Origin of the sequence: Frankia sp. CcI49 (assembly GCF_001983215.1) — a bacterium.
In the GTDB taxonomy this organism is placed as follows: Bacteria; Actinomycetota; Actinomycetes; order Frankiales; family Frankiaceae; genus Parafrankia; species Parafrankia irregularis.
In genome coordinates, this window is sequence record NZ_MOWP01000018.1 from 1 (window position 1) to 115,343 (window position 115,343).

Consider the following 115,343-nt stretch of genomic DNA (forward strand, 5'->3'; position numbering starts at 1 on the left):
GAGAAGACCGTGAAGAACTATGTGTCGAGCATTCTGGAGAAGCTGGGCCTGGCCAGCCGCACGCAGGCGGCGGTCTACCTGATGAAACAGGCCGGAGAATAGAAGCCGCCGGGGAATGCCTGCTGGTGTGCGCGCTGCTGGTGGGCGCGCGCGGCGCGGTCCGGCTCAGCTGGTGGGCGGTGGAACGGCTCGAATGTGGGATGTCCGACAGCACCGCGAAGGAGCCGGGCCCCCGGTGCGAACGTCCTGGGAACGGTGGGCTGGACGTCGCGGGGAATCAGGACCGAGAAGTCACCTGACGCGGTGGGACGAAGGGAGGATGCTGAAGTCCAGGCGGGGAAACGGATCAGGGAGGAAACTCTCCACGATCGCCGGAGTCGATCGCCACCGGGCTCGTCCGGTGAGTTCCGCCCCCCGGCCACGGTCCCAAAGGAACCGGGCTCCGGTGCGGTCGGTGTGACACGGCAGGTGTGAGACCGAGCATGCACCGTCCCGGCAGACGGTCTGGAGACGAAGATGTTTCTGCATGACGACGCTCCTTCGGGGCAGGCCACCGACATCCGTTCCGAATCCTGGGGACCGACCGAGGTCGGAACAGCACCCGAGCCGGCCGTGCGCGAGCTACGTCTTGACAGCCGTGAAACCGTGGAAACCGCGACCGCCGTCGTCTTTCTCACCGAGGATCGGGCCTACAAACTACGCAAGCCGGTCGACCTCGGATTCATCCACCTTCGTTCCCGGCAGGCGCGGCTGAACGCCTGCGAGGACGAGGTACGACTCAACCGCGAACTGGCCGCCGACACCTACCTCGGCGTCGCCGACATCCGCGACGGATCCGGCCGGCTGTGTGATCACATGGTCGTCATGCAGCGGATGCCGGCCGCCCGGCGGCTTTCGACGCTGGTGACAGCGTCGGTCACGGCCACGGCGGCAGCTGAGACGCAGGCCGGGCTCCTCGCGGAGCTGCAGGCGCTCGCCCGGCGGACCGCGGCCTTCCACGACCAGTGCGCGACCTCGCCCGAGATCACCCGCGCCGGCGGCCGGTTCGCGTTGCAGGCGCTGTGGCTGGAAGCGCTCGAAGGGCTCGCGCCGTTTCGCGGGCGCCTGCTGGACGCCGCCGTGGTCGACGAGATCGGCACGCTCGCGCTGCGCTACCTGACCGGTCGCGGCGCGCTGCTCGCGCGGCGCGCCCGCACCGGGCGGATCCGCGCCGGGCACGGCGACCTGCGCGCCGACGACATCTACTGCCTGCCGGACGGCCCGCGGATACTCGGCAGCGTCAGCCCCGACCCCGCTCGTCGCGTCGGGGACGTCCTGGGCGGGGTCGCCTCGCTGGCGGTGGACCTGGAGCTGCTCGGCGCTCCCGCGGCCGCCCGGGCGTTCCTCGACGCCTACCGGGAGGCGTCCGGTGATGCGGGCCCGGCCTCGTTGGAGCATCTGTTCATCGCCCAGCGGGCTGTCGTCCGCGCGGGAGAGGCCTGCGTGCGCGCCCATCAGGGCCATCCGGGGGCCGACGAGCAGGCGCGGGCACTCGCCGCGCTCGCGCTGGCGCACCTGCGGCGCGGCCGGGTTCGGCTGGTGCTCGTCGGCGGCCTGCCCGGAACCGGCAAGTCGACGTTGTCCCGCAACCTCGTCGCCGCCGGCGACGACTGGCTGCTGCTGCGTTCGGACATCGTGCGCAAGGAGCTGGTGGGCCTCGCGCCGGAGGTGTCCGCGGTGGCGGCTCCCGGCGAGGGCATCTACACCGCCGACGCGACCGAGCACAGCTACGCCGAGCTGCTCACCCGGGCCCGCCACGCACTCGAGCACGGCCAGACGGTCGTCCTCGACGCGTCCTGGTCGTCGCGGCGTCCCCGGGAGCGGGCGGCGGAAGTGGCGGGGGAGTGCGACGCGGACCTCCTGTCGATCCGCTGCGTGACCCCGCCGAAGGTCGCCGTGGCGCGCATCGCGGCGCGAGCGGCGAGCTCCGCCGCGGGCCGCGTCGGCGGCCCGGGCAGCGAGGCACCGGGTGGCTCGGCCGGCGGCACCGGTCCCGTCGGTGCTGTCGTCGACCCGTCGGACGCGACGGAGCTGGTCTACTTCGACATGGCCACCCGCACGGACCCCTGGCCGGACGCGATGGACGTTAACACGTCCACCTCGGCCGAGGAGTCGGCGGCCACGGCCTGGCGCCTGGTCGACTGACGCCACCGGCTGACACCAGCGGGTGTTGGCGGGTGACCACCGGCGCCCGCCGCTCCCGCGGCGTCATCCGGTGCGGCGCGCACCCGCTATCAAGATAGTCAACGACGTTGATGATTCGGCGTGCGGCGGTGATTTTCCGCGTTCCTGGCCCGTTGCCACCCCGTCCGTGTAGGTTTCCTTCACGGAAGGGCCATTTCCTGAAACGATTCTGGCCATAACTCGACAGCGGGGGCGCTGGGTCGACGGTGGCTGAGCCAGGATGGGACTTCTTCGTCTCCTACACAACCTCCGACCGGGCCTGGGCCGAATGGATCGCCTGGCAGCTTGAGGACGCGGGCTACCGGGTGCTGATCCAGGCCTGGGATCTCGTGCCGGGTGCGCGCTGGATGAGCCGGATGGCCGACGGAGTGCGCGACAGTCAGCGGGTTCTGGCTGTGCTCTCGCATTCCTACCTGGGATCGGTGTACGGGCGAGCGGAATGGGAAGCTGCCCACCAGCAGGACCCCGACGGGTTTGCCCGCAAGGTGGTCCCAGTCCGCGTGCAGGACTGCCCCCGCCCCGTTCTCCTCGGCGGAGTCGTGTCCTTCGACCTGTTCGACCTACCCGCCGACCAGGCCAGAGACCGACTGCTCGACAACATTCGATCCACGCTCGCGGGACGTGCGAAACCGGTTTCCGAGCCACGGTTCCCCGGAACCCTCGTCCCACCCACCTCAGCAGTCCCGCACCGCATCACCGAACTCATCCCCGCGTTCCCCGGCGCCGAACCCGATACCAACCCGGACATCGACGTTCATCTTTCCGCCCGATCCGCACCGGCGCATTCACGTTCACCCGCTCCACGGCCGCCAGAAGGACGGCACCTGCAGCCCCATGACCGGGCCAGCCCGCCACACCGACCCCGGGTCACCAACCGGCGGAGGCGTCGCTATTGGTGGATCGCTACAGCCCTCGCCACCGCACTCGCGGCCGCCAGCCTCCCGCTGGTGCTGAACAGGGACAGCGGCCAGCTTGCGAGCCCCCGCGGCGTGGCGGTCGGTCCGGATGGTACGGTCTACGTCGCCGACTCCGGCTACAACCTTGTTGAACAGGTCGACAACACGTCCGAGGGGCTGTTCAACGTCGCCGGCAATGGTTCCGGGGGGTTCTCCGGAGACGGCGACCGGGCCACCGAAGCCACGCTGAACACTCCGTCCGGGATTGCGGTCGGTCCGGATGGCGCGGTCTACATCGCCGGCTCCGGCAACCACCGGATTCGGAAGGTTGACCCGTCCGGGAAGGTCAGTACGGTCGCCGGCACCGGTATTGGGGGGTTCTCTGGTGACGACGGCCCGGCCACCAAAGTCATGTTGAACTATCCGCTTGGGGTGGCGGTCGGTCCGGGTGGCGCGGTCTACATCGCCGACTCCGGCAACGAGCAGGTTCGGAAGGTCGACCTGTCCGGGAGGATCAGTACGATCGCCGGCACCGATGGTGAGGGCTTCTCCGGTGACGACGGCCCAGCCACCGAGGCCACGCTGAACTATCCGCACGGGGTGGCGGTCAGCGGTGATGGCGCGGTCTACATCGCCGACACGGGCAACGACCGGGTTCGGAAGGTCGACCTGTCCGGGAGGATCAGTACGATCGCCGGCACCGGCACCGAGGGCTTCTCCGGTGACGACGGCCTGGCCACCAAAGCCATGTTGAACACTCCGTCTGGGATTGCGGTCGGTCCTGATGGCGCGGTCTACATCGCCGACACAGGCAACCACTGGGTTCGGAAGGTCGACCCATTCGGGAAGATCAGCACCGTCGCCTGGCTCTGAGCCATCCTCCGACGTCATCGAGCGCGATCTCTGGGGAAATTCAAGATAGTCAACGCTGTTTACGTATCGGTGCCACCAAATTTGATCTTGATCGAGGTGTCCGGCTTGTCAGCGGCGCATCAGCAGCGGGCCGCCGAACAGGTGCGCGCCGACCATCTCGAAGTTGGTCGTGGCGAGCGTGATGTGGCGGGCCGCGGTGTGCACGTCGCGGAAGCAGCGGTCGAGGGCGTCTCCGGAGCGCAGCGCGGCCGCGCCCGCGGCGGTGTGCACCATGGTCACGGCCTGCACACAGTTCTCCGCGACGGCGGCGGCGGCGAGGCGAACGACGGCGGACAGCTCCTCCCCGCCGTGCTCACCGCAGGCGGTGACCTGGTCGGCGGCGTCCGCGAGGACGAGCTCGGCCGCCCGGACCAGGGCGGTGGCGCGGGCGAAGGCCGCATGCACGGTGGCCCGCTCGGCCAGCGCCTCCGTCGAGCGCGCCGGAACGGTGCGGGCGGCCAGCTCGCGGAACACGGCCAGGGCCTGCTGGGCGATGCCGACGGTGGTCGCCGCGGTGGTGAACGGCGCGAAGTCGTAGTAGGCGATCGCATAACCGCGGGAGCGGCGCGGGCTCGGCGGGCGGCGCAGCAGCGAACCGTCCACCGCATGGCTTTCGGGGACGACGACATTGTCCACGATGAAACTCCCGCTTCCCGTTCCGCGCAGGCCCAGGGAATGCCAGTCGTCGACGAAGGTGACTGCGCTGCTCGGCACGCACAGCATCCGTATCGGCGCCGGCCCGGCTCCCGGCCCGTCGGCGAGGGTGGCGGTGCAGACGAGCCAGCTGGCGTGGGTGGCGCCGCTGGCGAACGCCCAGCGGCCGCTGACCCGGTAGCCGCCCGGTACCCGCACCGCCGCACCGGTGGGGTTGACCCCGCCGACGACCAGCCCGCGGCTGCCGCAGAACAGTCGGCAGGAGACCTTGTCGGGCAGATAGTCCGACAGCCGCCCGATCGCGCCCTGGACGCCCATCTGCCAGGCCGCGGACGGGTCCACGCGCGCGATCGCCTGCAGCACGGCGGTGCCGGTGCGCAGGCTCACTCCGCCGCCGCCCAGTGCGCGTGACACCCACATCCGGTGGAAGTCCTGCGCGCGCAGCGCGTCGATGACAGCTGGCGAGGTGGTGCGATCAGCCTCGGCCTGCGCGCGATTCTCGGCGAGTGTGGCGCTGATCTTCTCGACCCGCTCCAGCCAGGTCCGCGTCTCGTCCGAGACCTCCGCGCAGGTGTGCGCCATTCACCGACCGCCGTTTCGTCGCGAGCGCGGGAAGCCGGTTGGTGCCGCGCAGGGGGACAGATCCGCATCCACTCTGCGATGGTAGGTTGCCTGCCGCAGTTTCTGGCTGTGGCAGGAAAATGTTCCGYATTCGCGGATGCCATCGGACCCCGCGGTGTGTCGTCGTGAAGCCGGGAAGCCGTCGACATTCGCCCCTTGTGTCGACCGTACGGACTGGCCGGCCCGGCAGTGCTGGCGAGCCTCGCGGGCCCGCCGCCGGTCCGGGTTGCCCCGCGGTGGGGCGCGTCGGCGTGTCGAGACCGGAGCGCGGTGGTATGAGTCGTGGGCGTGTCGCCCCGGTTTCGGGGCCCTGAGGCGGGTTGTAGGGGAGAATTCCGAGGTGCCGGAGAAGGCGGAGCCCACAACGTCGAACGACCCGTCGGCGGACCGGCGTCGCCTGCTCGCCGGCAGGTACCGGCTCGGGTCGATCCTGGGCAGCGGCGGGGCGGGAATCGTCCGTGCGGGTGAGGACACGCTGCTGCGCCGCCCGGTCGCGATCAAACAGGTCCGGCTGCCGCCGCCGGCCGTGGAGGGCGACGGTGACGCCACCCGCGAGCGGGCCGTCAGCCGGGAGCGGGTGCTGCGCGAGGCGCGGGTCGCGGCGCGGCTGCGCCATCCGGGCCTGGTCGCCGTCTACGACGTCATCGAGGCCGACGGCTCGCCCTGGATCGTCATGGAGCTGGTCGAGGGCCGGTCCCTGGCCGAGATCATCCGCGAGTCGGGCCGGCTCACCCCGGCGACGGTTGCGCGGATGGGCGTGAGCCTGGCCTACGCGCTGGAGGCGGCGCACCGGTCCGGGGTCGTGCATCGCGACGTCAAGCCGGGCAACGTCCTGGTCACCCCGGACGGGCAGCCTCGGCTCACCGACTTCGGCATCGCGGTGAGCGAGGGCGACCCGGCGCTGACCAGCACCGGCATCGTGGTGGGTTCGCCGGCCTACATTCCGCCCGAGCGGGCCCGCGGCGCGCGGGTGGCCGCGCCCGGCGATGTGTGGGGCCTGGGCGCCACCCTGTTCTCCGCCGTCGAGGGCGAGCCGCCGTACGCCGGCGAGGGCGCGCTGGCGACCCTCGCGGCCATCGTCGAGGACCGGCGCCGTCCCTGCCCGCATGCGGGCCCGCTGGGCCCGGTCCTGGCGCAGCTGCTCGACCCGGACCCCGACCGGCGGCCGTCGCTGGCGCAGGCCCGGGCGATGCTGCGCCAGATCGCGGCCAGCGAGCCCTATCCGACCAGGGAGTTCGACGCGTCGGCGCATGCCGACGTCGATCCGGGGCCGGACCCGGCGTCGGCCCGCCAGCCCGCGCCGGACCGGGAGCGGGACGTCCCGGCCGAGCATCGCGAGGCGGCCGCGCCCAGCGGGCCCTCGGCCGCCCACCGGGCCGCCGAGCCTGCCGGGGACCGCGGGCACTCGGCGCCCGGTGGGCCGGTGGAACACCGCGGGCCCGCGACGCCGAGCGAGCCCCCCGAAGCCGGCGCGGGCCGGTCGTCCGGCGGCCTTGTCGGCCCTGGTGGGTCTGGTGGCCCTGGTGGGTCTGGTGGGCCCGCGGTGGCCGGTGCACGGCCGGCGGCGGGCCGACGGAGCCGTCGTTCCGTGGTGCTGGTGGTCGTCCTCGTGGTGCTTCTGGCCGGCGGACTGGCCGGCCTCGGCGTGGTGCTCACCAGCGGGCCGGATGGAACGGCCGGGCCCACCGCCGCCACGCCCGGCACCGCAGCCACTCTCGGCGGACGCGCCGGCACCGACTCCGCCACCGGCGCGGGCTCCGGCACGACGACACCGGGCCGGTCTTCGGCGTCACCGCCGGCGTCCGCGTCGGCGACGACCGGGGCGACGGTGACGCCGACGGCTCCGGCCGGGCCGGGTGGTGCCGTCCCGTTGGACCAGGTCGGAACCGTGATCCCGAGCTCGACCGACCCGGTGCCGGCACCGGCCGGCCTGACGTCGCGCAGCGGCGTGGCCGGCTGGTCGGTCGCGGTGCCGGCGGGCTGGCGCTCCGCCGGCCGCGCACCGACGAAGGAGACGTTCACCGCCGCCGAGGGCTTCCCGGAGCTGCTGGTGGAGGTTCGGCCCACCGCCGGCCCGTCCGCGATCGGTGCCTGGCAGGAGCTGGAGGCCTCGGTGGCACGGACCAGCCCCGGCTACCAGCGGGTGTCGATCCGCCCGGCGGACGGTGCCGCCGGCACCTCCGCCGCGATCTGGGAGTTCACCTCGACGTCGGGTGGCCGGACGGTGCGCACCGTGGACGTCGCCGTCGTGCGCAACGGCCACGGCTACGCGCTGCGCTGGCGGGTGCCCGAGGACCAGTGGCCGCAGCACGAGCAGCTGGTCCGGCAGGTGACCGCCACCTTCCGTCCCGGACCCTGAACCGGAACCCGCGCCGCTCCCTCGGCCGCGGCGCGGGGCGGATGGCCGGCCGTCCGCCCCGCGGGCCGTCAGCCGCGCGGGGCCGCGGGGGGAGAGGTGCGTCCGGTCGCCACCCGGCGGACCAGCGCACGCAGGTCGTCGCCGCTGAGCGGCTGCTTGTGGGTGGTGGCGTGTGCCCGGACGAGTCCGACGATGGGCTCGAGGTCCTCGTCGGGGGCGTCGATGCCGTGGCGGTCCATCAGGTGGCGCACGGCCGCCCGTCCGCTGTGCTTGCCCAGCACCAGCCGGCGTGACGCCCCGACCTCCGCAGGGTCGAACGGCTCGTAGGTCGCCGGCGCGCGCAGCACACCGTGCACGTGGATGCCGGACTCGTGGTCGAACACCTCGTCCCCGACGACGGCCTTCCCCGCGGGCAGCGGGCGGCGCGCGGCGCCGGCGACCAGGCGGGCCAGCGGGCGGAACGCCGCGGTGTCCAGCTCGACGGGGAGCTCGAGCAGGTGCCGCAGCGCCATCGCGACCTCCTCGATCGGCGCGTTGCCGGCGCGCTCACCGAGGCCCGTGACGGTGGTGCTCACCCAGGTGAACCCGGCCTGCACGGCGGCGATGGTGTTCGCGGTGGCCAGCCCGAAGTCGTCATGGGCGTGGATCTCCCAGGGCCCCGGGACCGCCTCGACCAGGGCTCGCAGCCGGGTGTGCAGGGCGATCGGGTTGGCCACGCCGACGGTGTCGGCCCAGCGGAACCGGGTCACGCCCAGGCCGCGCAGCTCCCCGGCCAGATCGGTGACGAAGGCGTCGTCGGCGCGGGAGGCGTCCTCGAAGCCGACGCTGACCAGCAGCCCCCGGTCGGTGGCGTCACGCACGCAGGCGGTGATCCGCTCCCTGGCCCACGCTCGGGTCTTGCCCAGCTTGACCCGTAGATGCAGGTCGGAGGCGGGGATGGTCACATGGACGGCACTGACGCCGCTGGCGACGGCCGCGTCGAGGTCGCGCTGATCGGCCCGGCACCAGGCGACCACCCCGGCACGCTCGACGGCGCCCACGACGCGGCGCAGCACCTCGATCTCGCCCGGGCCCATGGCGGGGATCCCCGCCTCGATCTGGTGTACGCCGGCGGCGTCGAGCGCGACGGCGATCGCGACCTTCTCCTCGGCGGTGAAGGCGACTCCCGGGGTCTGCTCCCCGTCACGCAGAGTGGTGTCGCAGAACCTGACTTCCATAACGGTCACCGGCACTTTCGGCGGCTGTGAAATACCCGACGGGGGCTGGTGTTCGCGGCAACCAGGAGGCCGAAATCGTCGGAGACCTTATGTCGCGCCGATTTCGCGCGTGGGTCACACGGTAGCGGCGAGGTTAACAGGATGGTCGCCGCGGTGAGGCTTACCTTTTCCGGCAGGAAATTCCTGGATGGTGCGAAGGAAAAATCCGTCCCGGCGGGTGCGTCGCGGCACACCCGCCGCTGGCGGGCGGGCGGGCGGGCGTGGCCGGCGGCGCGGTGCGGGCGCCAGTCGGTGTGAGCGCCGCCGGGCAACCGGTCCGCACCGGCGGTCCGGGTCGGGTGGTGGTGCTCACACGGACGACCAGCTCCGGTGCGCCCCGTGTGGAGGGCCACGTCACGAGATCGTTCGCGCACCCAGACGGATCCGCGCGAGGCTGGGGTCCGTGGGAGAGGTGGCACCGGCAGGGCTGGCCGGCTCGTCGCCGGTGAGCAGCCGGTCGGTCGCCGGTCGGTCGCCGGGCGGGCGGGCACGGTCACCGGGCGACGAGAGCACCGGGCCGAAAGAACCACACCGGATTCGGCCGGCTACCGGCTGCCGGTCGCCAGGAAAGTCGCGGCCGCCGCAGCGCCGGCACCGGCCGGCACGAATTTCCGGGAGTTTCCCGAAAGATAACCTGCCGGCCGGTCGCCGGCCGCGTCTCCAGTCGGATGCGGATTCCCGCGGTTTCCTGACGTTCATCGGCCGGCCGTCGGGGTGAGGCGACGGCGTCACCTGTGTTCGCCAGCATGATCGCCCGGTGAAACCACCAGAACCAGACATCGCTGCCGGACATCGTCCGGACAGGGAGGATTGGCGTGGTATCTTCTTTCTCCGCTTCTCGGCGCGGTTTTGTCGCGTTGGGTGGTGCGGGTGCAGCCGCGGTGCTGCTGGGTACCGGGGTCGCCTCGGCGTCCTCGTCCTACCCCTACCCGCTGCCGGGTAGGAACCCGTTCGGTCTCGGTGTGGGCTCGGGCGAGCCCACTTCGGACGGTGTCGTGCTGTGGACGCGGCTTGCTCCAGAACCACTCGCCGCCGACGGTGCGGGCGGCATGCCCGCAGTGCCGGTGCGGGTGGAGTACGAGGTGGCCCGCGACGAGAAGTTCCGTTCCATCGTGAAGCGCGGAAGCGTGGTCGCGACCCCGCAGCTGGGGCATTCGGCGCACCCGGAGATCCGGGGGCTCGAGCCGGGCCGCACCTACTACTTCCGTTTCCGGGCGGGTGACGAGATCTCGCCGGTCGGCCGGACGAGGACCGCGCCGGCGCCGGGTGCCAACCCGCGGGAGCTGAACTTCGCGTTCGCCTCCTGCCAGCAGTGGCAGGTCGGTTTCTACACCGCCTACGAGCACATGGCGGCCGAGGACCTCGACTTCGTGGTCCACCTCGGGGACTACATCTACGAAACCGGTTTCACAAGCAACGTCCGTGGCCTCACCCTCGGCGCGCCGTTCGACACCGAGACGTTCGATCTGCCGCGCTACCGCGCCCAGTACGCGCTGTACAAGTCGGACGCGTCGCTGATGAAGGCGCACGCCAACTTCCCGTGGATCCAGACGATCGACGACCACGAGGTCGAGAACAACTGGGCCGACGAGATCTCGCAGGCCGACACCGAGCCCGACCAGGACCCGGCGGTCTTCCGGCTGCGCCGGGCGGCGGCGTTCCAGGCGATGTACGAGAACATGCCGCTGCGCAGCGCCCAGCTGCCCCACGGCGCGGACGTCCAGCTGTTCCGCAAGCTGAGCTTCGGCCGCCTCGCGGACATCGCGATGCTCGACACCCGGCAGTACCGCGACGACCAGCCCTGCGGTGACGGCAGCGGCTCCACCTGCGCCGACCGGTTCGCCGCCGACCGCAGCCTGCTCGGCGACCGGCAGCGCAGGTGGCTCTACGACGGCTTCGGCCGTTCGAAGGCCCGCTGGCAGATCATCGGCAACCAGGTTCCCATGGTGCAGACGGACCTCGACCCCAGCGAGGTCGTCAACGTCTACTACGACCCGTGGGACGGCTACGTCGCCGAACGTGACAACCTGCTCGCCGAGGCGCGCCGGCGCAAGGTCCGCAACCTTGTCGTCATCACCGGGGACCGGCACCAGAACTACGCGGCGGACCTGCGCCTGGACTACGCCGACGTCAACTCGCCGACCGTGGGCAGCGAGTTCGTCGGCACCTCCATCACCACCGGCGGCAACGGCGCCGACCTGCCCGCCTCGGCGCAGACCCTGCTGGACGCGAACCCGCACATCAGGTTCGTGAACACCCAGCGCGGCTACGTCCGGGTGAACGTCACCGAGCAGCGGTGGCGCAGCGACTTCCGGGTGGTGCCCTACGTGGCCACCGCGGGCGCGCCGATCTCGACCCGGGCCAGCTACGTGGTCGAGGACCGCCACCCCGGAGTCACCCCGGCCTGACCGCCCCCGCCCCGGCCCCGCCCTGACCCTGCACTGAGCCTGCCCTGGCCCGGCCCGACAGATCGGGCCGGGCCGGGGCAGGTGCCGTCGCGGGGCCGCGCGGCGGACGCTAGCGTCGGAGACCGTGAGCGTCGATCTGCGCAGTGACACCGTGACCCGTCCCACCCCCGGCATGCGCCGGGCGATGGCCGAGGCCGAGGTCGGTGACGACGTCTACCGCGAGGACCCGACCGTGCGGGAGTTGGAGGAGCACGCCGCCGGGCTGCTCGGGCACGAGGCGGCCCTGTTCGTCCCGAGCGGCACGATGGGCAACTTCTGCGCGCTGCGCGCCGGCGCCCCGGTCGGCACGGAGATCATCGCGGACACCGAGGCCCACATCGTGACCTACGAGCTGGGTGGGCTCGCCGCCCTCGGCGGCGTGCAGACCCGCACCCTCACCGGGCTCGCCGACACCCTGGAGCTGGCCGCCGTCGAGGCGCAGCTGCGGGCCTTCCCGGGCGGGGGCACCTACAACATGGTGCGCACCAGCGTGCTGGCGGTGGAGAACACCCGGGCCCGCGACGGCGGGCTGGTGTGGCCGCTGGAACGCCTGGACGCGGTGCGCGCCATCACGTCCGCCGCCGGGGTGGCGCTGCACTGCGACGGCGCCCGGCTGTGGAACGCCGCGGTCGCCCAGGACATCCCACCGCGCCGCCTCGGGGAGATGTTCTCGACGCTGTCGGTGTGCCTGTCCAAGGGCCTGGGGGCGCCGGTGGGATCGCTCGTCGTCGGCGACACCGACCACGTCGAACGGGCCCGGGAGTGGCGCAAGCGCCTCGGCGGGGGGATGCGCCAGGCCGGCGTGCTCGCCGCCGCGGGCCTGTACGCGCTGCGCCACCACGTGGCGCGCCTCGCCGACGACCACCGCCGCGCCGGCGACCTGGCGGCGACGCTGGCGGCCGCGGCCCCCGGGCGGGTCGACCCGGAGCGCACCGAGACGAACATGGTGCTCCTCGACGTCCCGGACGCCGGTGCGTTCGCGGCCCAGGCGGCGGCCGGCGGGGTGCTCGTCGGCGCCGCGGGCCCGGCCAAGGTCCGCATCGTCACCCATCTCGACGTCGACGACGAGGCGATCGCGCACGCCGGGAAGGTGCTGGCTCCGCTGCTGGCCGACCTCCCCGCGGTCTAGATCCCCCGGCCGGCCCGCGGCCCCGTCGCACCACACCGCTGGCCCCATCGCGCCGCTGGCTCCGCTGCATCGCCATCGCCATCGCCATCGCCATCGCCGTCGCGATCGCCGTCGCCGCTCCGCCCGCGCGACCGACCGGCGGCCTGTCGGTCGCCTATCGGGTCCCCGCCTGGGAGGCGGTGTCCGCCCCCTCGGCCCGCCGGCCGGCCGTCTGGGACGCGGCCGCCTCGGGGCGCAGGTCGGCGAGGGTGAGCGGGTGCGCCGGCGGGTCGGGCAGCGCGATCCGGGTCGTCGTGATCCGGCCGGGCAGCACCCGGAGCAGCTCACCGGGGCGCAGCGCCCGCCAGTCGGGATGTTCGTCCATCGGCTCGCTGGCCACCACCGCGGAGGCGACGGTCGCCAGGTCGCTGGAGCGGACCCGGGTGGTGCCGGCGGCGTCAACGTGGTCGAGGGGCCGGCCACCGTGATGCCCACCGGCTCCGCGGCGCAGCAGGAACAGGGTGTTGGTGTCGGGATAGCGCAGCGCCCACAGCTCCCGCGGTGTGGTGAGCACCAGGTTGATGCTGTAGACGGGGAGGTTCGCGGCCACCCAGCGGGCCGCCGCGGTGATGCCGCGCCCGATGTCACCACCGGCGTTCGTGATCTCGGCGGTGATCAGGGCGAAGAACCGCTCGGAGTCGGTGTCCCCGGCGACGGTGCGCATCGCCGCCGACCCGAGCCGGGATTCCAGCCGGTCCAGCCCCTCGATGACCCCGTTGTGGGCGAACAGGCGTCCCTGCTGGCAGAACGGATGGGTGTTCGCCGTGGTCCGCCGCCCGGTCGAGGCATGTCGGACGTGCGCCACGAACGTCGTGGACGTCCGGTGCCGCGCCTGCGCGGCGAAGTCGTGATCCTCCCAGGCGGCGAGCGGCTGACGGAAGACGTCGGGCGTCCCGTCGGCGGCGAAGACCCCCAGGCCGGTGCCGTCGGGGTTGCGGTGGCTCTGCACGTCCAGACTGTCGGGAGCGTCGAGCAGCCAGAAGGTCGCGCGGGCCCGGTCGGGGGCGCTGGTGAGCCCCAGAAGTCGGCACATGTCCTGCAGGCCCCCGTCCGTCGGTGGTCGCCGGCCACTCAGGGGGCCGCTGGCGTCACCTGTGGTGTGCCCGGCACGGCCGCCCGCCGAACGGGCGGCTGCCTGCTCGGCGGGTGCCGTAAGTAATTCGCATCAGGGGCGATGAAAGGACGCAGAGCGCAGAGTCCGGTTCGGCGAGTCGCAATAATGAAGGATTTTTGTCGTTCCGACGACCAAAATCCTTCTTGCTTTCGGGTCGCCAGGCGCACCTCTGCCCCATTTGCCCATCTCCAGGCGAATTGCCGGTGCCGCCGGATGGCGCCGGATCCACGGGTGGGTGGCTGTGCGGGTGGGGTTCGCATGCCGTCGACACGGCTCTCCGCGGGCCCGCCCTTTCGGGATCACTCGCCCTGATGGAATCGGTGCGGTTACATCAGGCGCGGGGGCGGCGGGCGGTGATCTGCTCGGTCAGGGGACGCAACGCCGCCGGCAGCCGGGACTCACCCACGACGACCGTCTGGTCGAGCCCGGCGCCGTCGCGGAACCGGAACGTGTACTGGAAGGCGTCGGGGCGCTGCGACCCCGGTGCCTGAGGTGGCGCCTGCCGGTCGCCGGCGAGGGCCGTGAGGGCCGCCTCGGCCTGGCGGGCCACCCCCGCGTCGAGGTCGGTGGTGTCGACGTCGGCGCGCCGGATCAGCCCGGCGACACCGCCACTGCGTTCGATGTCCACCCGCACCCGTCCGATCATGCCCGCCAGCGGACCGTTGTGCGACCCGCTGCGCTAGCATCCGGCACCACACCGGAGGGTAGATATCGGGCAGCGAGGGGCGATCGCGACCAGCTCGGTCGGATCGTGCCGCGAGACGGCAACCGGGAGGTCGGTCAGTGCCGATCATGGATCGGGCCCGGGTGGCCGCGGCGCTGCCGGGCTACGACCTCGGTCGGGAGCTGGGCGCGGGTGCCTTCGGCCTGGTGCTCGCCGCGCGGCGGACGTCCGCCGCACCACCGGGGTCCGCCGCGTCGGGGGACGTCCCCGCGGGGCTCCCGAGGCCGGCGTTGGATGAGGACATCCGGGATGTGGCGGTCCGGATCCTTGATCTGGAGCTGCCCGCGGGCACCGGCCCCGCCGCGGGGCCCGACCCGGCCACCGCACATCTGGGCACGGCACATCCGGGTACGGCGCACCCGACCGCCGGGCAGCCGCCGGCGCCGCCGGCCGAGGCCGATCCGGCCTCCGACGCGCGGATCCTGACCCGGCTCGCCCATCCGCACCTGTGCCGGCTGCTGGACATCGTGCTGGCCGACGGGCTGCGCCTGCTGGTCAGCGAGCTGCTGCCCGGCGGCACCCTGGCCCGCCAGAGCCTGACCCCGCCGGCGGCCTGCGCGGTCGCGGTGGCGGTCGCGGACGGGCTGATGCACGCGCACGCCGCCGGGGTCCTGCACCGCGACGTGAAGCCGGCGAACATCCTCTTCACCGCCGACGGCCGGCCGGTGCTCACCGACGTGGGGGTGGTCGGCCTCGTCGACGGAACTCCGCTGGCCACCGGACGGATCGTCGGCACGGCCCAGTACATGGCCCCCGAGCAGATCACCGGCGGGCGGCTGGTGCCGGCCACCGACGTCTACGCGCTCRCCGCCACCCTCTACGAGCTGCTGACCGGTGCCCCGCCCTTCGGTGCCGGGCTGACCGTGCCGGAGCTGTTCCTGCACCACTGCGAGGTGCCGGCGCCGCCGGCGGCGGGGGTGGCGCCACCGGTGGCGGCGGTGCTGGCGCGGGCGCTGGCCAAGGACCCGGGGCAGCGCCACCGGGGTGCCGGGCAGTTCGCGGTGGACCTGGGCCTGGCCGCCCAGGCGGCGTACGGCCCGGACTGGATGGACCACGCGGACGTCCGGCTGCTGGTCAGCACGGGCCTGCGCGGCTCGCGGCCCGCCGACGGCCTCGACCGGGCGAGCCCGGCTCCAGCCAGCCAGATCCCGGCTGAGCCGGATCCGGCGCAGCGCACCACCCGGCTGGGGACCGGGCCACATCCGCTCGGTGCCGCGCCGCCCGCGGTGGCGCTGGTCGCACCGGGCGGTGATCCGGCCGGGCCGCCGCCGGGGGTGGGGGATTCCCCCGCACGTGGGCCTCGCGGATCAGGACCCGCCCCGTCGGCAGACGCGGTGGCGATGGCCGGCCGCGGTGATTCGGGCGCCGCCGGTTCCGGTGCCGACATCGACGGCGACCTGCGGGGGCAGTCCTGGACCCGGCGGGTCGCGATCCTCACCGCGGCCGCGGTGACCGTCGCCGGTGTCGCGGCCGCGCTCACGATCCCGCTGTCCGAGCGTGGGGGGCAGACCGTGGTCGAGGCGACCGCGACCAGGCCGCCCAGCGGTCCGGGAACGGCCGCGCCGGCAGCGCCGGATCCGCCGCTGCCCTCGCCGCCGCCGTACGCGGTGACGACGGTGGCGGGCACGGGCACAGCCGGCTACGGCGGTGACGGCGGGCCCGCCGCGGCGGCGTCGGTCAATGCGCCGTTCGGCCTGGTCGCCGACCGGGCGGGCAACGTGTACGTCGCCGACTCCGGGAACAACCGGGTCCGGCGCATCGCACCGGACGGCACGATCGTGACCGTCGCCGGGACCGGCGTGAAGGGCTTCGCCGGCGACGGCGGGCCGGCCGTCGACGCGCAGCTGTACCAGCCGTCCGCGGTGACGCTGGACCGTGACGGCGGCCTGCTCATCGCCGACACCTTCAACCAGCGGATCCGCCGGGTGGACGCGGCCGGGATCATCACGACCGTGGCCGGCAACGGGGAGCACTCCTTCTCGGGCGACGGTGGTCCGGCGACCGCGGCGGCGCTGTGGTACCCCGGCGGTGTCGCCGTCGACGGCAACGGCACGGTCTTCATCGCCGACACCGCCAACAACCGGATCCGCCGGGTCGGCTCCGACGGGATCATCACCACGCTGGCCGGCCAGGACGGGGAGGGCTCGTTCGGCGACGGCGGTCCGGCGTCCAGGGCGCTACTGGCCTTCCCGCTCGCGGTGGCCCTGGACCGGTTCGGCCGGCTCTACATCGCCGACACCAGCAACAACCGGATCCGCCGCATCGGCCTGGACGGAAGGATCGAGACGGTGGCCGGCAACGGGCGCCCGGGCCTGTCCGGCGACGGCGGGCCGGCGACGAAGGCGACGTTGCGGTCCCCGCGCGGGGTCACGGTCGACGCGACCGGCACCATCTACATCACCGACCGCACCAACCGGCGGGTCCGCCGGGTCGACGCCGCCGGGGTGATCACGACGGTCGCGGGCACGGCCCGCCCGGGCCGGGTCGAGGGTGTGGACCCGGCCGCGCTGAGCCCGGACGGGCAGGTCGCGCTGGACCCGTCCGGGGATCTGGTGGTCTCCGATCGGCGCCGCAACCTGGTGCTGCGGGTGGACCTGACCGGCGCGGGCTGACCGGAACCGAACGCTGACCAGCGTGCGGCGCTGACCAGCGCCGCGCACACACCGAGCACGGGCATTCGAGGACGAGGACGGGAGGCTGGGGTGCCAGTCGTCGACCGTGGCCGGGTGGCCGCGGCGCTGCCGGGTTACGCGATCGGCGCGGAGCTGGGATCGGGCGCGTTCGGCCTCGTCCTCGCCGGCTACCACTCCGAGCTCGACCGCCGCGTCGCGATCAAGGTGCTGACCAGCCCGGACGCCGGCGCGGCCGCGGAGTTCCGGACCGAGGCGCGCCTGCTGAGCCGGCTGGATCATCCCCACATCGTGCGGACCTACGACTACGTCATGCGCGGGGACCTGTGCCTGCTGGTGATGGAGATGCTCTCCGGGGGCACCCTCGCGCACCGCGCGCTGGCGCCCGAGGCGGCCTGCGCGGTGGCGCTGGCCGTCGCCGACGCGCTGGCCCACGCCCACGACCACGGGGTGGTGCACCGCGACATCAAGCCGGCGAACATCCTGTTCACCGACGACGGCCAGCCGAAGATCACCGACTTCGGCATCTCGAAGGTGCTCGAAGGCTCGGCCTCCACCGCCAGCCGGGTGGTGGGCACACCGCGCTACATGGCACCGGAGCAGATCACCGGCGACCGGCTCGGGCCGGCCACCGACCTGTACGCGCTCGGTGTCGTGCTCTACGAGCTGTTCACCGGCACCCGGCTGGCACCACCCGCGCTGGCGCTGCCGGTGCTGCTGCGCCATCACACCGACGTGACCCCGCCGCCGCCCCCGGGTGTGCCGGCCGAACTGGGCGCGGTGCTCATGCGCTGCCTGGCCAAGCGGCCGGAGCTGCGCTATCCCAGCGCGCACGCGTTCGCCTACGATCTCGCCCAGGCCGCGACGGCGGTGTTCGGGCGGCACTGGCTGGACCGGGCCGGGCTCCCGATCCACCTCGCGGCGGACATCCGCGAGGTGACGACGCGGCGGCCGGCCAGCGCCCGGCGGGCCGCCGGGCGCGCGAGGGCCACCGGCGTCAACCGTGCCGGCAGCGGCGGTGCGGGTGTGGACGTGGGTGCGGCGTCGACGGGCGGCGGGTCCCGGACCACCACCAGAACCCGGTCCCAGGCCCGCGCCGGGGTGCCGGCGGCGCTGACGGTGCTCGCCCTGGTGCTGGGCCTGGCCGCCGGCGGCGGTGTCGGCTGGGCCGTGTGGGGCCAGCCGGAACCGGCGACACCGCCGCCGGCCACCCCGCCACCGGCCTGGCAGCCGACGCTGGCCGCGGGTGCGATCGCGGCGGTGTTCGGGGCCGGCTCGGACGGGTTCTCCGGCGACGGCGGACCGGCCACCCAGGCCGAGTTCGACTCCGCCCGGGACCTGACCATCGACAGCGCGCGCGGGGTCATCTACGTCGCGGACACCGAGAACAACCGGATCCGCCGGATCGACCGCACCGGCCGGATCAGCACCGTCGCCGGCAACGGCACGGCCGGCTTCGACGGCGACGGCGGCCCGGCGACGAGCGCCTCGCTCCAGGAGCCGTCCGGTGTCGTGGTGGCCCCGGACGGCACCCTGTTCATCGCGGACAACGGCAACCACCGCATCCGCCGGGTGGGGACCAACGGGATCATCACCACCATCGCCGGCCAGAGCGACAGCGGCTTCGCCGGTGAGGTGAGCGAGGACGGACTGATCTTCGCGGGGGACGGGCTGCCGGCGGTGGACGCCAAGCTGAACAACCCGAACAGCCTGCTGCTGGACGACGACGGCAGCCTGCTGGTCGCGGACGGGACGAACCAGCGGATCCGGCGCATCGGCCTGGACGGGATCATCACCACCGTCGCGGGCACCGGCGCGGACGGCGACACCCTGGTCGGCCCCGGCGACGGCGGTGACGGCGACGGTGACGGGGGCCCGGCGACCGCGGCGACGCTGAGCTATCCGTGCGCGCTCGCCCGCGGCCCCGACGGCAGCATCTACCTGGTCGACCAGGACAACTTCCGGCTGCGCCGGATCGACCCCGCGGGGCGGATCAGCACCGTCGCCGGCACCGGTGACGCCGGCTTCTCCGGTGACGGCGGGCCGGCGACCCGCGCGAAGATCAGCACGGTCGGCGCCGACGTCGCGGTGGACCCGACCGGCACGATCTACCTGTCCGACCCGGCCAACAGCCGGGTGCGGCGGATCACCCCCGACGGGATCATCACCACGATCGCCGGCACGGGCGTGGCCCAGTACTCCGGCAACGGCGGCCCGGCGGTCGAGGCCGAACTGGTCTACCCGGGCGGGCTGGACCTGGACGGGACCGGGATCCTCTACGTCACCGACGCCGTCGACGGCCGGGCCCGCGCCCTGCGGGTCCGGTAGGGCGGACGGGTCATGCCTGCCGTCGACCGGGCCCGCATCGCCCGGGCGCTGCCCCGCTACACCCTCGGTGAGCAGCTCGGCGCCGGATCGTTCGGCCTGGTCCTCGCCGGGCATCACCTCGACCTCGACCGCGCGGTCGCGATCAAGGTGGTGCCGGCGGCGTCGGCGGCCGAGTTCCGCGACGAGGCCCGGATCCTGAGCCGCCTGGACCATCCACACATCGTGCGGATCCACGACTATGTCGTGCTCGACGACCTGTGCCTGCTGATCATGGAGATGCTGGGGGGCGGCACCCTGGCCCAGCACCGGCACCGGCTGTCCGCCGAGGCGACGCTGGCCRTGGGCGCGGCGGTCGCCGACGGGCTGGCCCACGCCCACGCCCACGGCGTTCTGCACCGCGACATCAAGCCGGACAACATCCTGTTCACCGCGGCCGGGCAGCCCAGGATCACCGACTTCGGGATCGGCCGGATCCTCGACGGCGCGCCCGGAACCGTCAGCCAGGCAGCCGGCACCCCGCGGTACATGGCACCGGAGCAGATCACCGGCGGGCGGGTCGGGCCGGCGGCGGACCTCTACGCGCTCGGCGTCGTGCTCTACGAGCTGGTGTCGGGCCGGCCGGTGTTCGACGCGGGGCTGTCGGTGCCCGAGCTGCTGCGTCATCAGTGTGAGGTGGATCCGCCGGTACCCCCCGGGGTGCCACCGGCGGTCTGTGACGTCATCCTGCGGGCGTTGGCGAAGGATCCGGCGCGGCGTCCGCCGGACGCGGCCGCGTTCGCCCGGGCGATCAGCGCCGCCGCGACCGAGGTCTTCGGGCCGGACTGGCAGGCCCGCTCGGGCCTGGTGCTCGCCCTCACCGAATCGGCACGGTCCACGGCGCAGGCCCGGCTCGGCCCCGTCACGCGGTTCGCCCCGCCGCGTGCCCCGGTCGAGCCCGCCGGGGCGGGCGCCTCCGCGTCCCCGCCGCCCGGACCATCCCCGACCGCGGAAGCGCCCGGGCCCGTGCCTGCGGCGCCGGGGCCACGGTCGGCACACCCGGACCAGCCCGGGCCTGCGCGGCCGGAGCGACCGGAGCCGCGCAACCTGTTCGAGGGGACGCGCTACGCCCCGCGGGGCGGCCGCGCCGCCCGCCGCGGCCGTGGCCGGGTGCTGGCGGTGACCGCGATGGTCGCGGCCGTCGTGCTCGCGACGGTGGGCGTGGTCGGGCTGGTCGTCACCCGCGGCACGGGCTCCGAGCCGCCGCCCGTCGCGACCGGCACCGACCCGGGCCCGGCTCCGTCCGCACCAGTCCTTCCGCTGCGGCTGGACGAGGTCCGGGCCTGGGCAACCGGGCCCGCGGCGAAGGGCGGGGGGTTCTACGTCGTGGACCGGGCCGGTCTGCGGGTGCTGCGGCTGGACCTCGACGGAACGCTGTCCGCCGTCGCGGGCACGGGTGTGGCCGGTTCCATCGGGGACGGCGGGCCGGCGACCGCGGCCCGGCTGCGGGGCGTGAGTGACGTGGCTGTCGCTGCCGACGGCTCGGTGTTCCTCGCCGACAGCGGCAACGGGCGAATCCGCCGGATCGGCCCGGACGGTGTGATCACCACCGTGGCCGGTGGGGGTGAGCGGGTGGCCGCCGACGGCGCGCGGGCCACCGAGGTCTCGCTGTCGCTCGCGTCCGGCCCGATCGCCGTCGACACCGACGGCACGCTGTATCTCGCCGGGGCTGGCCGGCTCTTCCGGCTCGACCAGGCCGGTGTGCTTCATCTGGTCGGGCGCACCGAGCAGGCGGGCGGGGACGTCGAACCGTCACCGGGCCAGCCGCCGGTGCGGGTCGTGGGGCAGAGCATCGGCGATGTCGAGGCCCGCGACGGGCGGCTGTACGTCGTCGACTACTCCGCTGGCCGGGTTCAGATGCTCGAACCGGACGAACCGGTGCGCACGCTGGCCGGCGGCGGGCCCGCGGGGTTCGCCGGTGACGGCGGGCCGGCGACGGCCGCCGGGCTGATGCTGGCCAGCGGTCCGTCGTCGCTGGCGCTGGACCCGGTGGGGAACCTTTTCTTCCCCGAGCCGTCCGCGTACCGGGTGCGCCGGGTCGACATCCGCGGTGTGATCACCACGGTGGCGGGCACCGGCGAGTACGGCTCCGACGGGGACGGTGGTCCCGCCACCGCGGCCCGGCTGGCCAGCCCGGCGCGGGTAGCCGTCGATTCGACGGGCGTGCTCTACATCGGTGAGGTCCGCACCGCCATCCGCCGCGTCGGCCTGGACACCGTGATCAGCACCGTTCACGACTGACATCCACGGCGGTGACGGCCCTGCGGGGCGCCCGTGACCGAGTCGCGCTCCACCCCGCGGCGTGCTCTACTCGGGGGGCTGTGACGACTGTCGGTCGGGTCGGTCGGGCTGACGGTGGGGGAACACGGCCGCGGCCGAGGTGACGTCCCGGGTCACCTCGGCCGCGCCGGCTGATGTGGTGCTACTGCGCGGTTGTGTTCCGGTCGTGCCTGTTCGTGTCCTAGAACCCGCTGCTGACGATGGCGTAGCCGTCGAAGAGGCCACCCGAGATGGCCCGGACGTCGCCCAGGCCGGGGATCGGGAGCGGCACGGAGCTCTGGGGCACCGAGGGGTTGCCGTTGCCGAGCTGGCCGACGTTGTTGACGCCCCAGGCGAAGGCGGTGCCGTCCCAGCGCAGGGCGTAGACGGTGCTGGCGCCGGCGGCGATGGCGACGGCGCCGACGAGGCCGGTCTCCCCGGTGACGGGGACCGGGAGCAGGCTGGGGGTGAGGGTGCCGTTGCCGAGCTGGCCGACGGCGTTGGCGCCCCAGGCCCAGACGGTGCCGTTCTCGTCCAGGGCGTAGGCGACGCCGGCGCCGGCGGCGATGCGGCGGATCTTGGTCAGGTTGAGGACGGGCCCGGGTGTCAGGCTGGGGGTGAGGGTGCCGTTGCCGAGCTCGCCCGACGGGTTGTCACCCCACGCCCAGACGGTGCCGTCGCGGCGCAGTGCGTAGGCGCTGGCGTTGCGGGCGGTGATCGCGCGGATGTCGCTGAGGCCGACGATCTGGATCGGCAGTGGGCTGCTGGCGATGGGCTGGCCGTTGCCGAGCTGGCCGGCGCCGTTGGCGCCCCAGGCCCACACGCTCCCGTCGCGGCGCAGCGCGTAGGCGGTGCTGCCGTCGGCGGCGATGGCACGGATGCCGGTCAGGCCGACGACCTGGACGGGGATCGTGCTGCTGGCGATGGGCTGGCCGTTGCCGAGCTGGCCGAGGGTGTTGGCGCCCCAGGCCCAGACGGTGCCGTCGCTGCGCAGCGCGTAGCCGTTGCCGTCGGTTCCGGCGGCGATGGCGCGGATGTCGGTCAGGCCGGCGACCTGGACGGGCACGTTGCTGTTGATGACGGTGCCGTTGCCGAGCTGGCCGAGGGTGTTGAGGCCCCAGGCCCAGACGGTGCCGTCGCTGTGGAGCGCGTACCCGGCGCCGTAGCCGCCCGCGATGGCGCGGACGTCGTCGAGGCCGGTGAGGTCGGTGACCGGTACGGGGCTGAAGCTGGGAGTGGGGCTGGTGGTGCCGTTGCCGAGCTGGCCGGCGTCGTTGAGGCCCCAGGCGCGGGCCGTGTAGGTCGGTGGCGCGAACGCGTACTCCGCCTCGGCGGAGGGGCCGTCCGGCTTGGGTGCTGCGCTGGCGGCGGTGGGCAGTGCCACCGCGCCGGCTGCGGCCAGCACCACCGCCCATGTTCCGATTCGCCGCTGTTGACTGGGCATCTCCGCTCCTCCGTGCCGGCGGGCGTCACTATGAGCACCCGGCGGACACGGACAGTAGTCGCGTGACCTGTTCAGTCATCCAGCTTGTTTAAATGTTCGCTATGCCGCGTGTCGACGGCCGGAACCGGGGCCGAGGTGACGTCCCGGGCCACCTCGGCCCCGCCGGCTGTGCGCGCAGGCGACCTGTGCGGCTGTGGTCGGCGGTGGGCTAGAACCCGGCGCCGACGATGGCGTAGCCGTCGAAGAGGCCGCCCGCGATGGCCCGGACGTCCTGCAGGCCCGGGATCGGCAGCGGAGTGGTGCTGCTGGGCACGGCGGGGTTGCCGTTGCCGAGCTGGCCGAGGCCGTTGTTGCCCCAGGCGAAGGCGGTGCCGTCCCAGCGCAGGGCGTAGACGCTGTTGGCGCCGGCGGCGATGGCGACGGCGCCGACGAGGCCGGTCTGCCCGGTGACGGGGATGGGCAGCGAGCTGGGGGCGTTGGAGCCGTTGCCGAGCTGGCCGACGGTGTTGCCGCCCCAGGCCCAGACGGTTCCCGTCTCGTCCAGGGCGTAGGCGCTGTCGACGCCGGCGGCGATGCGGCGGATCTTGGTCAGGTTGAGGACGGGCGTGGGCACCAGGCTGGTGGCGTTGGTGCCGTTGCCGAGCTGGCCGACGCCGTTCTCGCCCCAGGCCCAGACGGTGCCGTCGCTGCGCAGGGCATACGCGCTGTTGTCGCGGGCGGCGATGGCCCGGATGCCGCTGAGGCCGAGGAGCTGGATCGGCAGCGGGCTGGGTGTGGTGGTGCCGACGCCGAGCTGGCCGAAGGTGTTGAGGCCCCAGGCCCACACGCTCCCGTCACGGCGCAGCGCGTAGGCCGCGCCGCCGTCCGAGGCGATGGCGCGGATGCCGGTCAGGCCCAGCACCTGGACGGGGACAGTGCTGCTGGCGATGGCCTGGTTGATGCCGAGCTGACCGGCGGAGTTGTCGCCCCAGGCCCAGACGGTGCCGTCGCTGCGCAGCGCGTAGCCGTTGCCGTTGCTCCCGGCGGCGATGGCGCGGATGTCGGTCAGGCCGGCGACCTGGACGGGCACGTTGCTGTTGATGACGGTGCCGTTGCCGAGCTGGCCGACGTTGTTGAGGCCCCAGGCCCAGACCGTCCCGTCGCCGTTGAGCGCGAACCCGGAGCCGGCGCCGCCCGCGATGGCGCGGACGTCGTCGAGGCCGGTGAGGTCGGTGACCGGCACGGGGCTGAAGCTGGCCGCGCCGGTGGTGCCGTTACCCAGCTGCCCGAAGGTGTTGTGCCCCCAGGCCCGGGCCGCGTACGACGGGGGCGCGAACGCGTACTCCGCCCCGGGCAGCTCGGCGGTGGTGGGCGCCGCGCTCGCCGCCGCGGGCAGTGCCACCGTGCCGGCTGCGGCCAGCACCACCGCCCAGGTTCCGATCCGCCGCTGTCGACTTGGCATCTGCGCGCCTCCGTACTGGTGGGTGTCACTCTTGAACCCCGACGAGCACGGAGAGTAGTGGTGAGACCTGTTCGACTATTCAGCTTGTTTAAATGTTCGCTATGCCGCGTGTTGGCGACGGCCCCCTCAGGGCCGTGCCTCCGGCGTGGGATCCGGTGCGGCGGCGGCGGTGGCGGTCGTGCCGAGGGCGGCGAGGGCGAGCAGCCGGCGGAGGTGGGCCTCCGCGCCCGGCTTGGTGACGCCCAGTGACGCCAGGGGCCCGGTGCCGTCCTCCAGCTCCAGCAGCGCGAGCAGGATGTGCTCGGTGCCGACGTAGTTGTGATCCAGCCGCAGCGCCTCGCGGAAGGTCAGCTCGAGCGCCTTCTTCGCGCGCCCGTCGAAGGGGATGAGGTCGGGTACCTGCGCGACGGGCGGTGGCAGGATCGCGGTCGCGGCCTCGCGCACGGCGGCGAGGGGGGCGCCCTGGGCGACGATCGTCGCGGCGCCGAGCCCGGCGGGGTCGGCGAGCAGGCCGAGCAGCAGATGCTCCGCGGCGATCTCGGCGTTGCCGGCGGCCCGCGCCTCGTTCTGCGCGGCGACCACGGCGTTGCGGGCCCGCTGGGTGTAGCGGCCGAAGCCCTGTGCCGGGTCGAGGCTTTCCGGCTCGCCGGGCTCCTTGGGGACGAACCGCTTCTGCGCGGCCTGCTTGGTGACGCCCATGCTGCGGCCGATCTCCGTCCAGGAGGCGCCGGAACGGCGGGCCTGGTCGACGAAGTGGCCGATCAGATGGTCGGCCACGTCGCCGAGGTGGTCGGCGACCAGCACGGCACCGGACAGCTGCTGGAGGGCGTCGGCGTGGGTCTTCTTGATCGCGGCGATCAGGTCGTCGAGGCGGACGCTGTTACTGAGGGTGGTCGGGTCGATGTCTGTCATGGCGTCAACTCTAGGTTGACGATCGATTTGGCGTCAACCCGAAGTTGACGCCAAATCGATCTCTGTCGCCCCCGTCCGCCCCGGAGCGTCGTCGGTCGGTGGTGCGAGTGTCAGTCGGTGGTGCGACGCCGGTAGAGGGCGACCGCCAGCGGCGCGCACACCGCGACGATGGCCACCGACCAGAGCACCGCGGCCAGGACCGGATGCTGCATGGGCCAGGCGTGGGAGGCCGCGGACGGGTTCGGGTTGCCGAACAGGTCCCGGGCCGCCGCGGTCACCGCGCTGACCGGGTTCCATTCGGCGATCGCCCGCACCACGCCCGGCATGCCCGCGGTCGGCACCATCGCGTTCGACACGATCGCCAGCGGGAACAGCAGCACCAGCGCGATCGACTGAGCGCTCTCCGGCCCCTCGCTGACCATGCCCAGGCAGGCCGTGCCCCAGGCCAGCGCGTAGCTGAACAGCAACGGGATCGCGAGCGCGCCGACGAACCCGGCCACCGAGGTCTCCGGCCGCCAGCCGATCGCCAGGCCCGTCAGCAGCACGATCGACATGCAGACCGCGGCCGCGAGCACGTCCGACAGCGAACGGCTGACCAGGACGGCGGCCCGCCACATCGGCAGGGTCCGGAACCGGTTGACCGCGCCGGTGCGCAGGTCGTTGCTCAGCCCGACCGCGGTGCCCATCGCCGAGGTGGTGAGGTTGAGCGCGACCAGCCCGGGGATCGCGAAGTCCTTGTAGTCGCCGCCGGTGACGCTCACCCCGCCGCCGAGGACGTAGACGAACAGCAGGGTGAACAGCACCGGCTGCACGGTGATGTCGGACAGCTGCAGCGGCTCGCGGGCGATGTGCACCAGGTTGCGTCGGGTGAGCACGACGACATTGCGCACCGCCCGGCTGACGGCGCCGGTCCGCGCCGGCGCGGCGAGGGCCCCCACCGGGCCGCCCGTGGTGATCGTGAGCTCGGACATCAGGCCACTCCTACCGGGCTCGTGGTGCGGACGTCGTCGGGACGGCTGTCGGGATGGTTGCCGGGACGGCCGTTCGAACCGCGCTCGGAGGCGGCGTCCGGGGTGCCGGTGAGCGCGAAGAACACGTCGTCGAGGGACGGTGCGTGCACGACGACGTCATCGACCAGTGCCCCGACGCCGTCCAGGGCCCGGATGACCGCGGTCGCCACGCCCGAGCCGCCGCGCACCGCCGCGCGCAGCCGCCGCCCGCCCTCGTCGATGTCGACGCGGCCCTCGACGAGGGGGCGCAGCGCCGCCGCCGCGCCGGCATGGGCGGCGGAGAGGGTGATCTCCAGGCGGTGGCCGCCGATCGTGGTCTTGAGCTCGTCGGCGGTGCCGCGGGCGACGACCCGCCCGTGGTCGATCACGACGATGTGGTCGGCGAGCGCGTCGGCCTCCTCCAGGTACTGCGTCGTCAGCAGGATCGTGGTGCCCGCGGCCACCAGGTCGCGCACGACCTCCCACATCCGCGCCCGGCTGGCCGGGTCCAGGCCGGTGGTCGGCTCGTCGAGGAACAGCACGGCCGGTCGCGCCACCAGGCTCGCGGCCAGGTCGAGGCGGCGGCGCATGCCGCCCGAGTAGCCCCTGAGCACGCGGTCGGCGGCGTCGGTCAGCTCGAACCGCGCCAGAAGCTCGCCGGCGCGGTCGGCGGCGGCCCGCGAGCGCAGGCCGCTGAGCTCGGCGATCATCCGCAGGTTCTGCCGGCCGGTCAGCGCCTCGTCGAGGGTGGCGTCCTGGGCGGTGACCCCGATGCGGCGCCGCACCTCGCCCGCCTGGGCCACCACATCGAACCCGGCCACGCTGGCCCGGCCGGTGTCCGGACGGGCCAGCGTGGTCAGGATGCGCACCGCGGTGCTCTTGCCCGCCCCGTTCGGGCCGAGCACGCCGAGGATCGTCCCCGCGGGGACGTGCAGGTCGACCCCGGCCAGGGCCTGGGTGTCGCCGTAGCGTTTCGTGAGGCCGGTGGCCTCGATCATCGTCTGGTCCACGTGGGTCGCCCCCGACTCGTCAATAACTTGCCGACAGGTAAGATGAAACTTACTTGCCGCAAGGTAAGCAACATCAGGTCGCCGCGTCAAGTAGGTTGGGATCATGCCCAGACCCCCCGCGCCGGCAGCAGGGGAGAAGAGCACCCGGGAACGGATCCTCGACGTCGCTCTCGAGCTGTTCACGCACTCCGGCTACGAGGCGGTGTCGCTGCGTGAGATCGCGCAGCGGCTGAACATCACCAAGGCCGCGCTGTACTACCACTTCGCCAGCAAGGACGACATCCTGCTGGCGCTGCACCTGCGGTTGCACGAGCTGGGGCGGGCCGGCTTCGAGGACCTGGAGGCCGACCTCGCCAGCCCCGACCGGTGGCCGGCGGCGCTGGACCTGATCGTCGGCGCCATGCTCGCCAACCGGACGCTGTTCCTGTTCCACATGCGCAACCACCACGCGATCGAGCGGTTGCCCGACCACCACGGCCAGGGCGGCAGCCACTCCGATCTGCAGGAGCGCCTCCTGCGGATCCTGTCCAACGACGAGGTGCCGATCGAGCGGCGGGTCCGGCTGGCCTGCGCCCTCGGCGCGATCGTCGGAGGCTTCCTGCTCGGCAGCGAGGTGTTCGCCGGGGTCGGCGACGAGGACCTCGGCGTCATGGTCCGCGCCACGGTTGGTGACCTCATGCGCCCGGCCGTGCCCCACCCGCCCTCCTGACCACTCGCGGTGCCGTCCTGGCGACGCCGCATGGTCGCTCGTGTCACGATCAGGTCGTGACGGCAGGCGAGGAACCGCCGGCGACGAGCCGCCGGCGCTTTCTGGACACGACCCTGCGACTGACGGCGTCCGGCGCGTTCACCGCCGTCGCGGGAACCCTGGCCGCCGGCTGTGACGGGTCCGGCGCCGCGGACGGTGCCGCCGGCGCCGGCGGGCGTGCCGTGACAGGCGCGGACGCGGTGCGGCGGCCGTTCGCCACCGGCGCGCCGGGGCCGGTCACCGCGCAGGACCTCGTCGACGCCGACACGCTGTGGAGCTGGGTCGACCGGATGACCGCGGTGGGGCCCCGGCACACCGGGTCGGCCGCGCACCGCGGCCACATCGACGACCTCGAGCGTCAGCTGCGCGGCTACGGCCTCACCGTGACCCGTCATCCGACCCGGCTGGCGCAGTGGCTGGCCGGGCGATGGTCACTGCAGGTGACGGATGCCGGCGGAACCGCCTGGACGCTTCCGGTCGCCTCCTACCGGCCGTGCTCCGGTGAGACCGGGCCGGCCGGAGTGACCGGCCCGGTGGTCGACCTGGGCCCCGGTGACGAGGCGGCCTACCAGGCCGCCGCCGGCGACTCCGCGGATGCTGGTGCCTCTGCCGGAGCTGGTGGCGGTGGCGGTGCGGCGGGGCCGCTCACCGGGGCGGTGGTCGTCGTCGACGCACCGATCGCCCGGCTGCGCGCCTCGGTGCTCACCGATCTCGCCTACGCGGTGCATCCCCCCACCGCCCGCGCCGAGTTCGCGCAGGAGGACTACTCCCGCGTCTGGCTGGGGGTGCCACCGGCCCCCGACCTGGCCACCGCCCGTGCCCACGGCGCCGTCGCCATGATCGAGATCTCTGGTCAGAGCCCGGCGCTGGCCGCCGGCCAGTACACCCCGCACCAGCAGGAGCACGCCGGGCTGCCGGCCCTGCGGCTGGACCGGGAGTCCGGCGCCCGGCTGCGCGCGCTGCTGGCCCGCGGCCCCGCCCGGGCCACACTCGTGCTCACGGCGGACCGGCGCGAGACCACGGTGGACTACCTGCTCGCCCGGCTGCCGGGCGCCGGACCGCCCGGCACCCGTGCGGGCACCGTCCTCGTCGCGACCCACACCGACGGGCAGAACGCCGTCGAGGAGAACGGCGGACCCGCGCTGTGCGCGCTCGCCGAGTACTTCAGCCGATTCCCGGCCGCCACGCGGTCCCGTGACCTGCTGTTCATGTTCTCGCCGAACCACATGACCGCCGACGGCGCCACCGTCAAACCCGATGCCTGGCTGCGGGCCCACCCCGAGATCACCGCCGGGGTGGAGATGGCGCTCGTCGCCGAGCACCTGGGCACCCTCGGCTGGGACGACCAGGGCGGCACCGGCCCCTACCGGGCGACCGGGCGCACCGAACCGGTCGCGGTCGCCGTCGGCAACAGCGACACGCTGCGCACCCTGGCGCAGGACGAGGTCCGCACCAGCGGCCTGGCCCGCGCCGGTATCCAGAAGCCCTTCCAGAACGGCCTGTACGGGGAGGGCACCTTCGCCTACCGGCTGGGCATCCCCACCATCGCGATGATCACCGGCCCGGCGTACCTGCTGCAGGTCGCCCCGGGCGGCAACCTCGACAAGCTCGACCGCGCCCTGCTGCACCAGCACACGGTCTTCCTGGCCAGCCTGCTCCACCGGATGATGGAGCTGCCCGGCGGCATCCCGCGCTAGGCCCGCACCCCACGCCGGACTCGCACCCGTGCTGGCCCGCGACGCTTCGGATCCCGGAGCGCGCACCTTCAGCGCGCCGGCGCCGGGCCCGGGCGGAACAGGCCTGGGGTGGGGGAGCAGGCGGCGCGCAGGGTGCGGGCCGGGCGGCCGAGCAGGTAGCCCTGGCCGAAGCCGATACCGATCTCGGTGGCCGTCCGCAGCTCGGCGGTGGACTCGATGCCCTCCGCGATGACCTGGCCGCCGATCTCCCGGGCGACACTCACGATGGCGGCCGCGACGGCACGCCGCGCGGGGTCGACGTCCATCAGGTGGGTGATCAGATAGTCCAGTTTGACGATCTCGGGGCGCAGCTGGATGAGCTGCTCGAGCCCGGCGTAGCCGGTGCCGGTGTCGTCCACCGCGATGCGGGTGCCCAGCGAGCGCAGCGCCTGGATGTCGCGCATGACCACCGGGTCGGTGCTGAAGTACTCGTGCTCGGTGATCTCCACGATGACCCGGTCGCAGGCCCCGAACGACCGGAGCAGCCCCAGCAGGCCGGAGGCGATCGTCGCCGGTGCGGCGTTCAGTGACAGCGCCACCGAGGGCGGCAGGCCCGGCAGCGCGGTGAGCGCGTGGCGGATCGCCGCCAGCTCCAGCTCGGTGCCCAGGCCCACCTGGGCGGCGACCTTGAACCAGCCTTCCGGGTCACGGTGCGAGTCGGGGAACCGGGACAGCGCCTCGACCCCGGCGATGCTGCCGTCGGCGAGGCTGACCACCGGCTGGAACACGATCTGGGGCCCGCCGTCGTCGATCAGGTCGCTGATGATCCGGGAGAGGTGGCTGCGGGACTCCCACACCCGGCGCAGATCGATCACCGCGTCGCGCAGGAACGCCGCCAGCAGGTCGACGAACTGCCCGTCCCGGGGCCGCAGGTGCTGCCGCGGCTGCCGCCCGAGGCAGCCGACGAGCCCGTAGACCTCGTCGTCGTTGTCGTAGACCAGCGCCGCCGCGTACGAGCCGATGCCGAGCCCCTGCACGATCGGTGCCTGGGCGGTGCGCCGGTCGGCCTGGGTGTCCGGGATGACGATCGGGGCGTCGTGCGCGAGCGCGGTGGGATAGAGCGCGGCGTGGCGGCGGACGGTGCTGCCCGGCGCGAGCCCGAAGGCGGCCGGGTCACCGTCGAAGACCTGCAGGAGCAGGCACTGCTCGTCGAGCCGGCCGAGGAACGCGACGTCCATCGCCAGGTGCYGGCGCAGGACGCCCAGCAGATCGGCCACCGCGGGATCGGCCTGGATCTGCTCCGTACCGGGGTCCAGTGGTCTCGCCGGGCCCACCGGTGACGCCGTGCGCGCCATGGCACCACTCCCTCGCGCCACTGGTCGGCGCCTGCTGCTCCTGCGCCTGCTGCGTTGCTCCCCGCTAGGCATGCCCGCCACATCCAGGGACACACCAGGGTTCGGACACCCCAGGTTTCAGAGCCAGCCGTTGCGGCGGAACGCCCGGTAGAGGGACAGACAGATGACAGCCATCAGCGTGAGGACCGCCGGGTAGCCCCAGACCTCGCGCAGCTCCGGCATGTGCTCGAAGTTCATCCCGTAGATGCCGGCGATGGCGGTCGGGACGGCGCCGATGGCGACCCAGGCGCTGATCTTGCGCATGTCCTCGTTCTGGGCGATGGTCACCTGCGTCAGCGTCGCCTGCAGGATCGAGGACAGCAGCTCGTCGAGGTGGGCGACCCGCTGGGTCACCTGGACGAGGTGGTCGAACACGTCCCGGAAATGGTCGCGCACATGCGGGTCGATCATCGGCAGGGCGGTGTCCGACAGCATGCGCAGCGGCCCGTTGAGCGGGGTGACGGCGTGCTTGAACTCCAGCAGCTCGCGCTTGAGCTGGTAGAGCTTCTCCACCGGGGCCCGGGCGGAGCGTTCGAACACCAGCGCCTCGACGGCGTCGACGTCGGCGTCGAGACGTTCCACCAGCGCCAGGTAGTTGTCGACGATCCCGTCGCACACCCCGTGCAGCACCGCGGACGGCCCGTGGCGCAGCATCGCGGGCTGCCCCTCCAGGTTGGCGCGCAGCTGCTCGAGGGCACCGTGGTTGCCGTGCCGCACGGTCACGACGAAGTCCGGGCCGATGAAGACCATCACCTCGCCGGTGACGACGACCTCGGTGTCCTCGGCGAGCTCCTCGTGCTCCACGTAGCTGGCGGTCTTGAGAACCATGAACAGCGTGCTGCCGTACAGTTCGATCTTGGGGCGCTGGTGCGCGACGATGGCGTCCTCCACCGCGAGCGCGGGCAGGCCGTAGAGCTCCGCGATCGAGGTGAGCTCGGTGGCGCTGGGCTCGAACAGCCCCACCCAGGCGAACGCGCCGTGGTGGCGGCGGGCGATGCGGGCCGCGGTGAGCAGGTTCGAGCCGTCGGGCACCCGGCGGCCGTCGGCGTAGACGTGGCAGGCCACGACCCGTCCGGACGGGGCCTCGCCCGTGCCGGGGGCGGGCAGCCGGCGCTTGGGCCGGGCCCGCACGAGGGAGACGGGGCGGGCCAGCGCGCCGGCGAGGAGGTCCCGCAGCGCGCCCACCCCGTGGTCGTGGTCGTGGTCCGCTCCGTGTTCGTGAGGTGCACTGTGTTCGTGAGGTGCACTGTGCGCGCGGTCCGCGGTGTGACCAGCGGATGGGCCGGACAGGCGGTCGGGATCCTGCTCATGGTTCACGCCGTCCGCCTCCGCACGATCACTCCCGCTCCCCGCCGCCGCCCGCCCGACATTCGCCCGCGTCCCGCCGGGACGGAATCCCGGGGTCGTTATGTCCATCCTGGCGGACGGGGGAGAAGGGGGAACGCGCGGCCGGCACCAAACGCCTGCCGGGCCTGGCGCCGCGGCGGGTCCGCGGTCAGGCCTTCGGGCCGCCGGCGACGTAGAGGATCTGCCCGGAGACGAAGCTCGCGGCCGCACCGACGAAGAACGACACCGCGTTGGCGATGTCGTCGACCTGGCCGGGGCGCCCGACCGGGATCGCCGCCGTCGCCGCGGCCACGTACTCCTCCCAGCCCACCCCCATGCGCTGGGCGGTCGCGCGGGTCATGTCACTGACGATGAAACCGGGCGCGACACAGTTCACGGTGATGCCGAACTTGCCCAGCTCGATCGCCAGCGTCTTGGTGAAGCCCTGCAGGCCGGCCTTGGCGGCCGCGTAGTTCGCCTGCCCACGGTTGCCCAGCGCCGAGATGCTGGACAGGTTCACGATCCGGCCCCACCTCGCGTCCACCATGTACTTCTGGGCGGCGCGTGACATGAGGAACGAGCCGCGCAGGTGCACGCCCATGACCGAGTCCCAGTCGACCTCGGTCATCTTGAACAGCATGTTGTCGCGGGTGATGCCGGCGTTGTTGACCAGCACGGTCGGCGCGCCCAGCTCGGCCGCGACCCGGGCGACCGCCGCGTCGACCGCGACCGCGTCGGCTACGTCGGCGCCGAGGCCGATCGCCCTCCCGCCCGCGGCGACGATCGCCTCGACGGTGCTCTTCGTCGCGGACTCCTCCAGGTCGAGCACGGCCACCGCCAGGCCGTCGCCGGCCAGGCGCTGCGCGATGGCGGCGCCGATGCCACGGGCGGCTCCGGTGACGATCGCGACGCGGGTTGGGGACTCGGGCACGGGAACGTCTCCTTCGGCGGCGGCGACGGTGGCGGGCGCGGGCCGCGCGCGGCGGCCCGTCGCAGCCAAGTCAACCGGCCCACCGCGCCCACCGCCACCGCGCTGACCTGGGCCTTTGTCAGGCCGTCCGGGGCCTTTGTCAGGCTGTGCGGTCAGCTGGCCGGACCGGTGCCAGGTGCGGGCACCGGGTGGCGCCAGTCCGTCGCCCACCCGCGGCCGCGGATAGGATTCCGTCATACGAAGTGGATGTTCCAGCTGGTGGAACTCCAGGCTCGTCACCCGATCCGCGTGGACGTCCCCGATCCGTGAAGGAGAACCGCGATGGCCGGTCCGAACACCCCGCCCGGAGTCGAGATCGTCCGGCCGCAGGTGCCGGGCGCGGAGCAGATCCTCACTCCGGAGGCGCTCACCCTCGTCGCCGACCTGCACCGCCGGTTCGGCGCGACCCGCGGCGACCTGCTCGCCCGCCGAGCGGCGCGGCAACGGGAGCTTTCCACCGGCGCGGACCCGGACTTCCTGCCCGAGACCAGCGGCATCCGCCTGGGGCAGTGGCAGGTCGCGCCACCGGCGCCAGGCCTGGTCGACCGCCGGGTCGAGATCACCGGGCCGACGGACCGCAAGATGACGATCAACGCGCTGAACTCCGGCGCGAAGGTCTGGCTGGCCGACTTCGAGGACGCCAACACCCCGCTGTGGGAGAACATGATCAGCGGGCAGCTCAACCTGCGGGACGCCCTCGCCGGCACCATCAGCTTCACCAGCCCGGAGGGCAGGGCCTACACCCTCGCCGCCACCGCCACCACCAGCCCGACCGGGGCCACCGGGGCGAGCACGACCACCACCACGATCGTCGTGCGGCCCCGCGGCTGGCACCTCGACGAGAAACACCTGCTGGTGGACGGCGAACCGGTCGCCGGTGCGATCGTCGACTTCGCCCTCTACGCGGTGCACTGCGGCCGCCGTCAGCTCGACGCCGGCTCCGGGCCCTACTACTACCTGCCGAAGACCGAAAGCCACCTCGAGGCACGGCTGTGGAACGACATCTTCACCCACACCGAGGATGCGCTCGGCTTCCCCCGCGGCGCGATCCGCGGCACGGTGCTGATCGAGACGATCCTCGCCGCGTTCGAGATGGAGGAGATCCTCTACGAGCTGCGGGAGCACTGTGCCGGGCTGAACGCCGGCCGCTGGGACTACCTGTTCAGCATCATCAAGAAGTTCCGTGACCGGGGGGAGGCGTTCACGCTGCCCGACCGCAACGCCGTCACGATGGCCGCGCCGTTCATGACCGCCTACGCCGAGCTGCTCGTGCGCACCTGCCACCGCCGCGGCGCGCACGCCATCGGCGGGATGGCCGCGTTCATCCCCAGCCGGCGCGACCCGGCTGTCAACGCCACCGCGCTGGCCAAGGTCCGCGAGGACAAGACCCGCGAGGCCGGTATCGGCTTCGACGGCTCCTGGGTCGCCCACCCCGACCTGGTGCCGGTGTGCCGGGAGGTGTTCGACGGTGTGCTCGGTGACCGGCCCAACCAGATCAGCCGCACCCGCGAGGACGTCACCGTCGACGCCGCCGCCCTGATCGACCTGACCACGACCCCGGGTTCCCCGACGCTCGCCGGGCTGCGCAACAACGTCAGCGTCGCCCTGCAGTACCTGCGCGCCTGGCTCGCCGGCTCCGGAGCGGTGGCGATCTTCAACCTGATGGAGGACGCGGCCACCGCGGAGATCTCCCGCTCGCAGATCTGGCAGTGGCTGCACAACGGTGTCGTGCTGGTGGGGGACAGCGGTGTCGCCGACGTCCCGGTGACCCGTGAGCTGGTCGAACGGGTCGTCGCCGAGGAGCTCGAGGTGCTGCGGGCGGCACTGGGGGAGAGCTACGACGCCGACGGCTTCGCCCGGGCGCGGGACCTGTTCGTCGAGGTCGCCCTCGCCGACGACTTCGCCGACTTCCTGACCGTGCCCGCCTACCAGCGCATGCCATGACCTCGCCGGCGGCCGATCCGCCGGTGGGCCCACCAGCGGACGGCGCACCGAGCCCGCCGCCCGCGCCGGAACGGCCGGCGGGCTCGGTGCAGTCCGTCGACCGTGCGCTGGCGCTGGTCGAGCTGCTGGCCGCGGCCGGCGACGGCGCCGGGCTCACCGACCTCGCCCGTGCCACCGGCCTGCCGCAGCCGACCGTCCACCGGCTGCTGCGGGCGCTGCACGAACGCGGCTGGGTGCGGCAGGACGCCGATCGCCGCTACGCGCCCGGTGCCCGGCTGATCGGGTTGGGCAACGCGGCGCAACGGCTGCTCGCCGCCGGCGCCGAGCCGTTCCTCGGCGAGGCCGTGGCGGTGTCGGGGGAGACGGCCAACCTCGCGGTCCTGGAAGCCGACCAGGTGGTCTATGTGGCGCAGGCCGCCTCGCCGCGCCGGCTGCGCATGTTCACCGAGATCGGCAACCGGGCGCCGGCGCACAGCACCGGGGTGGGCAAGGCGATGCTGGCGTTCCTGCCGGAGCCGGCACTGCGGGCGCTGCTCGAGCGCAGCGGCCTGCCGCGGCGCACCGCGACCACGATCACCGAACCGTCGGCACTGCGCGCCGAGCTCGCTGCCATCCGACAACGGGGCTACGCGACAGACGACGGCGAGGAGGAGGCCGGTGTGCGCTGTGTGGCCTTCCCGCTGACGGACCTGTCCGGCCGGGCGCCCGCCGCGCTTTCCGTGTCGGGCCCGGCCAGCCGGATCACGGCCGCCGACGTCGGGCCGCTCGCGGCCCGGCTGCTGCCTGTCGCGGCGGCCTGCGCCGACCACCTCCTGCGCCGCTGACCTGTGGAACAGGGGATCAGAACAAGATAGTCAACAGTGTTGACGCCCCCGGGTGGGCAGAAATGATCTTGAGGTCCCGACCCATGTCGGGCTGATCGTAGAAACGCCTGGTTTCCCGGGATCACGGCGGCGGAACCGTCCACCGTGATCCTGACTGGCGATGAGACTCCACACTTCCGACATCCGGTCGGCCACCAGACGACAACCTGGCAGACAACCCCTCGGCAGGCATCGTGGCGGCGCGCGGCGCGGCCGCGGGCGGCTACCCGCGCGCGGTACCGCGCTGGGCGCGGCGATGCTCGTCGGCGCAGCGTCACTCGTCGTGCCACGCGCCGGTGCGTCGGCCGCGGCCCTTCCCGTGGCAAGTGGGAATCCCCTGCTCGCACCCTTCGAAAGCCAGCCGGTGCGCTGGCATGAGTGCCAGATCGGCCCGAACGACGCGGTCGGCGGCTATCTGGACAACGTCGGTGCGCAGTGCGCCGACGTCAGCGTTCCGCTGGACTACGCACGCCCGACCGGGCAGACGATCACCGTGGGGCTGGCCCGGATCCGCGCGGTGGACCAGGCGCACCGGCGCGGTCCGCTCATGGTCAACCTGGGCGGGCCCGGCGGCGGCGCGGTGGACGCCGTCGCCGACATCCGCGCGATGCTCGGCCCGGCGGCGGACCGCTTCGACCTGGTCGCGATGGATCCCCGCTTCGTCGGTCGCAGCTCGGCGCTGGACTGCGGGCCGGCCCTGGGCGCCGACTGGCTGCGTGCCGCCGGGCCCGACCAGGACAGTTTCGAGCGGGTGGCCGCCGAGCAGGCCGCGACGGCCGCGGGCTGCTCGGCGCACGCTGATGTGCTGCCGTTCGCCTCGACCCGCAACACCGCGCGGGACATGGACGTCGTCCGCGCGGCGCTCGGGGCGGCCACGACGTCCTACCTGGGCTACTCCTACGGCACCTACCTCGGGGCCGTGTACATGCAGATGTTCCCAGACCGGGTGGACCGGTTCGTCCTGGACAGTGTGGTGGATCCGGCGACGTACAGCCCGCGGGTGCTGCGCGGCAGCGGGGATCTGCTCGAGGCGGCGCTGGGGGAGTGGGCGGCCTGGGCCGCCGGGCAGGACGCGCAGTTCGCGCTGGGGCGCACCGCCGCGCAGGTGCTGCATGCCGTGGACCGGATCTACCAGGCCGCCGCACGCCGGCCGTTGACCGTGGACGGTGTGCGCTACGACGCGTCGGACATCCCTCGGCTGCTCATCGCTTCGCTGATCGATGACAGTGAGGACGCCGCGGCGGTTCTCGCAATGGGCGTGCGTGCCTTCGTGGACGCCGCGGACGGCCGTGCCCCGGCGACGAACCCCTACCTCACCGAGTTCCTCCAGGGGCTCGCGACGGATGGTCCGGCCCTGCCCGGTGCCCACGCACACGCGGGAACCGGCGACGGCGCCGGCGCCGACGCCGGCGGCTCGGTGATCAGTGCGTTCCAGAGCGCGCAGCTGGCGGTGCTGTGCGGTGACGTGCCGGCACCCCGGATCGCCGATGACTATCTGGCCGACGTCCGCCGGCACACCGGCGCACAGCGGCATGTGGCCGGTGCGATCTGGAACATCACGCCGTGTGCCTTCTGGCCGGTGCGGCCGGTGGAGCCACCGACGCGGGTCGCGAACGCGGTTCCGGCGCTCGTCGTCGCCGCCGAGAAGGACAACCGCACGCCCTACGCGGGTGCCCGGGCCCTGCACCGGGTGTTGAGCGCCTCCCGCCTGGTGACGCTTCGGGACGCCCGGGTACATGGGGTGTACCCGGGGCGCAGCGGGTGCGTGGACGGCGCGGTCAACGGCTATCTGCAGAACGGGACGTTGCCGAGGGGCGACGTGACCTGTACCCGGCCACCGGCCGCGGTGGGCTCACCGCCGGAGTGAGACCGTCTGCCGGTGTCCGCCCACCTCCGCTGGTCGGGCCGGACACCGGCATCCCACTCCTTCTCCCCTCAAGATAATCAACAGTGTTGACGACCTGGCTCTGCCATTTTTGATCTTGATTGCCCCAGAACCCATCGAACCTCCCGTTTCGATCACCTCACTACAGACACCGCGCCTAACGGCGCGGAGTGACTTGATCGTTTTGTCTGCGTGCCGGATCGGCGTCAGCACGCAAAGCGGAACCCGCCTGCCACATCGCCGCGTCCTGCCTGGTAGACGTCATGTGATGTGGGTGGGCCACGTCGAGGTCACCTACCGGTGCTCGCCCACCGGGCCCGGAGTGCCAGGTGACATGACTGGAAGGCGAAGGTGCGGACAATGGCGTTTACCCGGCGTGACGTAGTGACAGCGGACGGCGTGCTCGACACCTATCTGTTCGCGCCAGGCGGCGGAACCCCGGCACCGGTCGTGATCATGCTGCCGGATGCCTTCGGTGTGCGGGACACGGTGCTGGGCATGGCGCAGCGGCTGTCCGGCTCGGGTTATCTGGTCGCGGTGCCGAACATCTTCTACCGGACGGATGAGGCGACCACCGGCTCGGTCTCGACGGACTTCTCGGATCCGTCGCTGCGGGCGAAGATGGGTGATCGTTTCACCCGGGCGACTCCGCCCGCGGTGATGGCCGATCTCGGTTCGCTGCTCGATGCGCTCGCGAGCGAGCCGGGTGCGGTGGCCGGTCCGGCCGGGATCATCGGGTACTGCATTGGCGGCCGGCTGGCGTTCACCGCGGCGACGGCGCTTGGCGAGCGGATCGCGGCGGCGGCGTCGATCCACGGTGGCGGGCTGGCGACGGACGATCCGTCGAGTCCGTATCACCAGGCCGGGCAGATCCAGGGCGCGTTGTACATCGCGGCGGCGCGCGACGACAGCCATCACACCGAGGCGGACCATGCGCGGCTGCTGGCCGCGTTGGATGAGGCGAAGGTCGACTACGAGGCCGAGGTGCTCCCGGCGTTGCACGGCTTCGCGATGCCGGATTTCGCCGTGTACGACGAGGCGGCGGCGCAGCGTCACTGGGAGCGGTCGCTGGCACTGTTCGATCGGACGCTTCGGGCACCGGCGGCCGGCTGAGCCTCGCCTGGGTCGACGCCTGGCCGGCTGGCCGGCTGAGCTGGGGTTGAGCCCGGCTAGGCGGTCTCCGTCGTCGGCTCGGTTCTCTCGGCCGGACCCGGCTCCCCCGCCCGTGGCGGTGGGGCGAGGTGTGCGAGGTGGGTGCGGGCGGCTCGGAGCTCGGCGGTGAGGTCGTCGACCTGGCGTTCGGCGCGTTCCGCCCGGGTGCGGGCTTCCGCGCGGGCGTCGGCGAGGGCTGCGAGGCGTTCGGCGGCGGCCTGCTGTTCGGCGTGCAGGCGCGCCGCCGCTTCGGCGCGGAGGTGTTCGAGCTGCTCGGTGGCGGCGGCGCGGGCGCGTTCGAGTTCTTCGGCCGCGGTGGTGCGGGCACGTTCGGCCTCGGTTTTGGCCGCGGTGTGCAGGCGGGCGAGTTCGTCGCGTTCGCGGCGGGCGTCGTCGCGGATGCGGTCGCGGTCGGCCCGTAGATGGTCTCGGTCGGCGCGGAGCTCGGCGAGGTTCGCGGCGTCGCGTTCGGCGGTCTGCGCTGCGGTGTGCAGGGCGGCGGCGAGTCGGTCGCGTTCGGATGTGAGTTCGGTGCGGGTGCGTTCGGCGTCGGCGTGGATGCGGGTGATCTCGGCGGTCGCGTCGGCGCGGGCGCGTTCGATGTCGGCGGCGGCGTGGTCGCGGGTTTCCTGGATGCGTGCCTCGGCGGTGGCGTGTGCTTCGGCGACGGCGGTGGCGGCGTGTGTGCGGGCGGCCGCGGCTTCGGTGTGGGCGGTGGCGGCGGCGGTTTCGCTGGCGGTGAGGCGGGCTTCGGCGTCTTCGAGGGCGGCGACGGCTTCGGCGGCGACGGCTTCGGCTTCGGCGCGGGCGCTGTGTTCGGCCCGGGCGGCCTGTTCGGCGCGGACGGCGCGGGCGACGGCTTCGGCGACCCGTTCGGCGGCTTCGGCTTCGGCGGCTTCGACCTGGGCTTCGGCGCGGGCGACGTCGCCGAGGCTGGCCATTTCGCGGGCGAAGGCGTCGAGGTTGCGGGTGAGGTCGGTGGTGAGGGTGCGGATCTGGGCGGCGAGTTCGTCGGCGCGCAGCCGGCCGCTGGCCAGGGGGCGGTGGGCGGTGGGACGTTCGCCGCCCTGGTCGGGGCTGGTGGTGGTGTCGCGGCGGGCGAGGTCGCGGCGTCGGCGGTAGGCGGCGAGCCGGTTGTGGTTGGAGTCGTCGCAGTAGGCCGGGGGGCGTCCGGGTCGTTCGGTGGGGGTGATCGGCCGGTCGCAGCCGGGGAACGCGCAGGTCGGTGTGGTGGTGGCGGTGTTGGTTGTGGTGGCGGGGGGTGTGTTGTCGGGGGCGGGCTGGCCGGTGGCCGCGGCGGCTGTGGGCTCGTCGTGGGTGGGCGTGGGAGTCGTCGCGGTGTCCTCGGCCGGGCTCATGCTCCGGTTCTACCGGATGGACCAGGTGACCGAGCGTGTGCGGCAGGTGTGCCGCCTTGTTCCCTGTGGTCCGGGGCGGTCGTGGGGGTGGTTGGTGGGGGTTGCGGGGCGCCCGGGATGCTGGGGGCATGTTGGATGAGCAGGGCTGGGAGCAGCGGTACGCGTCGCGCGAGACGGTGTGGAGTGGGCGTCCCAACGGCCAGTTGGTGGAGCGGGCGGGTGGGTTGGTGCCGGGGCGGGCGTTGGACGCCGGCTGCGGTGAGGGCGCGGACGCGTTGTGGCTGGCGGAGCGTGGCTGGCAGGTGCTGGCGGTGGATTTCTCGGCGACGGCGTTGCGGCGGGGGAAGGCCGCGGCGGTGGATCTGGGGCGGGCGGTGGCGGCGCGGGTGATGTGGATGCGGGCGGATGTGATGACCTGGTCGGGGTTGGATGCTCCGGTTGGGCGTTCCGGTGGTGAGGGTGGGCGGCCGGCACGGGTGCCGCGGTTTGAGACCCGGTTTGATCTGGTGTCGGCGCAGTTCGTGCATGTGCCGGCGGATCGGCGGGCTGGGTTGGTGGCGCGGCTGGGTGGTGTGGTGGCGCCGGGGGGTTCGTTGCTGATGGTGGGGCATGATCCGGCCGATCTGGCGTTGGGGATTGGCCGTCCGGAGGCGGCGGATCTGTGTGCGGCGGCGGAGCTGGCGGGGTTGTTGGATCCGGTGGAGTGGGAGGTGTTGGTGGCGCAGGCGTGTCCTCGGTCGGTGGTGGTGGATGGCGGGGAGGTTGTTGTCCACGATGCGGTGCTGCATGCTCGGCGCCGGTTGGTTGAGTCTGTGGGCTAGTTCGGGTTTCTGGCTGGAGCTGCCGGCGGTTCGGGGTAGTGTGCGGCGCCGTGGCGGTATCGCGGCGGGTTTTCGTGTCGTTGGACTGTGCCGAGGGCTCGGAGGGGCTGTTGGCGCGTTTCTGGGCGGCGATGCTGGGTGGGGAGGTGGGGTTCACCGGTTCGACGGGTGCGGTGGGGGTGCGTGCGGAGGGTTTGTGGATTGTGGCGTTTCCGGTGCCGGGGTATGTGGCGCCGACGTGGCCGCACGCTGGGGTGCCGAAGCAGATTCATCTCGATCTCGCGGTGGTGGATCTTGAGGCTGCGGTTGCGGAGGCGGTGCGGTTGGGTGCGGTGCCGGCGGCGGTGCAGCCGGATCCTGCAGGTCGTTGGCGGGTGTTGTTCGATCCGGCTGGTCATCCGTTCTGTCTGACGACGCTGGCTCCGCCGGAGTGAGTTCCGGCGGTGGGGATCGGCGGCCGACGTCCGGCCGGCGGGCGGGCCGTCGGGGTCCGGTGGTGCTGCGGTGTCTGGGGGCGTCGGCGCAGGTGCCGTTCGCGGCGGTGACGAGTGTCAGTGTGGTGGTGGTTGCTGCGGATGGTGGTTTGGTGTTGGCGGATCTGGCGCGTGGGTGGGATCTTCCCGGTGGTCATGTGCAGCGGGGTGAGACGGGTGCGGAGCAGACGGCGCGGCGTGAGGTGTGGGAGGAGGTTCGGGTTCGGGTCGGGGTGTTGGAGCCGGTCGAGGTGATCGAGTCGGATCTGTTCGGTGCCGATGATCTGACCTACATGCTGGTTTTCGCGGCGCGGGTGGCTGAGTTCGCCGAGTGGTCCGGTGGGTTGGAGTCGGCGGGGCGGGTGGTGGTGTCTGCGGAGGAGTTTCTTGCTCGTTATCGGGGTGGGGATCCGGTGCTGATGCGGCATCTGGTGGGGCGGGGGTTGGCGGTTCTGGGTTCTGGGGTCCGGCCGGCTGATTCGTCGTAGCTGGTCGTCGGTGGTCCGCCAGTGTGCGGTCGGGCTGTGTGGTCGGGCTGTATTGTTGGTGGTTTTGTGCGGGTGACGGTGCGGGTTTACTGGCTGCTTCTGGTGGCCGGGTTCCGCCGTCAGTCGACGTATCGGCTGGCCGCGTTGAGCGGGCTGGTCACGAATGTGACGTTTGGGTTGTTGAAGGTGGCGGTGCTGCTCGGTGCGGTCCGGGCGGCGGGTGGTGAGGTCGGTGGGTATGACGTCGCGCAGATGAGTACGTATATCTGGCTGTCGCAGGCGATGCTCGGTTCGGTGAACTTCTGGGGTGCCAGTGAGTTCGCGGAGCGGATCAAGGATGGTCAGGTCGCGGTGGATTTTCTGCGGCCGTTGGATGTGCAGGCCGCGACGGTGACGGTGGAGGTCGGGCAGGGGTTGTTCGCGTTTCTTCCGCGGGGGGTGCCGCAGCTTGCGATCGGTGGGCTGGTGGTCGGGATGACGTGGCCGCGGTCGGTGGTGCTGGTGGTGTTGGGTGTGGTGAGCCTGCTGATGGCGGTGGTGATCTCGGCGGCGACGGTCTATCTGGTGGCGACGGCGGGGTTCTGGCTGGTGGAGACCCGTGGGGTGCAGCTGGTGTACATGGTGATGTCGGGGTTTCTTGCCGGGTTGTTCGTGCCGATCAGCCTGTTTCCGCGGTGGTTGGAGCTGGTGGCGCAGGTGACGCCGTGTCCGTCGATGCTGATGTATCCGGTGACGATCCTGGCTGATCGGGTGGATGTGGCCGGTGCGTGTCTGCTGCTGGCGGTGCAGGGTTTCTGGCTGGTGGTTGTCGGTGGGGCCGGTCAGGTGCTGACGCGGGCGGGGCGGCGGCGTCTGGAGATTCAGGGTGGTTGAGCCGCCTGCTGTCGAGCCGCTGGCCGCGGTGTCTGCCGTGACCTCGACCGCTGTGCCTGCTGTGCCCGTGTCGGGGCTGGTGGAGGTGGAGCCGGTTGCCCGGTGGCGGGATCGGCTGCGCCCATATGGGGCGGTGTTGGCGTCGCGGGCCCGGTCTCAGCTGTCGTATCGGACGAACTTCGTCCTGGATCTGGTGAGTTCGTTGTTGTCGGCGGTGGTGGAGCTGGCCGAGGTGTGGGTGGTGTTCCATGCGGCGACGCGGCTGGGTGGGTTGGAGTTCCGGCAGATGCTGCTGGTGTTCGGTCTGGCTGATCTGGCGTTCTCGCTGGCGGATCTGGTGTTCGGGCATTGTGACCGGCTGCCGACGTATCTGCGGGCGGGCACGTTGGATGTGTTCTACCTGCGGCCGCAGCCGCTGCTGGCGCAGCTGATCACCAGTGAGGTGAGTCTGCGGCGGTTGGCGCGGGCGTCGGTGGGGCTGGTCGCGTTGGTGGTCGGGCTGGTGCTGTGTGACATCGACTGGCGGCCGGCGGCGGTGGTGTTGCTGGTGAGTTCGCTGGTCAGTGGGGTGGCGGTGTTCGCGGCGCTGTTCGTCGCGGCGGGTGGGCTGCAGTTCTTTCTGGTGGATGGTCGGGAGATGACGAACGCGTTCGTGTACGGGGGTCGGTATGCGGCGACGCAGCCGGCGTCGGTCTGGGGCCGGCCGTTGCGGCTGGTGTTCGGGTTTTTCGTCCCGATGGCGTTCACCGGGTATCTCCCGGCGCTGGTGTTGTTGGGATTGCCGGGGCCGGCGTGGTTGCCGGGGTGGCTCGGCTGGTGTGCTCCGGTGGCGGCGGTCTGGGCGTGGTCGGTGGCGTTGGGGTGCTGGCGGCTGGGTGTTCGGCATTATCAGGGAGGTGGCGGTTGAGCGCGGAGGGTCTGCTGCCGCGGGCGCGGGGCTCGGCGGAGGTGCCGGCCGCCACCGGAGAGACCGTGGTGGAGACGGTCGGGTTGACGAGGCGGTTCACTGTTCGTGACGGGGTGCGGCGCCGGCAGGTGAGCGCGGTCGAGGACCTCACGGTGCGGATCGGTGCGGGTGAGGCGGTCGGGTACATCGGTGCGAACGGTGCCGGGAAGTCGACGACGATCAAGATGTTGGCGGGGATCCTGGTGCCGACGGCGGGCACTGTGCGTACGTGTGGGTTGCGTCCGGTGAAGGATCGGCGGCGGCTGGCCCGTCAGATCGGGGTGGTGTTCGGGCAGCGGTCGCAGCTGTGGTGGGACCTTCCGGTGTGGGAGTCGTTGCGGATTCTGGCGGCGATTCATGCGCTGCCGGCGGCGCGGCGGCGGGCGCGGACGGATGAGCTGGTGGAGCGGTTGGAGATGGCGGAGTTCTGGTCCGTCCCGGTGCGTCAGCTGTCGTTGGGGCAGCGGATGCGGGCGGAGATCGCCGCGGCGTTGCTGCACTCCCCCCGGCTGGTGATTCTGGATGAGCCGACGATCGGGCTGGATGTGCTGTCGAAGCAGCGGTTGCGGGAGTTCCTCGTCGAGGAGCGGGCGGCGTATGGCACGACGTTGCTGTTGACGACGCATGACATGGGTGATGTGGCGCGGCTGTGTGAGCGGGTGCTGGTGATCGACCATGGCCGGTTGGCGTTCGATGGTGCGTTGGCGGGTCTGGCGGGGGCGGCGGGTGCGGATCGGGTGCTGGTGGTTGATCTCGCGGAGCCGGCGGCGGATCTGGAGGTGGCGGGTGTGGTGGCGGCGCGGCATCTGGGCAGTGAGGGTCGGGGTCTGCGTCAGCGGTTGGCGTTCGACGCGGAGGTGACGACCGCGGCGCGGGTGCTGGCGGCGGTGTCGGCGCTGGTGGAGGTGGTGGATTTCCGGGTGGAGGAGCCGGATATCGAGGATGTGGTTCGTCGTCTTTATGCGGCGACGCGTCACCCGCCTGACGCCTCGACGGTCGAACATTCATAGCCGAAGGATCGTCTGCGCCGAGCTGTTGTCCGAGGTTTGGTGAACCGATACGTGTGACCGCGCGTCTGTATCGCCATGGGAACCTGTCTGGTCGGTGTATCGCGTCGGTTTGCTCGGTTTGCCATGACCTGGCGGGCCGCTGTTTCCTGCTGCGGCGGCCTGCGCGGCCGGCGGGGTGGCCTGTGCGCGATGGTGTCGATGGTGTGGGTGCCCGCCGCGGTGCTGCTGGTCGGTGGTCTGGCCGTGGCGTGCGCGTCAGCGGGCGGCGACGTGACGGGCCGGCGTGGGCCGGAAGCCTCGGCACCAGGCGACCATGGGACGGGCGACCATGGGACGGGCGAGGTGTCGGAGGCGTCCGAGGCGGGGTGGCGATCGGAGTCCTTCCGGGACATGGTGGTGGAGGTCCCGGTCTCGTGGGAGCCCGCGCCGGCGCCGGGTAGCGACTGGTGCGCCGCGGTCGAGGGCCGGCGGGAGGCCTTTCCCGTCACGCCGTACGTCGACAGTGGAGGTCCCTACCGGGCCGTGATGACGATTGGCTGCCCGGGCGGTGGGGAGGGGCCGGACCTGCATGGCGGCGGTGTGCCTCGTGAGTACTGGTCGCCGCATGTCTGGTTCGCCGCCGCGCCCGCCGCGGGTGGGATCGAGGAGGTGCCGGACGGGCGGGTGAGTGCGGACGGCTGGACCCGGCTCGTGCGCACGGTGGGTTCGGCGAAGGTGTTCGTCCTGACGGATGGGGCGCACCTCGACGACGCCGAGCGGATCATCGCCTCCGCGCGCCGGGTCACGGTCGATGATCATGGCTGTGCTGCCAGCTCACCGATCCAGGCCGGTGGGTTCGTCCGTCCAGGTGCGCCGTTCGATGTGGCCCGGCTCGACGTGGTGGACACGGTCGCGGTCTGTCACTACGACCTGGGCAGCCCGGTGGGCAGCCCCGGCCTGCTGGCGTCGCGTGAGCTCGGCGGGGCCGAGGCCGCCGCGCTGCTGGCGGCGATCAGGGCGGCGCCGGTGGGTGGTGGCCCGGATACTCCGGGGACCTGCGTGACGGACATGTGGGGGGACACCGCGATCGTGCTTCGTCTGACGGCGGGTGGGTCAGCCCGTGAGGCCTACGTCTACTTCGACTGGTGTTTCGGTAACGGCATCGATGACGGGACCACGCTGCGGGCGTTGACCACCGGCAACTGCGCGCCGCTGTGGTCGGGACGGATCACGCAGTCAGCGGGAAGCGCCGCGCCGTTCCAGGTCTGCCATCCCGACAGCCGCCGTCGGTGAGCGATGAGCCTGACGCAGACGCCACACGCCGACAGCTATCCCCTCCTTGACAAATTTTTTTGTCGGCAGGATGCTCGGTGCATGCTGGACGTGGCGGTGATCGAGGAGACGGGTGCGGCGGAGGCGTCGCTGGATCCGGTGCGGGCGCGGCTGCTGGCCGCGCTGGCGGTACCGGGGTCGGCGACGACGCTGGCCGCGCAGACGGGGCTGACCCGGCAGAAGGTCAACTACCATCTGCGTGCGCTGGAGGCTCACGGGCTGGTCGAGCTGGTCGAGGAGCGCCGTAAGGGCAACTGCACCGAGCGGGTCCTGCAGGCGACGGCCCGCTCGTATGTCATCTCACCCAGCGCCCTGGCCGACGTCGCTCCCGACCCGGACCGGGCCCGCGACCAGACGTCGGCGCGGTGGCTGATCGCGCTGGCGGCCCGGCTCATCCGGGAGGTCGGCGAGATGCTCGCCGGTGCCACGGCGGCACGCAAGCAGCTCGCGACGTTCGCGGTGGACAGCGAGATCCGGTTCGGCTCGGCCACGGACCGGGCCGCGTTCGCGGCGGAGCTGTCCGACACCGTCACCGCGCTGGTCAGCCGCTACCACGACGCCGCGGCGCCGGGCGGGCGGCCGCACCGGCTGGTGATCGCCCTGCATCCCAGCCTGAAACCCCCGGGCGTCCCGTCGGCGCACCCGCCGGGCGACTCCGCCACCCCCTGACCGACACCACCGACACCTGCGGCGCACCTGCGTCGCAGACACGCCCCCACAAGGAGAACTTCTGATGCGCACCCTGATCGTGACCGCTTTCGTCTCCGTCGACGGCGTCATGGAGGCGCCCGGCGGTGAGTCCGGCTACCGCAACACCGGCTGGACGTTCAAGGACATCGACTTCGACCCCGCCGCCTACGAGATCAAGGGCCGTGAGCAGGAGGAGACCACCGCCCTGCTGCTGGGCCGCACCAGCTACGAGGCGTTCGCCCCGGTCTGGCCGACGATGGACGACTTCGCCGGTTACAACGCGATGCCCCGCTACGTCGTGTCGACCACCCTCACCACCGACGACGAGCGCTGGCCGGCGACGATCCTGCGTTCGGTCGACGACGTCGCCGCGCTCAAGGAGACCGACGGCGGGCCGATCGCCGTGCACGGCAGTGCGACTCTCGGCGCGAGCCTCGCCGACGCCGGTCTGGTGGACCGCTACCACCTGCTGCTGTTCCCGGTGCTGCTTGGTGCCGGCCGGCGCCTGTTCTCCGCCGCGGACAAGGACAAGACCATGCTGAAGCTCGTCGAGTTCGCCGCCTACGGCAACGGTGTCCAGAAGCAGGTCTTCGACGTCGTACGCTGACCCCGGCTGATCACCTGGAGGAGAACTGTCATGTCCGAGTCCTCCGAGTCCTCCGACGCCGACGCCGTGGACGCCGTGGACGATCCGGGGCGGTCGTCCACGGCGGGTGCCGGCCGCGAGTTCGCGATCGAACGCGAGCTGGAGGTCGAGGCGAGCCCGCAGGACTACTGGGACGCGGTCACCAGCGGGAACGCGGGCTGGCTGTGGCCCACACCCGCACCGGAGCCCAGGGTCGGTGGTGCCGTGGCCGGCGGCGGGACGGTGTGTGCCTGGGAGCCGCCGCACCATCTGGTCCTGCGCCACGACGGGCCGGACGGCTGGTTCAACCAGCTCGAGCACATCGTCGAGGCCCGCGACGGTGGCACGACGTGGGTGCGGTACGTGCACAGCGGCGTGTTCGTCGACGACTGGGACAACCAGTACGACGGCGCCGCCGCGCACACCGACTTCTACCTGCACACCCTGGCCCAGTACGTGCGGGACTACACCGGTCGCCCGGCCGCGTGGGTGAACGTGGACGCGCCCGCGGCGTCGCTGGCGGGCGGGTTCGCGGTGCTGCGCCGCGCGGCGGGTCTCACCGATGTGCGCCCCGGCGACCGGGCGACCCTCACCGTGGCCGGCCTGGCCCCGCTGGAGGTGGTCGTCGACTATGTGGCGCCGCATTTCCTGGGCCTGCACACCGCCGATGCGATGTTCCGGGTGTTCGGCCGGGACGCGTTCGGCGCCCCGGTTGCCGTCGTCGCCCACCTGTTCGCCGCGGATGCCGATCCAGGTGCGGTCGAGGGTGCGCTGCGTACCTGGCTCGGTGAGATCTTCGCCTGATCACGCCGAGGCGGGTCAGTGCGCGTCCTGGCCGGGCGGGTCGGTGCACCGGCCGGTGATGACGGCGGCGACCGTCGACCCGGGGGCGATCCGCCCGTCACCGGCCATCGTGAAGATGCCGTGCAGCATCTTCGCGACGTAGACCCAGTCCAGTACCACGCCGTGGCGGTCGGCGAAGTCGGTGATGAACCGGTCGAGGGTGGAGTTGCGGCGGGCGTAGCCACCGCAGTGGAAGTCCTCGACGACGGTCCAGTTCGCCGACACCGCACCGAAGGTGGCCTGCTGCAGGGCGGCGACGTGGCCGGGCAGGAACCCGCCGCGCAGCACCGCCACCCCCACCGCGTGCGGCCGCCGGCCGGCGGGTTGGGCGAGGCCGGCGGCGAGACCGGCGAGGGTCCCACCGGTGCCGGCCGGGACGAACACCACGTCCACGTCGGGGACCTGGGTGACCAGCTCGGCGGCGAGCTCCGCGCAGCCGCGCACCGCCAGCGTGTTGCTGCCGCCTTCGGGGAGCAGGTAGAACCGGCCGAACCGGTCGCGCAGCTCGGCGTGCAACGCCGGGTCGTCGCGGGAGCGGTACCGGCTCCGGTCCAGGTAGGTCAGGCGCATCCCCCGCGCCGCGGCGGTGGCCAGCACCGGGTTGAGCGGGTGGTGTTCCTCCCCGCGGATCACCCCGATCGTCGCGAATCCCAGATGCCAGCCGGCGGCCGCGGTCGCGGCGATGTGGTTCGAGTAGGCCCCGCCGAACGTCAGCAGGGTGTCATGGCCGGCCTCGGTGGCCGCGGTCAGATTGCGCGTGAGCTTGCGCCACTTGTTCCCCGGGACGTCGGGGTGGATCAGGTCGTCCCGTTTCAGCAGCAGGCGCACACCGCGGGCGGTGAGGCGTTCGTCGGCCACCTCGACCACGGGTGAGGGCAGCCGCGGCACCAGCCCCGGCCCGGCCGGGCGGTGTCGTCCCGTCTGCTCACCCACCGGACCAGCGTGCCACCGCCCACCGGCCGCATCGGCGCCGCATCCATGATCTGCTGGAGACAGGATCTGCCGGAGATCAGCTGTCGGGGTGGATCGGGCGAGGGGGTCGGTGTGAACGTCGAGACACGCGCCCTGCACGAGGCCCGTATCCGCGGTTGGAGTACCGCCGCCGGGCCACATCTGGTGCTGGCCCTGCTGTCCGAGCCGTCCGTGGCGACTGAGGTCCTCGCCGAGCACGGCGTCACCTACGACCGGGTCGCCGGTGACGGTCAGTGGGGCGCGTTGGTGACGCCCCGAACCGACGGCGCTGTGGCTCCCCCTGACCGTGCGGCGCCGGGGATGACTCCCGACGCCTACAAGGTCTGCGGGCGGGCCGCGGGCCTTGCCCTCGCGGCCGGTTTCCCCCGGCCGCGCCCCGAGGACTGGCTGAGCGCCCTGGTGTATTCCGGTGACGGCATGGGTTTCGCCGCCGTCCTGCAGAGCCTGGAGGTGTCGGTGCTTGATGTCGTCGCGTCGATGCGCAGGCGTGGGCTGGACCTGCCGCCGGTCGAGGTCGCCCCGTTCACCCGGCCGCGGGTGACCCGCCGCCCCCGCCCCTGACGCGGAACGCCTCGGACGAAGGTGGCGGTGGAGGCGGCCACGGCCGGGTGAACGGCCGGGCCGCCTCCGATGGCTGTCCGATGGCTACCGGGTCACCGGCTCGGTGTTGCCGGTGTTCTTGGTGTTCTCGGTGAGGTGGCGGGTGAAGAACAGCTCGGCGCTGGCCACCTCGAAGCGGGGCAGGTCCATGTGCCGGCCGGTGTTGGCGTGYAGGGTCTTCTCCGTGGCCGCGAAGGCGTCGAACAGGGCGAGGCCGGCCTCGCGGGGCACGAGCTCGTCGTCCCACTGCAGCAGGAACTGCACCGGGACGGTGATCCGGGCCGCATCACCGGTGAGATGCGCCGAGCCGACGAGACCGAACACGGCCGCGGTGATCCGCGGTTCGGCGGCGACCAGCGGGATGCCGATCATGGTGCCCAGCGACACCCCCCAGTACCCGACGGGCACGCCGGGTGCGACGCAGTCGAGGGTCTCGAGTGCGTCCAGGGTGGCCTGCCATTCGGGGACGGCCTGGTGGGCACGGGCGGCGTTGTCCTCGGCGAGCAGGTCGCCGACGGGTTCACCCGCCGCCATCCGCCGCTGCAGGTCGGCGAAGAACTGCTCGTCCGCGGTGGTTCGCGGCCGGTCACCGTGGCCGGGTGCGTCGATCGCCGCCGCGACGAAGCCGCAGCGGGTCACATAGCGCTGTGCGCGGGCGAGTACCCCGGGGGCGTGGCTGTGCTGACCGCCGCCGTGGCCGAGCAGCACCAGCGGCCGGGCAGTGGCGGTGTCGGCCTCGGTTCCGGCGGGAGACCACAGCGCGCCGGTGATGCCGTCGACGGTGAAGCGACGTTCCCGGACTCCGGACGCGGTCGTCTGGGAGGTGACGTGCAGGTGCATAGGTTCGTTGCCTTTCGGGATGCCTCTTTCTGGGCGCTCCCGACGGCCGCCTGTGTCAGGCAGCCCGCCCCGCGGGGCGACGGAAGAGGGAGAGCACCCAGCCGGATACAGCGGTAATGGGTCTCACCTCCTGCGGCCGCAGCGGACGGACAGGGTGACGTTACCAGCTCGGGTGGACCGAGCCATCGGCACCGTGCGTACCCGGGCGGACCCTGCAAGCAACGGAGCGGACGGATATCCCTATTGTCTCCCCTGGCGACAATCAGGGGGCGTGGTCGGATGATGCGGGTGGTCCCGGTTCTCGGTGCTCTTGTCGGTGTGGTGTTGGCCGCCGGCTGTGGAGTGGTTCCCGATGTCCTGCCGCTGGATGACTGCACCGGCGCTGATCGGCGCTTCGCCAAGAAGCTGGACGCGCTCACGGTGCTGGAGATCCGTCCCAGCGGCGCGACCCTCATCCCGGGCGGCGCCAGCCATGGCTGCTCCGACAGCACGTACTTCCCGTACGCGTCCCGCTGGTACCACACCGGGATCTCGGCCGAGGAGGTCGCGGACTTCTACCATGACGCACTACCTGCGGCCGGCTGGAAACTGCGCCGCGCCGATCCCATCCACGCGCAGCAGCGGGTGTTCTTCGGGGCGCGGCTGTGCTTCACCCGGCCTGTCGACGGGGTCGAGACGTATCTGTCGGTGGGCTTTCTCGGTGCTCTCGACGCCGGCCCCGAGGATGTGCTCGGGTCAGGACCCGCCGATGTCGACCTGCATGTCATGGCCGACCCCGAGGACGGCCATGTGAACAACTGCTGACGTTTCCCGTGTGGCTGGGTGATGCGTGCGGATGGTCGCTGCTGGCCTTGTACGGTCCGTCGTGGGTTGGACCAGGCCTTCTGCTCCGTTTCGCGGGGCGGGGCGGGTGCGGAGTCGGCGGAGGGTGAGTCCGGGGCATGGCGTCGAAGGCAGCAGCTGAGCCGGTGCCGGACGAGCTGAGCCGACGTCTGGGGGTGGCCGACGCGGTACTCGTCGGCCTGGGGGCGATGATCGGCGCGGGGATCTTCGCCGCGCTCGCGCCGGCTGCCCGGGCCGCCGGTTCCGGGCTGCTGATCGGCCTGGGGGCCGCGGCGGTGGTGRCGTACTGCAACGCCACCTCGTCGGCGCGGCTGGCGGCCCGCTACCCGGCGTCGGGGGGTACCTACGTCTACGGCCGGATGCGCCTGGGTGACTTCTGGGGGTATCTGGCGGGCTGGGCTTTCGTGGTCGGCAAGACCGCGTCGTGCGCGGCGATGGCGCTGACCGTCGGGGCGTATGTGTGGCCGGGTGGGGCCCATGTCGTCGCGGTCGCCGCGGTGGTGGCGCTCACCGCGCTGAACTACGCCGGGGTGCACCGCTCGGCGTTGGCGACCAGGGTGATCGTGGCGGTGGTGCTGGCGGTCCTCGCCGCGGTGGCGGTCGCCGCGCTGAGCGCCGACGCGGCGGAGGTGGACCAGCTGCGGGTCGGCGCGGACATGACTGTGCGCGGGGTGCTGCAGGCGGCGGGCCTGCTGTTCTTCGCCTTCGCCGGGTACGCGCGGATCGCCACCCTCGGGGAGGAGGTCCGTGACCCGGCCCGCACGATCCCCCGCGCGATCGGGGTGGCACTGGGGATCACGCTGGTGGTGTACGCGGTCGTCGCGGTCGCCGTCGTGATGGTGCTGGGCCCGGAGGGGCTGGCCGGGGCCACGGCGCCGCTGACGGACGCCGTGCGGGTCGCCGGGGCCGGCTGGCTGGTACCGGTGGTGCGGGTCGGGGCGGCCCTCGCCGCGCTCGGATCGCTGCTCGCGCTGATCCTCGGGGTGTCGCGCACGGCGTTCGCGATGGCCCGTGACCGGCATCTGCCGCACCTGCTCGCGGCGGTCCATCCCCGGTTCGCGGTGCCGCACCACGCCGAGGTGGCCGTCGGTGTGATCGTCGCGGTCCTGGCCGCGACGGTGGATCTGCGCGGGGCGATCGGGTTCTCCTCGTTCGGGGTGCTGGTGTACTACGCGATCGCGAACGCCAGCGCCTGGACGCTCAGCGCGGCGGAGGGCCGCCCGCCCCGGCTGGTTCCCGTCGTCGGGTTCGCCGGCTGCCTGCTGCTCGCGTTCGCGCTGCCGGTGGCCGCGGTCGCCGGTGGTGGTGCCGTGCTGGCGGCCGGTGCGGGTGTCTACGCCGCCCGCCGCAGCTGGGGTGCCCGGCGCCGGTAGCGTCCATCGGTGCCGGTGGCCCCGCCACCTTCGCCCGACAAAGCCAGGTGGCGGGACATCAGATCAGCACGCGGTCAGCGTGGCGGTTCGGTGTTCTGGGTGTGGGCGGCGTCGAGGAAGGCGGTGTAGGAGATGACACCGGGGATGGGCACGTCGAGGGCGCCAGCGGTGCTGGTGAGAGTCTTCTCCTCACCGAGCAGGCGCCCGTCGGTCGGGTCGAACAGCAGGGTGTAGCGGGTGGGTAGCCCCGACATGGCGCTGTCGACGGCGACGGCGAGCGCGGGCCGGCCGGCCCGGTCGACGGCCCGACCCAGCAGGTACACCTGCGGTATGTCGGCGACGATGTCGAGGACAGCTGCACGAACCGGGGCGGACGGGGCCTGTTCGAGGTAGAGGTCGGCGACCGCGACCAGGGTCTCGGCGGGACCGTTCTCCACCGGATGCCCGGCGGCCAGCGCTACTGCGAGCCCAGCCGTGTCCGCGGGCAGGTCCGTCGGGTACATGGCGCTCAGCCCGCCGGGTGCGATGGTCTCGTCGCCCGGAGAAGGGCAGGGATGTCCTTCGTCCTCCCACGCCCGCCGTGCCTGCTCGGAGGGGAACTGTGGCTCGCCTGGGGCGGTCCTGACCCGCCCGGAGCCGTCGCCGGCACGCCACACCTCGCGGGTGACGGGCAGCACCGCGGAACGGACCGAGATCCCGTCGATACGGGTSGTCAGATCCCAGCTTTGGGTACGCACATAGTGATAGCCGGTGGTGGGTGGCGCCTCGCCGTCCTGGGTGTCTTCACCGCTGTGGGTCGCGCGCAGGCGATCGGCGAGGGCGTGGAGAACCTCCCGGGCGGTGCCCGGTTCGGCCTGGTAGGCCAACGACGGTGGCGTGGCCGCCTGCGCCGGTGACCCGACGGTGCCACGGGGCAGACCGAACTGGGTGGCGACGAGCGCCACCAGCACGGCGAGTACCCCGACCGGTGCCAGCCACAGCCCGCCGGTCCGCCGCCGGCTGCCGCGTCGGCGGCGCCGCGGTGTCCCGGCGTCCACGTCCACGGATGTCTCCAGGATGCGGGTGAGGACCTTCGCGCGGTCGGTCGCGGCCAGCCCGTCGTGGCCGTCGGCCATGCTGTCGGCCGGGTCGTGTCCGTGCAGGAGGAGCCGGACCTTCCACACGTCGTCGGTGCTGGCGTCGGTCATGATGCCTCCTCGGTGACGGGGCGTGGGTGTGCCGGCGCGGCCGGACGGGTGGACGCAGGCGTGTGCTCGGAGGAGGGGGAGGTCGGCGTGGGGAGCTGTTCCTGCAGCCGCCGCCGGGCCCGGTGCAGGCGGACCGACGCAGCGCCGGGGCGTATCCCCAGCACCTGCGCCGCCTCGCGGACGCTCAGGCCGTCCCAGCCGATGAGGGTGAGCAGTTCCCGGTCCGCGGTGGACAGCCGTCCCAGCGCGGCGCGCACCGTGTCACGGTCGACCAGCGTCTCGGCCGGGTTCCCGCCGGCGGGCGGGCGGTGCTGTTCCACGGCGAGYCGCAGCGCGTGACGTCTGGTCTCCCCGCGGCGCTGGTTGGCGACCACCCGGCGGGCCACCCCAAGCAGCCACGGCAGCGGCGGGTCGGGTACCTCGGGCAGGCGCCGCCATGCTGTCAGGAAGGTCTCCGCGGCGACGTCGTGCGCCGTGTGCCGGGGTACCTCGCGCAGCGCGTACCGCAGCACCGGTGTGTACTGCGCTTCGAACAGGGCGGTGAACTCCGCCTGTGGATCATTGATCCCCGCCACGTCACCACGTCTCCCCTCGGGTCCCTGCCGAGAGGATGTCCGGCACCGCTCCGGTCCTTACAGACGCCGCCGGGTGTTCTCGTCGCAGGCTCCCGCAGCGACCGCGATGCGGTCAGGTCGGTTTGCGGGCTTCGATGAGGAACCGTGTGGTGTGCGCCTCGAAAGGCCCGTGGGCGCGGATGCGGTCGTGCAGCGCCGCAAGCTGCGGACGGTAGCGGTCGACGGTGAATCCCGGGACCATCCAGATCACTTTCCGTAGGAAGTAGATGACCGTGCCGACGTCGCGGAACTCGGTGTGCAGGGTCTCCATCCGCAGGTCGAGGACCTGTAGCCCGGCGGCTTCGGCGTCGGCGCGGGCCCGGTCGGGGTGGCGGCGTCGGCGCACCTCGGCGGGTTGGGGGCCGAGGAAGAACTCGACGAGCTCGAAGACACTGGCCGGGCCGACCTGCTGGGAGAAGTAGACACCCCCCGGGGTGAGGACGCGGCTGATCTCGTCCCAGCGGGTGGTCACCGGGTGGCGGCTGACCACCAGGTCGAAGGCTTCGTCGGTGAAGGGCAGCGGTGTGTGGTCGTCCGCGGCGACGACCAGGACGCCGCGGGGTCGCAGCAGCGCGGCGGCCCGTGCGAGGTTCGGTGGCCAGGACTCGGTGGCCGCTGTCCGGGTCGCCAGGCGGGGCACGCCGCCGAGGACCTCCCCACCGCCGGTCTCCAGGTCCAGCGCGGCGGTGGCGCGGGCCATCCGCCGGCCCATCGTGTGCGCGTACCGCCACGACGGGCGCTGCTCGCTGGCCCGCCCGTCCAGCCAGGAGAAGTCCCATCCGTCGACGGGCGCCGCCTCGGCCTCGGCGACCAGATCCTCGAATCGGCGCATCATCGGTCAGTGTCGCTCAAGGATGTCGGGCTCGCCCGGCGACGGCGGGGGCGGGCTGGTCTGCTGCGACCGTGGTGACGGTTCACGTGCCTTCGTGGAACCGTCCCTGGCGGCGAGGTCCTCACGGAGGAGACGGGCGACGACGGTGGCGTAGGCGGTGACAGCGAAGACGACGATTCCCACCACGGCGGCGACGGCCCCGGACCTGATGACCGTGCTGTCGAGCCAGCCGGCGCCCTTGTCGGTCGCGTTGGCGGCGATGACGACTCCGAGGGTGCCTCCGAGGCAGCATCCGGATCCGATGCCGGTGCGGCTACGGACCTGTCTGCCGCCGAACCCGGAGGCCACGCCGCAGGGGACACCCAGGAGAACGGCTGTGGCCAGAGCGCCGGCACCGATGTGGTGAGCGCCGAGGCCGAGGAGAAAACCGGTGACCATACCGACGAAGCCCGTGACGAAGCGCTCCCCGGGTGGAGCGGGAGCAAGGGCGGCGCGGGCGGCGGTGGTGCCGTGGCCGGTGAGCCGGTACATCCGCTGCGGCTGGGGTGGTTGCAGGTCGGGATCGGGGTGGCCTGGTGTGGGTTGGGTGTCGTAGCCGCTGGACAGCCAGCCGGCGGCGTCGAGCCGGGCGAGGACGGTCGCGGCCGGACGCCCGTGACGGCGGGTGAGTTCGTGATCGCTGTAGCCACGGTGGGGGTCGCGTAGCAGGTACCGCAGCAGCATCTCGGTGGTCACGGCGAACGACGGGTGCGGCTGCTGGCGACTACGCACCCGGTAACCGTACTGATCGTCCTGCCCGCCGCCCCCGGCGGCGGATCGGTTTTCAGCCCTCCTGCGGATAGCCGATGGCGGAGATGTCCTCGGCGAGGTCCGCCAGGGTGACCTCGCCGTTCAACGACGCGACGAGGCCGGGGTCCAGTGGCCGCAGGGCATACAGCGCACGCACCGCTTCCAGGTCCACGGTGACCTCGTGATAGTCCTCGGCGAAACGCTGAAACGCTTCGGGTGAGCGGTCGGCCAGGAGCTCGAACAGCATGGTCGCCCCGTCGGGGTCGGGGTGGTCCGAGGGAAAGTCGATCGTGCCGTGGCGCCACCGGTCATCGCTCGCCTCGCGCCACAGGCAGGCCGTCACGACGGGCGTGCCGTCCTCGTCGGTGAACGCCGGCTCGTCGACGAACCGCCTGAAGACGGCGGGCACGGAGTCGAGCACTCCCGGCCAGGGCTCGCCATCGCGATCGCGGTCGTAGGGGGTCATCGGTGCTTCGTGGTCGAACCCGCGGACGTAGGCCCCGGCCGCGCAGAACACGATGGAGTACTCGTCGCCGGACCCGTTGCGCATCGAGGCCATCTCCTCGCCGTCAGCCCAGGATGCGTCGAAGGAGTAGTAGCGGTATTCCCAGTCCGGGCTCAGGATCGCGTCGAGCATCGCCAGTGAGCGGCACAGGTTCCGCAGATCGGCGATGGGGGGAAGCTGGCGGGCCAGGTCATGGACGGTCACCGGCCCATCCAACCGGGCACCTGCGACAAAACCGTAGCTCACGGCCGGGCTTCGTCCTTCATCCCCGCGGCACCCTCGACCTGCGGTGGGCGTAGATCAGTAACACCAGCACCGCCACGGTCAGCGTGGTGTTCGCGGCGTATTTGGCCGGGTAGGACACGTCACCCAACGGGTCGACGACAAACGACAGGCCGGCGTTGACGAGCAGCGCGCCGCCGGCGGCGGCGAGGGCGTGCGGACGTGCCCATCCTCGCCGGCGGGCGAGGATCGTCAGCAGCGCGGCGCCGCCGAGGAGGATCAGCAGGTCGACGGCGACACCGGGCCAGGTTGGTGGGAGCAGCTGGTGGGCGGTGAGCGCGATCACGACGGCGCCGGCAGGCAGCCACGGAGGGCGGTGGCGCCCCGCCGCGGGTATGACCGGCGGTGACGTGTGGCGGGGGTCCGGGCGCGGTGCGGCGAAAGCCGCCGCGACGAGCAGGACCACGACGAGCGCGGTTGCGGCGAGCTGGGCCGGGGAGGCGCGGAAGGTACGGCTGGCGTCGTCGTGGATCAGCGCCGCGGCCGCCAGGTACAACACGGTCAGGGTGAGGATGCCGGGCCGGTGTAGCCAGGGCCGGTCGGCGAGGCGGGGTACGCAGGACTCGACGACGACGATCGGGGCGGTGAAGCTCCAGATGATGTGGCCGGTGAGGAAGTTCAGCAGGTAGTAGACGCTCAGGCCGGTGTCACCGAGGAGGGTGGGAGTGCGGTCGTCGTCCCAGGTCGGGTCGCCGGTGAGGTGGGGGTTGAACAGGCTCTGGTCGACGAGTCCGGCCTGGGTGAGGCCGAACGCGGCGGCAAGCAGGACCATGGTCGGCCAGCCACCGCCGATGCGGCAGGTCATCTCGCGAATGAGGACGGCGACGGTGCCGTAGAGCGGGACGAAGATGATCAGTCCGGCGAGCATGGTCAGGGGCCGGCTGATGCTGTCGGCGTAGCCGATGAGGTATTCGGCGCAGATCGGGGCGAGGACCGCCAGCCCGGCGGCGGCGATCAGCTGTGTCCGCCGCGCCCGTCCCTGTGAGGTGTCCGGTGCCGGGCTGGCGGGCTCGTGGGCCTGGCGGGGTCGTTCAGCTGTGGTCATGTCGGGTGCTCGTGCTGCCGGCGGCCGCGACGAGGAGCAACCCGACGGCGATCATGATGATGAAGCTGTAGATCTCATAGCCGGCGGGTGCGAGATGGCGCAGGAAGCCCATCACAGGTGGCCACCAGCCGAACGCCTCGCGGAGCAGGCCGCACAGGCCACCGACGGCGAGGACGCCGCCGAGGGCCTGCCCGGCGGCGGCCACGGGCCGCAGCGCCGGATCGGCCTGCGGCTGCGGCTGCGGGGATGGGGGCGAGGACGGCTGGTCGGGCGGAGGCTGGTCGGGGGCGCTCATGTGATCGACGGTAGGGAGGGCGGGTCAGCCGTCGCATCGGGCGGAGGATGGCGGGCAGGTGACCAAAGTGGGTGGTGGACTGCCGGGTGTCATCCTTTGGTATCGCCTCCGGTGCGGGGCCTTTCGGGGCGGTTCGGGCCCGCGTAGATTGCCGGGGCATGCCCCGTGTGCAGCGCACCGGGCGGGACTGGGCCGCCGACCTGGGGTTCGTCCTGTTCGCCGCCTGTTTCGCCGCGCTCACCTCGCAGACCGTCACGGTGATGGACGATCCGGGGCCGGTATGGCGGGTGGTGGACCAGGTCGCCGGCGGGCTGGGATGCGCGGCGCTGCTGGCGCGGCGGCGATGGCCGGTGCCGTTGGCGGTGGTGCTGGTGGCCGCGGGGACGGCGACACCGTACCTGACAGGCCCGGTGCTGGTGGCGGTGTTCACCGTCGCCGCGACCCAGCAGCGGCGGGTCACCGCGGGGGTGGCGGCGTTGGTGTTCGCCCCGCTGCCGCTGTTCCTGTGGAGGCTGGCGGACCTGCCCGAAGCCCGGGCGGATCGTGCGGTGACCTATTTCGCGCTGGTCGCGGGGGCTGTGGGCTGGGGGTTGTTCCGGCGCTCGCGGGGGCAGCTGATCGCGTCGCTGCGAGCGCGGGCGGAGCTGGCGGAGGCGGACGCGGAGTTACGCGCGGACCGTGCCCGCCAGGAGATCCGCGCCCAGATCGCCCGGGAGATGCACGATGTGCTGGGGCATCGGCTGTCGCTGTTGAGCGTGCATGCGGGGGCGTTGGAGTTCAACACGTCCGCGTCGGCGGCGCAGGTCGCCGAGGCGGCGGGGGTGATCCGGGAGAACGCGCATCTGGCGTTGCGCGATCTGCGCGAGGTGATCGGTGTCCTCAACGACGGTGGTCCCGGCGACGAGCTGTGGCCGTCGGTGGGCCTGGCGGATCTGGGGCGGCTGGTGGCGGAGACGCGGGCGGCGGGGGCCGCCGTGGAGCTGACCGGGTGGGCCGGCGGGCTGGTGGAGGGGGTGGCTCCGCCGGCGGCGGTGGGGCGGGCGGCGCTGCGGATCGTGCAGGAGGCGCTCACGAACGCCCGGATGCACGCACCGGGCGCGCCGGTCGCGGTGCGGCTGTCCGGCGGGCCGGGCCGGGGGTTGACCGTGGACGTCCACAGCGGGCCGGTGCCCTCGTCCCCCGGGTCATCCGCCGAGGCGGACCCGCCGACGACGGTGCCGCGGCCGGCGGCGGGGTGGGCGGGTGGTGGTGCGACCGGTGGCGGGCGCGGTCTGGTCGGGCTGGCGGAACGGGCCCGGGTGGCCGGTGGTGTGCTGCGGGCGGGGCCGACCGTGGACGGGTTCGAGGTCCGGGCCTGGCTTCCGTGGGCCGCCGAACCCGCCGAGGACCAGAAGCCGGACCAGAAGCCGGACCGGGAGCGGGAGCGGGGAGGCGGCGTGGATGATCGGTGTCCTGCTGGTGGATGACGACGCTCTGGTGCGGGCCGGGTTGCGGCTGATGCTCGGCGGCGCCGGGGACATCGAGGTGGTCGCCGAGGCCGGGGACGGCGGGCAGGTCGCCGCGTTGGTCGCCGCGCACCGGCCCGCCGTGGTGTTGATGGACATCCGGATGCCGGGTGTCGACGGGGTGCGGGCGACCCGGATGGTGCGGGCGGTGCCCGGTGCGCCGGAGGTGCTGGTGCTGACCACCTTCCACACCGATGCCCATGTGCTGGGGGCGTTGCGGGCCGGGGCGGCCGGGTTCCTGCTCAAGGACACCGCCCCGGGTGACATCGTGGCGGCGATCCGCACGGTGGCCGCGGGTGATCCGGTGCTGTCCCCGGCGGTCACCCGCCGGCTCATCGACCAGGCCACCGCCGGTGGTGACGGTGGGTGTGACGACGTCGCCGCGCGGACCCGGGCCCGGCTGGGGATGTTGGGGGATCGGGAGCGGGAGGTGGCGTTGGCGGTGGGCCGGGGCCTGTCGAACGCGCAGATCGCCCGGGAGCTGCACCTGGCGTTGCCGACGGTGAAGACGCATGTGTCGCGGATCCTGACCCGCCTCGACCTGAACAACCGGGTGCAGATCGCGTTGCTCGTCCACGACGCGGGACTGCGGTGACCCGGTGGCTTGGGTGGCCTGGGACGGCTACTGACGTTCGAGCTTGGCGGCGAGCTGCTTGACCAGCCGGGCTTCCAGATCCGCGTCGGGTGTCCGCCCGTCGGCGGCGACGACGAGGGTGGCGAAGACCCGGCCGCCGCCGAGGTGGATGACGTCCATGGTGGAGTCGGCCGTGAAGGTGACACGGTAGGCGGAGAGGGCCCCGTCGGGGGTGGGCAGCTCACGCATCGGGTCGTCGCCGTCGTCGGACATCGTCTTGTTCTGGCAGCTCAGGTAGTCGGGATGGCGCAGCGCGGCGGTCACGGCCTGGACCTGGTCGGCGGTGTAGATCCCGGCCAGGGAGCCGATCTCCAGGCTCTGCTTCTCGCCGCGTTCGGAGGTGGCTTCGGAGGTGAACGTGTCGCTGTGCGCCTCGTCGGCGGATGTGGGGCTGAGGGTGTCGGGGGTGACGCCGAGGCAGGCGGCGAGGTCCTTGTCGAACATGTTGAGGGGGCTGTCGTCGCCGGGGTCGTCCATGTGCTCGGTCGGCGCGGCGGTGAGTCCGGTGGTTTCCGGGCCTTCGGTGAGGACGTAGTCCTTGGCCGCGATCGGGCCGGTCCGGCGGGGGATGTCCGCGATACCCCCGCCGGTGCCGTCGTCGCCGCAGGCCGCCGTGGTGAGCAGGAACAGCACGCTGGCCGCGGCGGTGCGCAGGCGCAGGCGGGTCTCGGAGGCGGCGGAGCCGACCAGGGGCAACGGACTCTCCCAACAGTCATGGGGGGCATACGGATGATTCACCCATTGTCGCCCCATGTATTCGGTTATGTGCGGCGCGGATCGGGTGGGTGCACCTGATCTCCCTGTCGCGTTCCCGACCCCGGACCGTGTCAACGAGAACGGGGTCCCGCCGTCGCCGCCCTCCCCACCTCAGCCGTCCGGGGTCAGGGCGTGGAGAGGACGTCGAGCCGACACCACCCGGATCTTCGAGGTCGGCCTGCGCACCCTGCTCGACGGGCTGGCCACCCTGGCCGCCGCCCGCGGCCGCCGCCCGCGACCGGCGGCCGGACGGTCAGACGGTCAGACGACGCCGTGCTCGTAGGCGAAGACGACGATCTGGACGCGGTCACGCAGCGCCAGCTTGCGCAGGATCGCACCGACATGGGTCTTGACGGTCGACTCGCTGGCGAACACCAGCCGGGCGATCTCCGTGTTCGACAGGCCGCGGACCACCGCGAAGAACACCTCACGTTCCTTGCCGGTGAGCGACCCGAAGGCCGCCGGTGGCTGGGCGGGCGCACGGAACTCGTGGTCGAGCAGGCTGGTGAGATCCCGCGGGGCGAGCACGGCGTTGCCGGTGTGCACCGTGCGGATCGCGTCCCGCAGCTGGGCGGGGGTGGTGTCCTTGAGCAGGAACCCGCTCGCCCCACAGCGGATCGCGGTGGCCGCCCGGTCGTCGAGGTTGAACGTCGTCAGCATGATCAGCCGGACCGGTTTCGTGCGCCGGGCCACCCGCGCGGGCGCGAAGATCTGCCGGGTGGCCTCGACGCCGTCCATCTCGGGCATGCGGATGTCCATGAGCACGACGTCGGGGCGCAGGTCGTCGACCAGGCCGACCGCCTCGCGGCCGTCGGCCGCCGTGCCCAGGACCCGCATGCCGGGCTGCGCGTCGATGATCACCCGCACGCCCTCCCGGAAGAGCTCCTGGTCGTCGACGAGGAGAACACCGATCGGCGCGGCGTCCGCCACCGCCGCCTCGTCGGGCCCGACCGGCCCGGTCATGCCGGCCGCCCGGACACCGCGGACGAGGACAGCGCCGGCGCCGGTGAGCGCACGGGCAGGTTCGCCGCCGCGGTGAAGGTCGGCCCATCGGGGCCCACGCCCTGCCGGATGTCGAGGCTGCCACCGACGGACTCCAGCCGCCGGCGCATACCCGCGATTCCCTGACCGCCGCCGAGGCCCCCGAGGCCGTCGCGGGTACCGGCGGCGTCCACGCTGTTCGTCACCTCGATGGTGAGCGTGGCCGCCGCGCTGTCCGGCGCGGGCCACCGCCGCTCGACCCGCGTCGGCCGGTCACGCCGGCCGTGCTTCAACGCGTTGGTCAGCATCTCCTGCAACGTCCGGTAGGCGACCGCGTCGAGCTCGGGTGGCAGCGGACGGGCCTCGCCGGCCTCGGCCGCCTCGACCGGCTGGCCGCTGGAACGGACGGTGTCGATGAGCGAGTCGAGCCCGCCGCGGCGCCCCCGGTCGGGTTCCCGCGCCGGTTCGAGCACCTCCCGCACGTCGTGCAGCGAGGAACGGGCGGATGTCGCGATGGTCTGCATGGTCGTCTTGAGCCTGGCGGGGTCGTCCAGGAACTGCGCCGACTCCGCCTGGACGAGGATGACGGTCAGCGAATGCCCGACCACGTCGTGGACGTCGCGGGCGAGCCGGTTCTGGGCGTCGCGCAGCCGGGCGATCTCCTGGGCCTGGCGGGCGTCGTGCTCGGCGACCTGGCGGGCGGCCTGCGCCGTGCGCGCCCGGGACAGGAACCGCATCATCAGACCGGTCAGGAACGGGACGGCGAGGAACGTGACACCGAACAGGAGCAGGCCCCAGATGGTGATCTGCCGGCTGTAGCCGGTCAGCAGGTCGTACAGCACATGCCCCCCGCGGCCCCCCGCCCGCACCCCGAGCGAGCGGACCCAGGCGACGCCCAGGACCGGGGCGGCACCGACCGTGGCGGCGGCGGCCAGCACCGTGGCGACCCGCCCCCAGCGCGCGGCGGCGAACAGCACCACCACCAGCGCGGCCTCGGCCAGCAGGACCGGTGTGCCCCCGACGAGCTGGACGAGACCCGCGACCCAGGCCGTGCCCAGCGCGGCCGCGGGCTCCCACCGGGCGGCGACGACGGCGCCGGCGACCAGCAGCAGGAAGACGACGTCCATGACCGGCGAGCCGGCAGGCCGCCACGTCCGGTCGAGTTCCGCCACGCCGACGATGAGGATCGCCGTCCCGGCCGCGGCGGCGGCGAACCCCTCCTCGGCTCTCATCCGACCCGCAGGGGACCACGGCCGACGCGGCCGACGTGGTCGTCGCGGTCGTCGCCGTGCTGCCCCCCGGCCACGGCCACAGCTGTGGCTCGGGCCGTGGCTGTGGCGACCGCGTCGGCGATCAGCAGCTCCAGCAGCTCGGGGTAGGGCACACCGGCCGCCGCGAACATCCGCGGTACCTGCGAATGGCTGGTGAATCCTGGCATCGTGTTGACCTCGTTGAGCACCGGGCCGGCGTCGGTGAGGAAGAAGTCGACCCGGGCGACACCGGCGCACCCGAGCGCGTCGTACACGGTGACCGCCGCCTCCCGCAGCACGCCCAGCTGCGCGTCGCTCAGCGGGGCGGGCACGAGGAACCGGGCGGAGCCGTCGTACTTGGCGGCGAGGTCGAAGAACCCGGCGTGCCCGGTGACGATCTCCAGCGGGGGAGCCACCGTCCGGGTGCCGTCGGGCCGGCCGAGAACGGCCAGGTCGATCTCACGGCCACAGACCACCTCCTCGACAAGCACCCGGTCATCGAGCGTCAACGCGGCCTCGACGGCGGCGGTGAGCTGCGCGGCGTCATGGACCAGGGACACCCCGTAGCTCGAGCCGGCCGAGACCGGTTTGACCACCGCCGGCAGTGGGGCCGTCACCGCGCCGGCGGCTGTCCGCGCCCGGTTCACCAGAATGCCAGGTGCGGTCGGGACACCGACGGCCTCGGCGATGAGCTTCGTCGCCCATTTGTCCATGGCCAGGGCGCCGGCGCGCACCGGGGAACCGACGTAGGGCACACCGGCCAGTTCGCACAGTGCGGCCAGTGTGCCGTCCTCACCGCCCGGGCCGTGCAGCATCGGCAGCACGGCCACGCAGGACCGCAGCACCTCCACGGCACCGGCCAGCCCGACGAGGCGGCCCGTGTGGTCACGCCACCGGCCGTCGCGGTCGATGGTGAGGGCCGCCACGGCGTGCCCGGCAGCGGTCAGGGCCTCGGTGACCGCCGCCGCGGAGGCGAGCGACACCTCATGCTCACAGCTGGTCCCCCCGCCGATGACAACCACCCGGCCGGCGATCCGGCGTCCGGCCGTGGTGCCGTCCGCCAGCGCCGTCTCCTTCTTCTCCCGCATGGCGTTCTCCCTCATCGCGTTGTTCGTTCGCCGGGGTCGGTGTGGGTGGTGACGACCCGGCGCAGCCGCGGCCCGAGTCCGGTGACGATCTCGTGCTCCAGCGTTCCGGCCCAGCGAGCCCAGTCCGCCGCCGTCGGCTCGCCACCGTCCCCAGGACCGAACAGCGTCACCACGTCGCCGGCCCGCGCCGGGCAGGCGGCCGGATCGGGGCCGAGATCGATGACGGTCATGTCCATCGACAGGCGCCCGACCACCCGGCGGCGCACCCCGGCGACCTGCACCTGCGCGCACGCGGCGACGCGGCGGGGCAGCCCGTCGGCGTACCCGACGGGCACCAGGCCGAGCCGGGTCGCCCGCGGAGACGTCCAGGTGTGCCCGTAGCCGACCGCGGTTCCCGCCGGCACCGTGCGGACGGTGACCAGTGGGGCGGTCAGGCGCAGCGCCGGGCGCAGCCGCACACGGCCCGACTCGTCGATGCCGACCAGGCCCGCGCCGATCCGGCTCAGGCTGTGATGGGTCCGCGGGTCGCTCAGCGTCGCGGCCGTCGCCGCGAGGTGACGGTCCCGGGGACGCAGCCCGGCGCCGAGGGCGACCCGGACACCCCAGTCGAAACATTCACGTCCCCGCCGGTTGGCCGGATGACCGGGTTCGGCGGCGCAGGCGAGATGCCCCATCACCCCGACGACGCGGACGAAACCGGCCCGCTCGGCGCACCGCGCCGTGTGACACAGGGACTCCCACTGCTCGGGCGGGATACCGTCGCGGGCCATCCCGGTGTCGAGCTGGAGATGGACACCGGCGCCGGGTGTCTGACGGGCGACCGCCCGCAGGTGGGCGTGGCTGGGAACGGCGAGCTCCACCCCCGCGCGGGTCGCCTGGGTGAAGTCGGCGTTGACCGGGTTGAGCCAGCTCAGCACGGGCTCGGTGAACCCCAGATCGCGCAGGGTGTACGCCTCGTCGACGCTGGTCACCCCKAACCGGGTCGCGCCACCGGCCAGCGCCGCCCGCGCGACATCGGCCAGGCCGTGCCCGTAGCCGTCGGCTTTCACCACGGCCATCACCTCACCGGCCCCGCGGGCACCGCCCTGGCGGCGGATGGCGCTGATGGTGCGAACGTTGGCGGTGACCGCCGCGACGTCGAGTGTCAACGTGGGACCGGTCGTGCCGGTCCGTTGCAGCAGGGTGGCGGGTGTCATCCGGCCCGCCGAGGACCCGCACCCACCCGGGCCCGTGCCGTGCCGGACGACCATCCAGGCGGGACGGGCGACTCGTGGTTCCCGCATGGGGGACACGCCGCGACCCGCGGGGCGGCCAGCGATCTCGTCGTGTTCGTCATGCCGGTCACTGTCGTCCCGCCGGGGGCCGCCGGCCTCCTCCGGAGGAACCGGATCCCTGTCCTCAGGTACCGCCTTCTCCGGACCAGGGGCCAGGTACCGCCACGCTGAGGCGTATCGCCACATGATCGTAAACGGGCCCGACACCTCCGCCCCGGCCCTGCTCGACTTCTTCCGGTAACCGGGGCGCAGCGTCGACCTGCCGGGACGTCACATCTCCGGCGCCGCGGTGGGACGGGTGAACTCGGGCTGGTCGAGCAGCCGCAGCCAGCTTCCGTCGGGCTGGCGGCGGGCGACCTGCGCCCGAGCACCGGTCCCGTCGGCGGGTGGGGTCGAGGTGAGGGCGATGTCGCCGCTGACCAGCGTCGGCAGGGACGGTTCCGGCTCGAAACGGGGGCCTGGGGCCAGGACCTTCTCCCACAGCGCGTGGATGGCGCCGCGGCCCACCGTCTGGCCGCCGGGTGGGTAGGCGAGCACCGCGTCCGGTTCGTAGAGCGCGGCGACCCCGGCCGCATCCCCGGCGTTGGAACGTTCGACGAACAGGCGGGTGAGGTCCTCGGGACGCATGGCCTTCTCGTACTGCTCGTAGTCCGACATGGACATCCTTTCCTCGGGTGACGCCTGGGGCGCCCGGTGAGGTGGCGCGGCGCGCTCTGTCCCTTCCCAGGCTGGCCGGCCCAGCCACAGAAGTCCAACAGATAGATCTTCTACGATCTAGAATCTGTGATTATGGAGCGACGACCCCGCCATACTCGCCCCGATCTGGCGGAACACCCGCGACCCGGCCGCGTTCAGCGGGCAGGGTGCGGACCGGTGAACGCGGCCCGAACGCAGCTGGGAGGTGCCTGCCTGCTGGTCGCGGCGGTGCTGGGATGGGGCGAGCTGGAACACTGGCGGGCATCACGGCGCCAGCTCGGCACGACCGCCCCGACCTCGGCTGTGGTGCGGGGCGCAGGCGAGGTGGTGGTCGTGCTCGGTTTCCGTAACCGGTCGGAGCGCATCAACGCGGTCAACCGATGGCGGGTCCGGGCCGGGCTGCGTTCCCTCGAAGGTGCGGAGTCCCGGCTGGTCCTGGCCGGCGGCCCGGTGGGCGGCCCGCGGGCGGAAGCGGACCTGATGGCGGACTACGCCCGCGGTACCCGCGGCTACCACGGCCCGCTGTCCGTCGAGACCACCAGCCGCTCCACCTGGGAGAACATCAGCAACGTCATCCCCCTGCTCGAGCACGCGGACCGGATAAAGATCGTCTCGGACTCGTTGCACGCCGAGCGGGCCCGTGGCTACCTGTGGCGCCAGCGCCCCGACCTCGCCGCCCGTCTCGTCCGCGGTGGCGACCACCGCTTCGGTGAGCATTCGCTCCTCAAACCGGCCCTCGCGCTCCTCGGGCGCCGGCGCCTGCGGCGTCAGAAGCTCCGCGCTGTCAGCCCAGGAAATCCATCAGCCGCTCGTTCAACTGCTTCGGCGTGGTGAGTGGCAGGGAGTGGTGGGTGGCTGCGGGGAGCAGTGCCACCTCGCCGTGCGAGAGCATCCGGCGGGCTCTGTCGGCGACCTTGCCGGCGTGGTGGGCGCGGCTGCGCTCCGCGAGCAGGACCAGTACCGGCATGCGGAGGTCGGCGGCCTGCGGGCGGCCGCCGGTGACGAACTTGCGGCCGGGAACAGTGGTGGCGAGCGCGTAGAGACGCTGCCAGGTCTCGTCCGGGTGGACGTCTGCGGTCTCCCAGGACAGGAAGGCGCGGGCACGGGCCTCGCTCGGGCGGATCAGGGTGGGCAGTGCGCGCAGCAGGTAGCCAGGGYGGAATCCGGCGAAGACCTGGGTCGGGTCGACGAGGGCGAGGCGGGCGACCCGCTGCGGGGCATGAAGTGCGTACCTGACGGCCAGCCAGGCGCCGTACGAGTGACCGCACAGGTACGTGCGGGCAAGCCCGAGCCCGTCCATCAGCGCGTCCAGCCAGTACTCCAGATCGTCGACGCTCTTCAACGGTGCGCCCCGGCGTTCGGTGCGGCCGGCGTCACCCAGCAGATCAACCGCATGGACCCGGTACTGCCTGCCGAGAGCGGGTGCGTTGGCGAACCAGACCAGGCCGGTGGCTGAGCCGCCGGGCAGCAGCAGGAGCGGGCTGCCGTCCGCTCGGCCGTACACATGAACCCGGGTGGGCCCGTACGGGGTGGCGACGTCGCGCTCCTCGGTGGACTCGGGCCAGCGGGCACGGAGCTCGTCGTAGACAAGATCGAAAGCGGACGGCGACATGGAGATTCCTCTCGCTCAGCGATAATCTCGCTCAGCGAGATATTAGCCAGTGGTTCGAGGGAGTGTGCATGGACGAGCAGAGCCCGGCGATGGGACTGGTTCACCTGCTGCGCGCGGTGACCGTGGAGTTCGACCTGCTGGGCGCCAGGTTCGCCGCGCGCCACGGGCTGCATCCCACCGATGTGCGCGCGCTGATCCACCTGCTGGATGCGGCACGGGTCGGTACCCGTGCCACGCCCGGGTGGCTTGGCGAGCAACTGCGCCTGAACTCTGCCGGGACCACCGCCCTGGTGGATCGGCTGGAACGGCTCGGACTGGTCCGGCGTAGCAGGGACACCACCGATCGGCGACGTGTGCTGCTGGATGTGGAGGAGAAGGCCACGGAACTCGGGTGGAGCTTCTTCGGGCCGGTGATCGGCGAGGTGGTGGCGGCCGTGGACGGTTTCGAGGCGGGCGAGCTGGAGACGGTGCGTCGCTTTCTTACCTCGGTGCTGGAGTCCGCCGGCCGGGCACATTCACCCTGAGCAGGGCCGGGGGCCAGCGGAGGCATCGGCGAGCCTGGTCGCGGTTCCGTCCGGGGTGAACGGGTGGTGGAAGGTGAAGCCGTGCGGTGCGCAGCCGTGGTCGTGGAGCTGTTCCAGCCGGGAAACCCCGTCCCGCCAGGTGGGTGTCACGCCGTCGGAGACCCACCAGACGACATGATTCGGGTGCGCCGTCCTCTCGAACCAGTCATGGCGCCTGTTGAGCGCAGCACGATGCAGCCCGGTGTAGATGGCGTCGAAGGCGGGGCGCAGACCGGTCCAGAGTGAGAGCGTCGCGGCGAGGGCGATGGTTTCCACGGTACGCCCCTTTTCATACCAGGTCGGTACCGCGAACGCGCCCCATGCACCCCAGTCCGCATCGAAGAATGTGGCCCGACCGCCAACCGCCGCTTCCGCATGAGCGAGATATCCGGGATGCAGGCTGATCTTCCGGTAGACGGCCGCACCGCTTTCCTGGAACTCCCGGGTGAGAGCCGACGGATCGGCGAGAGGTGACTTCAGGACGCCGAACGTGTACAGCGCAAGACGGGGCATGCGTATCTCCCTGGCCGAGGTTTCCTCACAGGGCAGGTCCTTGACGATGTGGCTGCCCGGCAGGTGAAGATAGCCGCCCCCCGGCGGCGTTGTCCAAGTTGCTTTTTCCCTGTTCATGTGGCCATCCGCCGGGTTCTCGCGGCGGCGGGATCAGGTCCTGGCCGGAGGTACTGCCGCCACCGGCTGCCGCCACCGGCAACGTCCACGGCGGGCGCCCCTTACTCCTGCACCGGCGACGTGTACCTCCCCGCGATGCTGTACTCGGTGCAGGGCGCGGTTCCTCTCGACTGGCAATGACGCAGGTGGTTCTCCCGCTCCTGGAGAATCAGGACGGCGACGATCAGCCCGATGACGAACGCGACCGCCCACCGCCTGACGGCACCCTGGTCGCGGACCAGCCAGGCCAGCAGGAGCGCGCCCAGGGGTGCGCCGGCCGCAATGACAGCGGCCTGGACCAGGATCTGGGCGCTGGTGACGATCTGGTCTCGGGTCAGTGGGTCGCCGGTCATGTTGGTCACCATGAGCTCCGCGCCGAACAGGCATACCGCCGTCCCGAGGACCGCCACGAAGCCCAGCAGCACCCGCAGGGGAAGGGTCGCGTCGAACCCGCCCTGCGCCGAGGTCCGATCGGTCACGCTGTCGATCCCCGCCCGACGACCGCGGCCCGCCGGGCGGTTCGGTGGCCGTCACCCCGCCCGACCAGCAYGGCGATCGCGAAGATCGGCCGGATCCACGACCCGAAGATCATCCGATGCTCTCTTTCGGGAAGCAAAGATTGCGCGTTCCTGGGCCGTCCCCACCCCGTCCGTACTGGTGCCATGTAGGTTTCCTTCACGGCGGAACTCCTTTCTGAGGCAACTGCACCGTAACGCGAGACCAGCCAGCCAGACGGTGATCGTCCGTAGCTGGCGCGACCCGACCGGGGGCGGGATCATGCGAACCCGAGGCCCAGCACCGTCCGACCGGACCGCAACCCTCGCGGACAATCCCGGCGGACACCTGGCGCCGACAGCATGACGATGCCGGAGGAAGACGGCCGGGTAGCAGGGGAACCGACCACACCCGGCCAGGGCACCCCTCTCGCGCACGGCGATCCGCAGCCTGCGCAACCGCAGCAGAAACCGATCAATATCCCCACGGAATACAGGGTCGCCGTGGGGACCTCGCTGGCGGTACTTGTCTTCCTCGTTTTCTTCGCGGTGTGGGCGAGAACAGCCGCGCCCAGCTCCTGGYGGATTCCCGTCTACACCCTGCTGGCGCTGGTCGGGTTTCCCGTGGCGTTCGGCCTCCTGACCCTGGCCCTGGACTGGTGGACGGACTGGTGGAACGGATTCCTGGGAGTCCCTCTACTGGTGGTGATTCTGGCGGCCACAGGATTTTTCGCGATGGTGCACGCCGTCGGATTTCTCGGAGTGATGCATATTCTGGGAGTTCTCGCGCTGGGATCCTTCAGGTAGGACCGTGAAGCGGAACAACAGCTGACGGCAGTCACCGTCAGCGGCGGCGATGCGCATTCACCGAGCTCAGGGCGGCGATCTGTGTTTTCTCCAGGGCCGCTCCGGGACCAACCTCTCGACCAGCGGGAGGACGTGCCAGTCGATGATCTCCTCGCCGACCGGCACGCCGGCCGCAAGCGCCTGGCGCAGGTCGGCGCGGGCCTGTTCGACGGCGTCGGACCGAGGCCGCTCACCGCTGGCCCACCCCGACCCGCAGCCCGTTCCGTTTCGTAACGTTCCGTTCGGTTGCATGGCGGCGACGAAAGCGGATCCCGATGTGGCTCCCGCGCCAGGACTCCCCCAGGTGCCCCTCGGAGCCTAACGCCCGATAAGCCTCCCTTCTCGGGCGTTAGACATCGGGGGAGTCGGTGGCCACCCAGCCCATCCGAGCTGCTTACGTTTCGTCGTTACGTCGCCAGGCTGACGCAACGACGAAACGTAATGTTCGTGGGTGTGGGGTCCGGAGCGAACACCCAGGCGGGCGGCCACGTCGACGACACGAAGGATCATGATCGTCACACCAGGTGCGCCAGTCCGGGAGCAGCGTTGGCGTGACGCGGGCGAACGCTCCGCTGGCCACCGCTCATCGAGGTGATCCGGAACCTGTCCTCGACGAACGGTGGCCTGGCCGACAGTTCCTACCGTCTGCTGCGGGCCTGACGGCCCGGCCTCACCTCAGATGCCGGGTGAAGAATCCGGCCACGGCGTCCCCCGCGAACGGCGGAACGCCGGTGTGCCCGCCCATGTTGGCGTGCAGCGTCTTCTCCTGGGAGCCGAAGGCATCGAACAGGTCCAGGGCCGCCTGCCGGTCGTTTCCTTCGTCATCCCACTGCAGCAGGACATGCAGCGGGATGGTGACCCGCCGTGCCTCCTCGAACATGGTGCGCGGCACGAAACTCCCGGCGAACAGGCCGGCGGCCGAGAGACGCGGCTCGACCACCGCCAGCCGGATGCCGATGGCGATCACTCCTCCCGAGTACCCGACCGGGCCGCCGATCCCGGGCAGCGAAAGGACGGCGTCCAGGGCCGTGCGCCATTCCGGGACCGCCTTTTCGACCAGCGGGAGGACGAGCCGGTCGATGATCTCCTCGCCGACCGGCACACCGGCCGCGAGYGCCCGGCGCAGGTCGGCGCGGGCCCGTTCGGCGGCGTCGGACCGAGGCCGCTCACCGCTGCCGGGCAGCTCGATCGTCGCGGTGGCGAAGCCGTCCGCCGCGGAGCGCCGGGCCCGGGCCACCAGCCGGGGGTACATCCTGGGCAGTCCGCCGGGGTGGCCGAGCAGGATCAGCGGGACCGGTGCGGCCGCGGATGCGGATGCGGCGGATGCGGGCGTCCACAGGATGCCGGGGATCTCACCGAGGGTGAACGCGCGTTCGAGGACGCCGTTGTCGGCGTGCTGTTCGGAGGTGAATCGCATGGTCGTGCCTTTCGGGAGAGCTCGCAACGGCGCTCCCGGACGACCTACCGCCCGACCGTGACCCCGGAGGGGAGCACCCATGTCGATACTGCGTTCACGGGTACCACCTCCTCGTTCTCTCGCACGGCCTCCGCGAAGCTAGCAGCGGTCGCCACGGACCACCAACAGGTTTTCCCGCGGGCGCCGTGGTCGGGGTACGCCGGTCAGCCGCGCACATGCAGTGCGAGCCCCCTGCGGCGCGGTGGTGTGGTTTCACGGCGGGAGTTTCCAGGGGCTGACGGCCAGTGTGCCGGTGGTGCCGAGGTCGAGGCGCAGCGTCAGGGTCACCGGGGCGGCATCCGGCTGGGTCCGCACCCTGAGGTACGGGACGATGGGCGTGTCCGTGCGCCACGCGAGTTCGGATACGGCGCTCTCGCCCGGTTTCAGGACCAGCGGGTGGGCTGGTTCGTCGAATCCGGATCCTGGTAACGAGATGCCGCTGACACCCCCGCTGCCGTGCGTGATCCGGGCACCGTCGACGGGTGACCGGTCGGTGTCCAGCAGTTCCAGCAACGGGTAACCGTCGAGTGTGTAGTCGTCCGTCCCGCAGTTCTGCAGGTGCAGACCCACGACGCGCAGCCCCATCGCCGCGGTGTGGTCAGAGGTGAGGCGCAGCCCCGAGGGTGGGCATCGTTCGGGCGGGGGCGGCAGCTCGGAGTCAGGCACCTTCGTCACCTCGGCGACCTTCACCCGGGTCACCGGGCAGGTGTAGGAGTCCTGCGTTTCGGGCCGGACCGTGCCGCGYACGGTCGCGCCGGGGCGCACCGAACGCACGACCTCGTCGGTGAAGGCCCCCACCTGGATGGTGCCCGCGAGGAACATGAACCGGATCGTGTAGGTGAACACCTCGGTGTCCTCGTTGTGGAGCTCGTAGGTGGCCGAGATCCCGGGGCCGCCGGTGGGGAGGGGGCGGATGACGGGATCGTCGTGGTGCCCGTAGTCGTCGAAGGCGGGTTCGGGGCACGGGGGAAGGCGGCCGGAGTACACGGTCATCGAGGTGATCCGGACACCGTCCACCGGTGGGACGGTGACGGCCTTCCGCCTCGCGGTCGGACCCCCGAACTCGTATACGACCAGTCGTACCGTGACTATCCCCAGCACGGTGAGAGCCAGCAGAAGCGCCGGAAGAAATACGGGGACGGGTCTGCGCATCGGACGTCAGAAGGCGGTGCGGTCAAGCCAGGTGTCGAGAACCTTCGGATCGCCGGAGACTGTCAGCCTGGCGTCGCCGGCGGAGATCCGGCGCAGGGCGAGCAGATACAGGCCGACCGCGGAACCGGAGACGGTGACCGTGGCCGCCGCGGGTACCGCGGTCCAGGTGACGGTGTCTCCGCTGCGGGCGACCGACCAGGCTGCGGAGCTGTCGGTTGCGGTCAGGGTCAGGGTGTTCTCGTCGTCCAGTGGCGCTGCGAACCAGGGCGCTCCGATCGCGATCAGGTCCAGCAGTTCGGACAGGCCGTCGGCGGCGATCGCGGGTGCCATGACCACGTCGCGGCCGAGTGCCAGCAGCGCGTCGGCGCGGTGCCCGGTGGCCTCGTGCAGCCGGCGCCGGATCCACCACCGCGCCGGGCGCACCCCTGCGAACGGGGTCCACACCGGTACCTCGGCACCGGTCGCGTCGACCGCGGTGATGACCTGCCGGGCGCTGTCGCGCAGCCATTCGACCGCGGCCTGCTGATCGCGTGGCCGCCGCACGTCGGGGACGGTGGCGTAGTCGATGTTCTCGGTGCTGCGGTGCGTCACCATCGTCGCGGTCCAGCGATGCGCGCCGCCGACGTGGCCGACCAGCTGGGCCAGGGTCCAGCCCGGGCAGGTCGGGATGGGCGTGGTGGGATCGCAGTCGCGATAGAGATCCGCCAGCAGATCGGTCTCGGTCAGCAGCGCCTCCCGCACCGCCTCCGCATCCAGAGCAGTCACGATCTCGACCGTAGCCCATCGCACTGTTATCGGTACTCATGATGACAATCCCGGCGAGAACCGGCCCTGGTCGAGGCTCTGGTGGCGGGGGCCGTCCTGATGGCAGGCTGCCGGTCGTGGATTCTCCGGTGGTCGTCGCGGGTGTCGTCAACGTCCAGCAGACGATTCCGGTCGAGGGCTTTCCGGTCGCCTACGCTCCCGTCCGCTACCTGCCCCACGGCCTGCGGCTGGCGACCTCGGGTGTGGGTCTCAACGTGGCGCGGGCCCTGACGGGGCTTGGTCGCCCGGTGCGGCTGGCGACCGTCGTCGGCCGGGATGGGGCAGGTGTGCTGGTGCGGGACGCACTGGAACAGGCAGGGCTGGCAGGTGCGGGCGTGGTCGGGGGCGAGTGCACCGCGCAGTCCGCGGTGCTTGTGGACCGGGCCGGGCGACGGCAGATCAGCACGGATCTCAAGGATCTACCCCTGTTCCCCTATCCGCTGGAGGTGTTCGCGGGCCTTCTCGTCGGAGCGCAGGCCGCGGCGGTCTCCACCATCGGTTTCGCACGGCGGCTTCTCCCGGTCGCGGTCGAGGCGGGTGTTCCGATCGCGGTGGATCTGCAGGCGACACCAGGCCTTCAGGACACCTACGCCCGGGACTGGGTGGAGCGGGCGACGGTGGTCTTCTGCTCGCAGGAGAACCTCACGGTCTCACCGGAGCGTTTCGCTCGGGACGTCTTCGCGCTCGGCCGGGCGAAGGTGGTGGTCGTCGGTCTCGGGGCGGCCGGCTGCGTGCGTTTCCTGCCCGGGATGTCGCCGCGCGCCGTGCCGGCGGTCGCGCCCTTCGGGGTACGCGACACCACCGGCGCAGGCGACGCGCTGTTCGCCGGTTTTCTGCACTACTGGCTGCGCTCCGGCGACCCGGACGACGCGATTGATCGGGCGGTACTGGTCGCCGGCTGGACGGTGGGTTTCCCCGGGACGGGGCACTACCCCACCCACGACGACATCGTCACGTTGCGCTCCCGGACACGGTGACAATCCCCGACACGACGATGCGGCCCCGACCGCACCGTCGTCGCGCATCACCCGATTTGCGGGTCAGGGTGAGATGCGGGTGATGCGGGCTTCGATGCCGTCGAGGAGGAAGTCGAGGCCGGTGCGGAAGGCCTGGTCGGCGTCCAGGTGGGGGCCGTCGTGGACGGCGGTGGCCAGGGCGGGGAACCGGCCGGTGGCGAAGGTCCGCTGCAGGTAGGGACCGTACGTCAGCTGCCACTGCCTCTTGTTCATCCCGGTGGCCTGCTCGGCCCGCCGCTCGGCGATCTCCCGGCGCACCACGCCGACGACATACGCGTCGACCGCGGCGATCGCCGGCACGGCGGTGCTCAGGTCGACACCGACGAGCGCGGCTGTGACGGCCTCCAGCCTTGCCAGCGTGTGCGGTCCGAGCTGCGGTCGCCCACCGATCAGGTCGGCGAACCATTCGTGCCGGTGCGCGGCGTCGCGGGTGGCGCCGGCGAGGGAGCTCAGCACCTCCCGCCAGCCGTTTCCGCTCGGGTGGATCTCGGCGTTGACCGCGTCGACCATCAGGTCGAACAGTTCGTCCTTGGTGGCGATGTAGCCGTACAGGCGCATCGGGCCGACGTCCAGTGCGGCGGCGACCCTGCGCAGCGACACCGCTTCCAGGGTGTCCGCGTCGGCCAGCCGGATCGCCGCTCGCACGATCCGCTCCCGGTTCAGCGGGGCCGGTACCGGCCGGTCCGGCGGCTCGGGCCTCTCCCACACCAGCATGCCGGCGACGATACGCTGCGCAATGTCGATACAGCGTATCGATCAATACGGCGTAGCGGACGCCGGGACGGAAGGGATCGGAGGCGGCGATGGACATCGCCATCGTGGGAGCCGGGCTGGGCGGCCTCGCCCTTGCCCGTGTGCTGCAGGTGAACGGCATCGACGCCGTCGTGTACGAACGGGAGGCCTCACGCGACGCACGCGGTCAGGGCGGCATGCTCGACATCCATTCCGGGCAGCGGGCGCTGCGTGTGGCCGGCCTGATCGACCGGTTCCACGCGATCGCCCGCCCCGAAGGTCAGGACATGCGGCTTCTCGAGCCGGACGGCACCCTGCTGCTGCAGCAGGACACGCCCCAGGACGCCCCGTCCGAGCGGCCCGAGGTCGACCGTGGCGATCTGCGTAACCTGCTGCTGGACTCGCTGCCCGGGCACACGGTGCGCTGGGGGCACGCGTTCGCGTCCGCCGACAACGGCGTGGCACGTTTCACCGACGGCCGCACCGCACCGTTTGACCTGCTGGTCGGCGCCGACGGCGCGGACTCCCGGGTCCGCGGGCTGCTCACCGACGCCCGTCCCGCGCACACCGGCCAGAACGCGGTCGAGCTCGGTATTCCCGACGTCGACCGGACCCATCCCGATCTCGCGGCGATGGTCGGGCGCGGCAACTACTGGGTGCTCGGCAACGGGCGGTCCCTGTCCGCGCAGCGGGGCGGCGACGGCCGTGTCCGCGTCTATCTCAGCTTCTACTCCACTGCCGAGGACTGGTTCGCCACCAGCGCGATCCCGTTCGAGGACCCGGCCGCCGCCCGGGCGCGGCTGATCGGCCTGTTCACCGGCTGGGATCCCCGGTGCACCGCGCTGATCGCGGCCTGCGACGACCTGATCGTGCCGAGGTCGATCATGACTCTCCCCGCCGGCCTGACCTGGCCGTCGAGACCGGACGTCACGCTGCTCGGCGACGCCGCGCATCTGATGCCGCCGGTGGGGCAGGGCGCCAACATGGCGCTGCTCGACGGTGCCCTGCTCGGCCTGGCGCTGGTCGCCCACCCGGGCGACTTTCCCGCCGCTGTCCAGGAATACGAACGCGAGATGTTCGCACGCACCGGCGCAGCCGCCCGGCAGTCCGCGGCGATCCAGGAAATGCTGATGGCGCCGGATGCCAGCCGCAGAATGCTCGCGTTCTTCCAATCGGGCTGAGGGGGAATGTCCGGGCTCAGCGGTCGGGGCGGAGCTGGCGGCGTAGGCCGGTCTCGTCGAAGTAGATGCGGTTCTCCGTGACCAGACCACCAGCGACCTGGTAGACCTCGACGATCCGCAGGGTCACGAGGTTTCCGCTCGCCGGGATCGGCGACTCCCCACCGGTGGCCGTGTACGGGCCTGTGTGCCGGGCTCTCAGCGTGGACTCCTCGACGACCAGCGGGCCTTGCTCCACGAGCAGATGCGTGTCGACGTCGACGTCCTCGAAGGCGGAAAGGAAGGCATCGCTGTGGTCGAGGGCCGCCGCACGCCCGACGAGGCGCACCGCGCCGGGCGCCTCCATCACCACGTTCTCGGCGAGCAGGCCGAGCAGCGTCTCCCGGTCACCGGCCTCGAAGGCGGCGATCACCCGCTTCACCGTGTCCAGTGCGTCGCCCATACCGCCATACAAACCCACAACGCCTTCGGCGTGTGCACCGGATGGCAAAGGGAACCGTGCCGCAGGGAAGCACACCCGCGTCCGTGGTCCTTTCGGTGCGTTCTCAGGCTGTGATGTGCAGTTCGACGACACGGCCCTCAGGGTCACGAAGCACATGAACGCCTGGTTCCCAGGCGGTTCGGAGACTGGTGCTGGCGACGACCAGACCGATCCTGGTCCGCCCGGTGGATCCGCCGGTACCCGCCGGGTACAGCTCGAAGACCACACCGTCGGCCAGCACCGCGGCGTGGTGCTCGGGGCCGTGACCGTGACGTTCACGCTCGAACGGCAGACCCAGGCCTCGGTAGAAATCGAGGCAGGCGGGCAGGTCCACGCAGTAGACGACAAGAAGGCTGATCTGTGCCCTGGTCAATCCCGGGTTCTCGCTGTTCACGTCTCGGCTCGGCCGGAGGCCTCGCCCTGGGTGTGCTCTACGCAGCGCCTTCCGTCTCCGTCGGGGCATCGGGCTCGGTGATGACAGTGGCGGTGTGCCAGGGGCGGACGAGTCCACCGGCCGGGCAGGCCCACCAGGGTGCCCCGTCGTGAACCTCGGGGCGTAGGGGATGCGGATGGCCGGGGCAGACCGGGGCTGGGTCGGAGATCCAGGCGTCGGCCAGGGCGTCCTGCAGCCAGCCGGCGAGGTCGACGGCAAGCTCGGCCGGGTCGGTCGTGGGCTGGACACGGTGCACGGTGGTGGCGCCGGACGGGTCGGTGCTGGTGACGAGCCAGAAACCCAGCCAGCTGACGAGCTCGATCTGATCAGGCTGCCCTGGCCGGTCAACCGGGCCGGGCTCGGCGTCCGAGTCCGGTGACACGGCGCGGGCCGGCGGGGACTGTGCGGGGCCGAGGTGGGCGCGCAGTGAGGCCACGGCGGCGGGGTTGCGTTCCAGCCAGGCCGCGGCGGCGACGAGGTCGGCGTTGTCCGGCGCGGCGACGGTGACGGTGAGCTGGCGGGCGAAGGGGTGCAGTTCGGTGAGTGCCGCCGTCACCAGGTCGGTGACCCGGCGGCGGGCGGAGGCCAGGTGTTCGTCGGCGAGCAGTGGCGGCTGTGGGGCATGGCCGGCTGCTGGTGCCTGCTCGTCGAAGGTGATGTCCAGGACGCTGACGTAGGCCCACGACGGACGGTCCTGGGAATCGGACTGCATCTACTCACCGTAGCCGGATGCCGATCAGCCGGTCAGCCCTGCCGGGGGGTCCCGGCCGGCCCGCGCCCGGGACCGGCCGGGGCCGGCCGGGACCGGCCGGGACCGGTGTTCAGGAGCCGTTGGTGTTCAGGAAGCTGCGCCAGGGGCCGCTGACAAGGTCGGCGAGCAGCTGGTAGCCGACGGCTCCGGGGTGGACGCCGTCACCGGCGGCGAGGCTGGCCGCCCACTCCGGCCGGGCCGCGAGCGCGTCGAAGACGCTGACATAGGGGACGTCGAGGGCGCCGCAGACGGCCGCGTACCGCACGTCGAGAGCGCGGATGCGACTGTTCCTGACCTCGTCGAGCCCGGGTGGCGGGCCGACCATCAGCACGGGCAGCAGCCCACGGGCCTCGGTGAGCAGGGTGCGCGCCGTGGCGACCGACTCCTCCAGCGGCACCCGTGGCCGCTGCCCGGTGACGGTGGTGTCGTCGTCGACGGTCGTGTCGTTGACGCCGAAGGACAGCACCAGCCGGTTGTCGGTGCCCGCGGGCAGCCGCGGCAGGCATTCGCTCCTCCACCGGGTGTGGATCTGGGTGGAGGTCTCGCGGCGGATCCCGAGGTTGTAGGTCGTCAGGTAGGTGCCGTCGGGGTCGGTGGCGGCGGCGAGACGTCCCACCCAGCCCAGGCGGGCGGGGTCACCGACACCGGCGGTGAACGAGTCCCCGAGGAAGCACACCCGGACGTCACCTCCGGTGTGCGGGCCGACCGGCGCGGATGCCGGCCTGGATGTGCTGGACGTGGTCGTGGACGGGGACCTGGTCGTGGGTGGTTCGCCGGTCAGGGGGCGGGTGAACACGATGCGGTGCAGTCCCGGCCCGTCATGGTCCCGGTGGGCGGTGACCCTGCCCTGTGGGATGTCGGGCTCGGATGTGCATCCGCCGACGGCGTCGGAGATGTCGACGGTGATGTCACCGGGTTCGACGCGGAAACCGAGCGCGGTGTGGAACGCCAGCGAGGTGGTGTTACCCGGGCTGGTGATGCAGCGGACCTGCCGGCGGCCGTACCGCGCCGCGTCGGCGAAGAACTGGCGGTAGAGGGCGGCGGCGACGCCGTGGCGGCGCAGCGCCGGGTCGACACCGACGAAGTGGATGTAGGCGACGTCGGGCTGCGACGGTGACAGCAGGCCGATGAGGAACGCGGCGACCGTGCCGTCGGCGTGTTCGACCAGGTAGCTGCTGGCGGTGAAGTGCTCGAAGAACAGCCGTGGCAGCAGCCGGCTGCGTTGCAGGGAGCCGGCGTCACCGCCGAAGCCGGCCCACCAGTCGTCCAGGACGGCCAGCACCCGCGGCTGGTCGTCGGCGCGGGGGCGACGTGCCACCAGACCACCCGGAAGATCCTCTTTGATCATCCGATCACCCTGGCAGACAGGCTGCGGCGAGGCCATGTGTTTTTCCCTCCCCCGGTCGGCCCGGAGGAGGGACGGTGCCGTTGCCGGGGTGGGGTGGCGGGACGGGCGACCCCACCCCGGCAACGGCGGCCGGTGGGCGGGTCAGCTACCCGCGCCCGGGGGTGTGGCGATCGGCGAGTACGCGGTGGCGTCGCCGGCGCGTACAACGCTGGGGCGGCCGTCGGGTCCGACCGGAATGTCACCGGCGACGGTGACACGGTGCACCACACGGGGGGCGTCGTTGTAGTCGTTGACGGCGTAGTGCTGGGTGGACCGGTTGTCCCAGATGGCGACGTCGTCGGTCTTCCAGTGCCAGCGCACGGTGTTCTCCGGGCGGGCGACGGCGTCACCGAAGGTGCGCAGCAGGTTCGTCGACTGGCTGGGTGACAGCCCCTTGATCTGCTTGACGAAACCACCGAGCAGCAGGGACGGCTCCCCCGTCTCGGGGTGGATGCGCACGACGGGGTGTTCGGTCTCGAACTCGACGGAACGGAACTCCAGGAACCGGTCGATGATCTCCTGGGGCAGGCCGGCCAGGTCGGATTCGCGCAGGCCGTAGTCATGCTGGTTGGTGTGGTGGGCCCGCAGCTTCTCGGCGAGCTCGCGTAGTTCGGCGGGCAGCTCGTGGTAGGCGGCGACCGTGTTCGACCACAGGGTGTCACCACCATGGGGTGGGACGGTGACGGCACGCAGGATGGAGAAGGCGGGCGGCCGGTCGGTGAAGGTGACGTCGGTGTGCCAGGCGCCGGCGCGGCCACCGCGGCTGGCGTCCAGTTCGTGCACGAGGGGTTCGCCGGCCAGCGGTGCCTGGGTGGGGTGGGCCTGGGTGAGCGGGCCGAGCAGCCGCGCGAACGCGATCTGGGTGGCGGTGTCGAGGTGGTCCTGCCCACGGAAGAAGATCACCCGGTGCCGCAGGGCCGCGGCGCGGATCGCGGTGACGGTGTCCGCGTCGAGGTCGCCGCCCAGGCGCACACCGTCCACGATGGCGCCGATGCGGGAGGTGAGCTGGGTGATGGTGAGTGCCGCCCGGCTGGTGAGGGCCTGGGCGGGGGCTGCGGTGGTCATCGGTGGGCTCCTCGGGGCGGGGTGCGGTGGCCGGTAGGGCGGCTGCGGGTACGGCGCGCGTGGCCGTGCGGCGTGGGCGGGCGGCCCTGCGATGGCGCGGAGATGCGGCAGGCAGCCACGACGGGGTCGGGGCTCTGCGGGTCGGCGGTGTGACCGGTGGCGGGGCACGCCGGCCTGCTACGGGCCTATGGGCCGTGGATCCGGCGCCTGCCGGTCAGGGCCGGGCGGAGGTCAGGGCCGGGCGGGACACAGGGCGCTCGCGACGCGGACGCAGTCCACGTGCACGCGGCGCGCGAGGGGTGACCTGCGGCTCATGAGCCTCATGCTAGGCCCGCGACAGCCGACAAGTCGACCTAGTCGACAGATTTACTGAAGAAATCGGTCAGGCGTCCGTCGCCACCGGCGCACTCCCCCGCCCTCCCGCCGGCGGCGTCTCGCCGCACCCTGCGCCGCAGCCGCCGGCGGCGACTACAGCGCGGACCAGCCGCCGTCGACCGTCAGGGTGGCGCCGTGGATGTTGGCCGCGGCCGGGCCGGCGAGGAAGACCGCGGCGGCGGCGACCTCGTCGAGGGTGCTGGCCCGCCGCGACGGGACCCGCGCCAGCATCGGCGCAAGGTGATCACTGATCGCCTCGGTCCGCCGGGTGAGGGTGGGGCCCGGCGCGATGGTGTTGACCCGCACCCCGCGCGGGCCGTATTCGGCGGCCCAGGAGCGGGTCAGGGAATGCAGCGCGGCCTTGGACGCACCGTAGAGCGCGGACCCGGCCATGCCGATCAGCCCGTTGACCGATCCGATGTTGATGATCGCCCCACTGCCGGCGGCGGCCATGGCGGGCGCGAACGCCGCGGTGAGCAGGAACGCTGCCGTGACGTTGACGGCGAGCACGCCGTTGATCACGTCCTCGTCGACCTGGTCGGTGGGTGCCGGGTCGACGAGGCGGGCGGCGTTGTGGACCAGGATGTCCAGCGGCCGCCCGGTGGTGTCGTGGACGGCGGCGGCGAGCCCGGTGACGGCGGCGGAGCCGCCGGCGAGATCGGCACGCAGGAACGTGGCCGTGCCACCGGCGGCGGCGACGGCGGCGACGACGTCCCGCCCGCGGCCGTGGTCGCGGCCGGTGACGAGGACATGGGCGCCAGCGGCGGCGAGCTGCGTCGCTATCGCGGCTCCGATGCCGTCGGTGGAGCCGGTGACCAGCGCGGTCTGGTCCTGCAGAGGGCTGATGGTCATGGCGGGCGACCTGCCTTGTGATGGTGAGGGCGGTGTTCGGATGGTGCGGTCTGGCTGGTGCCGGGTCGGACTCTGCCCCACAGAAATTGGACCCGCAAGTCCAGAAATGGGAGGGTGGGGCCATGGCACGGGCGTTGACGTCGAAGGGCGAGGCCACCCGGGCGCGCATCATCGCCGGCGCGGCGGCGCGGATCCGCACGCACGGCGTCGCCGCCACGACGCTGGACGACATCCGCGAGCAGACCGCGACCAGCAAGAGCCAGCTGTTCCACTACTTCCCCGGCGGCCGCGAGGACCTGCTGCTCGCGGTGGCCCGCCATGAGGCCGACCAGGTGCTCGCCGACCAGCAGCCCCAGCTGGGGGCGTTGACATCGTGGGCCGCGTGGGAGGGCTGGCGGGACCGGGTGCTGGCCCGCTATCAGGCGCAGGGCCGGGACTGTCCGCTCGGGGGGCTGCTCACCCAGGTGGGGCGGGCGACTCCCGGCGCGCAGGCGGTGGTGGCGGAGCTGATGGGCCGCTGGGAGTCGGAACTGGCCGCTGGCGTGGCGGCGATGCGGGCCACCGGTCAGGTCGGCGCCGAGGTGGACCCGGCCCGCCATGCCGCCGCGCTGCTGGCCGGCGTGCAGGGCGGGGTGTTGATGCTCATGTCCACCGGTCGGCTGACCTATCTGCAGGCCGCGTTGGACGTCGGGATCGACGCCCTGCGCCACGCCGGCCGGTAGGGGCCGGTCGCCGCCGGCCCCGCGCCGCGGCGGAGCCTACGATCATCGAGCAGGGGCACGGCGGCGGGGCGGGAGGGAGCCGGTGGTGGTCGGGCAGGGTGTCGACGACGATCGCGACGGTGACGGCCGTGACGGCGCGTTGGTGACTCCCTCCCCTGCTGTCACCGTGGCCGGCCCGCCAGCACCGGCCGACCCGGGTGACCCGTCCGGCGCGACCAGCGCGACCAGCGCGACCGAGACGCTCGCGGGTGAGGTGCTCGAAGGCGAGGTGGTGGGCGCCGGCGGTGCGATGGTGCCCGTGCCCGGCGGGGAGCTCGGGGGGGAGCTCGCGGAGCCATTGGCCGAGCGGGTCGGGGACTATGCCCGGGCATCGCGGTCTGCGGCGACGTGGCGGGCCTACGACGCGGACCTGCGTCATTTCCGGGCCTGGTGCGCCGGCCAGCCGGTGGCGCTGGTCGCCGTCCCCGCCTCCGCTGTCACTGTCGCCGGTTACATCGCCGCGCTCGCCGACGACGGCTACGCCCCGTCGACGATCCGCCGCCGGCTCGCGGCGATCTCGGTCGCCCACCAGCTGGCCCGGGTGACGAACCCGACCGCGGCGGCGGAGGTGTCGGCGGTGTGGAACGGTATCCGCCGTTCTCGCGGGGTGCGTCCGAGCCGGAAGGCGGCGTTGGACACGTCGCTGCTGTCGCGGGTGGTCGCCGGGCTGGACGACACCCACCTCGCCGATGTGCGGGACCGGGCGCTGCTGCTGGTGGGGTTCGCCGGCTGCCTGCGCCGCAGCGAGCTGGTCGGCCTGGACACCGCCGACCTGGTGGAGACCGACGACGGGCTGGTCGTGACGGTGCGCCGGTCCAAGACCGACCAGGAGGCAGCCGGGGCACAGGTCGGCCTGGCGTACGGGTCGTACCGGCCGACGTGCCCGGTGCGGGCGTGGCGGGGCTGGGTCGCGGCGGCCGCGGCGGCGGGCACCCCGCTGGCCGACGGGCCGGCGTTCCGCGGAATCAACCGGCACGGGCAGGTCGGCACGGTGCGGCTGTACCCGGGATCGGTGGCGCGGATCGTGCAGCGGCGGGTGGCCGCCGCCGGACTGGACCCGGCCGACTTCGCCGGTCATTCGCTGCGGTCGGGGTTCGCGACAGCCGCGGCCCGCGCCGGGGTGAACGACCGGTCGATCATGCGGCAGGGCCGCTGGCGGTCGGCGGCGTCGCTGGAGTCGTATGTGCGGGCCGGGCGGCTGTTCGACGCGGACAACCCGTCCGGGCGGGTCGGTCTGTGACCCTGCGCCGCGCCTGCTGAGCCTGCCGAGGTCCGCCTATGCCGTCGCGGCGTCCGCGGGCGCGGGCACGGCATCGGTGGGCACGGCGTGGGCCGGTCGGGATCGCGCCGGGTGCGGGGTGACAGCCATGGTCGACACGATCTCGTACGCCGTGTGCGCCGCGGCGATCCCGGTGATCTGAGCGTGGTCGTAGGCGGGCGCCACCTCGACGATGTCACCGGACACGACGTCCACCGAGGCGAGCTCACGGAGCAGGACCAGCAGTTCCCGGCTGGTCAGCCCGCCCGCCTCGGGGGTGCCGGTGCCGGGTGCGTGGGCCGGGTCGAGGACGTCGATGTCCACGGACACGTACACCGGCCGGCCGTCGATCCGGGCCCGCAGGCGCTCCGCGGCGGCACGGACGCCGTCCAGCTCGATCTCGGTGGCGGTGATGACGGTGAAGCCGAGCCGGGCGTCGTCGGTGAGGTCGGTGTCGGCGGGCAGGGGACCGCGCACCCCCACGTGGATGCTCGCCTCCATGTCGATCAGACCTTCCTCGACGGCGCGGCGGAACGGCGTGGCGTGGTTGAAGGCACTGCCGTAGGAGCCTTCCCAGGTGTCGAGGTGGGCGTCGAAGTGGGCGACGGCGACCGGCCCGCGCACGGCGGCGACCGCGCGCAGCAGCGGCAGTGAGATGGTGTGGTCGCCGCCGATGGTCAGCAGCCGGGCGCCGCCGTCGAGCAGGTCCCGCGCGTGGCGTTCGATCGCGGTGAGCGCGCCGTGCAGGTCATACGGCCCGGCCGCGACGTCACCGGCGTCGGCGACCTGCAGTGTCTGGAACGGCGCGACACCCAGCTCCGGATTGTAGGGCCGCAGCAGCCGTGAACTCTCCCGGATGTGATTCGGGCCGAACCGGGCACCAGGGCGATAGCTCACCCCCGAGTCGAAGGGAACTCCCAGGACAGCGACGTCGGCCCGGCTCACCTCGTCGAGCCGGGGCAGTCTGGCGAACGTTCCCAGGCCCGCATAGCGCGCATGCCCCACCGGCTCCCGCGGGCTGTTCTGGATCGGGGACACGGGCGACTCCTCGTCGGATCGGGTCGGATCGGGACGCAGGCAGTTCCCAGCATGAACGCCGCGGGACGATCGCCCAGGGTGATCTGGGGTGATCAGCCGGCGGGTTTGTTACCGGGGCGGGTGGCCGCGACGGCGGGCCGACCGGGTCGCGCTCCTTCTCAGCGGCGCCAGGTCACGGCGAGCACGAGGACGGGTAGCGCGGCGCAGCCGAACAGCACCGCCGGCCCGGCCCAGGCCGACCCGAGGGCCCACAACCCGAACGATGCCAGCGAGGTGACCTCCGCGGCCGAGCCGGCCAGTGAGCTGACCGTGGCCCGGGAGGAGTCGGCGGTCTCGCGTTGCAGGCGGGTGTCGGCCTGCACGGCGGCCCACCGCAGCACACCGAAGGCCACCGCCACCCCGACCAGCCCGGCCGGGGTGGCGCTGAACGCGCCGACGGCGAGCGCGCAGCCACCGCCGGCCAGGACCCGGCCGGGATGCTCGGTGCCGCGGTCGGCGAGCCAGCCTCCGGCGGCGTCGCCGGCCAGGATCAGCCCGTAGCCGAAGGGGACCGCGGTGAGCGCGAGACCCGTGTCGGCGATGAGCAGTGGCAGGTACTCGTCGAGGGAGAGCACCGCGGCGAGACCGGCGACCGCCACGACGGCGGCCCGTACCGGTGCCGCCCCGCGCAGCGCGGCGACCCCTTCGCGCAGGACCTGGCGTGCTCCCGGCTCGGTCACACCCTCCGTCCCGTCGCCGGATGCCGCGACCTCGTGCTCCGGGAGCGGGCGCGCACGCGTGTCGGGGAGGGTGAGGGCGACGACGGCGGCCACCAGGGGCGCGGCGACGCTGGCGAGGCCGACGGCGGTGAATCCACCCGCGGCCAGCACGGGGCCGGCGGCGAGGGCGCACAGCAGCGCCGAGACGGTGCCGACCGCCTCGGCCCGTCCGATCAGCCGCGGGTAGGCGCCGGCGCGGCCGAGGACGGCCAGTTCGGCGTGGATGTGGGCCTGCCAGGTACCCGACCGCAGGGAGCCGCCGACACCCCAGAGCACGAAACCGGCGGCGAAGGTGCCGTAGCCCGGTGCCAGCGTCCACAGGGCGAACGCCGCCGCGGACAGCAGCGGCGACACGACCAGCAGAAGCCGCCGCGACACCAGGTCGGCGAGCACACCGGAAGGGACCTCGGTGAGAAACGCCGTCAGCGACCACAGCGCGAACAGCGACGACACCGCGGCAGGCGACAGCCCGTGCTCGGTGAACAGCAGCGCGTACAACGGGTAGAGCAGCACCGCGTCCTCGCACGCCGCGTACGCGTACAGCCGGCGGGCGAGACCCGCCTCAGTCCGGGAGCGACCGGAGCATCAACATCGTCGCAGTCTCATGCCGGTGACCCTACGCCGCCGGGCATCCCGTGCCTACCGGGCGGTGCGCGCCGACGTCCCGACGTGGACGGGGATGGTCTCCCAGCCGCGCAGGACGCGGGTCGGGCGGCGGTGCGGCGTGCCGGCGAGCGCCAGGTCGGGGAACCGTTCGAACAGCAGCCGCAGACCGATCTCCCCTTCCAGCCGAGCCAGGGCCGCGCCGAGGCAGAAGTGGATGCCGCCGGAGAACGCCAGATGGTCCCGGGCGTTGGCGCGCTGGACGTCGAGGACATGCGGGTCGCCGAACACCGCCGGGTCGCGGTTGGCGCCCGCGAGCATGACGACGACGAGCTGCCTGGCCGCCATGGCGACGCCGAGGAGCTCGGTGTCGGTGCCGGCGACGCGGGTGGTGAGCGCCACCGGGGATTCGATCCGCAGGATCTCCTCGATCGCGTTCGGCCAGCGGGACGGGTCGGCGCGTAGCGACTCCAGCTGTTCGCGATGTTCGAGCAGCGCCAGGGTGCCGCTGCCGAGCAGGTTGACGGTCGTCTCGAAGCCGGCCGCGAGCAGCAGCTGGGCGGTGGCGGTCAGCTCGGTCTCGGTGAGCTGCTCACCGTCGCCGGTGAGGCCGACGAGCCGGCTGAGGATGTCGTCGCCGGGAGCGCGCCGCAGCTGTGCGAAATGGCCGGCGAACCAGCTGTTGACCGCTCGCTGCGCGGCTTCGACCCGCTGGAAGTCCGCGTAGGGCAGGCCGACGTCCAGGGTGGCGGCGGCGTCGGCGCCCCAGCGCAGGAACTGGGCGCGCATGTCGGCGGGGACACCGAGGATGGTCGTGATGACGGTCACCGGCAGCTGGGCGGCGTATCGCTCGACCAGGTCGACGGTGCCTTCGGCGGCCATGACGTCGAGCAGGTGATGGGCGGTGCGTTCGACCTCGCCGCGGAGCGCGTCGATCGCGCGGGCGGTGAACACCCGAGAGACGAGGCGGCGCAGGCGGGTGTGGTCAGGGGGGTTCACGGCGAGCAGCGACGGCGGGTCGATCGGTCCGCTCGCCGCCGGGTCGTAGCTGATCCGGGCCAGTGCCCGCAGCGGAAGCGGCAGTTTGGACAGGTCTCCGGCGGCTCGGAACGCGTCGTCGCGCAGCAGCGCCGCCGCGGCCGGATGGCTCGCGGTCACCGTCGCCAGCCGGCCCTGGACGAACGGGCCGGCGGCGCGCAGGTCGTCGTAGACCTTCAGCGGGTCGGGGGCGGAGGCGGGGTCGATCGTCGCGAGCGTCGCCAGGTCGCCGCGGCGGTGCGCCTGCCTCAGCGCGAGCCGCACCGCACCGTGTTTGGACACCCAGCGCATCCTGGTCCGCACCGACATCCAGCCCACCTCCGACGTGCCGCTCCCACGACGTGCTGTTCCCGGGCGCTTCCACCGGTGCCCTCGCCGGTTACAGGCGGGCGTCGACGAAGGCCTGCGGGTAGTGACACCGCCATTCGACGATCTTGCCGGCGTCGTCGAGACGCAGGTAGTCGACGCCGCTCGCGGACGTGCCGTCGGCGAAGCTGAAGCTGTAGACGAACACGACCGTCTGGGTGCTCACCAGGGATGATTCGATGCTGTACCGGATGCCGGGCAGGCGGCGCATCGAGTCGTCGATGTAGTCGCGGAAGGCGTCGTAGCCCTCGACGGTCACCTTCTGTGGGTCACCGGTTCGCCGCTGGACGAACGGCGAGCTGAACAGGATGTCGGTGCCGATCGGCTCCATCACGAGGTCGACGTCGTACTGGTTGAACCCGTCCTCCCAGTGCCGGGCTAACGCCGCGGCGAGCTTCTCGGTGATCATCGCTGCCTCCTGGGATCGCGAGGCGCCCGTTGCGAGGCCTGACGCCGACCGGCCACCTCCGCGGTTCGAGGCAGGCCAACACTAGGCGATCGTTCACCCCGCCGCCAAGACTTAGTGAACACTTGCTCATCGGTGGATCCCGCGTTCCGCGGGCGCACGACACGAAGAGGGACGCCCCTCGTAACGCCGTAACACACCACATTCCCGCTGAAACCTGTACTCCACACCAGGACGTGGACAACAATCGACGTACAGCAGGAGCCAAGCCTGGCAGCAGGAGCGCGATGGTGCCAGGCCACCACGACATCACATATCCACTGCGCGCTGCGACCCCGGACGCGGTAGCGTGCGATGGTCACCGATCGTTGCCGCAATGGTGACGCAGCGCCGCAATGGTGATGCAACGCACCGAAGTGGTCAGGGTGCCAGCGGTCAGGGCACCAGCGGTCCGGATCAACCGGTCCGTGCCACGCCACGGACCGTCGCGGGGCGTGGCACCGGCACTGCCCCGGGCCCGCCGGGAACGTAACGGCCCCACCAGCCCCGCAGCGGGCCGGGGGCGGGAAGGACGTGGGATGAGTCGGGTCGAGCTGCCCGAGTCCGTCCACAGCGACCGGCACGGGCTGGCCGCGGCGTCCCGTGCCGCCGCGATGCTCTCCCGGGAGATCGCCTACGCCGACCCGGACCCGCTGACGATGGCGGAGTTCGACGACCGGCTGCACCGCTACGCCACCACCCTGCTGACCACCCCGCCCACCCTGCTGCTGCGCCCGGTCATCTCCGACTGGCGCCGCGCGCAGGCCGCGCTGGGCCGGCGGCTGTCCCCGGCCACCCACCGTGAGCTCACCGGCATCGCCGGTTTCCTGTCCTTCTACCTGGGAGTGCTCGCCGTCGAGTCGGGTGACGACCCCTCGGCACGGCGGTTCGCGACCCTCACCGACCAGTTCGCCGCCCAGCTCGACGATCCGCTGCTGACCGGGACGGCGGCCACCCTCGACGCACTCGTCGCGTTCGTCACCGGCCGTTACGACGCCGCCGCCGGTGCCGCCCGGCGCGCCGCCGCGGCCGGGCACCCCTACCTGTGCGGGTGGGCGGCCGCGATCGAGGCGGCCGCCGCGGCGACCCTCGGCGACAGCGACACCGCGCTGATCGCGCTGGACCGCCTCGCCACCCGGCCCTGCGTGCAGGGCCTGCGCCATCCGGGCTGGCCGGCGTTCGACGAGGTCCGGGAGGCCTGCGCCGTCGCCGACGTGGTCGCCCGCATGGGCGGTGACAGCGCCGCCGACCTGGCCCGGATCGCGGTCGACCTGACCAGCTCCGGCACGATCGAACGCGGCTGGGCGCTGGCCTGCCTGGCCAGCGCCCTGGCACCGGACGACCCGCCGCAGGCCTCCCGGCTGCTCGGTGACATCGTCGCGATCCTCGACGTGCATCCCTCCCGGATGCTCAGCCGCCGGGTCAACGAGATCGTCTCCGTCGCCGGGCCCGGGCTGCTGCCGCTCATCCCCTACACCGGCCCGGCCGAAGCCTCCGCCTGAGGCTTTCGCCGGGTCCACCGTTTCCGGGCCGCCGGACCGGGAGAACGCCGGCGACAGCCACCCGCGTCTTCTACGCTTTGTAGAAACCTGCGGGCGGGGGCAGCGATGACGACGGTGGATGTGCTGGTGGCCGGATGCGGGCCGGTGGGCGCGGTCCTCGCCACGCTGCTCGGCGAGCGGGCGGTGTCCGTGCTGGTGGTGGATCCGGCCACCGGCACATATCCCCGTCCGCGCGCCGCCGGCCTCGACGAGGAGGTGCTACGCCTGCTCGTCCGCCTCCCCGGAATGGCCGGTCTGCTCGACGAGGTCCGCCCTTCGGCCCGAGCGACGTTCGTCGGCCCGGACCGACATCTGCTGCTCGCCGCGGGCCAGGGCCCCGCCGAGCTCGGCGTACCCGTCGGAGCGTTCATCCACCAGCCGTCCCTGGAACGTTCCCTGCGCGCGGGCCTCGCCGACCTGCCCTCGGTGGACGTCCGCCTCGGGGTGGGAGTGAGCGGGCTACGTGAGGGCCCCGACGCGGTGCAGGTCGACCTGGACGACGGCAGCGCCGTCCAGACACGCTGGGTGGTCGGCTGCGACGGCGCGTCCAGCACCGTGCGCACCCTGATCGGCGTCGGGTACCAGGGCACGACCTTCGCGCAGCCCTGGCTCGTCGTCGACACACGCTCACCCGGGCCGCTGCCCATGCCCGCCGACATCGCCTTCGTTCTCGATCCGCGCCGGCCGGCGGTGACCATGCCCATGCCGGGCGGACACCGATGGGAGTGGATGCTGCTCCCCGGCGAGGATCCCGCGCGGATGACCCGGCCGGAGACGGTCACCCGCCTGCTCACACCCTGGATCGACCCGGGCACGGTCACGATCGAACGGGCCGCCGTCTACACGTTCCACGCCCGGATGGCCGACCGGTGGCGGGTCGGCCGTGTCCTGCTCGCCGGGGACGCGGCGCACACCATGCCACCGTTCGCCGGGCAGGGCCTCGCCTCCGGCATCCGGGACGCCGCCGCGCTGGCCTGGCGGCTGACCGAGGTCGTCACCGGGCGCCGCGACCCGCGGACCCTCGACGACTACGAGCGGGAACGCCGACCCCAGGTGGCGGCGATCACCACCCGCGCGATCCGCGCCGGCCGGGTCGTGCAGACCACCAGCCCCACCCGCGCGGCGCTGCTGCGGATGACACTGCGCACCGCCGCGCACACCCCCGGTCTGCGCCAGGCGCTGCGCTCCGGGGCGGCGCGGCCCCGGACCCGCCTGCCCCGGGCGGCGCGCACACGGCGCGATGGTGGCCGCTGGGCCGGCCGGGTCCTGGCGAACCCGCGGGTACGCACATCGGCCGGTACGACCGGCCACCTCGACGACCTTCTCGGCCTGTCCTGGGCGCTGCTCGGGCTCGGTGTCGACCCCGGCGAGCACCTGCCCCCGCAGGTCCGACGGTGGGCGGACCGCCGCGGTGCCGCCGTGGTGACGGTCACCGGCCCCGGCCGGGCCGGTGACATCCGCGCGGGCGGCCCGGCCGTCGAGGACCTTGTCGTCGAGGACCTGGAGGGCACCGTGCTGTGCATGCGTGGGCGGCACGGCCGCGCACGGATCGCCGTCGTTCGGCCGGACCGCTACCTGCTCGGCGTCTTCGAGCCGTCGCATCTGCCGGACGCGCTCATCGACCCCGCCGAGCGCTGAGAGGCGCTGACGGGCCGCTCCTCAGGCGGACAGCCGGCCCGCGGGGCTGGCGGCCGCGGCCAGCCGGTCGCGGCGGCGGGCGAGAAGCCGCTCGGCCAGCGCGTCGGCGCGTTCCATGTCGTCGAGGGTGGCGCGGGTGCGGTCCTCGACCTCCAGGATCGCGGCGAGCAGTTCGGCGGACAGCCGGGTCCGCGCGGCGACCCGCGCCACGCTCGGCGGCAACGCCCGTCCGGTCGGACCGGCGGGTGGGGCCGCATCGTCACCGGTGCCGGCGGGCCGGCGGACCGCCAGGACCGCGCCCTGGGTTCGACGTGAACGGACCCGCGGGTCGCGATCTCCCGCGGTGTCCGGGCCCGGACGGGCCGGTAGCGCCGTGGGATGGCCGGCGGCGTTGGGACGCCCACCGACGCGCGCGGCGGGGCGCGCGGCCGGTACGGGCCGGTCGACGGGACGACGCTCGGGGCGGTCGGAGCGGTGCAGCAGAGCCATGTATCCAGTCATACCTGTGACACAGCGTGAGGCAACGCCTTGACTTCGCGCACGGGGGCGGGGAAGGCCCTGACCCACAGGTCATCCCCAGGCCCACCCCGACTACCCACCGCACCATGAACAGGTTTATCCACAAGACGATCTTGATGTGACGAGAGTCACATCACCGGCCCGGTGTGATCAGCGTTCCCACGGCGACCGCGACCGCACCGGCGCCGGCGGCTCGGTGGCCTCCCACACCCGCCGCCACCGCGCCACCGGGGCCTCACCCCGCCCGGCCCGCGCCGGCGGCACCGCCACCGAACCCGACGACGTCGACACCGACGTCTCACCAGCACCGGACGCCCGCAGCGACGCCCACCAGCTGGTGGAGTCCTCCACCCCTAGCCGGTCCACCTCCGCCGACAGCCGGGCGGTGAACACCCGCACATCCTCACCGTCCCCGGCCCGGATCGGCGACCCGAACCGCACCGACACCCGCGGACGACCCGGCAACGGCCAGGCCCGCCCACGCGGCATCGCCGCATACGCGCCCCGCAACGCCGCCGGCACCACCGGCACCCCCGCGGTCACCGCCAGATACCCCGCACCGAGGCGGAACCGGCCCCGCGCCCCGTCCTGCGACCGGGTGCCCTCGGGGAACACCACCAGGTTCCACCCGTCACGAAGCAGATCCAGCGGCAACGTCGACGGCACCCCGCCCCGGCGCTCGATCGGCACCGTCCCGAACGCGAACGCCGTCGACAGGCCCCGCCAGGTGCTTTCGAAGAAGTAGTCCGCCGCCGCCGTCACCGCGGTACGTTCCCGCACCTTCCGCGGCAGCGCACACAGCAGCAGCGGGGCGTCCAGATGACTGGAGTGGTTCGACACCACGATCACCGGGCCGTCACCGACCTCGTCGAACACCTCCGCCCCGGCCACCGTCGGGGTCAGCGCCGCGTGCAGCAGCGGGTTCATCGCCCCTTCCAGGAACGCGGTCCGCGCCGCCCGCGCCGGGGTGCTGCGCGCCCACGCGGTCGGGAACTCCCGCGCCGGCGTCGGCGGGCGGTGCGCCTGCGCCGACGCCGGCACCAGCGACCGGTTACCCCAGCGGAACCCCCGCACGACCTCCGCCGCGGAGATCCCCGGCCGCGGCGGCCCACCGAAGCGGCCCGCCGGACTCATCGCACGTCCGCCATCGTGTGCGGCGGGGTGTGCAGGTAGGTGATCGACGGATCACGGCCCACCGTGCCCGACACCATCTCCAACGCGTCCGCGAGCGTCGACGCCGCCCGGAAACCCATCCGCGCGCACGCCGCCCGATCCCCCCCGACCCACACCACATCACCCAGGTGGTCCATGCCGTGCGCGGCCCAGTACCACATGTAGAACGGGTGGACGCCGTGATAGGCGTGCGAGGTGCGGTACAGGTGGATGTACCACGGGTCCGTCGCGTACTGCTTCTCGAACTTCGCCTCGATCGTCGCCGGGTCGGTGGACTCGGCGAGCACCTCGGTGAAGAAGTCCACATACGACGGATGGTGCAGCTGGGAGAACTCCGGTGTCACCGGATGGTAGAGAATCATCGCGCCCTGGTGCCGCACCAGCGGCTTACCCCGGTACATGTTGAAGAAATACCCCAGCCCCATGCAGGTCGCCAGGATCGGGTTCATCACCGAGTTCACGTTGTACGGGCCCACATACGGCAGGCCCGCCACCAGCACGTCGGACTGCCCGTCCACCTCGACGAGCTGCTGACGGTGCACACTGGCGATCGTCTGGTCGTGGGTGGTCTCCGTCTCCCCGGCGAACACACCCGTCACCTGGTAGTCGGCGAGCAGATCATGGAAAAGCTTGCGCCGCGGCCGGGACGGCATCACCGACAGCCCCCGGCTCATCCCGTACGCCATCGCCTGGTCCCGCACCGACCACTCCCACTCCCGGCGGGTCAGGAAGCTGTACTTGTCCGGGAAACAGGCGTTGTTCAGCGTCGTCTCGACATGGAAGATCTTCAGATGGTTCGCCAGCAGCCGACCCATCCGCCACGCCGACGAATGCATCTCCGAACGGGTGTGGTCCATGAACGACCGTGAACGCACCATCGTGTGCGAGTTGTGATGGTGGCGGATGCTGTTGTACGACGCCAGCCCGATCGGCACCGACTTGTGCCCACCGTCCATCGCGACCAGGTTCACGTTCACGTACACCAGCAGGTCGCTCTCCGCGGCCCGCCGGTTGATCTCCACATCCTCACCGTGGTCGGTCACCCCGATGTGCAGGAGGTTGTCCCGGTCCTCGGCGTCGTGGTTGTACAGGTTGTCCGGCCAGAACGACCGGAACACCCGCTCCCCGACGATGTGCTCGATCTCCGCCGCCGTCATCCGCCGATGCAACGCGTTCGCCGCGATCAGCACCACGTCGTCGACCCCGGCCGCCGCCGCCAGCGTCAGCACCTGCTCGATGATCCGCTGACGCACATCCGGACGGCGCATCCGCGGCAGCGGAATCGACAGATCGTCGAACGCGATCGTCAGCCGCATCCCCGGCCGCAGCAGCTCCCGCAACGGCTCACAGTTGTACGGATGCTCCAACGCGTCCGCGATCGCCGCGTCCACATCGCCCACCCCCGGAAGGGACTCCGGCGGATACACCACCCGGGTACCCAGGGGGAACCGCTCCAGCGTCAGCCCCTCACCCTGGTGCACCAGCAGCGGAGGTGTGCGCTCGTCGACCTCGAGCACGAACCCCGGTCTCACCTGCACGTTCCCCTCGTCTGTGTGTCACCCCGACCGGACGCGGTGCCCCCGCACCCGCCCGGCCCGCGACGGAACCCGCCGCCTGGGACGACAATCCCGAAAATCTCGACTAGCCCGACCGTGCCACGTCCCGCGGCACCCCGGCACCTGCCCCCGCACCTGCCGGCGTGTCTCACCCCGATCACGCCGACGCCGCCGGATCGAACACGATCTTCACCGCACCCAGCCTCCCCGCCGACAACGCGTGATCCAACGCCTCCCGCCACCGTGCCAGCGGATACACCGCCGACACCACCCCGTCGAGCGGCGCCGTCGCGGCCAACGCCAACGCCCGGCCGAAATCCGACTCGTCGTCAGGCCCGCCCTCCACACCGGCCGCAGCCGGATCGAGACCGAGGTCGGGGTCGCCGCGGCGCGCACCGCCCGACGACGCGTACGTGCCGACCAGCTCCAGCTCCCGGTACCACAGCGGAGTCAGATCCACCGACCCCGACGGCACCCCCGACAGCACCACCCGGCCCCCCGCACGGGTCACCCGCAACGCCGTCGACAACGACGACGCGCTACCCGCACAGTCGATCGCCACATCCACCCCACCGAGCAGGAAATCCCCACCCAGCTGCGGCGTCAGCCGCAACGCCCGGTTCGCCCGGCGCACCCCACCGACCGCGTCATCCGGTGCCAGCACCTCGTCGGCGCCGAACCGGCGGGCCAGCTCCACCTGCCGGCGATGCTTCGCCACCAGCGTCACATGCTCGGCCTTGGTGTACGCCCGCACCGCCAGCAACGTCAGCAGACCCACCGCCCCCGCGCCCACGATCAGCACCCGGTCCCCGGTCGCGATCCGCGCCCGCCCGGCCGTGTGCACCGCCGTCGCCAGCGGCTCCACCAGCACCGCCCGCTCATCCACCAGCGTGTCCGGCACCGGATGCAACTGGCTGTGATGAGCCACCATCGCGCGGCTCCACCCACCCCCGGTATCCGCGCAGTACCCCGTCTGCAACCCCGGCGACAGATGACCCACCGTGATCGAGTCACAGCGTGACGACCGGCCCGCCGCACACGCCGGACACAGCTCCAGCCCCCGCGCCGCACAGCCCAGCACCGGATCGATCACCACCCGCGACCCGGCCGCCAACCGCCGCCCGTCCGCCAGCGTCACCGCCTCCTGCAGATCACCGACGATCTCATGGCCCGGCGTGAACGGCATCGACACCAACGGCGAGAAGTAGAACGAGCTCTGCCCCGTCACCGTCGCCAGATCCGACCCGCAGATCCCCGCCAGCCGAGGGCGCACCGTCACCCAGCCCGGCCCCGGCAACGCCGGATCCCCCCGGTCCACCAGCCGCAGCGGCGCCGCGGACGTCGCCGCCATCGACGACAGCCGCGGCAGCCGCCCCGACACCACCCGCGCCGCCGCGTACCGCGGCAACGACCGGTACAGCTCCAGACCGCGGGTCACCGGCCCTCACCCACTCCCACCCGAACCACCGTCGCATCCCCACCGTTCCCACCGTCACCGCGACCACCGGCACGCCCCGCGCCGCCGGCGCCACGGCCCTGGGCGGCCGCCGCCGCCGCGAACAGACCCCGCTCCACCCGGCTGCCGACCAGCAGCCGCGACTCACCGGGCGTCGACGGCCACTCCTCGATCGGCCACCCCGACGCCCGGGCCACCTTGTGCAACGCCACATCCGGATTGACCACCACCGGATTACCCACCGTGCGCAGCATCGGCAGGTCCGACAGGCTGTCCGCGTACGCCCACGACGCCTCCAGATCCGCCCCCCGACGGCGCGCGTAATGATCCAGGAACGCCGCCCGGGAATCCCCGACCAGCGGCGACGCCAACAACCGGCCCGTGTACAGACCGTCCGCGCCGACCGCCAGCTCGGTGGCGACGATCTCGTCGAACAACGGCGCCAGCGGCGCCACCAGCGGCGCCACCGCCCCCGTCAGCAGCACCGTGCGATGCCCCGCCGCCCGATGCTCACGCACCCGCCGCACCGCCGCCGGCTTCACCCGCCGCAGCAGCACATCCGCCCCGGCCTGCGCCACCACCTCCGCAAGCTCCGCCGGGTCCACCCCCGCGTACCGGCCGTACACCGAACGGATCAGATGCCCCCGGTCCCGACGCTCCGCCCGCAGATACCCCGGCAACGCCCGCGCCAACGACGCGATCTCCCGCGCCCGCTCCGCCGGCCCCGCATCGGCCAGCCGCAGCCACAGGTAGGACTCCACCACCGTCGAGGACACCAGCGTCCCATCCAGGTCGAACACCGCCAGCACCCCGTCGCCGGCGGACAGGTTCCCCGCCCCACGCCGCGCCGGGGCGGGATCCCGCGGCCGGCGCAGCACCGCCGTCACCGCCGGGCAGTGCACATCCTGCAGATAGTGCCGCCAGTCGTAGCAGGCCGGATCGAACCCGAACTCCTCCTGGTCCGCCGGCTCCATCGCCGCGTGCAGCGCCGCCGTCGCATCGTCGACGTAGACCAGCTCCGCGCTCGTGTACGCCCGGTACACATCCGAATAGCGGCGCAGGAACGCCACCCGGCTCTCGGACCGTTCCAGATCCACCGCCCACCGGCGCACCCGCTCCGACCGTGGCGCATGCCCCAACGCCCGGTTCGCCCACTCCACCGCCTTCTCCCCGCGGCGCAGCTTCGCCTCCACCGCCACCGAACCGGCGAACGGCCACTCCGGCACCGCGATCGCACCCCGGCCCCGCTTCGGCAGCGGATGGGCCAGGAAATAGCCCCGCACATACTCGTACAGATCCCGGAACAGCAACGGGTTACGGAACCCCGAACACACCGTGTAGTACGCCGGGGTGTCCACCGGCGGCGGGGACGCCGCCGCCGCCAGCAACGCGTTGACGACCAGATCCACCGGAATGATGTCGACCACCGCGTCCGGGGACGCCGGGAAGTCCGGCAGCTCCCCACGACCGAACGCCAGAATCAGCGGCTCGGCCATCTTGAACCCCTCGATCCACCCGGGGAACGGCCGCGCGACCGCACTCTCGATGATCGAAGGACGCACAATCGTCAACGGCAGATCGCCGTGCGACTCCTCCAGATACCGCTCCGCCAGCGCCTTGGTGAACGTGTAGGCGTCCGTCCACCCCAGCACCTGCGCCCGCTCGGCACCGGCGGCGACCATCCGCCGCGCCACCCAGTCCCGTCGCGCCGTCTCCGCGGCCGCCGCCACCGTCTGCGCCCCGGCCCGGCCATGCTCGCCGGCCGCCTGCTCCCGCAGCCGCGCCGAGACCTCCGGCGACCGCGACGCGTCCTCCGCCGCCTGCCGCGCCCGCCCGGCCGAAGCCTGCTCGGCCCGCCAGTCCACCTCGTGCGCCAGCCGGCCCTCGGCGATGTGCCCCGACCGCAACCCGGCCACATACGCCGTCGACACATGCACCACATGCGGCCGCGCACCACTGGCGTGCACCGCCCGCAGCAGCTCCTGAACCCCACCCAGGTTGGTCGCGAACCCCTCGTCGATCGGCGGGTCGAACGACACCTCCCCGGCGCAGTGGATCACCACGTCCAGGTCGGTGGGCAACGCCCCCATGTCGGCCAGGTCACCCTCGATGACCTGCACCTGCTCGGCGAGCAGCGCGGCCAGCCCCTCCCGGCCCAGCCGCTCCCGCAGCCCGGCGAACGCCGGCTTACGAGTCATCCGCGCCAGCCGGGCCGCACCCGAATGGCTACCCCGGGGCCGGACGAGAGCCACGATCCGGGTATCCGGGAAGTCCGAAAGCAGCCGCTCCAGCAGCGCCTCACCGACGAACCCGGTCACCCCGGTCATGAACACACGCCTGCCCGCGAGCCGCTCGCGCAGCCCCACCAGGTCACCTCCACCCTCACCCGCACCCGACGCCCACGCGGGGCCTTCGGTGCGCAACAGTAGGCGACCCCGGACCGTCGACGAACGAACCCATCGGTCACCTGCGTGTACACCCACGCTGTCAGATGAGGGGCAACCTACCGTCACTGCCGGTTCGGCCGTGCCGGCGGCCCGCACCGATCCACCCACACCGCCGTCACGTCACGGTCCGCAGCAACACCTCCACCCTGCCGGACCGGACCAGACCCCCGCAGACCCCCTCCGCGTGCGCGCGGACGATCCCGGATGTCCCCAGCGGCACCCACGCGGCGCTCACCGTGACACTCCCCACACCCCGGCCCGACGCGAACACGCCCCCCACCCGGCCTCCGACGGCCGTCAGGCGCCCGTCAGATGGCTACGCGGGGGCGACGGCCGCCAGTGCCGCCGTCAACCGCCCCACCGACCCGGCCAGGCCGTACCGCGCGGTCAGCTCCGCCAACGCCACCGGATCCACCGGCGCCACCGGCAACACCCCCGACACCGCCTCCAGCGGCACATCCCGCACCACCGCCACCACCCCGACCGCCGCCGCCAGGTAGTCCCGCGCCGCCGCCAGCCGCGCCGCCGCCCGGGCCGGGAAGCCCTCGACCACCCCCGCGTCCAACGCCGCCAACGCCGCGGACAACGACCCGAACCGCACCAGCAGCGCCGCCGCCGTCTTCGCACCGATCCCCGCCACCCCGGGCAGCCCATCACTGGGATCACCCCGCAGCACCGCGAAATCCGCGTACGCCCGGCCCGGGATCCCATACCTGGCGCTGACCGACGCCTCATCCACCAGCGCGAACTTCTCCACCGCGTACCGCACCGCCACCCCGGCGTCGTCACACACCAGCTGGAACAGGTCCCGGTCCCCGGTCAGGATGTCCACCGGACCCACCCGGCCCACGCTGTGCCGGGTCGCCAACGTCGCGATCACATCGTCGGCCTCGAACCCCGCCGCCTCCGCCCGCGCGATCCCGAACGCCGCGAGCACCGCATCGATCACCGGCAGCTGCGCCTCCAACTCGTCGGGCACCTCCTCCACGACCACACCACCGGCACCACCGGCCTGAAGACCCGCCACACCCGGACCACCGGCATCCGCCACCGGGGACACCGGAGCCGACACCGGATCGGCCACCCGATGCGCCTTGTACGACGCGATCAGCGCCACCCGAAACGCCGGACGCCAGTCCGCGTCGAAACAGCACACCAGCCGCCGCGGCCGCAGCTCGACGATCTGCCGGGCCAGCACATCCAGCAGCCCCCGCACCGCGTTCACCGCCATCCCGTCCGGCGCCCGCACCGACCGCGGCACCCCGTGAAAGGCACGGAAATACAACGACGGGGTGTCCGCGAGCAGCAGCCGCTCACCACCGCCGGACACCCCGAATTCACCCACCGGAACCTCCACGATGGTCATCTTGTCAGACTGGCATGCCCTGCCGACAGCCCAACCCCACCACCACCAACCAGCCAACGGCCCCTCCCACCAGCACCCCTCCCACCAGCACCGGACCCGCACCAGACCCCGGCCCTCCGCCGCACCGACACCGAACCATCATCCACACCACGCACCGAGAAGATCACCATCCGTCACCAGAACCTCCACCGCGACACGCCCACCCGCCACGCAAAGTCCCGACGGGACCAGAAACTCCCGTCACGACCGGCCGTTCTGTGCATAACCTCCGGAACGTGTTGGAGGATCTAGACCGTCAGATCGTGCAGCTGCTGTGCCGCGACGGCCGGATGAGCTTCACCGACCTCGGTCGCGCCACCGGCCTGTCGGTGTCCGCCGTGCACCAGCGGGTCCGTCGCCTGGAGCAGCGCGGAGTCATCACGTCCTACGTCGCCCTCGTCGACCCATCCCAGGTCGGCCTGGCACTCACCGCGTTCGTCTCCATCAAGGAGATCGACCCCAGCCAGCCCGACGACGCACCCGACCGGCTCACCCACCTGCCCGCCATCGAGGCCTGCTACAGCGTCGCGGGGGAGGAGAGCTACCTGCTCAAGGTCCGCGTCTCCGACCCCGCCGCCCTCGAAGCGCTCCTGCAGGAGATCCGCGCCGCGGCCAACGTGTCGACCCGCACCATGGTCGTGCTCTCCACCCCCTACGAAGGGCGCCCCCCGAACCTGTGACAGGCCGGGCTAGGCCACCCTGGGCACGGTGAGCACACACCCCACCCACCGCCAGCCACACCACACACCCACACGTGTGCTCTACCGGCACGCCCACCTGCTCGCCCCCCACAGCCCCCACGCCCACGCCCAGCGAGCCGCACTCCTCGTCGACGACGCCACCATCACCTGGATCGGCACCGCCGACGAGCACCCACCCGGCACCGTCGACACCACCATCGACCTGCACGGCGCCACCATCACCCCCGCGTTCGTCGACGCCCACATCCACACCACCGCCACCGGGCTCGCCCTCGACGGCGTCGACCTCACCGACGCCCCCAMCCTCACCGACGCCCTCGACCAGCTCACCCACGCGGCCCGGCGACGACCCGGCCGACCGCTGCTGGGCACCGGCTGGGACGAGACCCGCTGGCCACAGCAACGCCCACCCACCGCCGCCGAAATCGCCCGCGCCGCCGGACCCGTCGACGTCTACCTCGCCCGCGCCGACGGCCACACCGCCGTCATCTCCCCGACCCTGGCCCACCGCTCCGGCGCCGACCAGGCACCGGGCTGGCTCGGCGACGGACTGTGCCGCGACGAGGCCCACCACCGCGCCCGCACCACCGCCTACCACGATCTGCCCCGCACCACCCGCCTCGACGCCGCCCGCCGGGTCCGCACCCACGCCGCCGCCCTGGGCATCGCCGCCCTGCACGAGATGGCCGGCCCCGAGGTCTCCAGCGCCGACGACCTCGCCGACCTGCTCACCCTCGCCCGCGACGAAACCGGCCCCGCCGTCCACGGCTACTGGGCCGGTGACCTGCCCACCGCCCTCACCCTCACCGCAGAACCCGGCCTGGGACCCGTCGGCTACGGCGGCGACCTGTTCGTCGACGGCTCCCTGGGCTCCCACACCGCCGCCCTGCGCAGCCCGTACCACGACCAGCCCACCCACAGCGGCCAACGCCACCGCGACGCCGACGACATCCGCGACATCGTCCGCGACGCCACCCACGCCGGCCTGCAGACCGGCTTCCACGCCATCGGCGACGCCGCCCTCGACCTCGTCCTGGCCGGACTACACGCCGCCGCCGACCAGCTCGGCACCGCCACCATCGCCGCCGCCGGCCATCGCGTCGAACACGCCGAGCTCGCCCACCCCGACCAGATCCACACCATGGCCCGCCTCGGCCTCGTCGCCAGCGTCCAACCCGCCTTCGACGCCCGCTACGGCGGCCCCGACGGGCTCTACACCACCCGCCTCGGCGCCACCCGAGCCGCGCTGATGAACCCGTTCGCGGCCTTCACCGCCGCCGGTGTCACCCTCGCCCTGTCCTCCGACAGCCCCGTGACCCCGCTCGACCCCTGGGGCGCCGTGCACGCCGCCACCCACCACCACATCGCCACATCCAGGATCAGCCCCGCCGCGGCGTTCAGCGCCGCCACCCGCGGCGGCTGGCAGGCCGCCCGCGCCGACACCGACGGCTCCGGGCAGCTCACCACCGGCGCCCCCGCGACCTTCGCCGTCTGGGACCTCAAGCCACCACCACCCGGCACCGACCCACTGGCCTGGGCCGCCCACACCCGCCCGACCTGCCTGCGCACCGTCCTGCGCGGGCAGATCATCCACGACCAGCTCTGACCCGCCCACCGAACCGAGAACCACACCGGGGAACCACACCGGCTCGCGGCATCCGGGCAGCCGGGATCCGGACCGTCCTTCGGACCGGCACCGCGCACACCGCACCCGGCCACGCCAGCACCGTTGTCTAACGAACGGTCCGGAACCCCACCCCCCGCCGGCCCACCCGGCACCAGACCAGACACCCGCGGCACACCCCGACACCGGGGCACCGCGAGATTCGACCACACACGTCCCACCCACGGAAGCACCCCACCCCGACCCGAAAACCTCCAGGTAGTCCCAACGTGGTCCAGACGCCGCCACCACCGGCCGCGGACAGGGGAGGGCACCGAACCCCTTACACCACCCACCACCAGGCCTGGAGCCGAACCCACAACCAGACCCGCGGCCGACCACCCACGACGGACAGCACACAGCCCGGGCTACCCGACCCCGCCCGCGTACCGGACACTGGACCGGTGACCCACGCGCCCGCCACACCACCCCCGCACGACCCGGCCACGGCAGGCGCGCCCCCCACACCCCCCGCGACCCCCCAGAAACCCCAGCAGCCCACCGACGCCACCAGCGGCGCCGCGCGCCGCCTGCGCACCACCGGGCGCCGCCTCACCCGGCCCGCCCTGGCCACCTTCGCCGGCCTGCTGCTCTACACCGCCTTCCCCCCCATCGGCTGGTGGCCCCTGGCCCCCGTCGCCGTCGCCGTCCTCACCCTCACCGTCCGCGGCCGCCGCCTACGCACCTCCTACGGGCTCGGCCTGCTGTTCTCCCTCGGCTTCCTGCTACCCCTGCTGCGCTTCGTCTCCTTCGTCGGCGCCGACGGCTGGATCGTCCTGTCCACCGCCGAAGCCGCCATCCTCGCCGCCATCGCCCCCGCGACCACCCTCGCCTGGCGGCTACCCGCCGCCCCGCTGTGGACCGGCGCCGCCTGGGTCGCCCAGGAAGCCCTCCGCGGCCGCGCGCCCTTCGGAGGCTTCCCCTGGGGCCGGCTCGCCTTCAGCCAGCCCGACAGCCCCTACACCGGCCTCGCCGCCCTCGGCGGCGCCCCCCTGGTCACCTTCGCCGTCGCCACCACCGCCGCCCTGCTCGCCACCACCGCCATCCACCTCCACACCCAGACACCGGCGTGGAGCCGGCGACGCCCCCCTCACCCCACACCCAGCCACCCCACACCCCCGCACGGCGCACGCCGACCCACCCTCGCCCTCACCGCGACCGCCGCCACAGCAGGCGCCCTCACCCTCGCCGGACTCGCCGTCCCCCTGCCCACCGCGGCCCAGCACGGCACCCTGCAGGTCGCCGCCATCCAGGGCGACGTCCCCGAAGCAGGCGGCTACCACGCCCTCGGCCGAGCCATGCAGGTCACCACCAACCACGTCCAGGGCACCGAGAACCTCGCCGCCGCCGTCCGCGCCGGCACCACCCCCCAGCCCGACCTCGTCCTGTGGCCCGAGAACTCCTCCGACCTCGACCCCCTCACCGACCCGGACGCCGCCACCGCCCTCACCCACGCCGCCACCGTCGCCCGCGCCCCACTACTCGTCGGCGCCGTCCTCGACGGCCCCGGCGACCGGCACGTCCGCAACGCCGGACTCATCTGGACCACCGACGGCCCCACCGGCGACATGTACGTCAAACGCCACCCCGTCCCGTTCGCCGAATACCTCCCCGGCCGGGCCCTGCTGGAAAAACTCATCACCCGCTTCGCCGACGAGATGCCCAACGACTTCCTCGCCGGCACCGGCCACGGCGCCCTGCCCGTCGCCGGCACCACCATCGGCGACGTCATCTGCTTCGAAGTCGCCTACGACGGACTCGTCCGCGACAACGTCAACCGCGGCGCCGAACTCCTCGTCATCCAGACCAACAACGCCTCCTTCGGCCGCAAGGGCGAAAGCGAACAGCAGCTCGCGATGAGCCGCCTGCGCGCCGTCGAACACGGCCGCGCCACCGTCCAGGTCTCCACCAGCGGCCAAAGCGCCATCATCGCCCCGACGGCACCATCCTGTCCCAGACAGGCCTGTACGAACCGGGCGTACTGACCGCGCAGCTTCCGCTACGCACCACACACACCCTCGCCACCCGGCTCGGTATCGTCCCGGAGATGGCCCTCACCGCCCTCGCGGTGATCGCCATCCTCGGCGCCCTGCTCCACACCCGCCGCAGCCGCCGCACCACCCCGCACGACCACGACACCACCCCGACCGGAACCGACCAGAAAAGGAGAGGCGTGGAAGCCACCCGCGTCGTCGTCTGCGTCCCGACCTACAACGAACGGGACAACCTGCCGGACACCGCCCGCCGCCTGCGCACGGCGAACCCCGCGGTCGACCTGCTCGTCATCGACGACGCCAGCCCCGACGGCACCGGCGACATCGCCGACGAACTCGCCGCCGCCGACAGCCACATCCACGTCCTGCACCGCGCCGGCAAATCCGGTCTCGGCTCCGCCTACATCGCCGGCTTCACCTGGGCGCTCCAACACGGCTACGACATCATCGTCGAAATGGACGCCGACGGCTCCCACCAGCCCGAACAGCTACCCCGCCTGCTCGACGCCCTCACCGGCGCCGACCTCGCCATCGGATCCCGCTGGATCCCCGGCGGCACCGTCCACAACTGGCCACGCAGCCGGCTGGTCCTCTCCCGCGGCGCCAACGCCTACGTCCGCGCGGCCCTCGGCGTCCCCCTCCGCGACGCCACCGCGGGATTCCGCGCCTACCGCGCCGACGTACTGCGCGCCCGCGACCTCACCCTCGTCGCCTCCCAGGGCTACTGCTTCCAGGTCGACCTCGCCTGGCGCGCCTGGCAGTCCGGCTTCCGCGTCATCGAGGTCCCCATCGACTTCGTCGAACGCGAACGCGGCGCCTCCAAGATGAACCGCTCGATCGTCGCCGAAGGATTCTGGCGCGTCGGCTGGTGGGCACTGTCCTCCCGCCGCCGCGGCCCCGCCGCCACCCGCACCCCACACGCACCCTCCACCACCGCGATCCCCGCACCAGCACCCCCCGGCGACCCCGCCCCCACGACGAGCACCCCCACACCCACCGACAGCACCGCCGAAACCGGGCCGTCCGCGACCAGCACCCCCGCCGGCCGGTCCTGACCCGGATCAGGGCCGGGGGCCCGCAACGCCCCGGAAACCCCGACCCCCACCACCGGGGGACCAGCCGTCACACCCGGGGCACCACCGGGCACGGACATGGCGAAGGGGTGACAGCGTCAAACGCTGTCACCCCTTCGCCAACCAAGCCCAACGGCGCCGCGCCCGGCACCGAAGGCAGCCTTGCTCAGGCCGACCGGCGATCCTCGCCAGCGCCCCGCAGCACCGCCAGCCGCTCGGCCAGCACCTCTTCCAGATCGTCCGTCGTACGACGCTCCATCAACATGTCCCAGTGCGTCCGCGGCGGCTTGCTCTTCTTCGGCTCCGGCCGCTCACCGTCCACAATCACCGAAGGCGACCCGCACACCCTGCACTCCCACACCGACGGCACTTCGGCCTCGGCGGCGAACGGCATGGCGAACTGGTGCCCGTTGGGGCAGTCGTACGACGCTGTCTGCCGCGGGGCAAGCTCCGTGCTGCGGTCAGTCTCGTAGGACACTGCACCGAGACGGCTGCCCCGCAGAATGCGCTCGCCCATATGACTCCTCAGAGCGTCGTGGCATGTTGACCTCAACCGAGTCCAACGTACGAACAAGCGAAGTCGTTCCCACCCCAGAAGGCCAGGTAACGAGATCGTGATCACACTACGTGTTCCCTCGACTGCAAAGGATACACGCCGGGTGACGAACCGGGCCCAGATCCTGCTGAACAGCCTCGCACGCTCCGCCGTCGGACTCACCGCCCTCACCAGACCCGTACCGATCATCCGCCTCGCCGGCGTCGACCGTGTCACAGCCGAGAAAATTGCCTGGATCGCACGCCTCGCCGGCATCCGCGACCTCGCCCTCGGCCTCGGCCTGCTCCACGCCCACACCACCGGCGGAAAGACCCAACCCTGGCTCGTCGCCGGCCTGCTCAGCGACACCGCCGACACGGCCGTCCTCGCCCACGCCACCGCCCACCACCACCTCCCCGCCGCCTACGGCACCGTGATGACCCTCGCCGCCGGCGGCGGGGCAGCCCTCGCCACCACCACCCTCACCACCGAACGCGACCACCACCGCACCCAAGAACAAACCGGCCAGCCGCCGCGTTGACCACGACGAACCGACCAGCACGAACCCGAGACAGCCGACCACACGACGACATGGCCGCACCCAGCCCGCCGGCCCCCGGTGCCCCGACCCGGCACCCGGAACCGAACGCGCGCCGCCTGCACAGGAGAGGACCCAACCCGTGAGCGACAACCCGACCAGCAGCAAAGTCGTCCGCTCCGACAGCGAATGGCGTGAGCTGCTCGGCCCCGAGCGCTACGCCATCCTGCGCCAGGCCGCCACCGAAGCCCCCTTCAGCGGCGCCTACACCTACAACAAGACCGACGGCACCTACCAGTGCGGAGCCTGCGGCGCACCGCTGTTCACCTCCGCCACCAAGTACGACTCCGGATCCGGCTGGCCCAGCTTCTACCAGCCCGTCTCACCCGACGCCGTCACCCTCGTCGACGACACCAGCCACGGCATGGTCCGCACCGAGGTCCGCTGCGCACGCTGCGACTCCCACCTCGGCCACGTCTTCGACGACGGGCCGGCCCCCACCGGCCAGCGCTACTGCATGAACAGCCTCGCCCTCGACCTCGAAACCACCGGGTCACCCGAATCCACCTGAACGGCGCCACCGCCGCGGCGGCCGGCACCCCGGCGGTGTCGGAACGTCAACCGCCGTGACCCCACCAAGATCCACCGTCACGGAGCCGGCTCGCCGCCGAAACGCCCGATCCCACCCGCATACGGTTCACCCACCAACACGGACCGAGGTGAACCCATGGCTGCCCGTCACCCACCACGCGACGACGACTCCTGCGACGACGAGACCTGCCCGGCCTGCGCGGCGGACAACGACCCCGCCGCCACCGCCGCCTGGATCGCCAGCCAGGATGCGCTGCTCGATCAGATTCTGCGCACCCGCGGGTGGGCCGTGCAGCCGGTGCTCGACGACGGGCCCGACGAACCGGCCTACGCCTACACGATTGGGCTGTTCGCCTTCGACAGCCACCCCGAACTCGTCGTGAGCGGCCTGCGTGACGACGAGGCCACGAGGGTCCTCGACCTGCTCGGGGAGCGGGTCCGCCGCMACGAGCGCCTGCACGACGGCCAGCGCCTCACGCTCGCGCCCCTGCTGGCTGTCGAGCTGCGCGCGATCACGCCGTTCGCCAGCGACCAGCTCCTGCTCGGCGCGAACTCGCTGTACCGCCACCCGGACGGCCCGGCCGTCCCCGGTCTGCAGGCCGTCTGGGCCGACCACACGGGCAGCCTGCCCTGGGAACCGGCGTGGGCGGGCCCGACGCAGCCCCTCGCCACCGCACCGCCCGCCGGGCACGGCATCCCCGGCAGCCGGGTCTGGCACACAGCTGGGCGTTCCGGGCCTCGGGGGAGACAGGCTGGGCGCCCGTTGCGCCTCCCGCCACCCAGGCGCCCACGAGAACTGCCGTAGGAGCGAGGCGAGTGCCAGCTCGCCCATTTACCTTCCCCTTCGATCGCCTCAATGCCCGCTATGCCAGTAGCTATTGGACGGGTTCGGCCCGGATGCCATCGCCAGCCGACAACGCCGTCGCCGTGCCGGCACGGCGACGGCGTTGTCGGCTGGCGACCTCGGCCACCTCGGAACACGACCAACGGCGCCCTTTCCGAGCTGATCCTTTTCCGACCAAGCAGAGAATCTCTTTTTTGGAGAGGGATGTTTTTGTTCCGTTTTGTTTTTTGCTTTGTTGGCGGTCCAAGATCAAATTTGCAGAGCACGGCGCGTCAACACTGTTGACTATCTTGGCGGGGAGCGGTCGTTCCGGGTGCCACCGGGCTCCCCGCTCCCCCAGGCGCCCGGGTCCGGTGCATTTCAGGCGGTAGGCGGATCCAGGCCGAGGAGCACCCTGTCTGCGACAGGGACGTACCCGAGCCGCTGGTAGATACGGTTACTGGTCGGGTTCGCCAGGTCGGTGAACAGAACAGTCGTCGTGGCTCCCCCATCGCGGGTCGCCTGGCTGGCCATGACGGTCAGCGCGCCGGCGTAGCCGCGCCGCCGATGCTCGGGCGGGCTGTAGACAGGTCCGATCCGCGCCATGCCGCTGACGACGCGGCTGTGGCCGACCATGCAGACGGGCGTGTCGTCGACGTACCAGAGGTACAGGCCGCCGTAGCTGAGCCGGTCATCGACCCGCGCCGAAGAATCGCCGCCCTGGCCTGCCTCCTCGTTGAACGCCAGATGCCAGGCCACAAGGAGATCCCGGTCCGCGGCGGTCGCTGGTCGCGCCCGGCCGGGAGGTTGCCGCTCGAGCGGGGTCAGCGTTCCCAACCGGTAGAGACGCTCACGGTCCTGGACTCGAAGCGATGCCCCGGCCCTGTCGCGCCACGCGGCGACGACGACTGCCACCGCCCGCTCGTCGGTGTTGACACTGGCAACCTTCCGCTCGGCCAGCGCAGGGCTGTCGGCCAGCGGACCGATCGCCTCGACCGGCATGACGCCAAGATGCAGTGGGTTGCCGTGGGTGTGGAGAAAGACACCGCTGACCGGGCCACCGATGGATCTGTACCAGCCGAACAGGGTCTCGGCTCCGCCGAAGGCACCGGCACCCCGCGCGCGCACGTCCGCCGCGACCGTGAGCACAACGGTGTTCTCCGCCGCCGCGGTCCGGAGGAAATCGTTTGCCTCGGCCAGGAAATCGCCTGCGTCGTCAGTGACCGACCAGATCATGGAGCAATGGTCGCAACCCCCGCCAAGGTACGCATCCCGTTTTTCGGGCACTCAGGCCTTTTGCCGTCGGGCCCCGTGACATCCAGAGACAAGTCTTGATCAACAGAGGCGGCCGGGGGCTGTCAACGTTGTTGACCACAGTGCTGGCGTCGTTAGGATCAGCCCTGTGACAGCACCGGATGCTCAGGAGGACGCGCCGCCCACCGGCGCACCCGTGCCACCCCACCGCACTCCCCGTGGCACCCTGTCCCGGGAGCTCCTGCTCGACGCGGCGATGGAGATCGTCCGGATCGGCGGGGCGGACGCGTTCAGCATGCGGGCCCTGGGCTCCCGCCTCGAGGTCGACCCGACCGCCTTCTACCGCCATTTCCGGACGAAGAACGAGCTGCTCGACGCGCTCGCGGACATCCTGATCGCCGGCGACGAGCCACTGCCGTCCACCGGCGACGCGCAGGCGGATCTACGGGAGAGCCTGCACCAGCTGCGCCGTTGCCTGCTGCGGCACCCGACGATGGCCGCCGTGATCCTGCGCCGGCCCCCGGGCGGGCGCGCGTACTGGGAGCGGGCGAACCACGCGATCGGCCTGCTGCGTGGGCTGGGGCTGACTGCGGAGGCAGCCACCTCGGTCTACCAGACGCTGCTGTTCTACTGCCTGGGGCACGTGCTGTCCGAGGCGCGCGCGGTGGCCGCCGCCGTCGCCCGCGACCGTMGGCCTGGCACCCCGACGGCGACGTTCAACCCCCCGGCGCACCAGCTGCCGGATCTCGCCGCCGCCGTCCCGTTCCTGCGGGCCGACACACGCACCCAGTTCAACGACGGTCTGGACCTGATCCTCGGCTCGCTGCCCGCGCCCGGCTGAGCGCCACCTCCCGGCACCGCACCACGATCTGCCAGCAGACGCGGCGAACCTCACAAAATCGTGCCGGACCGGCGTGTGCCGGCCCTCCTCGCACCCAGCACGTCGATCCACTTGCTACGGTGCACTCCGGCCGACGTCATTTCCGTCACCTGCTGGTGGCGGCTGGTCGGACCTCCGCGCGGGCCCTGGCAGGGGCGGGGCGGTTCACCGCCGGGGCGGGTACGGATGGCGAGACGGATCGAGGCGGGGAGTCGGAAACGATGGCGAACGAAACGCTCGACGGGTTCCTCGAGGCACTCGCCTCCGCGGCGCCCGCGCCCGGTGGTGGCGCCGCGGCAGCGCTGCAGGTAGCCATCGGCGCCTCCCTGGTGAGCATGGTCGCCAACCTCACCATCGGCAAGCCGCGCTACGCCGAGCACGAACCGACCATGATCTCCGCCCGCGACCAGGCCACCGGGCTGCGTCTCGACGCGCTGAGGCTCGCCGACGCGGACGCCGTTGCCTTCACCGCCGTCACCGACGCCTACCGGCTGCCCAAGGACACCCCCGAGGACAAGGCGGCCCGCACCGCGGCGATCCAGCAGGCGCTGATCGGTGCGGCGGACGTCCCGCTGCGCACGGCCGCGGCCGCGGCCGAGGTGGTCGGCCTGTGCCAGCTGATTCTCGACGGGGCGAACGTGAACGTCCTGTCCGACGTCGCCGTGGCAGCCGCGAGTGCCCGCGCGGCGCTCGACTCGGCCGCGATCAACGTCCGGATCAACCTGGCGTCGATGACCGACGCCGCGACCCGCGACGCGACCGCGGCCGAGCTGGACAAGTACCTGTCGTCACTGGCCGGCGCGGACAGCGTGGTGCGCGCCGTGGGAGAACGGATCGGGTCATGAGGTTGCTGGACGGGCGGTCGATGGCCGCCGACATCGGTCGCACTGTGGTCGACGACGTCGAACGGCTGGTCGCGACCGGGATCACCCCGACCCTGGCGGTCGTGCTGCCGACCGTCGACGAGGCGGCGCGGTCCTATGTGCGGGTGATCGAGCGCGGCGCCGCCAAGCTCGGGGTCGGCTGCGTGGTGCATGAGCTGTCCGGTGATCCCGATGAGCTCATCGCCACCGTCGACGAGCTCGCGACCGACTCCTCGGTGCACGGGATGATCGTGCAGACTCCCCTGCCGGGTGACCTGACCGCCGCCGATGTCGGTGCGCGGATCCCGGTCGGCAAGGACGTCGACGGGATGAACCCGCTGAGCCTGGGGCGTCTCGCGCTGGGCCTGCCCGCGTTCGCGCCGGCGACCGCGGCGGCGGTGCTGGAGATCCTCACCCGGGCCGAGGTGCCCCTCAACGGGGCGCGGGTGTGCGTGATCGGGCGCAGCTCGGTGGTCGGCAAGCCGGCGGCGCTGTTGCTGCTCGCCGAGCACGCCACCGTCACGGTGTGCCACTCGCGTACGAAGGACCTGACGACGGTGGTGCACGAGGCGGATGTCGTCGTCGCCGCCGTGGGGCGGCCGAAGATGGTCGGCAGCGGGCATGTCCGCCCGGGCGCGGTGGTCATCGACGTCGGTACCAACTGGACCGACGCCGGCCTGGTCGGGGACGTCGACGCGGACGCGGTGGCGCCGGTCGCCGGCGCGCTCACCCCGGTCCCCGGCGGAGTCGGCCCGGTCACGACGATGCTGCTGCTGCGCAACACCGTCCGAGCCGCCGGCGCCTGACACCGCACCACTGACCCGCACTCCCCCTCCTCTCCCGGCCTGCTCCGCCTGTGACCTGCTCCGCCTGTGACCTGCTCCGCCTGTGACCTGCTCCGCCTGCGGGCCGGGCGCCTGGCCGCTCGAGCGGCCAGGCGCCCGGCCCGCGGATCAGGCGGTGGGCCGTGGCTTCCGGGGGACCGGCGCCGCGGCGAGGCACACCCGGTCGCGCCCTTCCCGCTTGGCACGGTAGAGCGCCGCGTCGGCACGTTCGAGCAGGTCGGTGACGACCCCGTGGTCGTCGTGGGAGGCCGGCGCGCCGCTGGCCACGCCCACCGACACGGTGACCCGCTGCTCGCCGCGGGTCAGGTGGACGCGGACGGCCGCGACACTGTCGCGGACACGTTCGGCGATGGCGGCCGCGGCCGCGAGGTCGACGCCGACCAGCAGCACGACGAACTCCTCCCCACCGAAGCGCCCGACGAGGTCCTGCGGCCGGGTCGCGTGGCGCAACGCGTCGGCGACGGCGAGCAGCACCACGTCGCCGTCGATGTGGCCATGCCGGTCGTTGACCTGTTTGAAATGGTCGATGTCGACCAGCAGCACCCCCATCGGCCGGCCGAGCCCGTGGCTTCGGGCCGTCTCGGCCGTTGCCACCTGCCGCCAGTAGCCCAGGGTCGCCAGCCGGGTCTTGGCATCGGTGCGCGCGGCGGACAGCAGCTCGGCATGGGCAAGCCCGCGGCGCAGCAGAAGCACCAGTGGCACCGCGATCACCAGCAGCACCGGGCTCGCCGCCCACACGACCGCCAGGACGAGCGCCGCGCAGAGCTGGACGATCACTGTCGCGGTGTGGTCGCGGCCGGCCGCCCAGCGGCGGGGCCGCAGCAGGCGGTCGACGGCCAGGTAGACGGTGACCGCGGCGAACAGTGCCGTGACGCCGCGGGCCGACCCGGCGAGCCGGTCGGCGGACCCGGGGTCGACGGCGGGGTCGAGCAGACGGTGCGCGAAGGCGGCGGCCGCACCGGCGATCCCGAGCGCGGCACTGTCGTGGAACAGGCTGTGGGTGGGAGGGCCGTCGCCGCCGGTCCGCCCACGGCGGGCCGGTCGGCCGCGCCGCGGCGCGGCCGCCAGCCACAGCGGCACGTGCGCGAGCAGCGCGTACAGCGGGGGTAGTAACAGGGCCACCGGCAGCGTCCAGGTGGTGGTCATGGCGGGGTAGGCGTCCCGGCCGGCCTCGATCGTGTCCTCGCTGTCCTCGCCGCGCGCTCCACCGGCCCAGCCGGTGACGCCGGCCAGGCTGGCACCGACCGGACTGGCACCGAACAGGCTGGTGAGGACGGCCAGCCCGGTGAAGGTGGCGAAGGTCGCGAGCTCGGTGGCCCGCGGTGTGCCTGCGCCCATGACGCCGTCGGCGACGAGCAGGGCCACGCTGAGCCCGAACAGGGCATCCACCACCAGTGCCTGGAGCAGGGGGGCCGGTGCCCCGCAGCGGCTGCCGGGGCGGATGTGCTCCAGGGCGGGATCGGTGGGCCGGGCGCGCAGGAACAGTGATGCGCCCAGCCCCGTGTCACTGTGCGATGGGCCGGCGGATGGGCGCGGTGGGCCGGGAGACGAGCCGGGCAGCGCGCCCGGCTCTGCGCCGGATGGCGCGGTGGTGACCGGCGTGGTGGTGACCGGTGCTGTGCGGCAGGGCGCGGTGCGGCACGGCACGGTGTGGCCAGACGCTCCGGCCGGAACCGGGCAGCGAGCCACGGCGGTCAGCGGCAGTGGCTCGGCGGGCCACAGGGTGGGGTCGGTGGCCGGGTGCCCGGTGGGCCCATCGGGCGATGGTGCCGGTTCCAGTGGGCTGCCCGCCCGCGGCGGATCGATCGGGGCCCCCATGGGCAGGCGGCCACGACGCCATCCGCGGCGGGCCGCGTTCACCACGGCCCGCAGGCCCGCCGGGGCGTACCCGGCCCCCGGCCCCCCTGACACCTGTCGTGACATCTGTCGTAACGGCATCCGCACCCGGCCCCTCTCGTTCACCGCCCGCGGCACCCCGCCTGCCGGCGATATCCAGATCACTCAGGGCATTCGTCGACCAGGCCGGCGATGGTGCCGCCCCCTTCCCCGGGTCCGGGCCCTCCGGAACCCGACAACGACACGCCGACCGCTACACACAGTGAAACCCCGTGAACGAAGGGTATGAAGGCTCTTCGGGCATCCGCAACTAGTTCCCCGATGTCGGATATGCAGTGGGCGGACGCAGGGCGGCGGCCTGGCACCGTGCCGGGCCCTGGCGGTTCCGCCGCGGCAACCACCTGACCTGCGCTGTCGTCGCAACGGCGACGGCTGGCGCGGCGACGCGGGCGGCCCGGACGGGCGCCCACCCGGGAGCAGGAAGACCACAGGCGCCGACCCGGCCGAAGCCGGGACGAGGGCCTACCGGGTGATGCTGGGGACGCCCGTGGTGCTCGTGGTGGCGGCGACCGCCTCGACCATGGCCCCCGCCAGCGTCGCCACCTCGGCGGGCTCCATCACGAACGGTGGCATCGCGTAGACGAGACGACCGAACGGGCGCACCCACACCCCCAGCTCCACCAGCAGCGGCTGGATGAC

104 protein-coding genes and 1 pseudogene (1 of these 105 running past the window's edge) are annotated in these 115,343 nt (G+C 72.7%); 49 read left to right on the forward strand and 56 right to left on the reverse strand.

Going from position 1 to position 115,343, the window contains the following annotated elements:
* The 3 genes from CcI49_RS17395 to CcI49_RS17405 form a co-directional block, all read left to right on the forward strand.
* Positions 1-102 (forward strand): LuxR C-terminal-related transcriptional regulator (locus CcI49_RS17395; protein WP_131831114.1); only part of this gene is annotated, 102 nt, incomplete at its 5' end.
* Positions 103-516: 414 nt separating this feature from the next.
* Positions 517-2,184, forward strand: a complete 1,668-nt coding sequence (locus CcI49_RS17400; protein ID WP_076827795.1) for an AAA family ATPase — start codon at positions 517-519, stop codon at positions 2,182-2,184.
* Positions 2,185-2,429: 245 nt separating this feature from the next.
* On the forward strand, positions 2,430-3,992 hold the full coding sequence (locus CcI49_RS17405; RefSeq protein WP_076827797.1) for a TIR domain-containing protein: 1,563 nt from the start codon (positions 2,430-2,432) through the stop codon (positions 3,990-3,992).
* A gap of 108 nt (positions 3,993-4,100) precedes the next feature.
* On the opposite strand, the gene CcI49_RS17410 is transcribed toward CcI49_RS17405, so the two are convergent.
* A complete protein-coding gene (locus tag CcI49_RS17410) occupies positions 4,101-5,267 on the reverse strand; it encodes an acyl-CoA dehydrogenase family protein (RefSeq protein ID WP_076827799.1) in 1,167 nt (388 codons plus the stop codon).
* A gap of 379 nt (positions 5,268-5,646) precedes the next feature.
* Here CcI49_RS17410 and CcI49_RS17415 point away from each other — a divergent pair, with 379 nt between their 5' ends.
* The gene (locus CcI49_RS17415) at positions 5,647-7,665 is read left to right on the forward strand and encodes a serine/threonine-protein kinase (RefSeq protein ID WP_054570062.1); all 2,019 of its coding nucleotides are present in this window, start codon (positions 5,647-5,649) and stop codon (positions 7,663-7,665) included.
* A gap of 68 nt (positions 7,666-7,733) precedes the next feature.
* Here CcI49_RS17415 and nifV read toward each other — a convergent pair whose 3' ends face one another.
* Positions 7,734-8,882: a homocitrate synthase gene (gene nifV / locus CcI49_RS17420; protein WP_076827801.1), complete on the reverse strand. Its 1,149-nt coding sequence runs from the start codon at positions 8,880-8,882 to the stop codon at positions 7,734-7,736.
* An 854-nt stretch (positions 8,883-9,736) separates the two neighbouring features.
* Here nifV and CcI49_RS17425 point away from each other — a divergent pair.
* Both CcI49_RS17425 and CcI49_RS17430 read left to right on the forward strand, forming a co-directional pair.
* Positions 9,737-11,329, forward strand: a complete 1,593-nt coding sequence (locus tag CcI49_RS17425) for an alkaline phosphatase D family protein (protein WP_076827803.1) — start codon at positions 9,737-9,739, stop codon at positions 11,327-11,329.
* Between the two features lie 124 nt (positions 11,330-11,453).
* Positions 11,454-12,497 (forward strand): GntG family PLP-dependent aldolase, encoded by a 1,044-nt coding sequence (locus CcI49_RS17430; protein ID WP_076827805.1) that lies wholly within the window; start codon positions 11,454-11,456, stop codon positions 12,495-12,497.
* Positions 12,498-12,651: 154 nt separating this feature from the next.
* Here the strand turns inward: CcI49_RS17430 and CcI49_RS17435 are convergent, their stop codons facing one another.
* Both CcI49_RS17435 and CcI49_RS17440 read right to left on the reverse strand, forming a co-directional pair.
* On the reverse strand, positions 12,652-13,569 hold the full coding sequence (locus tag CcI49_RS17435) for a class II glutamine amidotransferase (protein WP_076827807.1): 918 nt from the start codon (positions 13,567-13,569) through the stop codon (positions 12,652-12,654).
* Between the two features lie 412 nt (positions 13,570-13,981).
* Positions 13,982-14,296 carry a protealysin inhibitor emfourin gene (locus tag CcI49_RS17440; protein WP_235498326.1) on the reverse strand — a complete coding sequence of 105 codons (315 nt, stop codon included), beginning with the start codon at positions 14,294-14,296 and terminating at the stop codon, positions 13,982-13,984.
* 146 nt (positions 14,297-14,442) lie between these two features.
* On the opposite strand from CcI49_RS17440, the gene CcI49_RS17445 reads away from it, so the two are divergent.
* The 3 genes from CcI49_RS17445 to CcI49_RS17455 all read left to right on the forward strand — a co-directional run bounded on the left by CcI49_RS17445 (position 14,443) and on the right by CcI49_RS17455 (position 21,609).
* A complete protein-coding gene (locus CcI49_RS17445; RefSeq protein ID WP_241840130.1) occupies positions 14,443-16,986 on the forward strand; it encodes a protein kinase in 2,544 nt (847 codons plus the stop codon).
* 90 nt (positions 16,987-17,076) lie between these two features.
* Entirely contained in the window at positions 17,077-19,332 is a 2,256-nt protein-coding gene (locus tag CcI49_RS17450) for a serine/threonine-protein kinase (RefSeq protein WP_054570069.1), read from the forward strand.
* A gap of 12 nt (positions 19,333-19,344) precedes the next feature.
* Positions 19,345-21,609, forward strand: coding sequence for a serine/threonine-protein kinase (locus CcI49_RS17455; protein ID WP_076827811.1), 2,265 nt, complete (start codon positions 19,345-19,347; stop codon positions 21,607-21,609).
* A 220-nt stretch (positions 21,610-21,829) separates the two neighbouring features.
* Here CcI49_RS17455 and CcI49_RS17460 read toward each other — a convergent pair whose 3' ends face one another.
* The 5 genes from CcI49_RS17460 to CcI49_RS17480 form a co-directional block, all read right to left on the reverse strand.
* The gene (locus CcI49_RS17460) at positions 21,830-23,071 is read right to left on the reverse strand and encodes an RCC1 domain-containing protein (RefSeq protein WP_054570071.1); all 1,242 of its coding nucleotides are present in this window, start codon (positions 23,069-23,071) and stop codon (positions 21,830-21,832) included.
* Between the two features lie 208 nt (positions 23,072-23,279).
* Positions 23,280-24,512: an RCC1 repeat- and reductase domain-containing protein gene (locus CcI49_RS17465; protein WP_054570072.1), complete on the reverse strand. Its 1,233-nt coding sequence runs from the start codon at positions 24,510-24,512 to the stop codon at positions 23,280-23,282.
* 126 nt (positions 24,513-24,638) lie between these two features.
* Positions 24,639-25,424, reverse strand: coding sequence for a Clp protease N-terminal domain-containing protein (locus tag CcI49_RS17470; protein WP_076827813.1), 786 nt, complete (start codon positions 25,422-25,424; stop codon positions 24,639-24,641).
* A 110-nt stretch (positions 25,425-25,534) separates the two neighbouring features.
* Positions 25,535-26,395 carry an ABC transporter permease gene (locus tag CcI49_RS17475; protein WP_054570074.1) on the reverse strand — a complete coding sequence of 287 codons (861 nt, stop codon included), beginning with the start codon at positions 26,393-26,395 and terminating at the stop codon, positions 25,535-25,537.
* Positions 26,395-27,411: an ATP-binding cassette domain-containing protein gene (locus CcI49_RS17480; RefSeq protein ID WP_076827950.1), complete on the reverse strand. Its 1,017-nt coding sequence runs from the start codon at positions 27,409-27,411 to the stop codon at positions 26,395-26,397. Before CcI49_RS17480 ends, CcI49_RS17475 begins: the two co-directional genes overlap by 1 nt.
* Positions 27,412-27,526: 115 nt before the next feature.
* Between CcI49_RS17480 and CcI49_RS17485 the strand changes: the two genes are divergently transcribed.
* The gene (locus CcI49_RS17485; protein WP_054570076.1) at positions 27,527-28,132 is read left to right on the forward strand and encodes a TetR/AcrR family transcriptional regulator; all 606 of its coding nucleotides are present in this window, start codon (positions 27,527-27,529) and stop codon (positions 28,130-28,132) included.
* Positions 28,133-28,188: 56 nt separating this feature from the next.
* Entirely contained in the window at positions 28,189-29,868 is a 1,680-nt protein-coding gene (locus tag CcI49_RS17490; protein ID WP_076827816.1) for a hypothetical protein, read from the forward strand.
* 68 nt (positions 29,869-29,936) lie between these two features.
* On the opposite strand, the gene CcI49_RS17495 is transcribed toward CcI49_RS17490, so the two are convergent.
* The 3 genes from CcI49_RS17495 to fabG form a co-directional block, all read right to left on the reverse strand.
* On the reverse strand, positions 29,937-31,202 hold the full coding sequence (locus CcI49_RS17495; protein WP_076827818.1) for an EAL domain-containing protein: 1,266 nt from the start codon (positions 31,200-31,202) through the stop codon (positions 29,937-29,939).
* 117 nt (positions 31,203-31,319) lie between these two features.
* Positions 31,320-32,426, reverse strand: a complete 1,107-nt coding sequence (locus CcI49_RS17500) for a magnesium and cobalt transport protein CorA (protein ID WP_054570326.1) — start codon at positions 32,424-32,426, stop codon at positions 31,320-31,322.
* A gap of 310 nt (positions 32,427-32,736) precedes the next feature.
* Complete coding sequence (gene fabG, locus CcI49_RS17505) at positions 32,737-33,498, reverse strand: 3-oxoacyl-ACP reductase FabG (RefSeq protein WP_076827952.1); 762 nt, start codon at positions 33,496-33,498, stop codon at positions 32,737-32,739.
* A 321-nt stretch (positions 33,499-33,819) separates the two neighbouring features.
* On the opposite strand from fabG, the gene aceB reads away from it, so the two are divergent.
* The 4 genes from aceB (at position 33,820) to CcI49_RS17525 (ending at position 39,342) form a co-directional block, all read left to right on the forward strand.
* Positions 33,820-35,481, forward strand: coding sequence for a malate synthase A (gene aceB / locus CcI49_RS17510; protein WP_076827822.1), 1,662 nt, complete (start codon positions 33,820-33,822; stop codon positions 35,479-35,481).
* A gap of 23 nt (positions 35,482-35,504) precedes the next feature.
* On the forward strand, positions 35,505-36,305 hold the full coding sequence (locus tag CcI49_RS17515) for an IclR family transcriptional regulator (RefSeq protein WP_076827954.1): 801 nt from the start codon (positions 35,505-35,507) through the stop codon (positions 36,303-36,305).
* A 295-nt stretch (positions 36,306-36,600) separates the two neighbouring features.
* On the forward strand, positions 36,601-38,211 hold the full coding sequence (locus tag CcI49_RS17520) for an alpha/beta hydrolase (RefSeq protein ID WP_076827824.1): 1,611 nt from the start codon (positions 36,601-36,603) through the stop codon (positions 38,209-38,211).
* A 378-nt stretch (positions 38,212-38,589) separates the two neighbouring features.
* Positions 38,590-39,342, forward strand: a complete 753-nt coding sequence (locus CcI49_RS17525; RefSeq protein ID WP_076827826.1) for a dienelactone hydrolase family protein — start codon at positions 38,590-38,592, stop codon at positions 39,340-39,342.
* Positions 39,343-39,398: 56 nt separating this feature from the next.
* Here the strand turns inward: CcI49_RS17525 and CcI49_RS44175 are convergent, their stop codons facing one another.
* On the reverse strand, positions 39,399-40,739 hold the full coding sequence (locus tag CcI49_RS44175) for a hypothetical protein (protein ID WP_076827828.1): 1,341 nt from the start codon (positions 40,737-40,739) through the stop codon (positions 39,399-39,401).
* 131 nt (positions 40,740-40,870) lie between these two features.
* Here CcI49_RS44175 and CcI49_RS17535 point away from each other — a divergent pair, with 131 nt between their 5' ends.
* The 10 genes from CcI49_RS17535 (at position 40,871) to CcI49_RS17580 (ending at position 48,780) form a co-directional block, all read left to right on the forward strand.
* Positions 40,871-41,560 carry a methyltransferase domain-containing protein gene (locus tag CcI49_RS17535; RefSeq protein WP_198955556.1) on the forward strand — a complete coding sequence of 230 codons (690 nt, stop codon included), beginning with the start codon at positions 40,871-40,873 and terminating at the stop codon, positions 41,558-41,560.
* Positions 41,561-41,610: 50 nt separating this feature from the next.
* The gene (locus CcI49_RS17540; RefSeq protein ID WP_076827956.1) at positions 41,611-41,994 is read left to right on the forward strand and encodes a VOC family protein; all 384 of its coding nucleotides are present in this window, start codon (positions 41,611-41,613) and stop codon (positions 41,992-41,994) included.
* Between the two features lie 92 nt (positions 41,995-42,086).
* Complete coding sequence (locus CcI49_RS17545; protein WP_241840116.1) at positions 42,087-42,521, forward strand: NUDIX domain-containing protein; 435 nt, start codon at positions 42,087-42,089, stop codon at positions 42,519-42,521.
* Between the two features lie 66 nt (positions 42,522-42,587).
* Positions 42,588-43,394, forward strand: a complete 807-nt coding sequence (locus tag CcI49_RS17550; protein ID WP_076827834.1) for an ABC-2 family transporter protein — start codon at positions 42,588-42,590, stop codon at positions 43,392-43,394.
* Between the two features lie 85 nt (positions 43,395-43,479).
* The gene (locus CcI49_RS17555; RefSeq protein ID WP_347280128.1) at positions 43,480-44,301 is read left to right on the forward strand and encodes an ABC-2 family transporter protein; all 822 of its coding nucleotides are present in this window, start codon (positions 43,480-43,482) and stop codon (positions 44,299-44,301) included.
* 41 nt (positions 44,302-44,342) lie between these two features.
* On the forward strand, positions 44,343-45,350 hold the full coding sequence (locus CcI49_RS17560) for an ATP-binding cassette domain-containing protein (protein WP_083749572.1): 1,008 nt from the start codon (positions 44,343-44,345) through the stop codon (positions 45,348-45,350).
* 123 nt (positions 45,351-45,473) lie between these two features.
* The gene (locus CcI49_RS17565) at positions 45,474-46,622 is read left to right on the forward strand and encodes a hypothetical protein (protein WP_241840117.1); all 1,149 of its coding nucleotides are present in this window, start codon (positions 45,474-45,476) and stop codon (positions 46,620-46,622) included.
* Positions 46,623-46,703: 81 nt separating this feature from the next.
* On the forward strand, positions 46,704-47,330 hold the full coding sequence (locus tag CcI49_RS17570; RefSeq protein WP_054570087.1) for a helix-turn-helix domain-containing protein: 627 nt from the start codon (positions 46,704-46,706) through the stop codon (positions 47,328-47,330).
* Between the two features lie 64 nt (positions 47,331-47,394).
* Positions 47,395-47,958, forward strand: a complete 564-nt coding sequence (locus CcI49_RS17575) for a dihydrofolate reductase family protein (protein ID WP_076827836.1) — start codon at positions 47,395-47,397, stop codon at positions 47,956-47,958.
* Between the two features lie 30 nt (positions 47,959-47,988).
* Positions 47,989-48,780, forward strand: coding sequence for an ATPase (locus CcI49_RS17580; RefSeq protein ID WP_083749556.1), 792 nt, complete (start codon positions 47,989-47,991; stop codon positions 48,778-48,780).
* 15 nt (positions 48,781-48,795) lie between these two features.
* Here the strand turns inward: CcI49_RS17580 and CcI49_RS17585 are convergent, their stop codons facing one another.
* Positions 48,796-49,686: a pyridoxal-phosphate dependent enzyme gene (locus tag CcI49_RS17585; RefSeq protein ID WP_116437436.1), complete on the reverse strand. Its 891-nt coding sequence runs from the start codon at positions 49,684-49,686 to the stop codon at positions 48,796-48,798.
* Positions 49,687-49,863: 177 nt separating this feature from the next.
* Between CcI49_RS17585 and CcI49_RS17590 the strand changes: the two genes are divergently transcribed.
* A complete protein-coding gene (locus tag CcI49_RS17590) occupies positions 49,864-50,352 on the forward strand; it encodes a Clp protease N-terminal domain-containing protein (RefSeq protein WP_076827839.1) in 489 nt (162 codons plus the stop codon).
* Positions 50,353-50,436: 84 nt separating this feature from the next.
* On the opposite strand, the gene CcI49_RS17595 is transcribed toward CcI49_RS17590, so the two are convergent.
* Positions 50,437-51,225 carry an alpha/beta hydrolase gene (locus CcI49_RS17595; RefSeq protein ID WP_116437437.1) on the reverse strand — a complete coding sequence of 263 codons (789 nt, stop codon included), beginning with the start codon at positions 51,223-51,225 and terminating at the stop codon, positions 50,437-50,439.
* 294 nt (positions 51,226-51,519) lie between these two features.
* Here CcI49_RS17595 and CcI49_RS17600 point away from each other — a divergent pair, with 294 nt between their 5' ends.
* Positions 51,520-52,035: a hypothetical protein gene (locus CcI49_RS17600; RefSeq protein WP_241840118.1), complete on the forward strand. Its 516-nt coding sequence runs from the start codon at positions 51,520-51,522 to the stop codon at positions 52,033-52,035.
* A 137-nt stretch (positions 52,036-52,172) separates the two neighbouring features.
* Positions 52,173-53,447 carry an amino acid permease gene (locus CcI49_RS17605; RefSeq protein ID WP_116437433.1) on the forward strand — a complete coding sequence of 425 codons (1,275 nt, stop codon included), beginning with the start codon at positions 52,173-52,175 and terminating at the stop codon, positions 53,445-53,447.
* A 74-nt stretch (positions 53,448-53,521) separates the two neighbouring features.
* Here the strand turns inward: CcI49_RS17605 and CcI49_RS17610 are convergent, their stop codons facing one another.
* From CcI49_RS17610 to CcI49_RS17640, 7 genes are all read right to left on the reverse strand, one after another.
* Entirely contained in the window at positions 53,522-54,634 is a 1,113-nt protein-coding gene (locus CcI49_RS17610; protein WP_076827844.1) for a CU044_5270 family protein, read from the reverse strand.
* Positions 54,631-55,209, reverse strand: a complete 579-nt coding sequence (locus CcI49_RS17615) for an RNA polymerase sigma factor (protein WP_083749560.1) — start codon at positions 55,207-55,209, stop codon at positions 54,631-54,633. The genes CcI49_RS17610 and CcI49_RS17615 overlap by 4 nt, the downstream gene beginning before the upstream one ends.
* Positions 55,210-55,321: 112 nt before the next feature.
* The gene (locus tag CcI49_RS17620; RefSeq protein ID WP_076827846.1) at positions 55,322-56,083 is read right to left on the reverse strand and encodes a class I SAM-dependent methyltransferase; all 762 of its coding nucleotides are present in this window, start codon (positions 56,081-56,083) and stop codon (positions 55,322-55,324) included.
* 3 nt (positions 56,084-56,086) lie between these two features.
* Entirely contained in the window at positions 56,087-56,851 is a 765-nt protein-coding gene (locus CcI49_RS40635) for a hypothetical protein (protein ID WP_131831115.1), read from the reverse strand.
* 52 nt (positions 56,852-56,903) lie between these two features.
* Positions 56,904-57,578, reverse strand: coding sequence for a hypothetical protein (locus tag CcI49_RS17630; protein ID WP_076827851.1), 675 nt, complete (start codon positions 57,576-57,578; stop codon positions 56,904-56,906).
* A 58-nt stretch (positions 57,579-57,636) separates the two neighbouring features.
* Complete coding sequence (locus CcI49_RS17635) at positions 57,637-58,701, reverse strand: hypothetical protein (RefSeq protein ID WP_076827853.1); 1,065 nt, start codon at positions 58,699-58,701, stop codon at positions 57,637-57,639.
* Positions 58,688-58,996, reverse strand: a complete 309-nt coding sequence (locus CcI49_RS17640; RefSeq protein ID WP_083749561.1) for a hypothetical protein — start codon at positions 58,994-58,996, stop codon at positions 58,688-58,690. Before CcI49_RS17640 ends, CcI49_RS17635 begins: the two co-directional genes overlap by 14 nt.
* Before the next feature lie 158 nt (positions 58,997-59,154).
* Between CcI49_RS17640 and CcI49_RS17645 the strand changes: the two genes are divergently transcribed.
* Together CcI49_RS17645 and CcI49_RS17650 are read left to right on the forward strand one after the other, a co-directional pair.
* A complete protein-coding gene (locus tag CcI49_RS17645; RefSeq protein WP_076827855.1) occupies positions 59,155-60,462 on the forward strand; it encodes a histidine kinase in 1,308 nt (435 codons plus the stop codon).
* Positions 60,437-61,096 (forward strand): response regulator transcription factor, encoded by a 660-nt coding sequence (locus tag CcI49_RS17650; RefSeq protein WP_076827857.1) that lies wholly within the window; start codon positions 60,437-60,439, stop codon positions 61,094-61,096. The genes CcI49_RS17645 and CcI49_RS17650 overlap by 26 nt, the downstream gene beginning before the upstream one ends.
* A gap of 27 nt (positions 61,097-61,123) precedes the next feature.
* Here CcI49_RS17650 and CcI49_RS17655 read toward each other — a convergent pair whose 3' ends face one another.
* The 6 genes from CcI49_RS17655 to CcI49_RS17685 all read right to left on the reverse strand — a co-directional run bounded on the left by CcI49_RS17655 (position 61,124) and on the right by CcI49_RS17685 (position 67,141).
* The gene (locus CcI49_RS17655) at positions 61,124-61,831 is read right to left on the reverse strand and encodes a hypothetical protein (protein ID WP_054570099.1); all 708 of its coding nucleotides are present in this window, start codon (positions 61,829-61,831) and stop codon (positions 61,124-61,126) included.
* 321 nt (positions 61,832-62,152) lie between these two features.
* Positions 62,153-62,854, reverse strand: a complete 702-nt coding sequence (locus tag CcI49_RS17665; protein WP_054570100.1) for a response regulator transcription factor — start codon at positions 62,852-62,854, stop codon at positions 62,153-62,155.
* Positions 62,851-64,104 carry a histidine kinase gene (locus tag CcI49_RS17670; RefSeq protein ID WP_076827861.1) on the reverse strand — a complete coding sequence of 418 codons (1,254 nt, stop codon included), beginning with the start codon at positions 64,102-64,104 and terminating at the stop codon, positions 62,851-62,853. The genes CcI49_RS17665 and CcI49_RS17670 overlap by 4 nt, the downstream gene beginning before the upstream one ends.
* Positions 64,101-65,210, reverse strand: coding sequence for a D-alanine--D-alanine ligase family protein (locus tag CcI49_RS17675; RefSeq protein ID WP_076827863.1), 1,110 nt, complete (start codon positions 65,208-65,210; stop codon positions 64,101-64,103). Before CcI49_RS17675 ends, CcI49_RS17670 begins: the two co-directional genes overlap by 4 nt.
* 11 nt (positions 65,211-65,221) lie before the next feature.
* Positions 65,222-66,493, reverse strand: a complete 1,272-nt coding sequence (gene alr / locus CcI49_RS17680) for an alanine racemase (protein ID WP_241840120.1) — start codon at positions 66,491-66,493, stop codon at positions 65,222-65,224.
* Between the two features lie 261 nt (positions 66,494-66,754).
* Complete coding sequence (locus tag CcI49_RS17685) at positions 66,755-67,141, reverse strand: nuclear transport factor 2 family protein (protein ID WP_054570105.1); 387 nt, start codon at positions 67,139-67,141, stop codon at positions 66,755-66,757.
* A gap of 216 nt (positions 67,142-67,357) precedes the next feature.
* On the opposite strand from CcI49_RS17685, the gene CcI49_RS17690 reads away from it, so the two are divergent.
* The gene (locus CcI49_RS17690) at positions 67,358-68,014 is read left to right on the forward strand and encodes a YdcF family protein (RefSeq protein ID WP_198955558.1); all 657 of its coding nucleotides are present in this window, start codon (positions 67,358-67,360) and stop codon (positions 68,012-68,014) included.
* Here the strand turns inward: CcI49_RS17690 and CcI49_RS17695 are convergent.
* Complete coding sequence (locus CcI49_RS17695) at positions 67,965-68,792, reverse strand: alpha/beta fold hydrolase (RefSeq protein ID WP_076827865.1); 828 nt, start codon at positions 68,790-68,792, stop codon at positions 67,965-67,967. The genes CcI49_RS17690 and CcI49_RS17695 overlap by 50 nt on opposite strands.
* A 68-nt stretch (positions 68,793-68,860) precedes the next feature.
* Between CcI49_RS17695 and CcI49_RS17700 the strand changes: the two genes are divergently transcribed.
* Positions 68,861-69,316 (forward strand): helix-turn-helix domain-containing protein, encoded by a 456-nt coding sequence (locus CcI49_RS17700; RefSeq protein ID WP_076827867.1) that lies wholly within the window; start codon positions 68,861-68,863, stop codon positions 69,314-69,316.
* Here CcI49_RS17700 and CcI49_RS17705 read toward each other — a convergent pair.
* Both CcI49_RS17705 and CcI49_RS17710 read right to left on the reverse strand, forming a co-directional pair.
* Positions 69,308-69,868: a DUF3291 domain-containing protein gene (locus tag CcI49_RS17705; protein ID WP_076827869.1), complete on the reverse strand. Its 561-nt coding sequence runs from the start codon at positions 69,866-69,868 to the stop codon at positions 69,308-69,310. The genes CcI49_RS17700 and CcI49_RS17705 overlap by 9 nt on opposite strands.
* A 218-nt stretch (positions 69,869-70,086) precedes the next feature.
* Positions 70,087-70,503 (reverse strand): hypothetical protein, encoded by a 417-nt coding sequence (locus tag CcI49_RS17710; RefSeq protein WP_054570109.1) that lies wholly within the window; start codon positions 70,501-70,503, stop codon positions 70,087-70,089.
* Between the two features lie 378 nt (positions 70,504-70,881).
* Here CcI49_RS17710 and CcI49_RS17715 point away from each other — a divergent pair, with 378 nt between their 5' ends.
* Complete coding sequence (locus tag CcI49_RS17715) at positions 70,882-71,325, forward strand: hypothetical protein (RefSeq protein ID WP_131831116.1); 444 nt, start codon at positions 70,882-70,884, stop codon at positions 71,323-71,325.
* Between the two features lie 87 nt (positions 71,326-71,412).
* On the opposite strand, the pseudogene CcI49_RS44465 reads toward CcI49_RS17715, so the two are convergent.
* The 4 genes and pseudogenes from CcI49_RS44465 to CcI49_RS17735 form a co-directional block, all read right to left on the reverse strand.
* A pseudogene (locus CcI49_RS44465) lies at positions 71,413-71,562 on the reverse strand (alpha/beta hydrolase); the annotation flags it as partial.
* 472 nt (positions 71,563-72,034) lie between these two features.
* Positions 72,035-72,781 carry an alpha/beta hydrolase gene (locus CcI49_RS17725; protein WP_076827873.1) on the reverse strand — a complete coding sequence of 249 codons (747 nt, stop codon included), beginning with the start codon at positions 72,779-72,781 and terminating at the stop codon, positions 72,035-72,037.
* A 252-nt stretch (positions 72,782-73,033) separates the two neighbouring features.
* Positions 73,034-73,972 carry a DUF4232 domain-containing protein gene (locus tag CcI49_RS17730; protein ID WP_076827875.1) on the reverse strand — a complete coding sequence of 313 codons (939 nt, stop codon included), beginning with the start codon at positions 73,970-73,972 and terminating at the stop codon, positions 73,034-73,036.
* Positions 73,973-73,978: 6 nt separating this feature from the next.
* Positions 73,979-74,737: a maleylpyruvate isomerase family mycothiol-dependent enzyme gene (locus CcI49_RS17735; RefSeq protein ID WP_241840121.1), complete on the reverse strand. Its 759-nt coding sequence runs from the start codon at positions 74,735-74,737 to the stop codon at positions 73,979-73,981.
* Between the two features lie 116 nt (positions 74,738-74,853).
* Here CcI49_RS17735 and CcI49_RS17740 point away from each other — a divergent pair, with 116 nt between their 5' ends.
* A complete protein-coding gene (locus CcI49_RS17740; RefSeq protein WP_054570114.1) occupies positions 74,854-75,753 on the forward strand; it encodes a carbohydrate kinase family protein in 900 nt (299 codons plus the stop codon).
* 63 nt (positions 75,754-75,816) lie between these two features.
* Here CcI49_RS17740 and CcI49_RS17745 read toward each other — a convergent pair whose 3' ends face one another.
* Positions 75,817-76,506, reverse strand: coding sequence for a TetR/AcrR family transcriptional regulator C-terminal domain-containing protein (locus tag CcI49_RS17745; protein WP_054570115.1), 690 nt, complete (start codon positions 76,504-76,506; stop codon positions 75,817-75,819).
* Positions 76,507-76,595: 89 nt separating this feature from the next.
* On the opposite strand from CcI49_RS17745, the gene CcI49_RS17750 reads away from it, so the two are divergent.
* Positions 76,596-77,705: an FAD-dependent monooxygenase gene (locus CcI49_RS17750; RefSeq protein WP_054570116.1), complete on the forward strand. Its 1,110-nt coding sequence runs from the start codon at positions 76,596-76,598 to the stop codon at positions 77,703-77,705.
* 16 nt (positions 77,706-77,721) lie between these two features.
* Here the strand turns inward: CcI49_RS17750 and CcI49_RS17755 are convergent, their stop codons facing one another.
* The 6 genes from CcI49_RS17755 to CcI49_RS17780 all read right to left on the reverse strand — a co-directional run bounded on the left by CcI49_RS17755 (position 77,722) and on the right by CcI49_RS17780 (position 83,046).
* A complete protein-coding gene (locus tag CcI49_RS17755) occupies positions 77,722-78,144 on the reverse strand; it encodes an ester cyclase (protein ID WP_054570117.1) in 423 nt (140 codons plus the stop codon).
* A 103-nt stretch (positions 78,145-78,247) separates the two neighbouring features.
* Positions 78,248-78,556, reverse strand: coding sequence for a hypothetical protein (locus tag CcI49_RS17760; RefSeq protein ID WP_076827981.1), 309 nt, complete (start codon positions 78,554-78,556; stop codon positions 78,248-78,250).
* Positions 78,557-78,614: 58 nt separating this feature from the next.
* The gene (locus tag CcI49_RS42110; protein WP_054570119.1) at positions 78,615-79,328 is read right to left on the reverse strand and encodes a hypothetical protein; all 714 of its coding nucleotides are present in this window, start codon (positions 79,326-79,328) and stop codon (positions 78,615-78,617) included.
* A 109-nt stretch (positions 79,329-79,437) separates the two neighbouring features.
* Entirely contained in the window at positions 79,438-80,715 is a 1,278-nt protein-coding gene (locus tag CcI49_RS17770; RefSeq protein ID WP_241840123.1) for a GNAT family N-acetyltransferase, read from the reverse strand.
* 141 nt (positions 80,716-80,856) lie between these two features.
* Complete coding sequence (locus tag CcI49_RS17775) at positions 80,857-81,819, reverse strand: TauD/TfdA family dioxygenase (protein WP_076827879.1); 963 nt, start codon at positions 81,817-81,819, stop codon at positions 80,857-80,859.
* Positions 81,820-82,287: 468 nt separating this feature from the next.
* A complete protein-coding gene (locus CcI49_RS17780) occupies positions 82,288-83,046 on the reverse strand; it encodes an SDR family oxidoreductase (protein ID WP_076827881.1) in 759 nt (252 codons plus the stop codon).
* 122 nt (positions 83,047-83,168) lie between these two features.
* On the opposite strand from CcI49_RS17780, the gene CcI49_RS44180 reads away from it, so the two are divergent.
* Positions 83,169-83,768: a TetR/AcrR family transcriptional regulator gene (locus CcI49_RS44180; RefSeq protein WP_054570122.1), complete on the forward strand. Its 600-nt coding sequence runs from the start codon at positions 83,169-83,171 to the stop codon at positions 83,766-83,768.
* 289 nt (positions 83,769-84,057) lie between these two features.
* On the forward strand, positions 84,058-85,047 hold the full coding sequence (locus CcI49_RS17790) for a tyrosine-type recombinase/integrase (protein ID WP_235498359.1): 990 nt from the start codon (positions 84,058-84,060) through the stop codon (positions 85,045-85,047).
* A gap of 36 nt (positions 85,048-85,083) precedes the next feature.
* Here CcI49_RS17790 and speB read toward each other — a convergent pair whose 3' ends face one another.
* The 4 genes from speB to CcI49_RS17810 form a co-directional block, all read right to left on the reverse strand.
* Positions 85,084-86,103: an agmatinase gene (gene speB, locus CcI49_RS17795; RefSeq protein ID WP_054570123.1), complete on the reverse strand. Its 1,020-nt coding sequence runs from the start codon at positions 86,101-86,103 to the stop codon at positions 85,084-85,086.
* A 158-nt stretch (positions 86,104-86,261) separates the two neighbouring features.
* Entirely contained in the window at positions 86,262-87,374 is a 1,113-nt protein-coding gene (locus CcI49_RS17800; protein ID WP_235498334.1) for an MFS transporter, read from the reverse strand.
* A gap of 126 nt (positions 87,375-87,500) precedes the next feature.
* Complete coding sequence (locus tag CcI49_RS17805; protein ID WP_198955563.1) at positions 87,501-88,805, reverse strand: cytochrome P450; 1,305 nt, start codon at positions 88,803-88,805, stop codon at positions 87,501-87,503.
* A 76-nt stretch (positions 88,806-88,881) separates the two neighbouring features.
* On the reverse strand, positions 88,882-89,277 hold the full coding sequence (locus tag CcI49_RS17810) for a nuclear transport factor 2 family protein (protein ID WP_054570125.1): 396 nt from the start codon (positions 89,275-89,277) through the stop codon (positions 88,882-88,884).
* Between the two features lie 575 nt (positions 89,278-89,852).
* On the opposite strand from CcI49_RS17810, the gene CcI49_RS17815 reads away from it, so the two are divergent.
* Both CcI49_RS17815 and CcI49_RS17820 read left to right on the forward strand, forming a co-directional pair.
* Positions 89,853-90,815 carry a hypothetical protein gene (locus CcI49_RS17815; RefSeq protein WP_054570126.1) on the forward strand — a complete coding sequence of 321 codons (963 nt, stop codon included), beginning with the start codon at positions 89,853-89,855 and terminating at the stop codon, positions 90,813-90,815.
* Positions 90,816-90,920: 105 nt separating this feature from the next.
* Complete coding sequence (locus CcI49_RS17820) at positions 90,921-92,492, forward strand: bifunctional 3-(3-hydroxy-phenyl)propionate/3-hydroxycinnamic acid hydroxylase (RefSeq protein WP_076827884.1); 1,572 nt, start codon at positions 90,921-90,923, stop codon at positions 92,490-92,492.
* Between the two features lie 21 nt (positions 92,493-92,513).
* Here CcI49_RS17820 and CcI49_RS43375 read toward each other — a convergent pair whose 3' ends face one another.
* The 6 genes from CcI49_RS43375 to CcI49_RS17850 all read right to left on the reverse strand — a co-directional run bounded on the left by CcI49_RS43375 (position 92,514) and on the right by CcI49_RS17850 (position 100,988).
* A complete protein-coding gene (locus tag CcI49_RS43375; RefSeq protein WP_241840124.1) occupies positions 92,514-92,993 on the reverse strand; it encodes a hypothetical protein in 480 nt (159 codons plus the stop codon).
* 168 nt (positions 92,994-93,161) lie between these two features.
* The gene (locus tag CcI49_RS17830; RefSeq protein ID WP_054570128.1) at positions 93,162-94,145 is read right to left on the reverse strand and encodes a lysophospholipid acyltransferase family protein; all 984 of its coding nucleotides are present in this window, start codon (positions 94,143-94,145) and stop codon (positions 93,162-93,164) included.
* A complete protein-coding gene (locus tag CcI49_RS17835; RefSeq protein ID WP_076827886.1) occupies positions 94,142-95,722 on the reverse strand; it encodes a lactate racemase domain-containing protein in 1,581 nt (526 codons plus the stop codon). The genes CcI49_RS17830 and CcI49_RS17835 overlap by 4 nt, the downstream gene beginning before the upstream one ends.
* A 175-nt stretch (positions 95,723-95,897) precedes the next feature.
* Entirely contained in the window at positions 95,898-97,178 is a 1,281-nt protein-coding gene (locus CcI49_RS17840) for an alcohol dehydrogenase catalytic domain-containing protein (RefSeq protein ID WP_054570130.1), read from the reverse strand.
* The gene (locus tag CcI49_RS17845; protein WP_076827888.1) at positions 97,175-99,562 is read right to left on the reverse strand and encodes an HAD-IB family hydrolase; all 2,388 of its coding nucleotides are present in this window, start codon (positions 99,560-99,562) and stop codon (positions 97,175-97,177) included. Before CcI49_RS17845 ends, CcI49_RS17840 begins: the two co-directional genes overlap by 4 nt.
* Positions 99,563-99,959: 397 nt before the next feature.
* The gene (locus CcI49_RS17850) at positions 99,960-100,988 is read right to left on the reverse strand and encodes a 5'-3' exonuclease H3TH domain-containing protein (RefSeq protein ID WP_235498336.1); all 1,029 of its coding nucleotides are present in this window, start codon (positions 100,986-100,988) and stop codon (positions 99,960-99,962) included.
* A 296-nt stretch (positions 100,989-101,284) separates the two neighbouring features.
* Between CcI49_RS17850 and CcI49_RS17855 the strand changes: the two genes are divergently transcribed.
* The 4 genes from CcI49_RS17855 (at position 101,285) to CcI49_RS44475 (ending at position 106,461) form a co-directional block, all read left to right on the forward strand.
* A complete protein-coding gene (locus tag CcI49_RS17855) occupies positions 101,285-101,728 on the forward strand; it encodes an Lrp/AsnC family transcriptional regulator (protein ID WP_035951201.1) in 444 nt (147 codons plus the stop codon).
* 28 nt (positions 101,729-101,756) lie between these two features.
* Positions 101,757-103,355, forward strand: coding sequence for an amidohydrolase family protein (locus CcI49_RS17860; protein ID WP_241840125.1), 1,599 nt, complete (start codon positions 101,757-101,759; stop codon positions 103,353-103,355).
* A 461-nt stretch (positions 103,356-103,816) separates the two neighbouring features.
* Entirely contained in the window at positions 103,817-105,397 is a 1,581-nt protein-coding gene (gene lnt, locus CcI49_RS44470; RefSeq protein ID WP_347280126.1) for an apolipoprotein N-acyltransferase, read from the forward strand.
* Positions 105,398-105,585: 188 nt separating this feature from the next.
* Positions 105,586-106,461 carry a polyprenol monophosphomannose synthase gene (locus CcI49_RS44475; protein WP_116437438.1) on the forward strand — a complete coding sequence of 292 codons (876 nt, stop codon included), beginning with the start codon at positions 105,586-105,588 and terminating at the stop codon, positions 106,459-106,461.
* A 184-nt stretch (positions 106,462-106,645) separates the two neighbouring features.
* Here CcI49_RS44475 and CcI49_RS17870 read toward each other — a convergent pair whose 3' ends face one another.
* Positions 106,646-106,996, reverse strand: a complete 351-nt coding sequence (locus tag CcI49_RS17870) for an RNA polymerase-binding protein RbpA (RefSeq protein ID WP_076827893.1) — start codon at positions 106,994-106,996, stop codon at positions 106,646-106,648.
* A 142-nt stretch (positions 106,997-107,138) separates the two neighbouring features.
* Between CcI49_RS17870 and CcI49_RS17875 the strand changes: the two genes are divergently transcribed.
* The 3 genes from CcI49_RS17875 (at position 107,139) to CcI49_RS17885 (ending at position 108,948) form a co-directional block, all read left to right on the forward strand.
* Positions 107,139-107,555, forward strand: coding sequence for a hypothetical protein (locus CcI49_RS17875; RefSeq protein ID WP_076827895.1), 417 nt, complete (start codon positions 107,139-107,141; stop codon positions 107,553-107,555).
* Positions 107,556-107,694: 139 nt separating this feature from the next.
* Positions 107,695-108,123 (forward strand): peptide-methionine (R)-S-oxide reductase MsrB, encoded by a 429-nt coding sequence (gene msrB, locus CcI49_RS17880; protein WP_054570136.1) that lies wholly within the window; start codon positions 107,695-107,697, stop codon positions 108,121-108,123.
* Positions 108,124-108,279: 156 nt separating this feature from the next.
* Complete coding sequence (locus CcI49_RS17885; RefSeq protein WP_076827897.1) at positions 108,280-108,948, forward strand: DUF4262 domain-containing protein; 669 nt, start codon at positions 108,280-108,282, stop codon at positions 108,946-108,948.
* A 399-nt stretch (positions 108,949-109,347) separates the two neighbouring features.
* On the opposite strand, the gene CcI49_RS17890 is transcribed toward CcI49_RS17885, so the two are convergent.
* A complete protein-coding gene (locus CcI49_RS17890) occupies positions 109,348-110,202 on the reverse strand; it encodes a GNAT family N-acetyltransferase (RefSeq protein ID WP_076827899.1) in 855 nt (284 codons plus the stop codon).
* A gap of 166 nt (positions 110,203-110,368) precedes the next feature.
* On the opposite strand from CcI49_RS17890, the gene CcI49_RS17895 reads away from it, so the two are divergent.
* The 3 genes from CcI49_RS17895 (at position 110,369) to CcI49_RS17905 (ending at position 112,769) form a co-directional block, all read left to right on the forward strand.
* Positions 110,369-111,061 carry a TetR/AcrR family transcriptional regulator C-terminal domain-containing protein gene (locus CcI49_RS17895; RefSeq protein ID WP_054570139.1) on the forward strand — a complete coding sequence of 231 codons (693 nt, stop codon included), beginning with the start codon at positions 110,369-110,371 and terminating at the stop codon, positions 111,059-111,061.
* A gap of 260 nt (positions 111,062-111,321) precedes the next feature.
* Positions 111,322-111,945, forward strand: a complete 624-nt coding sequence (locus CcI49_RS17900) for a cyclodeaminase/cyclohydrolase family protein (protein ID WP_006539925.1) — start codon at positions 111,322-111,324, stop codon at positions 111,943-111,945.
* Positions 111,942-112,769: a bifunctional 5,10-methylenetetrahydrofolate dehydrogenase/5,10-methenyltetrahydrofolate cyclohydrolase gene (locus CcI49_RS17905; RefSeq protein ID WP_054570140.1), complete on the forward strand. Its 828-nt coding sequence runs from the start codon at positions 111,942-111,944 to the stop codon at positions 112,767-112,769. The genes CcI49_RS17900 and CcI49_RS17905 overlap by 4 nt, the downstream gene beginning before the upstream one ends.
* Positions 112,770-112,916: 147 nt before the next feature.
* On the opposite strand, the gene CcI49_RS17910 is transcribed toward CcI49_RS17905, so the two are convergent.
* Both CcI49_RS17910 and bioA read right to left on the reverse strand, forming a co-directional pair.
* Entirely contained in the window at positions 112,917-114,719 is a 1,803-nt protein-coding gene (locus tag CcI49_RS17910; protein WP_241840126.1) for a GGDEF domain-containing protein, read from the reverse strand.
* A gap of 447 nt (positions 114,720-115,166) precedes the next feature.
* Positions 115,167-115,343, reverse strand: partial view of an adenosylmethionine--8-amino-7-oxononanoate transaminase gene (bioA, locus tag CcI49_RS17915; RefSeq protein WP_054570342.1) — the final stretch only. 1,137 nt of this gene lie beyond the right edge of the window; only the last 177 of its 1,314 coding nucleotides appear in the window; its start codon lies off the right edge, out of view; it ends in the stop codon at positions 115,167-115,169.

What these genes read in the sequence shown, in the direction of transcription:
- CcI49_RS17640 (WP_083749561.1), bottom strand. Translation starts at nt 58,996, where the DNA reads ATGAGCGCCCCCGACCAGCCTCCGCCCGACCAGCCGTCCTCGCCCCCA.
- CcI49_RS17780 (WP_076827881.1), bottom strand. Translation starts at nt 83,046, where the DNA reads ATGACCATCAGCCCTCTGCAGGACCAGACCGCGCTGGTCACCGGCTCC.
- CcI49_RS17890 (WP_076827899.1), bottom strand. Translation starts at nt 110,202, where the DNA reads ATGATCTGGTCGGTCACTGACGACGCAGGCGATTTCCTGGCCGAGGCA.
- CcI49_RS17465 (WP_054570072.1), bottom strand. Translation starts at nt 24,512, where the DNA reads ATGCCAAGTCGACAGCGGCGGATCGGAACCTGGGCGGTGGTGCTGGCC.
- CcI49_RS42110 (WP_054570119.1), bottom strand. Translation starts at nt 79,328, where the DNA reads ATGCAGTCCGATTCCCAGGACCGTCCGTCGTGGGCCTACGTCAGCGTC.
- CcI49_RS17820 (WP_076827884.1), top strand. Translation starts at nt 90,921, where the DNA reads ATGACGACGGTGGATGTGCTGGTGGCCGGATGCGGGCCGGTGGGCGCG.
- nifV (WP_076827801.1), bottom strand. Translation starts at nt 8,882, where the DNA reads ATGGAAGTCAGGTTCTGCGACACCACTCTGCGTGACGGGGAGCAGACC.
- CcI49_RS17440 (WP_235498326.1), bottom strand. Translation starts at nt 14,296, where the DNA reads ATGATCGGACGGGTGCGGGTGGACATCGAACGCAGTGGCGGTGTCGCC.
- CcI49_RS17410 (WP_076827799.1), bottom strand. Translation starts at nt 5,267, where the DNA reads ATGGCGCACACCTGCGCGGAGGTCTCGGACGAGACGCGGACCTGGCTG.
- CcI49_RS17460 (WP_054570071.1), bottom strand. Translation starts at nt 23,071, where the DNA reads ATGCCCAGTCAACAGCGGCGAATCGGAACATGGGCGGTGGTGCTGGCC.
- CcI49_RS17905 (WP_054570140.1), top strand. Translation starts at nt 111,942, where the DNA reads ATGAGGTTGCTGGACGGGCGGTCGATGGCCGCCGACATCGGTCGCACT.
- CcI49_RS17810 (WP_054570125.1), bottom strand. Translation starts at nt 89,277, where the DNA reads ATGATCACCGAGAAGCTCGCCGCGGCGTTAGCCCGGCACTGGGAGGAC.
- CcI49_RS17815 (WP_054570126.1), top strand. Translation starts at nt 89,853, where the DNA reads ATGAGTCGGGTCGAGCTGCCCGAGTCCGTCCACAGCGACCGGCACGGG.
- CcI49_RS17480 (WP_076827950.1), bottom strand. Translation starts at nt 27,411, where the DNA reads ATGATCGAGGCCACCGGCCTCACGAAACGCTACGGCGACACCCAGGCC.
- CcI49_RS17435 (WP_076827807.1), bottom strand. Translation starts at nt 13,569, where the DNA reads ATGTGCCGACTTCTGGGGCTCACCAGCGCCCCCGACCGGGCCCGCGCG.
- CcI49_RS17675 (WP_076827863.1), bottom strand. Translation starts at nt 65,210, where the DNA reads ATGCGGGAGAAGAAGGAGACGGCGCTGGCGGACGGCACCACGGCCGGA.
- CcI49_RS17635 (WP_076827853.1), bottom strand. Translation starts at nt 58,701, where the DNA reads ATGACCACAGCTGAACGACCCCGCCAGGCCCACGAGCCCGCCAGCCCG.
- CcI49_RS17700 (WP_076827867.1), top strand. Translation starts at nt 68,861, where the DNA reads ATGGACGAGCAGAGCCCGGCGATGGGACTGGTTCACCTGCTGCGCGCG.
- CcI49_RS17475 (WP_054570074.1), bottom strand. Translation starts at nt 26,395, where the DNA reads ATGTCCGAGCTCACGATCACCACGGGCGGCCCGGTGGGGGCCCTCGCC.
- CcI49_RS17705 (WP_076827869.1), bottom strand. Translation starts at nt 69,868, where the DNA reads ATGCCCCGTCTTGCGCTGTACACGTTCGGCGTCCTGAAGTCACCTCTC.
- CcI49_RS17790 (WP_235498359.1), top strand. Translation starts at nt 84,058, where the DNA reads ATGGTGCCCGTGCCCGGCGGGGAGCTCGGGGGGGAGCTCGCGGAGCCA.
- CcI49_RS17400 (WP_076827795.1), top strand. Translation starts at nt 517, where the DNA reads ATGTTTCTGCATGACGACGCTCCTTCGGGGCAGGCCACCGACATCCGT.
- CcI49_RS44180 (WP_054570122.1), top strand. Translation starts at nt 83,169, where the DNA reads ATGGCACGGGCGTTGACGTCGAAGGGCGAGGCCACCCGGGCGCGCATC.
- CcI49_RS17565 (WP_241840117.1), top strand. Translation starts at nt 45,474, where the DNA reads ATGACCTGGCGGGCCGCTGTTTCCTGCTGCGGCGGCCTGCGCGGCCGG.
- CcI49_RS17575 (WP_076827836.1), top strand. Translation starts at nt 47,395, where the DNA reads ATGCGCACCCTGATCGTGACCGCTTTCGTCTCCGTCGACGGCGTCATG.
- CcI49_RS17580 (WP_083749556.1), top strand. Translation starts at nt 47,989, where the DNA reads ATGTCCGAGTCCTCCGAGTCCTCCGACGCCGACGCCGTGGACGCCGTG.
- CcI49_RS17485 (WP_054570076.1), top strand. Translation starts at nt 27,527, where the DNA reads ATGCCCAGACCCCCCGCGCCGGCAGCAGGGGAGAAGAGCACCCGGGAA.
- CcI49_RS17770 (WP_241840123.1), bottom strand. Translation starts at nt 80,715, where the DNA reads ATGATCAAAGAGGATCTTCCGGGTGGTCTGGTGGCACGTCGCCCCCGC.
- CcI49_RS44175 (WP_076827828.1), bottom strand. Translation starts at nt 40,739, where the DNA reads ATGAGCCCGGCCGAGGACACCGCGACGACTCCCACGCCCACCCACGAC.
- CcI49_RS17470 (WP_076827813.1), bottom strand. Translation starts at nt 25,424, where the DNA reads ATGACAGACATCGACCCGACCACCCTCAGTAACAGCGTCCGCCTCGAC.
- CcI49_RS17870 (WP_076827893.1), bottom strand. Translation starts at nt 106,996, where the DNA reads ATGGGCGAGCGCATTCTGCGGGGCAGCCGTCTCGGTGCAGTGTCCTAC.
- CcI49_RS17525 (WP_076827826.1), top strand. Translation starts at nt 38,590, where the DNA reads ATGGCGTTTACCCGGCGTGACGTAGTGACAGCGGACGGCGTGCTCGAC.
- aceB (WP_076827822.1), top strand. Translation starts at nt 33,820, where the DNA reads ATGGCCGGTCCGAACACCCCGCCCGGAGTCGAGATCGTCCGGCCGCAG.
- CcI49_RS17745 (WP_054570115.1), bottom strand. Translation starts at nt 76,506, where the DNA reads ATGCTGGTGTGGGAGAGGCCCGAGCCGCCGGACCGGCCGGTACCGGCC.
- CcI49_RS17620 (WP_076827846.1), bottom strand. Translation starts at nt 56,083, where the DNA reads ATGATGCGCCGATTCGAGGATCTGGTCGCCGAGGCCGAGGCGGCGCCC.
- CcI49_RS17755 (WP_054570117.1), bottom strand. Translation starts at nt 78,144, where the DNA reads ATGGGCGACGCACTGGACACGGTGAAGCGGGTGATCGCCGCCTTCGAG.
- CcI49_RS17570 (WP_054570087.1), top strand. Translation starts at nt 46,704, where the DNA reads ATGCTGGACGTGGCGGTGATCGAGGAGACGGGTGCGGCGGAGGCGTCG.
- CcI49_RS43375 (WP_241840124.1), bottom strand. Translation starts at nt 92,993, where the DNA reads ATGACTGGATACATGGCTCTGCTGCACCGCTCCGACCGCCCCGAGCGT.
- CcI49_RS17520 (WP_076827824.1), top strand. Translation starts at nt 36,601, where the DNA reads ATGCTCGTCGGCGCAGCGTCACTCGTCGTGCCACGCGCCGGTGCGTCG.
- CcI49_RS17650 (WP_076827857.1), top strand. Translation starts at nt 60,437, where the DNA reads ATGATCGGTGTCCTGCTGGTGGATGACGACGCTCTGGTGCGGGCCGGG.
- CcI49_RS17670 (WP_076827861.1), bottom strand. Translation starts at nt 64,104, where the DNA reads ATGAGAGCCGAGGAGGGGTTCGCCGCCGCCGCGGCCGGGACGGCGATC.
- CcI49_RS17900 (WP_006539925.1), top strand. Translation starts at nt 111,322, where the DNA reads ATGGCGAACGAAACGCTCGACGGGTTCCTCGAGGCACTCGCCTCCGCG.
- CcI49_RS17685 (WP_054570105.1), bottom strand. Translation starts at nt 67,141, where the DNA reads ATGTCGGACTACGAGCAGTACGAGAAGGCCATGCGTCCCGAGGACCTC.
- CcI49_RS17645 (WP_076827855.1), top strand. Translation starts at nt 59,155, where the DNA reads ATGCCCCGTGTGCAGCGCACCGGGCGGGACTGGGCCGCCGACCTGGGG.
- CcI49_RS17775 (WP_076827879.1), bottom strand. Translation starts at nt 81,819, where the DNA reads ATGACCACCGCAGCCCCCGCCCAGGCCCTCACCAGCCGGGCGGCACTC.
- CcI49_RS17830 (WP_054570128.1), bottom strand. Translation starts at nt 94,145, where the DNA reads ATGAGTCCGGCGGGCCGCTTCGGTGGGCCGCCGCGGCCGGGGATCTCC.
- CcI49_RS17750 (WP_054570116.1), top strand. Translation starts at nt 76,596, where the DNA reads ATGGACATCGCCATCGTGGGAGCCGGGCTGGGCGGCCTCGCCCTTGCC.
- CcI49_RS17665 (WP_054570100.1), bottom strand. Translation starts at nt 62,854, where the DNA reads ATGACCGGGCCGGTCGGGCCCGACGAGGCGGCGGTGGCGGACGCCGCG.